The following is a 111,872-nucleotide window of genomic DNA, read 5'->3' as shown; positions in this document are numbered from 1 at the left end:
GTGCCTCCATCTCTTCCAGCAGGGCGTCGAGGAGTTCGTTGGCCCGGTCCGGGGTGTCGGCGAGGGCCGACAACCGCGGTGCGAATGGGGCGAGTTCAACGCCCCACTTGCAGTCGATCCCGACGAGGACGACCGGTTGCCGGGCCAGACCGCACAGCAGGTTGCGCAGGTAGACGGACTTGCCGGACTGCGTGGCGCCGAGGATGAGTTCGTGCGGCACGGCGCGGAAGTCCCGTACGTGCCAGCGTCCGTCATCGCGCAGCGCCAGCGGCAGGGAGAGAAGACCGCCACTCTGCTGCCGGGGCCGCCGCACGTCCGCGAGGACGTCCCAGCCGATCAGCCGCAGTTCGAGCCGGCCCGGCTTGGTGGGACGGATGTGGACGGCATGAGCGGACCAGGCATGGCGCAACCGGTCGGCCGAGGCCATGAAGTCCTCCGGTGCCTGCCCGGTCGCCATCCGCAGCCGCATCACGAGGCCGGACCCGGTCGGCACCGGGAACGACCGACGAGGCGGTACGGGTGCCGCTTCCCGCCCGATCATCCGGGCCGTGGCCCGACGGACGGCCGAAGCCGGCACCGTCAGACCACAGGCGTCCATCGTGGCGCGATAGGTGGCGAGCACACGCAGCGCGACGAGCGGATACCCGACGAGCCACCAGAAGACGACCGGCATACGACGCCGCAGCACCAGCAGCGCAGCGAGTGCCACCAGGCAGAGCGACAGCGCCCACAGGGTGTCGGTCACGGCGCTCAGCCCTGGACCGAGGCGGGAGCGTTGACCATAACGGCGTCCGCCCGGTAGGCGATGCCGTGCCGCATCCGCCCGCCGAACTCGCTCTCCCAGGGCCGGGCGACGAGGCCCGACAGGATGACCGGGGCGCCCATCACCAGGCCCTCACCGATGCCCGCCTCCGGAACGGTCACCTTGATCATGTCCGAACCGCCCTGCGCGATGAACACCAGCTCCAGCACCATGAGCCGCTGGTTGGTCACCGGGTCCACAGCTACCTCACCGGTCTGACGGTCCTTCACCTTCACCTCCGGCAGCTTCGTGACGAGCAGCGTCGCGGCCGAGACGTCCACGGGGATGACACGCATTTTCTGAACCTCACTGGTTGGCGGCGCCGGTTGGCCGGCACCGTTCCGACTGGATACCCCCCTAGACAGCAGAGGAGTGATCCACCCCAACTGTCTAGGGGGGTTGACGGCAACAGTAGGCCGACACCCCGCCAATTGTCTAGGGGGGTATACGAGCTGAGGTTGTCCAGCCGTCCGATGTAGCGTCCGCCTATGAACCTCCACCTCTACAACGGCGTTCCCGACGGGCTGACTCGAAGGGCTCGATCCTTCGTGAGTGCGCACGGCATCAGGGTCGGTGTGAAGCCGGTCGAGGAGCACCGGGGGTGGTGGCTGGAGCGGGACATCCCAGCGGAAGTAATCGACCGGATGGCTGCCTACCAACAGCGATGGGGAGGTCTGGTCTTGCCGCCCGGGCCGCAGTACGACGGCGGCCCCAAGTACCTCAACCCCGACGCGCCGGAAGGCTCACCCTCTGAAGGGTGGTCGTTCGAAGCAGGAGATCAGCGGACCGCAGTCCCCTACTCGTTCATGATCGGACCGGCCGGTGAGTTCGGCATCCATTCCCACCAGTGGACTCCGCTCCATGCATCTGTCGAGGGATGGGTGGAGTCGCTTGCGCTGGCCCACCATGCCTCCATGTGGGCGAAGCAGATCACCAAGATCACCGGTGACGCTGTCGACGGCGTCGAGCTGGACGCCTACGAGCCGGTGCGAGAGGTAAGAGGGCTGGCGGACAACTGGTGGCGAGGTACCGATTGCCTGGTGGCGATGTATTCAGGAGAAGCCGAGTCTCTGTCATTCCCCGCGGCTCGTACTGCGTTGATCTACTCCGGCCTTGACGAGTGGGGGTTGCGAGGAGGCGTCGAGGACAGTGACGTCTAAGGACGCTGGAGCGCAATGCGCCCGGCCCATTCCCGCATGAGGGGGACCGACCTACCCCTCTGAAGCAGGCTGGCCTGTGTCAGCGTGAGACACAACAGACCTAAGGCAGCACCCAGTGCAGAACGGTGGCATCGTCATGCGTTTTGCCTCGCGGCCAGCGCCGCCCGTCGGGGTCGTCGGCTTCAGCTTCCCGCACGCGGCGGATCAGCTCGGAGGGCCCCGACGAGTCGAGAACGGCCACGGTCTCTTGCCAGGTGGTGAGTTCGAAGCGGTCGACGAGTCGCGTCGCTCCGTCGCTCAGCAGCGTCACGGAGGACAGAGAGTCCAGCTCTGCTGTCCCCGTGAGGGTGTGTTCGGCCGCGCGAGGATCAGGCCCGGCGATCCAGAAGCCGCCCGGCCGGTTACGCAGGCCGGTCAGCGCGTCGCGGTACTCCGCCAGGGCGGCGGCATGCTCAGGCGAGCCCGTCGGCAACGCGTCGACCGGTCCGCGTAGCCGCCGGCCGACGTCGTCCAGGCGCCGGTCGGTAACGACGGTGACCCCGGGCCCCTTGTCCGCGAGGAGGAGCGAGGAGTCACCGAGAACGAGGTACTCCAGGGCATCCACACCAGCCCGGACGGCAACGACCGTGCTGGTCGGACTGGCCCGGTGGACGAGGTCGCAGACACCTTCGTGCAGCGATCTGACGGAGTCGATCGCGTCGGCCAGGCATGCGGCCAGCGGCCGGGCGGGGTGCGCGGTGATGGTGCTCAGCAGCAGCCCGCCCAGCGTCGCGGAGAACCAGGCGACACCGTGCGTGCACCCGGTTTCCGCCTTGGCGACGCCGGCGCCGTCCAGGAGAACGGCCGCTCCGGGAGCGGCGGCGGCGAAGTCCTCGTTCTCCCGGCCCGGTTCGGCGGGCAGCGAGCCGAGGGTGACCCTCACGCCGTCGACTCCTCGTCGTGCCGGTAGAGGGGGGTGAGCAGTTCGACGGAGCGCGGTTCGCTGGTCTCGGGGTCGTACTCGACGCCGACCAGGGTGGAGAAGAGATGCTCACCCACCTGCCCCCAGACCGTGTTCAGGTCGGAGGCGAGCAGCTGGACGACGCCGAGGGAGCCTTGCGTGTGGATACCGGCGATGGCGAGCAGCGAGCCCTTGCCGTCGGGGCGTGGCAGCCGGCCGACGTATCCGACGTCGTACGGGCGCGCCGGATCGCTGTCCTGTCCGGACCGGTACACCGTGCCGGTCCGGCGGTCGACGAGCGTCCACGGTCCGTCTTCCGCGCGCTCCCAGCGCAGTACCGGATCCTGCGCGTAGGTGTCCCACATCTGCTGGGACATCCGCGGGCCGCAGACGACGACCAGGCCGTCACGGTTGAGGTCGATCTCACCGGACACCGGCACGTGCTCGGAGGTGACATCGAGACCGTACGACCGGGCGAGGTCCTCGAGACGCTTGCCCGAGCTGACATCGTCCACGGCAACAACCGTGCGCCCGCGCTCGTCGTCCCGCCGCAGGGGGGTGGCGACGACGACGGAACCGCGCCCGAGGAAGGCACCTTCCGGCGCCGGACCGGTATGGCGAATCTGATGGATCCGGCCCCGGCTCAGGCCGGCTTTCGTGGCGATCTGCGCATACGACAGCCCTTGGGCGTGCAGATCCTGGACCACTCGACGGCGAAGCCGGGCGAGTTCGGTCACCTCCTGCTGCGCGTCGGCCAGACGCGTCGTGACCTCCCGCAGCAGCAGGTACGGGTCATCGATCGCCATAATGCGCCGCAACTCGTCCGACATGGCTTCACCTCCTATGACTACCCAGGAGTCTAGGGCCCTAGACAGAAAGGGCGCGAGCCGCCGTCCAGAAGGAACGCCGATCACGTAGAACCCGGCTCTGCGACGGGGCACCCCGCGAGGGCTCACGCCCCACCGCCCGACAGACCGGGGCAGACCACCGAGGCGCAGGCCATCATCAGCCGCTCACCCGCGCCAGGTCGACCCAGATGCAGCGTGCACCGCCGGGCCGGTCCTTCACTCCCCAGTCCTTGGCGTACGCGTCGACGAGGAGGAGTCCGCGGCCGCCTTCGTCCACCAGAGTCTTCACGCCCCGCACCATCGGTTCTTCGTCGCCGCCCTGATCGGTCACCTGGATGCGCAGCAGGTCGTCAGTGAAGCCGATGACCACGAGGAACCATCCGCGATACCAGCCGCTTCGCGTGTGCTGGACGGCGTTGGTCGCCAGTTCGCTGACGACCAGGACGGCATCCTCGACGAGGGTCGAGTCCTCGCCCTCAAGGAGAGCGGCAACGAAGTGGCGCGCTTCGGCCACGTGTCCGACTTGGCCAGGGAACATGCGGGCCCACTTTTTGGACATGGGAAAGCTCCAGTTCGTCTAGGGGACTAGACAGCACAGCGGCAGAGTATTCCCACGCGACACCACAGAGCCAGGCATGTTGAGGAATTATTCCTCTAACGGGTGGCGGAAGTCTCCAGATCCCGGAACTCCGCCATCACCTGAAGCAGCAGTTCCCGCACCTCAGGCCCGAAGACCGCTGCCCCCGCGAAGCGGCTGAACGTCTCCTCGTACGCGGCCACTTCGGCGGAGTCGTCCACGACCTGTTCGCCGCGGAAGGTCTCGACGACCACGGCACGCGAGTCGCACAGGGTGAAGCCGTGCCGAGGCATCACCGGCACAGGCCGACGCCACGGGATGACGCCGAGACGGACGGTTCTCAGGCTCTCTACGGCCATCAACCGGTCGAGCTGGGCGAGCATCAGCGCGGGACTCCCCGGCCACGTCCTCAACACGCCTTCCGTCAGTACGAACACCGACTCGCGCCCAGGCTCGTACAAGAGGCTCTGCCGCTCGACACGGGCGGCCACAGCTCGGCCGACTACCTCAGGAGTCGTGTGAGGTGCGCTGTCGAAGACGTGCCGGGCGTACTCCGCACTCTGGAGCATGGCCGGCAGGACGACACATTGGAACGACCGGACCAGCCGAGCGGATCGCACCGCTTCATCAAGGGTCGCTCCGTCAAGAGCCTCACTGGAAGCCTTGGCGGTCTCCGATGCGGCCATCACCGCGACCAGGAGGTCACGCACCTCACGAGCGGTCGACCCGTCCAGGCCGAGAGCATCCGACAGACGATCCAGGACGTCCGCACTCGGGACCATCCGCCCGTTCTCCACCTTGGACACGGTCGGTTGACCCACACCGGCCCGCTCCGCCAAGGCGGCACCCGTCAGGCCGGCTTCTGCACGCAGCCCACGAAGACGTGCCCCAAGCGCCTTCATCAGCTCTCGCCGCTCACTCCCCATGCCAGGGTTCTACACCACGAGGGACGCGGTACCGGCCGACGGAAGCCAGATCAGCACCGGCAGAGCAGCCATGATTCAAACTTTCTCTACTGGTTCAAGGCGGCTCGCTCCGCTCCCCGCGCGCGGCCCGGCCCCCGGCCGGGCCTGCGCTCCTGCCTCCGTCCCGCTCCAGCCCGGCCGGCGCCCGTGCCGCACCCAGGGCAGCTGCAAAAGAAGTCTCTAGTCCAAGTGAATACGAGCTTGCGGCAGCCCGCTTTGGGCCGCAAGCAATAGCAGTTTCGCCGAGGCGGACTGCATCCGCCGGACAACTTCCCGGGTGAATTCAGCCTCTGGAGGTGAGATAATTCCAAACCTATGCAGCCCAAGCCACATCTCACCACCGTGAAGTCTGCCATCGTGAACGGTGCGCGACCTGTCATTGTAGACGCGGTGAAGGTAGGTCGCTTCCGAATCGCTAGCAACCCGCTTCAGGGTTTCTCGGAACTTATCCGCAATTCTGACATGACCTCTACAAGCGGAACACCTGTCCTCGCGGTAAATCATGAGAGAGATCGCCTCAATGCAAGACACGAAAGAGACCAGCGCTAGGCTCGGATGGTTATCCAGAATGCGAACCCCCTCCATGTGCATAGCGAGCGCTGAATCGAGCTTTCTACTTCCGTTGAGCTTCTTCCAGGCATCGCCCAGCCAGGCCGGAACTGAAACAGTCAGGAACTGACTTTCCGCAGGCAGTTCTACGGGAATTTCCCTGGACCAATGCGGGTAGCGCGGAGTTTCACGAGGCACTCTTGAAGTCGTCAACGAAGGGCGGTCCCGGACATCGATCGGGGTGTCCCAAGCAAGAGAGAGCAGTGCAGCCAGCCTGTTCACGTCCCTGGCGGCCTTCTTCTCGGCATCCTGCCACGTACGCGCCGTTGCCGTTCCTCGAACTTCAATTGGAAACGACACCATCATATGCCAGGAATTCAACGACGAGACAGTGTTAACCACCGGTTCCACGAGTGCTGTTTCTGACTGAGTCAGACTCATTTGACATGCCCGGGAATCCGCTCCGAGCTTGACGGTCGGGTATGAGACTTGTGACGGCTTTTGGCCAATGAGTGCCGTCCACTTGTGCGCAGAATCCGGAATACTCAGTGCCGAGGTGGCCTGCTGGGCGATATCCAGCCAGTGTGACTTTACGGCTTCGCCAGCTTTGGGAAGGGAGCCAGCTAGGGCTACAGTGACTCTTCCGTCGTCCCTCGGAATGATCAGAACTCTTGGGTTTCCAGGCCCACTTCCATCCGGCTGGAGCTCAACTAGTACCGGACCTCCAATTTGCCCTTCAGTCGTGTACCCGGCAGAACCAGAGTAGCCAGAAAGTTCGTGCATTTTATCCAGCCACTCGGCACCGCACTCCTGCCACGGCACCTCGAAATCACCGATCTCCTCAATCCACTCCACGTCCAAGCCCATAGCAACTCCTTCCGGACTGGTGCCAAGGATCCCAGAAGTCCTCCTTACGGCGCATCGAGTTTGTGAGCACTGATGGTGAGTGATTCCAGAAGGTCAACCTTGGCTGTACCCCGCAAAGCGGTGCCGCTGGCAGGAAGGGTCTCTGCAGGCTTCTTCGAGGCTCCCGCCGCATGCCGCCGCCCAGTACGGCGCTGGCCCAAGGCAAACAAGCGGCGTGGCTGAGGCCGGTGGGGGTGCAGCGAGGCACACGCGTGCGTGGTCGGTCGACGCGCCCGCCGCTCTGGCTGACTGTCGTCGGCTGAGGTTCAGACGGGGCGCATCGAAGGTGCCGGCCACCAGCTGAGCGCGCCGAGACTGGGCCGTCCCTGGGCCGTCCGAGGCCCCTCGACAGTGGCCAACGACGACCAACGACGACCACCAGGCGCACGAGCCCACCGCCCCTGACCAGCAAAGACCCAGCTCACCAAGATCCCCGGCAAGACCCAGGGCAAAAGGACATCTGTGAGTGAAGGGCCTTGACCACCTGTGGCCGCGCAGGTCGCGAGCGGCTGTCCAACAGCACAGCGTGTGCATCATGAGGCATGGGGATTGATCTGGAGCTGCACTCATCACGGCCGGCGCGCAAGAACTGGCGCGCGACGCTCTTGCAGAGTTCCTACGGGCATGGCGACGCTCTGGCCGATGCTCTCGGATCGCTTCAACTCCTCGGCATACCCGGGAGGCTCACTGCCGTCGATCTGTACGGGGACACGTTGATGAACGAGCAGGAGGCCGCAGCCGCCGTCCGTGAGATTGACGATCTGAAGCAACGATGCAGTGACGAGCGTCAGCTCGCCGCATTGGACGACCTCGCGAGGATGCTGGGTGAGTGCGCAGCCACTCCAGGCAGTTACCTGTGGTTCGTGGGCGACTGAAGCTCACGTAGCGCCTGCCGGGTGAGTGTCTAACTGAGTGACAACACCGACGGACAGTAGCGGACGGGGGCGGACGCCTGCGGACCATCGGAGCAGGTGAGAGCCACACCAGCCCAAGGCAGCGCCCCCACCCAAGTTGCTTCGGGACGAAGAGGTCGTGGGTTCAAATCCCGCCACCCCGACAGAGAAACACCAGGTCAGGCCCGGTGCTGAGAGATCAGCACCGGGCCTGATTTGTTGTGTGGCCCCGTTTTGGGAGCCGTTTGGGAGCCAACTGGGTGTGATCTTCGGGATCCGGCTCCCGGCGGCTCCCGGCGAGGGGCGTTCCGCCTTCGAGTGCGCTGTGCGCCGGGTGCACCCCGGGAGGGCCCTTCCCCACAGCTTGTGCCGGGGAACCCCCGGACGGTACGACGATCGCCATGCACCCATGGTCTCCATTAAATGACCGGCAGCTCGCGCTCCTCACTCGCATCGGTGGGGACGGAACCGACCCCGTCACGTCGGACAACCCCGAGCTCGCGACCACGGCCCGCGCGCTCAAGGACCGGGGCCTGATCACAATGCCCAAGAAGAAGGGGAAGTGGCAGGCGGAGATCACCGACGCGGGACGCTTCTACCTGGAACACGGGCATCATCCCGACCGCCCCGAGCCAGCTCCACGCAGACCTCGTTCGGCGGCATATGGAGCCAAGGCGCCGGCTGCACCTCGCCCTCGGCAGGACGCCGCTCCCCCACCCGAGACCAAGCCAGCCCTGCAGCGTGCCGTGAAACCCACACGCCCGTCACCAGCGGAAGTCGAGGCGGCACTGATCGTACAAGTGCAGGAAGCCGGACGATTCCTTCGGGTCCCGGACCCCAGCGACGCGGAACGGGCTCGGTATCGCAGAGCCTTCGACGCGGCACGGCAGCGCGCCCCGGAGGGATACCACCTGAAGTACAGCGGGCGGGCGAAGGGGGACTTCTTCCTCGGCCTGCTCCGGGTGACCGGTGAGGACGACACCGAGTGGAACCGGATCCGCCTGGCACGCAGCCGTGTGATCACCGACGTCAAGGACGTGCTCGCCGCAGTCACCGCGGACCACAGCGCCTTCGAGATCTCCGAGGAGGTCCTGCCGAGAGTGCTCGAGCTGCTCGGGCTCCTCGCCGAGCAGGCTCTCGCACGGTACGGCGAGATCGCGGTGTCCAAGAAGCGCAAGCAGCCCAGGCCGCTGCTTACCGTCCACGGCAGAACGTACGAGATCAGCTTCCGCGAGCGGCAGAAGCAGGTCCGGTACGTACCCAAGCAGCCCGGCCGCCGTACGTACGACTGGCAGCGGGTCGCCCCGGCGCACAAGTTCGAGCCGTCCGGCGAGCTGGAACTGGTGGTTGGCCAGCACTCGGGCTACGGCTACGGCCACAGCTACGGCTGGAAGAAGGAGTGGGCCGACACCGCCAAGAAGCCCTTGGAGGAGCAGATCGGCTCAGTCTTCCGGGCGTTGAAGGCGCGCGCGGAGGAGCAGGAGCGGGCTCGGCTGGAACATGAGGCGGAGCAGCAGCGTCTGCGAGAGGAACGAGAGCGGCAGGAGGCAGAGCGCCGGCGGCTGGAAGCGGAGCGGGAGGAACGCGAACGGCGGGAGTGGGAGGCCGCCGTCGGTGTCGCTTCGATCAAGGCCGCTCACGCGGCACGGGACAAGCACTTCGGCACGGCCCTTGAGCGGTGGCGGGCCGCAGGGGAGATCAGGGCTTTCTGCGCCGCTCTGGATGAAGCCGCCGTCGCGTCGCAGGATGCCCTCGAAGCCGAGAGACTGCGAGAGTGGTCGGCTTGGGGAAAGACGGAGGCCGACCTGCTCGACCCCACCATGAACGGCAGGGGCCTGGCCTCGCTCAATTTCCATGCGGAGCCGACAGGAGATCAGCTGCGACCGTTTCTCGACGGCTGGCACCCGCACCGGCCGGAGAAGGAGAAGCCGCCGGCGCAGCCCGCGCCGCCCAAGCCGGAGCCAGACCCGTGGCGAGGTGTCATCGACGCACGTCAGGATCAAGGCTGGAGATATGGACGCCCAGGTCGCGCTCAATGGTGGAGGCGATGACGCCGTGGCCGCGGTCGCGTAGGGCCTTGACCGCCTTCTCGACCGACCCCCCGAGCCGGATGACCTCGGCGCGCAGCGCAACCAACTCGTCGTAGCGGTCAGCCTTGTCCCGGCCGCACCACGCTCGGACGGTTCGAAGGACTGCTGCCTCCGCGTCCAACTTGCGCTCGTCACGCCGACTGCAGGAGTACCAGGAGGGCTGGGCACGCTCCTGCTCGATGTCCTGCTGCTTGCGGTCCACCTCCGGAAGAATCTCGTCGGCGAGGCGTACGGCCACGTGGCGGGCGATGCGCTCGGTGACCGGCCACCCGGCCAGGCACATTCCGCGGTGGTTCTCGAACACCATGGTGTCGCCGCGTAGTTCGACGACGTCCATGCCGATGAGCGGCGCGGTCTCGTCGAGGCGGCTCAGCTCCAGAACGCCTGCGTCCGCCACCGTTCGGCGTAGTCGCAACCTGTTCTTGGGGCGAACGAATCCGAGGATCATGCGGGAGGCCTCGAATTCCGTGCTGCCTCGGACATGGCGTGAGGACTCCGCCAGTGCCAACTCCGCCGCGTCGTCAGCGCGGAAGGCATCGACATCCGACCACGGTGCCACGAGAGAGCCGGAGCTGATCCACTCCTGCAGGCCAGCGGCATCGCCTTAGAGGAACCGCACGTGGATCCAGCCAGATCTGCCAGGGCCACCGACGCGGACGACCTCCACCTGGCGAACCGCGCCGCCCAGTTCCTTCGGCCTCGCGCGGTAGGCCCAGTGCTCGCCAATCTCCATGTGCCTATTGAGCCAGGACTGTTGGGCCCGTCACTGGGCGTTTGCCATAACTACCGGCGCCGCTCCTCATCACCAGGTTGACGCCACCCTGCGATGCATCGCGCGAGATGTCTTCGCCCCGCCAGCAACTGCAGGGAGACACAGCAGCACGTCCGGCCATCCGCGCTGTCCCTCGTAGCGTTTCTCACCGGACGACGCTCCCTTCTGGCTCGTCGGCCGGTTCGCCCGGGCGGGGACTTCGTCACGTGCCACCTGGAAGTCGTGTCCCTCCCCCGGAAAGATCCTCACGCATAGTCACAGGATGGTCACGAGGTGGAATATGCGGGTGATCAAGGGGCCTATCACCCGGAAAATGTCACTCTACGTTTGCCGGGAATATCCGGTGCCCTGTGTGCTGGGGAGCCTCAGGGGCGAGGGGGTGGGGAATGACTACTTACCGTTTCAATCCGCCACCGGGTTGGCCTGTGCCACCCGCGGGATGGATGCCGCCGCCGGACTGGCGGCCCGATCCCACGTGGCCCCCGATGCCGGCAGGATGGCAGCTGTGGGTTCCTGAGTCCGACTCCACCACCGACGCCCTCACTGTGGGCCCTGCCACGGGAGCCTCTGCGGTGCCGGTCACGGCCGCTGCCGGGAGCACGACCGCGGTGCCGACGCCTCGAAAGGGAGGGCTGTTCGGGCGTCGGCGTTCGGATGCCGTGTCCGAGGCCGAAGAACTGCGGGCGTGGGTCGAAAGAACACAGGGGCTGGATGCCGCGCAGGTCGCCGGCCTCGTACGGCAGGTCGAGGCGGAGGCCGCAGCACTGCGTGAGCGGACGTCCGCCGAAGCCGCCGAGGAGGCCGAGGGGATCCTCAAAGACGCGCGCGAGACGGCGAAGGAGATTCTCGCCGACGCGCGCCGTACGGCAAAGGAGACCGAACGGGTCCGCAAGGAGGCCGACCGGCACCGCAAGGACGTCTTCGACGCCGAGCGACGGCTTGCCGAACTGCAGGGCCGGATCGTCAACGCCGACGAGACCGCCATGCTGCAGGAGGCCGGGATCTACGCCTACCGGCATGCGCTGCACGACGCGATCGCCTACCGCAGCCGGCTCGACACGCTGCAGAACGAGATCAAGGCGCTCGCCCGTGCGGGCCGCGCCGTCCAGGCGGCCACGGACTGGACGGTCAACGGCTCCAAACGCGAAGGCCAGAAGATGGTCCGCGACTTCTCCAAGCTCATGCTGCGCGCCTACAACGCCGAAGCCGACTACGCCGTACGGTCCATGCGGCCGCACCGGCTGAGCTCCCTCGTCGACCGGCTCTACAAGAGCCGCGAGACGATCGCCCGGCTCGGTGCCACCATGCACATCCGGATCACCGACGAGTACCACAACGCGCGCGTGAGGGAGTTGGAGCTGACTGCTGACTTCCTGCAGAAGAAGGAAGAAGAGAAGGAAGCCCAGCGCGAGTTACGCGCCCGGGAGCGCGAGGAGGCAGCGGCCCAGCGGGAACTCGACCGGCAGCGCGAGAAGCTGAACAAGGAACTCGGTCACTATCAGTCAGCACTTGACCGCCTGCGCGAGCGCGGTGACGAGGCGGGCGTGGCGGAGATGGAGGCCAAACTGGCCGAGATCGAGAACGCTCTGCAGGACGTCGAGTCCCGCGCGGCGAACATCCGCGCCGGCTACGTGTACGTCATCTCGAACATCGGCGCCTTCGGTGATCGCATGGTGAAGATCGGCATGACCCGTCGGCTCGAACCACTGGAGCGCGTCTACGAGTTGAGCGGCGCGGCCGTACCCTTCCGCTTCGACGTGCACGCGCTGATCTTCAGCAAGGACGCGGTCGGCCTGGAGACGGAACTCCACCGGCAGTTCGCCTCGAAGCGGGTCAACCAGGTCAACAGTCGCAAGGAGTTCTTCTACGCCACCCCGGCGGAGGTACGCGATGCGCTGCAACGGTTCGCCGGACAGCACCTGATCGAGTTCACCGAGGAACCCCAGGCGCTGGAATGGCGGGCCGGCAGGCGCACGGGCGGCGAAGCCGTTGCGCCTGCCGCAGGCGCAGGAGGAGTTGCCACCCGGACAGCGTGATGTGCGGCGAAGCATCACTACGATCACGGTCATGGATTGGCTGGAGCGTGCCGCGAACCTGAGGCAGTGGAGTCGCGACGGAGCGCGGGCGCCGCACAAGCCGTTGCTGCTGCTGTACGCGCTGGGCCGGTTCCAGGCTGATGCCGAGGACGAGCTGCAATACACCGCGGTGGAGGCCGATCTGAAGCAACTCCTGGCGGAGTACGGCCCGACGCGTGGAACCACGCCCGCCTATCCCTTCCACCATCTGGTCAGCGACGAGGTGTGGGAGGTACGGACCGATCGCGGCGTCGGCAGCCCCGGCACGGGAGTACGGGAGCTGCGGGCCAGTGGGGCCACGGGGCGGCTGGCCCCGGACCTGCGGCTGGCGCTGCGGCGGGAACCGTCACTGCTGGGCCGTATGGCAAGGGTGCTGCTGGACCTGCACTTCCCGCCGTCGTTGCACCAGGACCTGTGCGAGACGGTGGGCCTGGAACTGGAGCTGGCGGAGACAGTCGCGCTGGCAACGCCCGAGAGGCGGCAGCGGGACCGGCGGATGCGGGAGATGGTGCTGACTGCGTACGAGTACCAGTGCGCCTTCTGCGGCTACGACGGCATGATCGGCGCGACGCCCGTCGGGCTGGAGGCCGCGCATGTGCGCTGGTGGGCGTTGGCCGGCCCGGACGAGGTCGACAACGGGCTGTGCCTGTGCTCTCTGCACCACAAGCTGTTCGACAAGGGCGTGCTCGGCATCGGCGACGGCCACCGCATCCTGGTCTCGCAGAGCTTCGTCGGCCGCAGCCCCGCCGCCCGCGAGCACGTCACAGGGCTCGCCGGCCGCCCGCTCATCGGACCTCAACCGGGCGCCCGCCCCGTCGCGGCGACCTACCGCTCCTGGCACACCAGCCAGGTCTTTCACGGCATCCCACGCCCCGCCCCGGCCGCCTGATCGCCGGGCGTCGATCACGTGACCCACTGGTAAGGAGTGCGATACCAAGAGTATGGTCTCTTGTATGGCGACAAAGAAGGTAACCGTGACGATTCCCGAGGATCTCCTGGACGAGATCCGCGCGGACGCCGCAGAGCGGGGCCTGTCGGCGTACGTCGCCGAGGCTCTGCGCTTCAAGCGTGACCGGGACCGGCTCCGAGAACTGGTCGACTGGCTGCAGGAAGAACACGGCCCCGTCACCGAGGACGAACATGCGGCAGCGCTCGACGAGCTGGACGAACTCGACGCGGAACACGAGCGGCGTCGAACCACCGGAAAGCACAACGCCGGAGAGGCTGCGTGAAGAAGCGAGCTGGTGAGCGCGGACAGCGGCCGCTCCGTGTCTTCGTACTGGACTGTGAAGCCCTGTCCCTTGCGGTGCGCGGCGATCGGAAGATGATCGCCTGGCTCGACCTCGCGGCACGAGAGGAAGCCGAGGTGGTGACGTCCCCGATGACACTGGTTGAGGCGTACGACGGCAGAACGACCGAACAGCGCTGGGACTGGGTCCTGTCCCGGCTCCAGGTCGTCGACATCGGGAAGGACGAGGCCCGCCAGGCACGCCGGCTCCTGGCCGACGCCAAGTTGCACGGCCACAAGTACGCGATCGACGCCGTGCTCGCCGTCATCGCGCGACAGCAGAAGGGGCAGGTCACCGTCTTCACCTCGGATGTCGACGACCTGGAGAAGCTGGTGCCGGACACGATCGTCGTCAAGAAGGTGTGACCCGACCCGCCCCCCTCCAGCGCCCGCATCCACGCTGGTGAGCACCCGCGACCCTTGGGAGTCATCTGGGAGCCGACCCGCTCCCGAAGCCCCCTCCACGCCACCCGAGACCAACCGGGACCACCCACCTGACCTGTACAAACACAATCCAGGCAGGAAAGGTCATCAACCGATCCTCATTCGGGACGAAGAGGTCGTGGGTTCAAATCCCGCCACCCCGACAGTGAAGTAGCAGGTCAGAGGGCCCTCACCGGATCGGTGTGGGCCCTCTGGCGTTGCCTTGGAATCGCAGGGCGGCCGCTGTCGATCAGCACACCTCCGGTGCGCCTCCTCGGTTGGGGCCGTCCGACGTGGCGGACGAGCTGGTGGACGTCCTCCGGTCCGGCACCCGGCGGAGAGCAGAGCGGCCCCTCGGTAAGGCCGAATCGCGCCCTACTGCAAACGGCTCAGACTCACTCACACTCGAACATATGGGGACGACTGGTGATCGTGACGGCCGCTTGTGCCAGCGCTGCGGGAGGCCCGGTCCGAATGTCCGCAGTCGGGGGCGGATCGATCTCATTGCGGAACTCTGCGAAGACTGCTGGAACCGGCTCGCGAATCGGATGGCGTTGGACGAGGGCGCCACGGCGCTGCCCCGACCGGAGCTCGGCCCGGACACCATGACGTTCGTGGAGCCATTGACCTGCGAGCGGTGTGGATCCGACATCCGTATCCGTCCGACGGTCTATGACCGATGGGTCAGCCTGGCCACTGCGGAACTGCCGGCCAAGGACGTGCCCCCGCACTTCCGCTGGCGCCTGGTTCACCTGCGCAGCCCTCGTTCGCCCGTGGTGATCGATGTCGTAGCGGTACGGGTGCGGGGTATCGATCCGCTGCCTGGCGAGGCAGTCACGCCGGCTCATCGGATGTTCTGTGCGGCGGAAGAGGCGGAGAGCTCGCCCGTCTCAGCACGGGGCTCCGGTCTGCCGCCCGCTGCTCGAGCGCTCCGTCGTTCGTCCGCCCCGGTCACCGCTCTGTCCCTCCCTCTCCGTGTGGACCACGGTAGGAAACGGAACGGCTTGTGAGGTCTGGGATTTCGGCCATCACCCGGCCGTGGCCACGGCAGTCGAATGCGCCACACGCCCAGGAGCAGGCCACGGCCGGACTCGCACTCGGGGAGTGCTGAGGAGGGGTGGTGTCAGCTACCGCGATCAGGGGGTGGCGACCGAGGTGTGGAAGTGGCCGACGGGTCAGGTGCGAGTGGGGGCCGGGCCCTCGTCCCGTGCCCGGGCGGCGGCGGTCGCCGGTACGTGGTGGAGTCGGCCGCCGGGGTGGGCCGTGGGGGGGATCATGGGTGGTGGGTGGATGGCATCGTGGGTGGTGTCAGACGCTGCTTCCTCGCGCTGTGGGAGGGAGGCGACGGACCGGGAAAGGACCGGCGACATGATCATCTTTGGGACCAAGGGGTATCTGTACCAGCTCGCGATACTGACGCTGGTGTGCGGGCGTTGTGGTAATCCGTCCGCGCACACGCTGAGGAAGCGCGTCACGAAGTTCACGCTGTTCTTCGTGCCGCTGTTCCCGATCTCGACGAAGTACGCCACGCAGTGCACGTTCTGCGGGGCGGAGCAGAAGCTGGTGAAGGAGCAGGCCGAGCACCTGCAGGCGCAGGCCGTCGGCGGTCAGGGCGGTCAGCCGTACGGGCAGCCGCAGCAGCAGCCGTACCAGTCCTGACGCCGCTGCCGTTTCAGGTGTTCCACGTCTCGTCGTAGGGATCCTTCGGCGCGGGCGTCGGCCTGGCCGCGGTGACCTCGATGAAGGGGATCGGGCCGTCGTTGACGGGGTCCTTGACGCGGTGCGGGGTGTAGGTGCCGGTGATCTCCAGCCAGGTGTCCGGCTGGAGTACCGGGGGGATCCGGCCGGTCAGGCCCACTTTGACCGGCTGGGCGTCCGCCGCGCAGCAGTTGAGGGCCATGCGGACCAGGTACGGGGTGCCGTCGCGGTCCAGTGCCAGGAAGCCGGTGAGCCGGATGCGGCGGCCGGTGAGGGTGCGGCCGTCGTCGTAGGCCGCGCGGCCCGCGTAGTCGGCCACGCTGAGGCGGAGGGGGTCCGAGGCGGGCAGCGGCGGGTAGGCCGGCGGCTCCTGGAGCGCCGTGCCGGCGCGGGTGGCGCTGTACGAGCCGAGGGCCGGCGGGGCCACCAGGATCAGGGCGAGGAGGGGGAGGACGAGCAGCCAGGAGACGCGGGGTTCGGGGTGAGGGGCCTGTGGGGCCTGCGGGGCCTGCGGGGCCTGCGGGGCCTGCGGGGCCTGCGGGGCCTGCGGGGCCTGCGGGGCCTGTGGGGCCTGTGGGGCTTGGAGGGCCTGTGGGGCTTGGAGGGTGGTGGGGTCCTCCTTCGGCCGTGTCGCGCGCCACTCGTACCAGGCCGTCGCCAGTGCCGTCGCGATCAGGACCGCGCCCGCCGCCAGGAGCAGGGGTTGCAGGCCCGCTTTCACGTAACGCAGGTAGAGGTCGGTGGTGCCCGCGTGCAGCAGGCTCGCGCCGAGGAGGAACAGGACGGCCGACTGGGCCTGGCGGTTCACAGCAGCACCGCCCCGGTCAGGACCGCTCCGCTGATCGCCAGCACGAAGGTGACGGGCGCGAAGCGGAGGGCGAAGCCGCGGCCGAACGTACCGGCCTGCATCGCGAACAGCTTCAGGTCGATCATCGGGCCGACGACGAGGAAGGCCAGCCGGGCCGTCAGCGAGAACTGCGTCAGCGACGCCGCCACGAACGCGTCCGCCTCCGAGCAGATCGACAGGACCACCGCCAGCACCGCGAGCGACAGCACCGCCACCGCCGGGTCGCCGGCCGCCGTACGCAGCCAGTGCTCCGGGGCCACCGCCTTCAGCGTCGCCGCCGCCATCGCGCCCACCACCAGGAAACCGCCCGCGTGCATCACGTCGTGGCGCGTCGAGTCCCAGAACGCCTCGCCCCGGCTCCGGCCCTCGTGCCGTGCGTGCGCCGGCGGCCGCATCCAGTCCGTGCGGCCCAGGCGGTGCCACAGCCAGCCCATGGCGCAGGCCACCAGCAGGCTCGCCACGAAGCGGGCCAGGACCATCTCCGGGTTGCGGGGGAACGCCACCGCCGTCGCCGTCAGCACGATCGGGTTGATCGCCGGGGCGGAGAGGAGGAAGGCGAGGGCCGCGGCGGGGGTCACCCCGCGGCGCACCAGCGCACCCGCCACCGGTACGGACGCGCACTCGCAGCCCGGCAGGACCGCGCCCGCCAGGCCGGCCACCGGGACCGCCAGCGCGGGCCGGTGGGGCAGGGCCCTGGCGAAGAAGGACGGCGGGACGTAGACCGCGATCGCCGCCGACAGCAGGACGCCCAGGACGAGGAACGGCAGCGCCTGGATCATCACCGCCACGAACACCGTCGTCCAGGTCTGCATCACCGGGGCGGAGAGGGTGCGGCGCAGGGGGGCCTGCAGCAGCACCATGAGGAGCAGGAGGAGGGTGAGGGCCAGGGGGGAGGTCAGGCGGCGGGGGGCGGGAGGCGTGTTCTCGTCCTCGCTCGGCGGGTTCGGCGGGCCGGGCTGCTTCGGGGCGCTCGGCGGGCTCGGGGTGTTCGCCGTGTGGTGGGTGCTCGGCGGGTCCGGGATGCCCGGCGGCCGCTTCGGGGCCTGTTCGGTCGTGGCCACGGGTGGGGCACCTCCGGGTCGCGTCGTTCTCCCTCCCCTCCCTTACGGGCTCACGGCTCCGCCCGTTCAGGGCGGATCTGGAACCACCCGTCGCGGTGAGGCAGTCTTTCCCCTCGTGGCTGGTCTACCGAATCAGGGTCCGGCGCCGGGCGAGTCCGGCGCACACATGGTGGTGTGCGGCGATGACGGGCTCGCGCACCGGCTGGCCGCGGAGTTGCGCGGGGTGTACGAGGAACAGGTCACGCTCGTCGTACCGCCCTCCGAGCGGGGGGTACGGCCGCCTGTCGTGGGGCGCGCCCGCGCGGTGTCCGCCGCGCTGCTCGACCGGGTGGTGAGCGCTGCCGTCAATCGGGCTGCCGGGAACGGCGGGGGGACGGGAGCGGGAACGGGAACTGCGGCGGGGACGGGAGCCGGGTCGGGCGCGGTCGCCGGTACGGCGGGAAGTGGCGAAGCCGGTTCCGTGGGGCGGGTGTTGGAGGCCGTCGAGCCGACCGAGGCCGTGCTCGCCGAGGCGGGAGTGGAACGAGCGGCCGCGCTCGCGCTCGTCTACGACGACGACGAGACGAACATCCGTGCCGCCCTCACCGCCCGTCGGCTCAACCCCCGGCTGCGGCTCGTCCTGCGGCTGTACAACCGGCGGTTGGGGCAGCACATCGAGGAACTCCTCGACCAGGCGGCCGCCCTGGCGACGGTCGGTGGGGGTGGCGGGTCCGCGGTGGGGGACGCCTCCACCACCGTCCTGTCCGACGCCGACACCGCCGCGCCCGCGCTGGCCGCGACCGCCGTCGCCGGCACCAGCAAGGTCGTCCAGACGGACGGGCTGTTGCTGCGGGCCGTCGAACGGCCCGCCCCGGGGGCCGGACGGGCCGCCGGTCCCGGACTGGCCACGCTCGCCCTGCTGTCCGCGACGAGCAACGACCCGGCCTTCGCGGACGGTTCCGAGACCAGCGGGGAGCAGGGGCCGCTGCTGTTGCCGGACGCGGCCACGGTCGCCGCCGCGAGCGGGCGGGGCAGCGTCGTGCTGGAACAGGTGTCGTACTCGGCCGGGCCCGCGTTGCCCTCCGGGCGGGGGGTCGGGGTCGTGGCGCCGTTCGCCTCCCTGTTCTCGCGGCGGCTGCGGTGGTCGCTGGCGGGGCTCGTGGGGTGTGTCGTCGCGCTCGCGGTGGCGTTGTGGCTGGTGACCGGCGTCCATCCGCTGGGGGCGGTGTACCTGACGCTGCTGGACCTGTTCTCGATCAACGATCCGGCGGTGGGGAAGTCGACCGAGCGGCAGGTTCTTCAACTCCTCTCCGGGCTGGTCGGGTTGCTGCTGCTGCCGGTGTTGCTGGCGGCCGTGCTGGAGGGGCTGGGGACGTTCCGGGCGGCCGGGTCGTTGCGGCGGCCGCCGCGGGGGCTGGGTGGGCATGTGGTGCTGCTGGGACTGGGGAAGATCGGGACGCGGGTACTGACACGGCTGCGGGAGCTGGACATTCCCGTGGTGTGCGTCGAGGCCTCCCCGGAGGCGCGGGGGGTCGCGGTGGCACGGCGGTTGCGGGTGCCGGTGGTACTGGGGGACGTCACGCAGGAGGGGGTGCTGGAGGCGGCGAAGATCCATCGGGCGCATGCGCTGCTGGCGGTGACCAGCTCCGACACGACGAATCTCGAGGCCGCCCTGTACGCGCGGTCCTTACACCACGACCTGCGGGTGGTGCTGCGGCTGTACGACGACGACTTCGCGACCGCGGTGTATCGCACGTTGCGGGCGGCGCATCCGCAGGCGTTGACGCGGAGCCGGAGCGTGACGCATCTGGCCGCGCCGTCGTTCGCGGGGGCGATGATGGGGCGGCAGATCCTGGGGGCGATTCCGGTGGAGCGGCGGGTGTTGTTGTTCGCTTCGCTGGAGGTCGGGGGGCACGGGCAGTTGGCGGGGAAGACGGTGGGGGAGGCGTTTCGGGCCGGGTACTGGCGGGTGTTGGCGTTGGAGGGGGCCGGACGGGAGTCGTCCGGGGTGGGCGGTGAGGGACGGGGAGCCGGGGTGGGGGCCGGGGTGGGGCTGGTGTGGGATCTGCCCGACTCGTATGTGCTGCGGGGGGAGGACCGGGTGGTGCTGGCCGCTACGCGGCGGGGGTTGGCGGAGCTGTTGGGGCGGCGGCGGAGGGGAGCGGCGGGGGTGTAGCCGCCTTCTTTTCCCGCCCCCGCCGCCCCTGCCCGTCCCGTCCCCAGGGGCTCCGCCCCCTCGACCCCACCCAGGGGCTCCGCCCCGGACCCCGGCGGGGACTCCGTCCCCTGCGCCCCTGGCTGGGGGAACCCGCTCCGAAGTGGTGCGGGAGTCTGGGCGCCGGCGGGGACTCCGTCCCCTGCACCCCTGGCTGGGGGGAACCCGCTCCGAAGTGGTGCGGGAGTCTGGGCGCCGGCGGGGACTCCGTCCCCTGCACCCCTGGCTGGGGGGAACCCGCTCCGGAGGGGACTCGGTCCCCGCACCCCGGCCGCGGAAAACCGCCGCGTAGGGGCCGGGAACCCTGAACACCGACCAGAAGCGCCCCCCGGCCCCAGAACTTCGCGGCCCCAGAGACCCGCTCCGGAGGGGCGGGGCCCCGGGACGGCGGCGAGGGGGCGCGCCGCTTGTTCTCCCGGCATGGTGACCCGCCCCGGGAGGACCGGCGGCCCCTGGCACCGGCGAGGTGTCGCAACGCCCGGGCCCGGTCACCGCAGCCCTGTGGCAGGGGCCCTGTGTCAGGGGCCCTGTGGCAGGGGGCCGGTGTCAGGGTTTTCTCAGTGGTCCAGGTATTTCTCCGCGAACTGCAGTTCCAGGCGGACCTGCTTGATGCGTTCGTCCACCACCAGGGAGCCGTGGCCGGCGTCGTAGCGGTAGACCTCGTGGAGGGCTCCTCTGTTCTCCAGGCGGGTCACGTAGTTGTCGATCTGGCGGATGGGGCAGCGGGGGTCGTTGACGCCGGCCGAGATGTAGACGGGGGCCTTGACCTGGTCCACGTAGGTCAGGGGGGAGGAGGCCCTGAAGCGGTCGGGGACCTCCTCGGGGGTGCCGCCCAGGAGCGTGCGGTCCATCGCCTTGAGGGCTTCCATCTCGTCGTGGTAGGCCGTGACGTAGTCGGCCACCGGGACCGCCGCGATGCCCAGCGCCCACGCCTCGGGCTGGGTGCCCAGGCCCAGGAGGGTCAGGTAGCCGCCCCAGGAGCCGCCGGTGAGGATCAGGCGGTCGGGGTCGGCCAGGCCCGAGGTCACCGCCCAGTCGCGGACCGCTGCGATGTCCTCCAGCTCGATCAGGCCGACCCGGTGCTTCAGGGCGTCCGTCCAGGCGCGGCCGTAGCCGGTGGAGCCGCGGTAGTTGACGCGGACGACCGCGTAGCCGTGGTCGACCCAGGCGGCGGGGCCGGCCGCGAAGGAGTCGCTGTCGTGCCAGGTGGGGCCGCCGTGGATGTCGAACACGGTGGGCAGGGGGCCGCTCGTGCCGGCCGGCTTCTGGACCAGGGCGTGGATGCGGCCGCCGGGGCCCTCCACCCACACGTCCTCCACCGGCACCGACCCCGGGGACTTCATGCCGGGCGGGTCCAGGACCGGCTCGCCCGTCGTCGAACGGACGGTGGGCGGCTCGGCCGCCGACGACCACAGGTACTCCACGCTGCCGTCGGGGCGGGCCGTCGCGCTCGAGACCGTGCCCGGCGGGGTCGGCACCCGCACGAGTTCCCGGCTCGTCAGGTCGTAGCGGAACAGCTCGCTGCGGGCCTCGAAGCTGTGCGAGACCAGGAGCCCGGAACCGTCCGGATACCATTCCGCGCCCACGTCACCCGGCAGATCGAGGGCCAGGTCGGTCTGCTCGCCGGTCGCCACGTCCCAGACGAGCGGCTCCCAGCGGCCCCGGCGCTGGTGGCCGATCAGCAGGCGGGTGTCGGCGTCGACGGGCGCGAAGCCCAGCACCTCGAGACCCAGTTCCCGGGTGCCGCCCTCGGTGTCGTCCAGCTCGGCGACCGTGGAGCCGTCGGGGCGCAGGACCCGCAGCGCGGAGTGCATCGCGTCGCCGTGTTCGGTGTGCTCGATCGCGATCAGGGTGCCGTCGTGGGACAGGTCTCCGACACCCGCCGACTCGCGGTGGCGGTACAGCTCGACCGGCGCCTCGTCGAGCCGCGCCACATGGATCGTCGTGCCGTCCTCGTCGGTGGAGCGGCCCACCACCGCCGTACGGCCGTCTCTGCTCAGGGCCAGGCCCGCCGGGTACGAGGGGTCGAGGCCCGGTGTCGCCAGTTCGTCCTCGCCGCCCTCGAAGGGCTGGCGGCGCCAGACCCCGAACTCGTCGCCGTCCTTGTCGTCGAACCACCAGATCCAGGCGCCGTCCGGGGAGAGCACGCCGTCCGTCGTGCCGTTGGCCCGGTTCGTCACCTGGCGCTGTTCGCCGGTGGACCGGTTCCAGGCGTACAGCTCGTACGTCCCTGTCGCGTTCGACACGAACAGGGAGCGGTCCGGTGCGTCCTCCGCCCAGTCGGGCAGTGACACCCGGGGCGCCCGGAAGCGCTTCTCCCAGTCCGGCATCTCCTCGTACCGCTGCGGCGCGGCGGACCCGTTGCTCTCAGTCATGGCCCCATACTGCCCGCCTCCGACGGCAAAGGAGCACCACGGCCCCCAGCCTGTGGACAAACACGGGGCCGCCCACGACCGCGCCTGTGGACAAATCAGGGCGCCCCCACCACTTCTGTGGACGGACCCGGGCCGCCGCAGCCGCGTGCCCACCCGCCGGCCCCTTTCTCCCCCTCCCCCTCGCCGCCCATCCCGCCTGCGCCTGCCGATCCACCCCGCGCACCCTCCCCGTGCCCTCCCCGCACTCCCCCCGTACCCACCGCGCACCCACCCCGCGGACCGCTCCCCCGCTGCCGCCCCGTACCGTTGTCGGTGTGTACCGGTTTCTGCTGACGCCCCGTTGGTGGGGGATAAACGTCTTCGTGCTGCTGGCCATCCCCTTCTGCGTGTTCATGGGGTCCTGGCAGCTGAGCCGGTTCGAGGCGCGCGTGGACGACCATCGCAGCGCCGAGGCGCAGGCCGACTCGGCCCGCACGCAGGCACCGCGTCCGCTGGCCGAGATGCTGCCCGTGGACAAGGCCACGTCCGGCAAGCGGGTCACCGCGAGCGGGCGGTACGGCGATCAGCTGCTGGTCCCCGACCGTGAGCTGGACGGCCGGGCGGGCTTCTACGTGCTGACGTTGCTGCGCACCGACGGCGGCAGGACCCTGCCCGTCGTGCGCGGCTGGCTGCCCGGTACGGCCGACGCCGCCAGGGCGCCGGCCCCGCCGGCCGGCGAGGTCAGCGTCACCGGCGCCCTCCAGGCGTCCGAGACGCCCGGCGACAACGGGGTGAGCGCGCGGGGCGGGCTGCCGCCCGGCCAGACCGGCGCGATCAGCACGGCCTCGCTGGTCAACCTCGTCTCCGACGACCTCTACGACGCCTGGGTCACCCTCGACACCGCCGACTCGGGGATGACGGCGGTGCCCGCGCGCGCGCCGAGCGGCGCGGGGCTGGACCTGAAGGCGTTCCAGAACCTCGGTTACACCGGTGAGTGGTTCGTGTTCGCCGGGTTCGTGGTGTTCATGTGGTTCCGGTTGCTGCGGCGCGAGATCGAGTTCGCGCGGGACGCGGAGCTGGGGATCACCGGGCCCGACGCCTCCGCTTCACCGGGGTCCCCCGGGCCCACCGGCCCTTCGGCCGCGCCCGAGTCCCCCGCGCCCACCGGATCCCCGGCCGCACCCGGCTCCCCCGCACCCACCGGGTCGCCCTCGGCGGCTCAGGACGCCGACGTCGACGCCAGCACGCCCGTCCGGTAGACCGTTCCCGCGCACGCGTCCGGCACCGTCGCGCTCACCGTCGGCGAGCCGCCCCCCGCCGTGTACGTCACCAGGACGCTGCCGTCGGCCGTGCCGTCCTCGGTGAACAGCTGGGGAGCCGTGCCGGACGTGCCGTCGGTCGTGCCGCCCGTGGTGCCGCTCTGCTCGCTCGGGGAGGGGTCCGGGGAGGGCGAGGGGCCGCCGGTGGTGCTGCCGCCGTTGGTGCCGCCGGTGGTGGGGCAGGTCTCGGAGGGCACCCAGGCGAACCGCACGTCGTACGCCGAGCCCGGGGCGAGGACCAGCTGGGAGACGTAGAGGGAGGGGTCGGGCAGGTTGGCCGCCGCGTCACCGGAGGTGTGTTCGGCGAGGGCGATCTTCGCGGGGTCGGCGGCGCCCTGCGCGGTGGGCGTCACGGACACGCTCCCGCCGACGGTGCAGCCGCGGTCGGAGACGTTGACGACGCGGAAGGTGCCGTAGACGACGCCGGCCGAGTCGGGGACCTCGACGACGGCGCTGGAGTCACCCAGCTGGGACGTGGTGCAGGCGGGGGCGTCGGCCGGGGAGGTGGTGGCGGAGCCGGTGCCGTCGGGTGAGCCGGTCGCGCTGCCGGAGGCCTTGGTTCCGGCGGTGTTCTCGGTGCTGTCCTGGCCGGGCCGGCCGGTGGTGCCGGCAGGGGCGCCGACCTTGCCGGAGGTGCCGCCGTCGGGGCCCTTGCCCTCACCGGCGCCGCCCTGGGTCTGGGAGGCCTGGCCGGCGATGGAGGGGTTGGCTTCGGAGCCGCCGGAGCGGGAGACGTGCAGCAGGGCGGGGACGGCGGTGCCGACGAAGAGGGCCGCGGCGGCCATTCCGACGGCGGCCTGGCGCTTGCGGGCCCGGCGGGCGGGGACGGCTCGCCGGAGGTGCTCCAGCGTCCCGTCGCCCGGCGCCATCTCCTGGACCGCCTGGTGCAGCATGCGGCGCAGTGCCAGCTCGTCCGAGTCGAGCCCGTCGGGACCCTGGTCGTCGAGGTGGTGGTTCACGGTTCCGTTCCCAGCGTGCGATTGCTTCGGCTCTTGCTTGTGCGGCGGCGGCGTCGTCGGCTCGTGCCACGCGTACGGCTCGTGCCGCTCGCGTGCGTCCCCGCCGTCGGGTTCCTCGCCCCGCGCGCTCACGCCGCCGCCCCCATGGCGACGCGCAGGGCGGCCATGCCGCGCGAGCCGTAGGCCTTGACCGAGCCGAGCGAGATGCCGAGGGTCTCGGCGACCTGGGCCTCGGTCATGTCGGCGAAGTAGCGCAGGACGAGGACCTCGCGCTGGCGGCGCTGGAGGCCCTTCATCGCCTTGATGAGGGAGTCGCGCTCCAGCTGGTCGTAGGCGCCCTCCTCCGCGCTGGCCATGTCCGGCATCGGCTTGGAGAGCAGCTTCAGGCCGAGGATGCGGCGGCGCAGGGCGGAGCGGGAGAGGTTGACGACCGTCTGGCGGAGGTAGGCGAGGGTCTTCTCCGGGTCGCGGACGCGTTTGCGCGCGGAGTGGACGCGGATGAAGGCCTCCTGGACGACGTCCTCGCAGGAGGCGGTGTCGTCGAGGAGGAGGGCGGCGAGACCGAGCAGCGAGCGGTAGTGGGCCCGGTAGGTCTCGGTGAGATGGTCGACGGTGGTGCCGGCGGCGACCACCTCGTCGGTGTCACGCTGGCTGGGTACGCGGGCAGGCCGCGCTGCGGGCATGGGCGCGATCACCGGCATGCCGCCGGGCGCGCCGGGCATGCGGGGTCGGAGGGCGCCGCGGGGCGGCCGTAGGGCCGTACCGCGGGTCGCCGGGAAGTCGAGAACCTCTGCCACGTCTGTTGGACACGCTTCCCCCCGCCGGGGTTGTACGGGTCGGCCGCGAGTTTTGTGCCGGCCGCCGGCCCACCCGCTCGCGCCCCTGCCCCGGATGCCCCGCTCGCACCCGCCGGCAGCCGCACGGGCGGCGCCTCCCATACCCTCATCTGACCCGTTCTTCCCCTGTATGTCATGTGTACGGGCGCCCCCACGCCCCGATCCCGGCGTCCCCATAGACCGGGATCACACCTCCGCGCACCCCGAAGGGTGACCGCAAAGACGCTCCCCGCGCTCCGCGTGGTTGCGGAGGGCGGGGAGGAAAATCTTCGAACGCCATAGGTGTCCGATACAAGTGGTGCCGGTCGTCGACCGGCTCACATCGCCGTGCGACAGATCCTACAAACGCCGAAGCCGCCGGCCAGGGAATTTCCGGTCGCCGGCTCCTGTCCCACCAAGCGTTGCGCCCGCCGCAAACGTCACCCGTGCTCCGCCGCCACCAGTTCGGCGATCTGCGCGGTGTTCAGGGCGGCCCCCTTGCGCAAGTTGTCCCCGCACACGAAGAGTTCGAGCGCCGTGGGGTCGTCGAGCGCCCGGCGCACCCGGCCGACCCAGGTGGGATCGGTGCCGACGACGTCGGCGGGCGTGGGGAACTCTCCGGCGGCCGGGTTGTCGAAGAGGACGACGCCGGGGGCGGTGGCGAGGATCTCGCGGGCGCCGCCGACGGTGACCTCGTCCTGGAAGCGGGCGTGGACGGTGAGGGAGTGCACGGTGATCACCGGCACCCGCACACAGGTCACGGCCACGGGCAGCTTCGGCAGTCCGAGGATCTTGCGGGACTCGTCCCGCACCTTCATCTCCTCCGACGACCAGCCGTCCTCGCGCGGCGACCCGGCCCACGGCACGACGTTCAGCGCGACCGGCTCCGGGAAGGGTCCCGTGAAGTCGCCGACGGCCCGTCGTACGTCACCGGGGCTGGTCCCCAGTTCCGTACCGGCGACCATGGACAGTTGCCGGCGCAGTGTCTCCACGCCGGCCCGGCCCGCCCCGCTGACCGCCTGGTACGACGACACCACCAGTTCGCGCAGGCCGTACTCGGCGTGCAGCGCGCCCAGCGCGACGATCATCGACAGGGTGGTGCAGTTCGGGTTGGCGACGATGCCGCGCGGCCGGTTGCGCACGGCGTGGGCGTTGACCTCGGGGACGACCAGCGGCACGTCCGGGTCCATCCGGAAGGCGCCCGAGTTGTCCACGACCACCACGCCCTTGGCGGCGGCGAGCGGCGCCCACCGCTCGGCGACCTCGTCCGGCACGTCGAACATCGCGACGTCGACGCCGTCGAAGGCCTCCTCGGTGAGCGCCACCACCTCGACCTCCTCGCCGCGCACGGCCAGCTTGCGGCCGGCCGAGCGCGGCGAGGCGATCAGTCGGATCTCGCCCCAGACGTCGGCGCGCTGGGACAGGATCTTCAGCATGACCGTGCCGACCGCTCCGGTCGCTCCCACGACCGCGAGCGTCGGTCGTCGGATCATCGCCCGGTGCCCCCGTAGACGACGGCCTCGTCGCTGTCGGAGTCGAGCCCGAAGGCGGTGTGCACGGCGCGCACGGCCTCCGGCACGTCGTCGGCGCGGGTGACCACCGAGATGCGGATCTCGGAGGTCGAGATCAGCTCGATGTTGACGCCCGCGTCGGACAGCGCCTTGAAGAAGTCGGCGGTGACGCCCGGGTTGGTCTTCATGCCGGCGCCGACGAGGGAGATCTTGCCGATCTGGTCGTCGTAGCGCAGGGAGTCGAAGCCGATGCCGCTCTTGTTCTTCTCCAGGGCGTCGATCGCCTTGCGGCCCTCGGACTTCGGCAGCGTGAAGGAGATGTCCGTGAGGCCGGTGGAGGCCGCGGACACGTTCTGCACGATCATGTCGAGGTTGATCTGCGCGTCGGCGACCGTGCGGAAGATCGTGGCCGCCTCGCCCGGCTTGTCCGGCACGCCGACGACCGTGATCTTGGCCTCGGAGGTGTCGTGCGCGACACCGGAGATGATGGCCTGCTCCACCTGCTTGTCCCCTTGCTCGATCGGCTCGCTGCTGACCCAGGTGCCCGGAAGTCCGCTGAAGGACGAACGGACGTGGATCGGGATGTTGTACCGGCGGGCGTACTCCACGCAGCGGTGGAGCAGCACCTTCGACCCGGACGAGGCCAGTTCGAGCATGTCCTCGAAGGAGATCCAGTCGATCTTCCGGGCCTTCTTCACCACGCGCGGGTCGGCGGTGAACACGCCGTCGACGTCGGTGTAGATCTCGCACACCTCGGCGTCGAGGGCGGCCGCGAGGGCCACAGCGGTGGTGTCGGACCCGCCGCGTCCCAGCGTGGTGATGTCCTTGGTGTCCTGGCTGACGCCCTGGAACCCGGCGACGATGGCGATGTTGCCCTCGTCGAGCGAGTCACGGATCCGGCCCGGCGTGACATCGATGATCCGGGCTTTGTTGTGGACCGAGTCGGTGATGACACCTGCCTGGCTGCCGGTGAAGCTCTGGGCGGAGTGGCCCAGGTTCTTGATCGCCATGGCCAGCAGGGCCATGGAGATCCGCTCTCCGGCGGTCAGCAGCATGTCGAGCTCGCGCCCGGCAGGGATCGGGGAAACCTGCTCCGCGAGATCGATCAGCTCGTCCGTCGTGTCGCCCATCGCGGAAACCACTGCCACCACCTGGTGGCCGTCCTTCTTGGCTTCCACGATCCGCTTGGCGACGCGCTTGATGCCCTCGGCATCGGCTACGGAGGAGCCTCCGTACTTCTGCACGACAAGGCCCACGTGCGCTCCTCGCTCAGTTTGTCTTTTTCCGCACATACGCCCTTGTACTGCGGGTCGGCTCAGTCTAACGAGCGCCCGAGAACCGCCCCCGGGATACCGCATGGTGAGACTCCCGGGGGCCGTCCGGGCGGGTCGTCCAGGACAGTCCCTGCCCACTGACACCGAAGTGAAAGCTGTGAGTTAAGTTTCAAGCACTGTCGGGACGTGGAGCGGCCGCAGGCTACCTGAGCGATCCCGGTCCCAGCCGGCCGCCGATCTCCTCGGCCATCACCCGGCCCGCCTCGAACTCCAGGGTGTCGTCGCCGTCGCCCTGGTCGGTGTCCAGGCCGTCCAGTTCCTGCAGGGGCTGGTCGAGGCGGACGTGGGCCAGGACCGAGTGGAGGGCGCGCAGGGTCGCCGAGGCCGTGGCGCCCCAGTTGGAGAAGTACGAGAACTGCCACCACCACAGGGCCTCCGAGGTGCGGCCGGCCCGGTAGTGGACCATGCCGTGCCGGAGGTCGGCGATGACGTCGGCGAGGTCGTCGGAGATCCGGGCGGGGACGGGCGCCTTGCGGGGCTCGTAGGGGTCGAAGACCTCGGAGTAGACGTCGACCGGCTCCAGGAGGCGGGCGAGGTTCTCGCGCAGTTCGTCCGCGTCGGGCTCGAATCCGGGGTCGGGCTCGTAGCGCTCGTCGGGGACGATGTCCTCGTGGGCGCCGAGGCGGCCGCCGGCCAGCAGGAGCTGGGAGACCTCCAGCAGGAGGAAGGGCACGGCCGAGTCCGGCTCGTCGCCCTTGGCGACCTCGGAGACCGCGACCAGGAAACTCTCGATCTGGTCGGCGATCTGGACGGCGAAGTCGTCCGGGTTCTGCTCGGTCGCGTGCAGCGTGGCGTCAGACATCTAGGAGTCGTCTCCCCTCGAAGGCGCGGCCGAGCGTGACCTCGTCCGCGTACTCCAGGTCGCCACCCACCGGGAGGCCGCTGGCCAGGCGGGTGACCTTCAGGCCCATGGGCTTGATCATGCGGGCGAGGTACGTGGCCGTCGCCTCGCCTTCGAGATTCGGGTCCGTGGCGAGGATCAGCTCGGTGACGGCGCCGTCGGCGAGGCGGGCCAGCAGCTCCCTGATGCGCAGGTCGTCGGGGCCGACGCCCTCGATCGGGCTGATCGCTCCGCCCAGGACGTGGTACTTGCCCCGGAACTCGCGGGTGCGCTCGATCGCGACCACGTCCTTCGGCTCCTCGACCACGCAGATGACGGAGAGGTCGCGGCGGGGGTCGCGGCAGATGTTGCACAGCTCCTCCTGCGCCACGTTGCCGCAGGTCGCGCAGAACCGGACCTTCGCCTTGACCTCCATCAGGCACTGCGCGAGACGCCGTACGTCCGTCGGTTCCGCCTGGAGGATGTGGAAGGCGATCCGCTGCGCGCTCTTGGGACCGACGCCGGGGAGCCGCCCCAGTTCGTCGATGAGGTCCTGGACCACGCCTTCGTACAACGGACTGCCGTCCTTCCTGGGGTTCCTTGCAGTACGTACGGTAGTTGGCCGCCGCCCGTCCTAGGAAGGCGGTGTGGGCGTCGCGTGGGCGACGAACGTCGAAACGGCCGGGCCCGGGGGCGGGGTCAGAACGGCAGGCCGGGGATGCCGCCGCCGCCGAGGCCCTGGGCGAGCGGGCCGAGCTTCTGCTGCTGGAGGTTCTGCGCGTTCTCGTTGGCCGCCTGGACGGCCGCGACGACGAGGTCGGCGAGGGTCTCGGTGTCCTCGGGGTCCACCGCCTTCGGGTCGATCTTCAGGGCGCGCAGCTCGCCGGCGCCCGTCACGGTGGCCCGCACCAGGCCGCCGCCGGCCTGGCCGTCGACCTCCGTGTTCGCCAGCTCCTCCTGGGCACGCGCCAGATCCTGCTGCATCTTCTGGGCCTGCTGGAGCAGCTGCTGCATGTTGGGCTGGCCACCACCGGGAATCACGATCAGCTCCTCTTCCGGGCCTTGGTCGGTACGGGGTTTTCCCGCTCGGCACGAGCCTACGTGGTCTGTGCGGGTGTCGCTCCAGCACTCTTTCGAGTGAGTCTCGAGTGTGGCCTATACCTGATCAAGGCCCATTTCCGGGCGGAAAAGAGGTGAAAGCTTCCTCTTCGCCACCCATTGGGCGGTAGGAAAGGGTCCGGCGCATCAGCACCGCGATTCACGGTGGCATCGGGTGGCATCGGGTGGCATCAGGCGTTGCGCAACGGGATCGGTCGGACAGTAGGGAGTGCCGGGTGGGTCAGCAGCCGGAGAGGCAGCCCGAGGGTCCGCGCCAGGACGGGCGGAGCGGGGGCGCGGCATGGCTGCGGCCGGGCGATCTGACCGGGCGGGCCTTTCCGCTCGGGGACTGGGGCGAGCCGGCCGAGCGGCTCGACGAGCTGTACCGATGGGTCGAGCGGGGCGCGCTGGACACGGCCGCCTGGTACCTCGCCGACCGGGTGTGGAAGCGGCGGGTGGCACGGGTCCTGCGGGGCGGGGCCGCGGCGGGGGCGGTGACGGGGGCGGCGCTGCCGCTGCTCGATGTCGCCGGGGCGACGGGCGGGGTGGCGCCCTGGGGATACCTGGCGCTGCTGGCGGCGGCGGCGTGCCTGGCCGTCGACCGGTTCTTCGGGATGACGGCCGGGTGGATGAGGGACATGGCCACGGCGCAGGCGGTGCAGCGGAGGCTGCAGGTGCTGCAGTTCGAGTGGGCGGCGGAGAGTGTGCGGGAGGTGCTGGGGCCGGCGGAGGGAACGGCCGGCGAGGCCGCCGAGCGGTGTCTCGGGGTGCTGCGGCGGTTCTCGGAGGACGTGACCGAGCTGGTGCGGGTGGAGACGGTGGACTGGATGGTGTCGTTCCGTACGGGGGCGGCGCCGATGGGGTTGCAGGGGGTGGGCGTCTCCGAGGGCGGGGGGCGGGGTGCCGGTGCGGCTCCCGGGCGGATTCCGTTGCCGCCCGGGGGTGCGGGGCGGCCCAACATGCCCCGGCAGCGGCCGCCCGAGCCGCGGTGACCCTGCGGTGACCGGGCCGGTGGTGACCGGGCCGGTGGTGGCCGGGCCGGTGGTTTTCTCGCCCCCGCCGCCCCTTCCCGACCTGGTCCTGCGGGGGCTGTGCCCCTCAGACCCCCGTATTCGGCATCCGGCCTGAACGGCCTCGTCCTCGAACGCCGGACGGGCCGACGTGCCCTGAGCGGTGCCTTCCGGCCGCGTCAGCTCCGGTCGTACGTCAGCTTTTCGCCGGTCGTGGGGTTGAGGCGTTCCAGTCGGCCGTTCGACAGGAGCGTCACCTCCGTGGCCGCGCCCGGGGAGCAGGAGGAGAGGGGCTCGCCCTCGGTGACCTTCGAGGGGCCCAGGGCCAGGGGCGACTGTGCGGTCGGGGCTTGGCTCAGGGTGGCCGTGAACTCGCAGTGGTAGGCCTCGCCGTCGGCCACCAGGCGCAGGACCGTGTCACCCACCTCGCCCTGGGTGAGGGTCAGGCGGCGGGTGTCGGCGCCGTTGATCGTGGTGGTCCAGGTGCCCAGGTAGGTCTTGGGGATCCGGCCCTCCTCCGGCGTGGGGGACGGGGAGGAGGGTGACGGGGACGGGGACCGGGTCCCGGGATCCGTCGGCGTCGCGGGGGCCGACGTCGTCGGGGCCGGGAGCGCGCCGGAGGTGCCGTCGTCGCCGTTCATGACCGCGTACACGGTGCCGCCGGCGGCGAGCGCGACCACCGCGGCGATCACGCCGAGCAGCACCGTGGAACGGCCGCCGCGGCGGGGCGGGTCCTGGAGGTCGTCGGTGTGACCGGTATGGCCGGGGTGGCCGGGGTGGTCACCGTAGGGGGTGCCGTACGCCGCCGCGTCGGCCGCGTAGGGGTTGTGCGGGACCGGCACCTGCATCGGCATCGGCGCCTGCGTGGGTAGCGGCATCGGTTGCCGGGGCGGGGCCGGGTACTGCTGGGGGTGGCCGTACGCCGGGTGGGGCGCGGCCAGGGTGGGGACGTGGTCGGGCGGGGCCGCGAGGGTGCCGCGGGGTCCGGAGTGCTGCGGGGCGGCCTCCGTGAAGGCTCCTTGGGGGTCCTCCGTCTCCAGGAGCCGTACGGCGTGCCGGCCCAGCTGGGCGACGAGGGCGCCCGGCAGCCACGGGTCGCGGGAGCGGCCGTCTGCGACGGTGTCCTCGGCGCCGGTGTGCTCCAGGATCCACTCCAGCGTGGGCCGGGTCGCCGGGTCCTTGCGCAGGCAGGCGCGGACCAGGTCGGCGATGCCCTCGGGCACGCGCGTGAGGTCGGGTTCCTCCTCGGCTATGCGGAACAGCAGCGCGTGGACGCCCTGCTGGTCGGCGGAGCCGAAGGGGAGGTCGCCGGTGGCGGCGTAGGTGAGGACGGAGCCCAGGCAGAAGACGTCGCACGCGGGCGTGATCCGGTCGCCGCGCACCTGCTCGGGGGCCATGAAGCCGGGCGAGCCGATCAGCGCGCCGGTCTGGGTGAGGCCACCGCCGCCGAGCTGGGTCAGGGCGCCGTCGCCGGTCACGGTCTCCAGGGCCCGCGCGACACCGAAGTCGATGACGCGGGGGCCCTCGATGGTGACCATCACGTTGGACGGCTTGAGGTCGCGGTGGACGATCCCGGCCGCGTGGATGTTGGTGAGGGCGTGCGCGAGGCCGGCGGCGAGGATGCGCACCGACCGCTCGGGCAGCGGGCCGTGGTCGTGGTCCACCACCTGCTGGAGGCTGGGTCCGGCGACATAGCCGGTGGCGACCCAGGGCACGGCGGCCTCGGTGTCGGCGTCGAGGACGGGCGCGGTCCAGAACCCGCCGACGCGCTGGGCGTTGCGCACCTCCTGGCGGAACCGTGCCCGGAACTCCTCGCGCTCGGCCAGTTCGGGCCGGACCAGCTTCACGGCGACGGTCCGTCCGCGGTCCGAACGGGCCAGGAAGACCTGCCCCATACCGCCCGACCCCAGCCGCCCGAGCAGCCGGTAGCCGCCGATCCGCTGTGGATCCCCCGGTCCCAGCTTCTCCATGGCAGCTCCGCCTTTCCCCCACAGATGTGATCCCGCCGAGAGAATAAACCGGCCGTTCGGGGAGTCGAGCGGTGTGGTGTCTACGGTTCCGTAACAGGCGCTTCGGGCAGGCGCTTCGGGCAGGCGCTTCGGGCCGGGGCTTCTCGGCCGGGGCTTCTCGGCCGGGGCCGTGGCCGGGCTCATGGCGGGCCCGTGGCCGGGCTCATGGCCCGGCTTCATGACGGGGCTTCGCCGCGGGCCCCCGACGGGGCTCGTGGCGGGCCTCCGGACGGGCCTTCGGACCGGGCGGCTCCAGTTCCTCCAGCACCCGGGACAGCCGTTCCGGCACCCGGACGGCCTCGGCCGGCTCCGCCTCGCCGTACGCCTCGGCCAGCCGGTCGGCGAAGGCCGCGTGACCGGGGTCGATACGGGCGATCGCGGCGCGCCCGCGCGCGGTGGGCGCCAGCAGTTTCGCGCGCCGGTGCGCCGGGTCGGGCCGGTACTCCGCGAGCCCCCCGCCGACCAGCAGGTCGGACACGCGCTGCACGCTCTGCCGCGTGATGCCCATGGCACGGGCGATGCCGGACACCGGGAGGGGCTCGGTGAGAACCGCGCCGAGCACCTGCCACCACGCTGCGGTGAGGGTCGCGGCCCGGTCCGGCCGTTCACGCCCGACAACCTGTCGCGGAATCCCCCCGCCCACGGAACAGGACGCCGATACCGCTTCCGCATCGCGGACATTTACGCTCGCCCGCATGACCCCTCAGACCGACCCCCAGGCCGGCGCCGCCGTGAAGGCCGCGGACCGCGCGCACGTCTTCCACTCCTGGTCCGCGCAGGAACTCATCGACCCGCTCGCCGTGGCCGGCGCCGAGGGGTCGTACTTCTGGGACTACGACGGCAAGCGTTACCTCGACCTCACCAGCGGGCTCGTCTACACGAACATCGGCTACCAGCACCCCAAGGTCGTCGCCGCGATCCAGGAGCAGGCCGCGCGCCTGACCACGTTCGCGCCCGCCTTCGCCGTCGAGGCCCGCTCGGAGGCGGCCCGGCTGATCGCCGAGCGCACCCCCGGCGACCTCGACAAGATCTTCTTCACCAACGGCGGCGCCGACGCCGTGGAGCACGCGGTGCGCATGGCGCGCCTGCACACCGGACGGGCCAAGGTGCTGTCGGCGTACCGCTCCTACCACGGCGGCACCCAGCAGGCCGTGAACATCACCGGCGACCCGCGCCGCTGGGCCTCCGACTCGGCCGCGGCCGGGGTCGTGCACTTCTGGGCGCCGTTCCTGTACCGCTCCCGCTTCTACGCGGAGACGGAGGAGCAGGAGTGCGCGCGGGCGCTGGAGCACCTGGAGACGACGATCGCCTTCGAGGGGCCCGCGACGATCGCCGCGATCGTCCTGGAGACCATCCCCGGCACCGCCGGGATCATGGTGCCGCCGCCCGGCTACCTGGCCGGCGTCCGTGAACTGTGCGACAAGTACGGGATCGTCTTCGTCCTGGATGAGGTCATGGCCGGGTTCGGGCGCACCGGTGAGTGGTTCGCGGCCGACCTGTCGGGGGTCGTGCCCGACCTGATGACCTTCGCCAAGGGCGTGAACAGCGGTTACGTGCCGCTGGGCGGGGTCGCCATCTCGGGCGCGATCGCGGAGACCTTCGGGAAGCGGCCGTACCCCGGTGGTCTCACCTACTCCGGGCACCCGCTGGCCTGCGCCGCCGCCGTCGCCACGATCGACGTGATGGCGGAGGAGGGCGTCGTGGAGAACGCGAAGAACCTCGGCGCCTCCGTCGTCGGGCCGGGGCTGCGGGAGCTGGCCGAACGCCACCCGAGCGTCGGCGAGGTGCGCGGCGTCGGCATGTTCTGGGCGCTGGAGCTGGTGAAGGACCGCGAGACGCGCGAGCCGCTGGTGCCGTACAACGCCGCCGGTGAGGCGAACGCGCCGATGGCCGCGTTCGGGGCCGCCGCGAAGAAGGCCGGGGTGTGGCCCTTCGTCAACATGAACCGCACCCACTTCGTGCCGCCGTGCAACGCGAGCGAGGCGGAGCTGAAGGAGGGGCTCGCGGCGCTGGACACGGCGCTGTCGGTGGCCGACGAGTACACCGTGTAGCCCTCGGACGGAGCGGACGGCCGTCTGACGGGGCGGACGGCCGTCGGGCACACCGGACGCCGGTCGAGCGCACGCACGGCTGCCGAGGGCGCCGGACGGCCGTCCGGCGCACCGGACGACCGCGGGTGTGCGGACAAGTCGCGGACGAGCTTCCTGAATTCGTCGAACGCGTAAGGTGGCGTGCTCGTACATACCGACGAGCACGCCATCGGCCGATGGCGCTCACGCCGTCGACCGGCGTACGCGACGAGGACGAGGGAGACGCCCCGACCATGTCCGGCAGCAGCGGCAAGGGCGCCGTGACCCGCAGCACCCTGCGGCAGCAGATCGCCGACGCCCTTCGCGACGAGGTGCTGGCGGGACGGCTCCAGCCGGGCCAGGAGTTCACGGTGAAGGAGATCGCCGACCAGTACGGCGTCTCCGCGACGCCCGTCCGCGAGGCACTGGTCGATCTGTCGGCGCAGGGGCTGCTGGACGCCGACCAGCACCGGGGCTTCCGGGTGCACGAGTACACCGTGGCCGACTTCCGGGGCATGGTCGAGGCGCGCACCCTGGTCGTCGAGAGCATGTTCCTCGCCCTGGACGAGGGCAGGCAGCCCTTCCAGAGCCTGGAAGACCCGCGGATCGCGGCGGCCGTCGCGGGGGTGCGCCGGCGCGGCGAGGAGGCGCAGCGGGCCGCGGCGGCCGGCGACCTCACCGTGCTCATCGGCTACGACCTGCGGTTCTGGCGTGAGCTGAGCGCCCTGTTCGGCAACCCCTACCTCGCCGACTTCCTGAACCGGCTGCGCCTGCAGACCTGGGTGTGCCTGGTGCAGCACCTGCGCCGGCTGGCCGAACTGCGCGGCCACCTGTGGTCCGGCCACACCGAACTGGTCGACGCCCTCCACCGCCGTGACACCGCCACGGCCCGCACGCTCCTCGACGCGTACAACACGCACTCCCTGGCGCTGATCGAGCGGCTGACGGCCGGATGAGCGGGACGGACACCGCCGAGGGGTCCCACGGCGCCCCCGGGTCCCGAGAAGTCCCCGAGTCCCGTGGCGTCCCCGCGTCCGGCAGCGTCCCCGAGCCCCACGGGGTCCCCGCGTCCCGCCGGCCGCCCGCCCTCTCCGTCGTGGTCCCCGCCTACAACGAGGAACACCGGCTGGGCCCCACCCTCGACGCGCTCACCCGGCAGCTCGCCGCCGCCGAGGACCGGTGGGGCAGCTGGGAGATCGTGGTCGCCGACGACGGCTCCACCGACGCCACCCGCGAGCTCGTCACCCGGCGCCGCGATCCCCGACTGCGGCTGGTCACCAGCCCCCGCAACCGCGGCAAGGGCCACGCACTGCGGCTCGGCGTGGGCGCCAGCCGGGGGCGCCGGGTGCTGATCACCGACGCCGATCTCGCCGTGCCCGTAGGCGAGTTGGAGCGGCTCGAGGAGGCGCTCGACGAGGGCGGCGCGGCGGCGGTCGGCTCCCGTGCCGTGCCCGGGGCGACGCTCGGCGAGCGCCGGCACCCGGTGCGCGAACTGCTCGGCAGCGCGGGCAACCTGATCGTCCGCGCGACGGCCGTGCGCGGGATACGCGACACCCAGTGCGGGTTCAAGCTGTTCGACGGCGAGAAGGTCCGCGCCGCGTTCGCCGCGTCCCGGCTGGACGGCTGGGCCATCGACGTGGAGGTGCTGCGCCACTTCCAGCGGGCGGGCTGGCCGGTGGCCGAGGTGCCCGTGCACTGGTCGCACCGGCCCGGCTCCAAGCTCCGCCCGCTGGACTACCCGCGCTTCCTGCGCGACCTGGTCCGCCTGCGCCTCCCGGCCGTGAGGGCCGCCGACGCCGTCGTCTGCGCCCTGTTCCTCGCCATGGCCGTCGCGCTCTACGCCGGCCGCTTCTTCGACCCGGCCCACCGCCACCTCACCGACTCCCTCCAGGACCAGAACCAGTGGGAGTGGTTCTTCGCGGTGACCGCCGACAACGTCGCGCACCTGCGGAACCCGCTGTTCAGCGACCTCCAGGGCGTCCCCGACGGCGTGAACCTGATGGCGAACACCGCCATGTTCGGCCTGTCGGTCCCGCTCACCCCGGTCACGCTCCTGTGGGGTCCGGCCGTCGCCCTCAGCCTGGCGACGACGCTGGGGCTCGCGGCCACCGCCGCGGCCTGGTACCGGCTGATGCTGCACCGGCTCGTGGCGCGGCGCGGGGCGGCCTTCACCGGGGCCGCCCTGGCCGCCTTCGCGCCGCCGATGGTCAGCCACGCCAACGCCCACCCCAACTTCGTCGTCCTGTTCATGATCCCGGCGATCGTCGAGCGGACCCTGCGGCTGTGCGCGGGCACCCGGGTCACCCGCGACGCGGTGATCCTCGGTCTGATGACGGCCTACCAGGTGTTCCTCGGCGAGGAGGCCCTGCTGCTGGCCGCGCTGGGCATGCTCCTGTTCGCCGCCGCCCACGCGGCCGCGCGCCCCCACGCGGCCCGCGCGGCCGCACGTCCCCTGCTGCGCGGCCTGGCGATCGCCGCGGCGGTCTGCCTGACCCTGGTCGTCTACCCGCTGGCCTGGCAGTTCTCCGGCCCGCAGAGCTACACCCACCTCGACCACGGGCCCGGCGCCGCCAACCCGGTGCGCGCCCTGTTCACCTTCGCCGAGCGGTCCCTCCTCGCCGGCGACGCCGGCCGGGCGGACGCCCTCTCCCTGAACCGGACCGAACAGAACGCCTTCTACGGCTGGCCCCTGCTCCTCCTCGCCCTCGCGGTCACCGTCGGCCTGTGGCGCCGGCCCGTCGTCCGGGCGCTGGCGTTCACCGCGGCCGCCGCGGCCCTCCTCTCCCTGGGTCCGCGCGTCCGCATCCCGCCGACGGGCGCCGAGGTCCCCGGCCCCTGGGCGCCGCTGGCGCACCTGCCGCTGCTGGAATCGGTCATCGTCGGCCGCGTCGCGCTGATCTGCGCGCCCGTCCTCGGGATGCTGCTCGCCCTCGCCGTCGACCGGTCGGCGAACACCCGCTCCCCGGCCCCGCGGCACGCCGTCCCGCTGGTCGTCTGCCTGGCCCTGCTCCCCCTGGTCCCGGCCCCGCTGCGGTCCGAGCCGCGCGCCGGGACGCCCGCCTTCTTCACCGACGGCGCCTGGAGGGGGTACGTCCGCCCCGGCGAGTCCCTCGTGCCGGTGCCGCTGCCCGACCCCACCGCCGCCGAGGCCCTGCACTGGCAGACCGCCGCCGGCCTCGGCTTCCGGATGCCGGGCGGCTACTTCAACCGGCCCTACGGCGACGGCGACCGCAGCGGTGTCTACGGCGTGCCGCTGAACTGGACGGCGAGCCTGCTGAAGGACGTGCGGGAGACGGGCGTCGCCCAGGTGATCGACGACCGGGCGCGGGAGCAGGCCCGGCGGGACCTCGCGTACTGGCGGGCGGGGGCGCTGGTGCTCGCGCCTCAGCCGCACGACGGGCCGCTGCGGGCCACCGTGGACGAGCTCGTGGGCCGGCCAGGTAGGTGGGTGGCCGGAGTGTGGGTATGGGACCTGCACGAAGGGAGCTGACGCAGGACGCACCGACTACCCTTCCCAGTCCGGGCAGCAATGACCGCGCGACACCCTGAGTGAGGAGCTCTCTTTGGCCTGTGACCTGTGGCTGGTGCCGCTCGTCGACGTGTTGTGCCACACCCCCGACAACCCCTTCGCCGAGGAACTCGCGCAGTACAACAAGGTGCTCGCCGAGGCGGGACTCCCCCCCGTGCCGGTGTACCAGTACATGCCGGGCCTGTCCGGCGACGTCGCCCCCGTGGCCGGCTTCGACTACGACGCCCTGCACTTCCTGCGCCGCGCCTACCTGCTCCAGGTGTGCGGGCTGCCGGTGACCCCGGTCGACGCCCTGGGCGGCGACTACGAGCAGCTCCTGGAGATGTTCGAGTCGACGGCCCGGCAGTCCCACCTGGTGTGGCACTACGACCACGCCGGCGCCTACGTCCCGGTGGACTTCCCGCAGCCCCTGTCCAACGACGAGCTGCTCGCCGGCGGCGGCCCGCTCGGTTCCGCCCAGTCCCTGCTGCGGGAACTGGAGTACGTCGCCCCCTCGATCGGCATCGACCCCGCCAACCCGCCGGCCGCGCCGCAGCCTCCGGCCGCCCCGACGGAGCTGGAGGAACCGGCCGTCGCGCCGCCGTACGACCCGAGTCCGTTCGCCCGCGAACGGCACGTGTGGCTCGGGCTGCACGCGGCGGCCACCAGGAGCCTGGCGCAGGGGTCGATGATCGTGTTCAGCTGAGCCGGACCCGGATCGTGTTCAGCCGGGCCGGCCGCGGTGCGCCGTCGGCGCCCGGCCGGGCGCGCACCGCGTCCACCCCCACCTCGCCGACGGGCTCCTCGTCGACGCGCGAGGGACTCCTTCCGGCGCACGCCCGTCCGCCCCGTCCGCCCCGTCTCCCACCGGCGGGATCGGCACTGCCGCCGGACGCGCCGACGGCCGCCCCCGCGCGAGCGGAAGGCGGCCGTCGGTGCGGTCCCCGGCGGCTTCCCGGGTGCCTCAGGCGGTTTCCCGGGTGCCTCAGATGAACGAGTTGATCTCGATCGTCTCGTCCCGGCCCGGGCCCACGCCGATCGCGGAGATCGGGGCGCCGGACATCTCCTCCAGCGCCTTGACGTAGTTCTGGGCGTTCTTCGGCAGGTCCTCGAAGGTCTTGGCCTTCGTGATGTCCTCGGACCAGCCCGGGAGGGTCTCGTAGATCGGCTTCGCGTGGTGGAAGTCGCTCTGCGAGTACGGGAGTTCCTCGACGCGCTTGCCGTCGATCTCGTACGCCACGCAGACCGGGATCTGCTCCCAGCCGGTCAGGACGTCGAGCTTGGTGAGGAAGAAGTCGGTCAGGCCGTTCACGCGGGTCGCGTAGCGGGCGATGACCGCGTCGAACCAGCCGCAGCGGCGGTCACGGCCGGTGGTGACGCCCCGCTCGCCGCCGATGCGGCGAAGCGCCGCGCCGTCCTCGTCGAACAGCTCCGTCGGGAACGGGCCGGCGCCGACCCGGGTCGTGTACGCCTTGAGGATGCCGATGACCCGGCTGATCTTCGTCGGGCCCACGCCGGCGCCGGTGCAGGCGCCGCCCGCGGTCGGGTTCGACGAGGTGACGAAGGGGTACGTGCCGTGGTCGATGTCCAGGAGCGTGCCCTGGCCGCCCTCGAACAGGACCACCTTGTCGTCCTCGAGGGCCTGGTTGAGCACCAGGACCGTGTCGGCGACGTACGGGCGCAGCTTCTCCGCGTAGCCCAGCAGCTCCTCGACGACCTGCTCGACCGCGATGGCGCGGCGGTTGTACAGCTTGGTCAGCAGCTGGTTCTTGACGTCGAGCGCCGCCTCGACCTTCTGCTCCAGGATCGACTCGTCGTACAGGTCCTGTACGCGGATGCCGACCCGGTTGATCTTGTCGGCGTAGGTCGGGCCGATGCCCCGTCCCGTGGTGCCGATCTTCCGCTTTCCGAGGAAGCGTTCCGTCACCTTGTCGACAGTCACGTTGTAGGGCGTGATGATGTGCGCGTTGCCGCTGATGAGCAGCTTCGACGTGTCGACGCCTCGCTCGTTCAGACCGCTCAGCTCGGAGAGCAGGACCGACGGATCGACGACGACTCCGTTTCCGATGACGGGCGTACATCCGGGCGACAGGATTCCGGAAGGGAGGAGGTGCAATGCGTACTTCTGGTCGCCCACGACGACCGTGTGGCCGGCGTTGTTGCCGCCCTGGTAACGCACTACATAGTCCACCGAGCCGCCGAGCAGGTCGGTGGCCTTTCCCTTGCCCTCGTCACCCCACTGAGCACCGAGCAGCACAAGTGCGGGCACGCGCGTACACCCCTTCCGGGTGGGGCATGTCCAGGGTCAGGGGCGTACGCGGAGGCTCTCACCACCGCGTGCACCACGACCGTCGTCGGTCGCGGCACCGCGACCGTCATCGGCCGCCACACGACCGTCTTCGGTCGTACACCGTCGGACCCGGATGCCCCGGAATAGACGAAGCCCCTGGCGCAATAGCGCAAGGGGCTCTTGCACAAAGATGCTACCCGAGGAAGCGAGGCAGGACCGAGGTGGCGACTTTCGCGACGCCGGAGCAGCTGCTGGTGATCATCGATCCGGTCGCCCGGAGGACGGACGGAGAGTCCGTGCGGATCGCGAAAGACGTGCTCAGCGCGGGTGCGGCGACGAAAGTGTGCCTCCCGCAGGACGCGGAGGAATTCGCCCGCGTCCTCGCACGCCGCGGCTCGCGGCGGCCGGTGGTGATCGGGGACGACCGCGCGCTGATGCGGGCGGTGACCCTGCTGCACCGGCGGCGGGAGCTGGCCGGATGCGCGCTGTCGATGGTGCCCGTGGGCGGCTCCCTGAGCGTCGCGCACGCCCTGGGGGTGCCCCTGGGCACGGTCGCGGCGGCGCGGGCCGTCCTGGACGGCGCCGAGCGGCGTCTGGACCTGCTCGTCGACGACAGCGACGGGGTCGTCCTGGGCGCGCTGCGGATACCGCCGCTGTCCGGCGGGGACGCGCAGGCGGACGCGGCCGGTGTACGGCCGTGGCTGCGGACGACCTGCCGGTCCCTGGTGCGCACGCTGGTGCCGTCCCGGCCGGACCCGGCCCCGCCGGTGCCCGGACCCGCCCGGCTGCGGGTCGAGGTCGACGGGGTGACGCTGGTCGACCTGGACCAGCCGGTCGAGGCGGTGTCGGTGACCCCGGACACCTCCGGCACGGCGGCGGTGGAGGTCCGGCCGGTGTCGGTGGGCGCGGAGGCGTCCCCGCTGGAGGCCCGCGGCCGCACCGTCACGGTGTCGGGGTCCGACTTCCGCTACCGGGCCGACGCGACGGTGGCGGGGCCCGTACGGCGGCGGACGTGGGTGGTCCGCGAGGGGGCGCTGGGACTGGTGCTGCCGGGGCGGTGAGCGGGACCGGGCGGGTGCCGGACGGGGGCCGGGCGGGGGATGCCGGACGAGGGATGCCGGACGGGGGCTTCGGCTAGCCCTTGCCGAAGACCTGCTCGCGGTGCGTCCGCCAGCGCTCCATCATGGCCGCTATCTCGCCCTCGACGAACTCGAAGAAGGCGAGCGTCTCGGCCATCCGGCGGCCGGCGGGGGTGTCGGCACCGAGGCCGGCGACGCCGTCGCGCAGGGCGCCCTCCCACCGCTTGAGGACGGTCTCGCGGTTGGTGAGGGCCTCGTACCACTGGTCGCTGTGCACCCGGTAGCGCTCCCGGCGCGAACCGGGCTCGCGCTCGCGCGCCACCATGTGCTGCTGCGACAGGTACCGGACGGCCCCGGACACCGCCGCGGGGCTGATCCGCAGCTGCTCGCCCAGTTCGGCCGAGGTGAGCGCGCCGGAGTCGGAGGCCAGGAGGGCGGCGAAGACCCGCGCGGCCATGCGCTGCATGCCCGCCTCGACGAGCTGCGCGGCGAAGGATTCGACGAACCTCGACACGGATTCCGCGTCCCGCCCGCCCTCGGCGCCGGCCCCCGCACCTGCTGCTTCGCTCATGGCCACATCCTATCGGCCGTTTTCAAGCTTCCTTAACTTCACAAATTTCTGAAGCAAGCGTACGTTCTGAAGCATGACGAAGGCCATCACGGTGTCCGGACTGCACAAGTCCTTCGGCCGCACCCACGCGCTCGACGGTCTCGACCTGGAGGTCGAGACGGGCGAGGTGCACGGCTTCCTCGGCCCCAACGGTTCCGGCAAGTCCACCACCATCCGGGTCCTGCTCGGCCTGCTGCGCGCCGACTCCGGCGCCGTGCGGGTCCTCGGCCGCGACCCCTGGCGGGACGCGGTGGAGGTGCACCGCCGCATCGCGTACGTCCCCGGCGACGTGGCCCTGTGGCGGAACCTGTCCGGCGGCGAGGTCATCGACCTCCTCGGCCGGCTGCACGACGGGGGCCGCGCGAAGCGCGTCAGGCAGGGTGGCGGTGGGCGACGGGCGGGCGGCCCGGACGCACGGCGCCGCGCGGAACTGGTGGAACGCTTCGAGCTGGACCCCACCAAGAAGGGCCGCACCTACTCCAAGGGCAACCGGCAGAAGGTCGCCCTGGTCGCCGCGTTCGCCTCGGACGTCGACCTGATCGTCCTGGACGAGCCGACCTCGGGCCTCGACCCGCTGATGGAGGAGGTCTTCCGGCAGTGCGTGGCCGAGGAACGCGAGCGGGGCCGTACGGTCCTGCTGTCCTCGCACCTCCTCGGCGAGGTCGAGGAACTCTGCGACCGGGTCAGCATCATCCGCCAGGGCCGCACGGTCGAGACCGGCTCGCTGGCCGACCTGCGCCACCTCACCCGCACCAGCGTCACCGCCGAACTCGCCGGTGAGCCCGACGGGCTGGCACTGCTGCCCGGCGTCCACGACCTCGACGTCCAGGGCCGCCGGGTGCGGCTCCAGGTCGACGCCGACGGGCTGGACGCCGTACTGCGGTCGCTGACCGCGACGGGCGTGCGGTCGCTGACGTCGACGCCGCCGACGCTGGAGGAGCTGTTCCTGCGCCACTACCAGGCCGGCACCGTCGAGGCGGCGAGCCGATGAGCGCCCTCGCGCCCCAGTTCTCGGGCACCGGAACCCTGCTGCGGTTCGCGCTGCGCCGCGACCGGGTGATGATCCCCCTCTGGGTGGGCGTCAACGCCCTGATGGTCCTCTCCATGCCGAACACCCTGGAGAGCCTGTACGGCACCGCCGCCGAGCGCGCCTCCCTCAAGGACCAGATGGCGGCCAACGCCTCGCTGCGCGCCCTCGTCGGCCCGGTCCTCGACGACTCCCTGGGCGCCCTCACCGCCTGGCGGGTCGGCGTCTACGCCGGTGCCCTCGCGGCCGTGACCAGCATCCTGATCGTCGTACGGCACACCCGTGACGAGGAGGAGAGCGGCCGCCAGGAGCTGCTCGCCTCCGGCATGGTGGGGCGGCGTGCCTCGCTGACGTCGGCGCTGCTGGCGGCGGGGGTCGCCGACGCGGTCCTGGCCCTGCTGGTGACCGTCGGACTGGCGGGACACGGGGTGGCCGGGGCGTCGGCCCTCGGGCTGGGGCTCGCGGCCGTGGGGATGCTCTTCGCCACCATGGCGGCGATCGTCGCGCAGCTCACCGAGAGCGCACGGCTGGCCCGGGGGCTGGCCTCGGGGGTGCTGGGCGCCGCGTTCGTGCTGCGCGCGGCGGGCGACTCGGCGACGGACGACGGCTCCTCCGTGCTGACCTGGCTCTCCCCGCTCGGCTGGCTGGAGAACCTGCGGCCCTTCGCGGACGAACGCTGGTGGGTGATGGCGCTGTTCGCGGCGGCGATCGCCGTGCAGGGCGTGACGGCGTACGTGCTGGCGGGCCGCCGGGACCTCGGCATGAGCTTCCTGCCGACCCGGCCGGGACGGGCCGACGGCCGGCTGCACACGGCGGGGGCGCTGGCCCGGCGGCTGCAGCGCGGCAGCGTCCTCGGCTGGAGCATCGGCTTCCTCCTCGCCGGAGTCGTCTACGGCGGGCTGGCGGACGGCGCGGCCGACCTGGTCGGCGACAACGAGCGGGCCCGCGAGATCTTCGAGCGGATGGGCGGCGGGTCGGCGCTCACGGACGCCTTCCTCGCCGCGACGGCCGGCATGCTGGGCCTCGTCGCGGCCCTCTACGTCGTCGCCTCGGTCCTGCGGCTGCACGGCGAGGAGACCTCCGGCCGGGCGGAACCGGTGCTCGCGAACGCGGTCGGCCGGCTGCGCTGGGCCGCCGGCCACCTGGTGATCGCCTTCGGCGGAGCCGCCCTGATCATGCTGCTGGCGGGCCTCGGCCTCGCCGTGGGCCACGGCAGGGACGCGGGCCCGATCCTGGCCGGCTGCCTGGTCCAGATCCCGGCGGTGTGGACCGTCGGCGGCCTCGCCGTCCTCCTGTACGGCCTCGCCCCGCGGCTGGCCCCGGCCGCGTGGGGGGTGGCCGGCGCGGTCCTGATCATCGGCTGGATCGGCCCCGCGCTGGACTTCCCGCAGGCGGTGCTGGACCTCTCCCCCTTCGGTCACCTGCCCAAGCTGCCGGGAGGCGGCATGCAGTGGGGCCCGGTACTGACGCTCACCGCACTGGCGGCAGCCCTGGTCGCGGCCGGCGCCGCGGCACTGCGCCGACGGGACCTGACCATGTGACGGGGGCGGCGGGAGGGCGGTTCAGGCGATCTCCACGCCGAGTCCTTCCAGGCCCCTGATCACGAAGTTCGGTGTGCGGGCGGGCTCCGCCGCCAGGCGCAGCGTGGGGGCCCTCTCCAGGAGGGCCCGCATCGAGGCGGCCAGCTCCATGCGGGCGAGGGGAGCGCCGATGCAGTAGTGGATGCCCGCGCTGAAGGAGATGTGCGGGTTCTCCGCGCGGGTCAGGTCCAGGCGGCCCGGGTCGGTGAAGACCGCGGGGTCGTGGTTGGCGGAGCCGAACAGCATCGCGATCTCCGCGCCCCGCGGGATCACCGTGCCGTCGATCTCGATCTCGTCGAGGACCCAGCGCTCGAAGAGCTGGAGCGGGGTGTCGTAGCGCATCAGCTCCTCCACGGCGGAGGGGACCAGCGCGTGGTCGGCGCGCAGGGCCGCCAGCTGGCCGGGGTTGCGGAACAGCGCCCACCAGCCGTTGACCGTGGCGTTGACGGTCGCCTCGTGGCCGGCGTTCAGCAGGAGCACGGCCGTCGAGATCATCTCCTGCTCGGTGAGCCGTTCACCCTCGTCGTGGGCGGCGATCAGCCCGGAGATCAGGTCGTCGCCGGGCTCCTTGCGGCGGGCCGCGATCAGCTCCCGCAGATACGCGGAGAACTCCACCGACGCCCGCACCGCCCGGCGGGCCGTCTCCGGCGACGGGCTCAGCTCGTACATCCCGCAGATGTCCGCCGACCACGGCCTGAGCGGGGCCCGCTCCGACGCCGGGATCCCCAGCATCTCGGCGATCACCGCCACCGGCAGCGGTTCCGCGACGTCCGTCAGCAGGTCGCCGCCCCCGGCCGCCACCAGACCGTCGACCAGCTCACCGGCCAGCCGCTCGGCGTACGGCTTGAGCCGCTCGACCGTGCGCGGCGTGAACGCCTTGGACACCAGCCGCCGGATCCGGGTGTGGTCCGGCGGTTCCAGATCCAGCATCCCGTGGTCGTTGAGCGTGTGGAACGGCTCGTGCTCCGCCGGGGGCGCCGTCCGCCCGAAGTCCTCGTGCGTGAAACGGTGCCGGTAGGTCCGCCCGAGCCGCCGGTCCCGCAGCAGCGCCGAGACGTCCGCGTGGTGCGGCACCAGCCACTGGTCGGTGCGCTCGTAGCGGATCACCCGGCCCCGCTCCCGCAACTCGGCGTAGACCGGGTACGGGTCGGCCACGAACGCCGGGTCCCAGGGATCGAAGCGAAGGTCGTCGAGTGCTGCCATGACCGGACGCTAGCCCGTCGACCCCACTGCTGACCAGGGGCGTCTCACCCGGGCCTGACCAGCCGCGCCTCGTAGGCGAACACCGCCGCCTGGGTGCGGTCCCGCAGGCCCAGCTTCACCAGGATCCTGCTGACGTGCGTCTTGATCGTGGACTCCGCCACCACCAGCCGCCCGGCGATCTCCGCGTTGGACAGGCCCTGTGCGATGAGGACCAGGACCTCCGTCTCGCGCTCGGTCAGGTCGCCGTAGGACGCCTGGGCGGCGCGGGGCAGCCGGGGGCCGTCGGACAGTCGGGAGAACTCGGTGATCAGACGCCGGGTGACGGACGGGGCGAGGAGCGCCTCCCCGGCGGCCACGATCCGCACCCCGTCGGCGAGTTGACGGGCCGAGGCGTCCTTCAGCAGGAAGCCGGAGGCTCCGGCGCGCAACGCCTGGTAGACGTACTCGTCGAGGTCGAAGGTGGTGAGGACCAGCACCTTCGCCGTGCCGTCCGCGGCCACGATCTCCCGCGTCGCCTCGATGCCGTTCAGCTCGGGCATCCGGATGTCCATCAGGACGACGTCGGGCGCCAGTTCACGGACGCGGTCCACCGCCTCGCGGCCGTTCACCGCCTCGCCGACGACCTCGATGTCCGGCATCGCGTTCAGCAGGACGGAGAAGCCCTCGCGGACCATCATCTGGTCGTCCGCGACCAGTACCCGGATGGTCATGCCGCACCGTCGTCCGTCGTGGCCATCGGCACCGGGAGGAACACCGTCACCTCGTAACCGCCGTCCTGCGCCGGCTCCGCCGTCATCTCGCCGTTCAGCATGGTCACCCGCTCCCGCATGCCCGTGATGCCGTGCCCGGCTCCCGGTGAGGGCTTCACCAGGGCGGCGTCGGTGGGCGGGCCGTTGACGACGCGCAGCCCCAGCCCGCCGAGCACGTAGCCGATCTCCACGCGGGCGCTCGCACCGGGCGCGTGCCGCAGGGTGTTGCTCAGCGCCTCCTGCACGATCCGGTACGCCGACAGCTCCACGCCCTGCGGCAGTTCCCGCACCGCGCCGGTCACCGTCTTCTCGACCGGCAGGCCGGCCTCGCGCACGTTGGCCAGCAGCCCGTCCAGTTCGGCGAGCGTGGGCTGCGGGGCGTCCGGGGCCTCGTAGTCCTCGGCGCGGACCACGCCCAGGACCCGGCGCAGCTCGGTCAGGGCCGCGACGGCGTTCTCCCGGATCGTCGCGAACGCCTTCTCCAGCTCGGGCGGCGGGTTCTCCACCCGGTAGGGGGCGGCCTCCGCCTGGATGGCGACGACCGACATGTGGTGGGCGACCACGTCGTGCAGCTCGCGGGCGATGGTGGTGCGCTCCTCCAGCAGCGTGCGCCGCGAACGCTCGTGCGCGGTCACCGTCTGCTGGGCCGTGACCTCCTCCTCGGCCTGCCGGCGGATGTGCCAGACGGTGACGGCGAGCAGGACGAACGCCGAGACGACGAGCATCGGCCCGACGTTGGTGTAGTAGTGGTTCCCGCCGAACACCGTGTCGGCGACGAAGCCGTAGGCCATGGTCAGCAGCCACATCCAGACCGCCGTGCGCGGCCGGGTGCGTATCGCCACGACCGTCAGCACGACGAGGTGGGAGACGAAGGTGCCCGGCAGCCAGGGCCAGTCGCTCCACGCCGAGCCGAGGGCGGCGACGAGCGTGGTCGACACCAGCGACAGCCAGAACGCCCCCGCCGGGCGGACCAGGGTCAGCAGCACCGGCGCCAGCGCCAGCAGCCCGCACACCAGGCCCACCAGGCCGCCGTCCTCGGCCAGGGAGGCCAGGAAGGCGAACGCGCCGCCGGCCCCGACCAGCGCGTGCCGGGACCAGGTCGCGTACACCCGCTTGCGGCCGGTCAGCCGGCGGGTGAAGCGGCCGTCCGGCTCGCGGCGGGGCAGCGGACGGTAGGCGAAGGCATCCTCGAACAGGTCCTCCCGCAGCCCCCGCACTGCGCCCAGGGCCACCCGGATCTCCGGGCTGCGCGTCCGGTGGGCCGCGTACGGGTCGTCCGGCGGCATGGACTGTTTCTGGAACGTCTGGGTCGTCTCGGTCGTCCGGGTCGTCTCGGTCACAGTCAGAACCGTAGGCGGAGACGGGGCGGCGGTCGTCACCAGTGAGAGGGGTTCCGCCGGGTCCCCCTCAAGTACTACCAAGTACTACGGGCCGGGGTACGACGGCCCCCACCGCGGCCCCGCCGCCCCCTCACCACGCCGGAGCCCCGCCGCCCCCTCACCACGCCAGCTGCGCGATCTCCTCCGCCACCACCGCGCACGCGTCCGCCACCGGGTCGATCAGCGGGAAGTGGCCGACGTCCTCCAGCAGCGTCAGACCCACCACCTCGCCCGCCTTCGCCGCCGCGTCCGCGTACGACTCGGCGACGGCCTCCGGGACGATCAGGTCGGTGCGGCCCTGGACCAGGGTCGTCGCGATGCCGGTCGGCAGGAGCAGCGCGGGGTCGGCGTACGGGCGCCGTTCGCCGGCGTGCGCCTCGCCGCCGAGGAGTTGCCGCACCGCACCGCCGCACACGTCGAGCTTCTCCGCGACCTCGAAGTCGGCGATCGGCGCGAGGGCGACCACGCCGCGCAGCGGGGGCGGCCCGTCGACGCGCCAGGGCGCGCCGGGCGGCAGGACGTGCCGGGCCGCGGCCCACAGCGCGAGGTGGCCGCCGGCCGAGTGGCCGGTGAGCACCGTGCGGCGGGTGTCCGCCTGCGGCAGGGCCTCCCGGGCGAGGGCGGGCAGCGCGTCCAGCGCGGCGGCGACGTCGTCGAAGGTGTCGGGCCAGCGGCCCGCCGCCGTCACCGCCCCGCCCGGTCCTTCGGCGGCCGCGCCCCCGCAGGCCGCCGCGCCCCGCCGGTACTCCACGTTGGCCACGGCGAAGCCCCGCCGCGCCAGGAAGTCCGCGAACGGCGTGAGGTGCCGGCGGTCGTACGGCGCCCGCCAGGCCCCTCCGTGCAGGACCACCACCAGCGGTGCGGGGCCGGTCGCACCGCGCGGGGCGTAGAAGTCGATCAGCTGGTCGGGATGGTCGCCGTAGGCGGCGGTGGCGTCGGGCTCGACCGCCGGATGCGAGAAGGCCGACTCCTCCTCGGCGGCGGCCCGGGCTGCGACGGCGTCGTCCGGCATGCTCCAACCTCTCAGCGGCAAAACGGAATTGGACGGAACGGCTCTGGCGGCCCCGGTGGGGATCCGGCCGTTGGCGGGGACGGTATCAGGCCGGTGACGTGCGCGGACACGCGGATGTCACGCTCGGTGAGGGTCAAACGGTTCTGGCGTTTCGTTACGCCGGCGTCCTGCGCGGGGGACGTCGCCCGCACGTGCACCGAGCAGGCCGTCATGTCCGCCGATCCCGGCACCGTGCGTCCCGGAGGGCGCACCGCACGTGTGCGTGCCGCCGTGCTGCGGGCGGCCGGGGACCTCCTGGCCGAGGAGGGGTTCGACCGGCTCGGTCTCGCGGACGTCGCGCGGCGTGCGGAGGTCGGCAGGACGACCGTGTACCGGCGGTGGGGGTCCGTGACGGGGCCGGCCGCCGATCTCCTCGCCGGGACGGCGGAGACGCCGTCGCCCCGCGCGGAGACCGGACCGGTGCCGGCCGACCTGCCGGCCGACGCGCATCTCGTGCAGCGCACGTCGGCCGGCGTCCGGCAGGGGGCGCTGTTCCGGGCGGTGATCGCGGCGGCGGCCTTGACGCGCGTACGGCGCAGGCGTTGCGGCGGTTCCACGCGGTGCGGGTCGCCGAGTGGGCGTCGTGCGTGGAACAGTCTCTCGCACAGGGGGAGTTGCCCGCGGGGACCGACGCGGAGGCGGTGGTGCGGGCGGTCTCGGCACCGCTGTACCACGAGTGGCTGACCACGGGGGTGGTGCCGGACGCCCCTGCCGCGGCGCGGGCCGCGCACGCGGCCGCCGCGGCAGGGGTGTACGTCCGTACCGGGTGACCGGGCCGGCGTGAGAGGAGGAGCTAGCCCCTCGCCACCTCCTCCAGCACCTCCCCCAGCACCGCCGCCGCCCGCTCCACGTCCCCGAACCCGACGTACAGCGGGGTGAAGCCGAAGCGCAGCACGTCCGGCCGGCGGAAGTCGCCGACCACCCCGCGTGCGATCAGGCGGCGCATCACCTCGTCCGCGGCGTCGCAGCGCAGCGCGATCTGGCTGCCTCGCCGGTCGTGCGGGCTGGGGGTGAGGCACTCCACCGTGCCGTCGGGGACGTACGCCGCGACGCACTCCAGGAAGAAGTCCGTCAGGGCGAGGGACTTGGCGCGGACCGTGTCGACGGACACGCCCTCCCAGACCTCCAGCGCCGCCTCCAGGGCGAGCATCGACAGGATGTCCGGGGTGCCGACGCGCCCGCGCGGGGCACCCGGGGCGGGCTCGTAGCCGGGCCGCATGCCGAACGGTTCGGCGTGCGAGTTCCACCCCGGCAGCGGGGAGTCGAAGCGGTCCTGGTGCGCACGCCGCACGTACAGGTACGCCGGTGCGCCGGGGCCGCCGTTCAGGTACTTGTAGGTGCAGCCGACCGCGAGGTCCACGCCGTGCTCGTCGAGACCGACCGGCAGCGCGCCCGCGCTGTGGCACAGGTCCCAGACGGCGATCGCGCCCGCCGCGTGCGCGGCGGCGGTGAGGGCGGGCAGGTCGTGCAGCCGGCCGGTGCGGTAGTCGACGTGGTTGAGCAGCACCGCGGCCGTACGGTCCGACAGGGCCGCCGGCACCTGCGCCGGGGTCACCGGCCGCAGCGTACGGCCGGTCAGCCGGGCCGCCGATTCGGCGATGTAGCCGTCCGTGGGGAAGGTGGTCGCGTCGACGAGGATCTCGTCCCGCTCCTCCCCCGCCAGCCGCACCGCGCCGACCAGCGCCTTGAACACGTTGACGCTGGTGGAGTCGCCCACGACGATCTGCCCGGCGTCCGCGCCCACCAGCGGGGCGATCCGGTCGCCGATCCGCTCGGGCGCGGTCCACCAGCCGCTCTCGTCCCAGGAGCGGATGCGCAGCTCGCCCCACTGGCGGCGGACGACGTCGTCCAGCCGCCCGGGGACGGACACGGGCAGCGCGCCCAGCGAGTTGCCGTCGAGGTAGACGACCTCGTCGAGGACGAACTCCTTGCGCTTGTGGGCCAGTTCGTCGGCGGAGTCGAGCTCACGGGCTCTGCGGGAGAGGTCAGACATGGGAGCGCGCCGTCCACAGCTCGGGGAAGACGTTCTTCTGCGCGCGCTTCTCGAGCCAGGCCACGCCGGCCGAACCGCCCGTGCCCGTCTTGGCGCCCATCGCGCGCCGGGTGGCGACGAGGTGGTCGTTGCGCCAGCGCCACACCAGCTCGGCGACATCGGTCAACGCCTCGCCGAGACGCGCGAGTTCGTCGGACTCGTCGCCCGCGTAGAGGGCGGTCCACACCGCCTCCACCTCCGGCGACGGCTCGTAGCGCCGGGAGACGTCACGCGTCAGAGCGGCCTCCGGGACGGCGTGCCCGCGCCGGGCGAGGAGCCGCAGGACCTCGTCGTAGAGGCTCGGCTCGTGCAGCGCCTTCTCCAGCTCGGCGTGGACGCGCGGGGCACCGCGGTGCGGGACCAGCATCGACGCGGACTTGTCGCCGAGCAGGAACTCCATGCGCCGGTACATCGCGGACTGGAAGCCGGAGCCCTCGCCCAGCGCGCCGCGGTACGAGTTGAACTGGGCCGGCGTGAGCTGTCCGAGCGGCTTCCAGGAGGCGTTCAGCGCCTCCAGTTCGCGCACGGAGCGCTTCAGCGCGGCGACGGCCGTCGGCACGTCGTCCCGGCGCAGGGCGCCGGCCGCGGTCTCCCACTCGTGGACGATCACCGTGAACCACAGCTCCATCACCTGGGTCGTGACCAGGAAGACCATCTCTCCGGGGTCGTCGGAGAGGGTGTGCTGGAGGTGGGTGAGCACGTCCGCCTTGACGTAGTCCTCGTACGGCGTCGTGCCTGCGAAGTCGAGATGCGGGGTCTCGGGCTCGTGAGCCTCATGGGACATCGCTGTCTCCTGATATGTACTCCGGGTAGCGGTCCGCCCCTGCCGTTACCGACACGGGGGCCCCGGTCCCCAGGGGGCATCTTCCGCAATCGTCACCCGAAAGTGCAAGGCCCGCCCGATCACACCGGGCGGGCCCGTACCCCGAAAGGAGCGGCCGGGACCCCGAAAGGAGCGGCCGGGACCCCGAAAGGAGCGGCCGGGGCTAGCCCAGCGTCTGGGCCGCCGTCGGCGAGGAGTCCTTCAGGAACTGTGTGCAGCGCTCGTACTCCTCCTGCTCGCCGATCGATCCGGCGGCGCGGGCGAGGGCGTGCAGGGCGCGCAGGAAGCCACGGTTCGGCTCGTGCTCCCAGGGCACCGGTCCGTGGCCCTTCCAGCCGCTGCGGCGCAGGCTGTCCAGGCCGCGGTGGTAGCCGGTACGGGCGTAGGCGTACGACTCCACGACGCTGCCGCGCTCGAACGCGTCGTCGGCGAGGCGGGCCCAGGCCAGCGAGGACGTGGGGTACTTCGCGGCGACATCGGCGGGAGCCGTGCCGGCCGCGAGCAGCTCGCGGGGCTCGGGGTCGTCGGGCAGGTGGGTCGGGGGCGGTCCCCCGAGCAGGTTCTCGTGAATGGACATGGGTCCAGTCTGGAGGACCCGCCGGGGTTCACGCCGACGGGGTCGCGTTCCTCGCCCTCCGCCCCCTTCAGCTCTCCGGTTCCGCGGGCCCCGCCGGCAGCCGCGGCGCCGCCCGCTCCCCCTCCAGCGGGGGCGCCAGCACGGCCCCGTAGGTCCTGCACTCCGGGCGGCGGCAGTCCGGGGGCGGGCGGCGCACGGTCGTGAAGGCGATCAGCGAGGCGACGACCAGCGACCCCGCGCACCACAGCATGGCCCGCCCGAACGCGTCGTCGAAGGCGTCGGCCGAGCGGTACGCCTCCGCGCCCATCCCGGTCAGCAGGGGCAGCGCGGCCACCGCGACGAGGCCCGCCGCGCGGGCCGCCGCGTTGTTGATGCCGCTGGCCAGGCCCGCGCGGGAGACGTCGACCGAGGCCAGGACGGTCGCGGTCAGGGGCGCGACCAGGGTGACCAGGCCGAGGCCGAGCACCAGGACGGCGGGCAGCACGTCGGCAACATAGGAGGCGCCGGGGCCGACGCGGAGCATCAGCAGCATCCCGGCCGCGGCCGGCAGCGGGCCGACGGTGAGCGGGATGCGCGGGCCGATCCGTTCGGCCAGCTGACCGGAGCGGGCGGAGAGCAGCAGCATCAGGACGGTCGTCGGCAGCAGGGCCGTACCCGCGCCGAGGGCGGAGTAGCCGGCCACGACCTGGAGCTGGAGCGCGGCCAGGAAGAAGAAGCCGCCGAGGGCCGCGTACACGCACAGGGTGACCAGGTTGACGGCCGTGAACTGGCGGGAGGCGAAGATGCCGGGCGGCATCATCGGGTCGGGGCGGTGCCGCTCGACGTGCACGAAGGCCACCGCGGCGGCGAGACCGGCCACCGCCGCCACCGCCACGGCCACGGACCCCTCGCCCGCCTCGATCAGCGCGTACGTCACGAGCGCGAGGGCGACGGCGCCCAGGACCGCACCGAGGACGTCGAAGCGGCCGTGCGCCTTGCCGTCGCCCGACTCGGGGACGTGCCGCAGGGCGACCGGCACGCACAGCAGGGCGAGCGGCACGTTGAGCAGGAACACCCAGCGCCAGCCGGGGCCGTCCACCAGCCAGCCGCCGAGGAAGGGCCCCACGGCCGCGCCGATGCCCCCGAAGCCCGACCACAGGCCCACGGCCCGGCTGCGGTCGTCGCGGTGGAAGGAGGCCTGGATGAGGGCGAGGGAGCCGGGGGTGAGGAGGGCGCCGCCGACGCCCTGGAGGGCGCGGGCGGCGATCAGCACGCCGGCGTCGGGGGCGAGCCCGCACAGCAGGGAGGCCGTGGCGAACCAGACCGCGCCCACCACGAAGACCTTGCGGCGGCCGTAGCGGTCGCCGAGGGAGCCGCCCAGCAGGATCAGTCCGGCCAGCGTGACCAGGTAGGCGTTGGAGGTCCACTGGAGGGCGGCGAGGTCGGCGTCCAGGTCGCGGCCGATGCGGGGCAGGGCGATGTTGACGACGGTCGCGTCCAGCATGGCCATGCTGGAGCCGAGAACCGTGGCGAACAGGATCCACCTGCCCTGGGGCGAGGCCAGCCGGACGTCGGGCATGGTCCCAGGTATACCGCGAGCCCGGCGCCGAGGCACCGGGCTCGCTGCGAGCGGGGAACCGCCGGCCGGGGAGGTCCCGGCCGGCGTCCGCCGCTACTTGATCTTCGTACCCGCGGAGCGCAGGTTCTGCGTGGCCTCGACGACGCGCGCGGCCATGCCGGCCTCGGCCAGCTTGCCCCAGGTCCGCGGGTCGTAGGTCTTCTTGGAGCCGACCTCGCCGTCGACCTTGAGGACGCCGTCGTAGTTGCGGAACATGTGGTCGGCGACGGGACGCGTGAAGGCGTACTGCGTGTCCGTGTCGAGGTTCATCTTGACGACGCCGTTCTCCAGCGCGGTCGCGATCTCCTCCGCGGAGGAGCCGGAGCCGCCGTGGAAGACGAAGTCGAACGGCTTGCTGCCGGCCGGCCGGCCGTACTTGGCGGCGACGCCGTCGTTCAGCTCCTTCAGCAGGTCGGGGCGGAGCACGACGTTGCCCGGCTTGTACACGCCGTGCACGTTGCCGAAGGACGCGGCGAGCAGGTAGCGGCCCTTCTCGCCCAGGCCGAGGGCCTCGGCGGTGCGGAGCGCGTCGTCGACCGTCGTGTAGAGGGAGTCGTTGATCTCGTGCGAGACGCCGTCCTCCTCGCCGCCGGTCGGGGTGATCTCGACCTCGAGGATGATCCTCGCGGCGCGGGCCTTCGCCAGCAGCTCCTGCGCGATGGAGAGGTTGTCGGCGAGGGTCTCGGCGGAGCCGTCCCACATGTGGGACTGGAACAGCGGGCCGAGGCCGGCCTCGACGCGCTTGCGGGAGATCTCCAGCAGCGGACGCACGTACCCGTCGAGCTTGTCCTTCGGGCAGTGGTCGGTGTGCAGGGCGACCGTGACCGGGTACTTCTCGGCGACGATGTGCGCGAACTCCGCGAGGGCGACGGCGCCGGTCACCATGTCCTTGCTGTACTGGCCGCCCAGGAACTCGGCACCGCCGGTCGAGATCTGGATGATGCCGTCGCTCTCCGCCTCCGCGAAGCCGCGCAGAGCCGCGTGCAGGGTCTGGGTCGAGGTGACGTTGATGGCCGGGTAGGCGAACTTGCCTGCCTTCGCCCGGTCGAGCATCTCGTTGTAGACCTCGGGGGTTGCGATGGGCATTCGTCCGCTCCTTGGGTGTGCGGGTTGGTGTTTCTGAGTCCTACGGCCCTGACCTAGACCTTGGGGTTCGACGTCGTCGTCGTGCCCATCTTTCCAGACCTGCGCGGCCGGTCCGTGCGCCGGTCAAGTCCAGGTCATACCGGGCCTTCAGTCCAGACCCAGTTCATCCTTCGAGAAGGCGAACAGGTACGGCACGCCCGCGCCCGCCTCGATCTTCTCCGCGGCGCCGGTCGCCCGGTCCACGATGGTCGCCACGGCCACCACCTCGGCGCCCGCCTCCCGCACGGCCTCCACGGCGGTCAGCGGCGACCCGCCGGTGGTCGAGGTGTCCTCGACGACCAGGACCCGGCGGCCCTTGATCTCGGGGCCCTCGACGCGCCGCTGCATCCCGTGCGCCTTCGCCGCCTTGCGCACGACGAAGGCGTCCAGCCTGCGGCCCCGCGCGGCGGCGGCGTGCAGCATCGCGCCGGCGACGGGGTCGGCGCCCATGGTCAGCCCGCCCACCGCGTCGAAGTCCAGCTCGGCGGTCAGGTCGAGCAGCACCTGCCCGACCAGCGGGGCGGCCTCGCCGTCGAGGGTGACGCGGCGCAGGTCGACGTAGTAGTCGGCCTCCAGACCCGAGGAGAGGGTCACCTTGCCGTGCACCACGGCCTTGTCCTTGATCTGCTGCAGCAGCGCGCCGCGTACGTCGTCCGTCATGCCCCTCAGCTTACGAGCTGGTGCGTGCCGGCGGGCGACCTGTTCTCCCTGGTTCTCCCTGGTGGGTGGCATGATCAGGATGCGGCGGTCACGGTCGACCGGACGGTTCCTGCGCATCAGCCGTCCACAGGGGTCTCTCGACGGCATCCGGCTTGTCCGGAGGAGGAGTCGGCCGGCCGTGGCAGGCCGTTGCCGAGGTGCGTCGACCGCTCCGCCGTCACCCGCGCGATCGGCGGGACGCGCAGGCTTCTCTCCGAGCGCGGATCCGCGGTCCCCGGCCGGCCCGGCCTGCGGCGACCGCGGAAGTACGTGCCGTGCAGGATCCCGCACCCGGGCATCGGCGCCGTCGGCGGTTCAGGAGGTGAACGGGACCGCGTCGGCGGGGTCGGTGTGCCAGTTGGTCGTGAGGGGCTTGTCGACGACGACAGAACCGACGTTCAGGGAGACGGGGTTGGGGTCGTCCTCGCTGACGGAGACGATGACCGTGCTGTACTCCGTGCCGGTGTCGCCGTCGGTGGTCTTCGGGGTGACACCCGCGTAGGCCGTCTTGCCGCCGGTGAGGGTGATCTCCTCGCCCGCGACCTGCTCGGCGGGGCCGGCCTGGGTGCCGCCGGAGCCGAAGGCGAAGACGGGCAGACCGGCGGGCAGCACGCAGGTGATGCCGGACTTGGCCTTGACGCCGACCTGGTAGTAGCCGCCGGCCTGGGTCATGGGCTTGGCGGACCACTGGAGGTCGTTGGTGCCGCAGCCCTGGCCGTAGCCGCTCTTGTCGGCGGCGGCGGAGTCGCCCCCGGACGACGAGGACCGGTCCTCGGCCTTGCCGCCGCCGTCGGCCGTCGACGGGCCGGTCTTCGCGGCACCGCCGTCCTGTGCGGCGCCCGGCGTGGCCGTGGCGGCGGCCGCCGGGTCCGCGGGGGTGCCGGAGGAAGCCGTCCCGGTCTTGCCGGCGGCGTCTGCCGGGCCGCCTTCGCAGGCGGTCATGAGCAGTCCGGTGCTCAGGGCGGCGGAGACGACGAGGGCGGTGCGCAGGCGGCGGTTCATGACGGGTGTTCCTCTCGGTCGGTGAGCGGGCCGCAGCGTGTTCTGCGGTTCCGCGTTCTCAGTCGGCACGACGGCCCGCTTCGCCGACCGGTTCGGTCGGGGGACCCGATCAGGACACCCTCGTCGCAGCGCTGTGACAAACGGGGCCCGGACCCGTCGACGGAGCCCGGTCCCGTCGGACGAACGGCCGCCCACCGTGGAGAGCCTTTCCGGCGACACGGTGGGCGGCCGTTTCAGGCGGTCGCGGGCTCAGGTGCGGGAGAGCACGTTGAGCTGCCACTTCTGGTAGTTGCCGCCGTTGCAGACATGGGGGTACACCTCACCGGCCCAGTTGCTGTCCAGGCACAGCGTGGGGTCCACGGCGTTGCGCCGGGAGTCGCCGTCCTTGATCCACTCGGCGTAGTCGGAGGTGCCGCACAGGGTGTCCGCCGAGAACACGTAGTCACGGGTGCTGTACGGGAGGTACAGGCAGTGGCCCGTGGCCACCTGGCGGATGGTGTTCGCCTGCGGGCCGGAGTAGGTGAAGACCCACTGCTGGTACGGGTTCTTCCTGTTCGGGTCGCAGACCGACGTGTAGATCTCGCCCCAGGCGTTGCCGTCGAGACACCGGCCCGTCTGCTTGTTCTGGTAGGTGCCCGTGACGGTGATGTCCGCCGCGTGCGCCGGCGCCGGCACCAGGCCGAGGGCGAGCCCCGCCATGACCGCCGGCAGAGCCGACCGGCGGACGGCCTTCATCGGCCTGCCGAGGAGTCCGAGCATCTTCATTTCTGTGCCTTCCGTCGTCCGTCGTCGTCTCTCAGGTGCGGGAGAGGACGTTGAGCTGCCACTTCTGGTAGTTGCCGCCGTTGCAGGCATGGGGGTAGGCCTCGTAGGACCAGTTGCTGTCCAGGCACACCGTGGGGAACGCGGCGCTGCGGCGGGAGTCGCCGTCCTTGATCCACCGGGTGTTGTCCACGGCCCCGCAGGAGAAGCGTGTCGTGGCGATGGCCTCCCCGAACGCGGCCACGGTCAGGCAGTTCTTCGTGGCGACGTTCACGACGGTGTTCGCCCACGGGCCGGTGTAGGTGAAGACCCACTGCTGGTACGGGTTCTTCCTGTTCGGGTCGCAGATCGACGTGTAGACATTGCCGTGGGCGTCGCTGTCGAGGCAGAGTCCGGTCTGCTTGTTCTGATAAGTGCCGGTGACGGTGGTCTCCGCCGCCTGCGCCGGTCCGGGCGTCAGGCCGAGGGCGAGCCCCGCCATGGCAGCCGTGACCACTGATCGGCGGACGGCCTTCGCCGGCCTGGTGCCGGGTCCGAGGAGTTTCATTTCCTGCGCTCTCCAGTGTCGGCACCGGGCGGGTCCCGCCCGGTGCGGTGATAAAGGTGGGTCTGCTGCCGCGAGCAGCGGGATGTACGGGTTCACCCGCGGGAAGAGAGGCCGAGGAACCCGTGCCCCCGGCGGCCGGGTGAGCAGGCCCGTGCCAGGAGCAGGGCCACCGCCGGTGCCGCGTCCCCCGTGCCGCCCGGACCGCCGGGCTGGACCGCCGGGCCGGACAGCCGGGCCGGACCTAAGCGCCGACCGCGGCGAGGAGATCGGCCCGGGTGGGGCCGGGTTCGCCGTACGGTGGACGGAGACCGAACCGGGCGATCCGCTCGGCCGTCTCGGCGTCGGACGGCCGCGCCCCGGGGCCGTTGAGCAGCGCCGCTCCGGCCGCGTACGCCCGGAGCAGGTCGGGGTCCCGGAACTTGAGGGTGTCCAGCGCCCTCCTGACGTGCCAGTCCCGGTCATCGGTGCGGTACGGCACGGGAGCGGCCGCCCTCACCGCGTCGATCTCGGCCAACCTGTGCCGGTCCCAGCCGGCGACACCGCGGTGAACCGGGCCCAGCGTCGCCTCCGTCGCCTCCGCGAACGACAGCGCCAGCTTCTCCGGGTTGCCGGCGGCGGTGGAACGCAGCAGATCCCGCAGGGCCGTGGCGTGCAGCGCCCCCAGGGACAGGCCGAGGCCGAACAGCGGGTTGGTCGTGGCCCAGGCGTCCCCGATGCTCACCGTCCCGGTCGCGACCGGGGCGCCGTCGACGACGAAACGCCGGTACCTGCTCTCCATGCCGGACATGGCCATGATGCCCGTGACGGGTTCGCCGCACTCGGCCAGGTGCGCGACCTGCGGCAGCAGCGCCACCACCCGGTGCCACGGGTCCGGGCGAGCCAGCGCGCGCAGCTCCCGGTCACGACTGGAGACACCGACCGACAGCGACCAGACGCCCGCGTCCCCCAGGGTCGCGATGGTCGACACGCACGCGTAGTGGGTACTGTGCGCGGGCGGCAGCTCGGGCACGGAGCCGTCCGCCGAGCGGAAATACCGCGTGTACGCCAGGAAGCCGTCCTCCGCCCGTTCCTCGAGGGGGCCGGGCGCGCCGAGGTCCCGCAGCATCCTGCCCACGGGTGAGTTCCGGCCCCCGGCATCGACCACGAGGTCGGCGTGGACGGCTTCGCCGTCCCGGGTGAGCACTCCAGTGACATGAGGGCGGTGCGGCACGTGCTCGTTACCGGGCAGCAGCTTCGTGACCTTGGTCCCGCGGCGTATCCGGAGACGGTCACAGCTCTCGGCGACGGTGTCGAGCGCCGCTTCCAGAAGCGGGCGGCGGGCCGTCATCATGGCGAACCGTTCGTCGCCCGGGCGCCACGCACCGGCCTGGCCGAGCCGCCGCGGACCGTCGAGGAGATTGGTGAGGACCGCCCCCCGGGCCGTCAGTTCGGCCACGACCTCGGGCAGTTCGCCCGTCAGGGTCCTGAGCACCGCGGGCAGCAGCAGGTGCGGGTGGCGGAACTGACCGACGCCCGGCCGGTGCCACCCCCGCCACACCTCTTCACCGCTGCCCGCGGGCGGTGCGCCGTCGCGTTCCAGCACGGTGACCTGATGCCCGTCACGGGCCAGCATCATCGAAGCCATCAGGCCGACGGGCCCGGCGCCCAGTACGACTACGTCCATCAAACCTTCTCCTGGTCACGAGCCACGACAGCCAGACTCGGCGCGGTCGTTGCCCGTTTTCCAGACCGGTTCACTGCCCAAATACGGCCGGACAGTGCTCACTCAGGGGTGATCATGCGACCGGACGGTGCTCACTCCAGGGTGATCAGCGCCCTCGGCGCCGTACATCTCCTGACGCCACAGCGCGTCGCGGAGCCGGGTGATCCCCTCGCTCGGATGCCGGTGGCAGGTGCTGAACGGCGGCCCCGGTCGTGCGGCAACGGTCGTGCGGCGACGGATCTTCGCCGGTCGACCGCACCCGCCCGGGCGGCGAGTACCGCCTCGTCGCCGACCGCCACGGCGTCCCGCCCGCCACTGCCCCGGCCGGCGGGAACCGGCACGACATCAGCCGGCTCGCCCCGCTGCTGGACGCGGTCCTGCCCGTCCCTGGGCCGGTCGGCAGACCCCGCAACCGCCCCCGACGCGTGTTCGCCGACCGCGGCCGCGGCCTCGACAGGTACCGCCGCGTCCTCCGGACCCGCGGCATCGCGCCGGAGATCGCCCGACGCGGCGCCCCGCACGGCTCCGGCCCGGCAGGACCCACCGGATCGTCGAGCGCACCTCCGCCCGGCTCCGTCGGCCCAAGCGCCTCCGCCTCCGCACCCGCACCCGCACCCGCACCCGCACCCGCACCCGCCACGAGACACGTGCCGACCCGCACCTCGGCCTGCTCCGACCCGCGTGCAGCATCATCTGCCGGGGACGGCTCCGACCTCGTTCCGGAACGAGCGGTCAGAGGCGGGTCCAGGACCAGGTGGTCGTGGCCTCCAGCGGCTCCAGGGGCGTGACCAGGCGCGGGAGGGTGTTCAGGCCGTCGGGCGGGCCGGTCTGCGGTTCCACGCACACGGCGGCCTCCTGCTCGTCGTAGACGACGACCCACTTCTCCCGGCTCGTCACCTCCAGCCGGAGCCGGCCCGGCCAGGTGAGGGACACGGAGACGCCGTCGGGCATGCCGAAGCAGTCGTCCCAGGGGCCGGGCTTCGGCTCGATCCGGTTGCCGGTCGGCAGGTGGTCCTCGCCGCGCTCCTCCTGCCAGGCGGGGTCGAAGGCGACCTGGACACCCTCGCCGGTCTCGCCGCTCTCGCCGCCGAGGTTCCGGTTGAACCAGGGGTGCCAGCCGATCTGCGCCGGGAACGACGAGCCGTACGTCTCCACCGCCATGGACAGCGTCAGCGCGTCCTCGGTCAGCGCGACGATCTGCGTGACCCGGCCGGGGTAGGGCCAGGGGTCGACCAGGTCGTACGTCAGGACCGCCTCGTCCGCCGACCTGCGGGCCACCTTCCAGGCGCCGTCGCGGACGGTGCCGTGGATGGCGTGCGGCGGGGCGTTGAGCGGCATCCGGTGCACGGCCGCGCCGTCGCGGAAGCGGCCGTCCCTGATCCGCCCGCACCAGGGCACCATCGGGAAGCACCCGAAGCGTTCGCCCTGCCGCAGCAGCTCCGCCCCGCCGACGCGCAGCCCTCCGACCCGCCCGCCGTTGCCGGGCCGGACGGTCACCTCCGCGTCTCCCGCGGTCAGCGTGAAGTCTTCGTCACTCACGGGACGACCCTATCGAGGTGATCAAGGGGGCGTCGGGTGTCACCGCAGCGTTCAGGTCACCGGCGTTCAGGTCACCGGCGCTCAGGTCATCGGCGTCGCCGCAGCGCCCGGCCGACCACGATCGCCGAGGCCACCGCCAGCGCGGCCGCGGGGGCGGCCCAGCGCAGGGCGTTGTCCCGGGCGACGGTCTGCGGGGCCGGGACCGGGGCGTACCGGCCGCGCGGCGGGGCGTGGTCCACCTCCTCCGCGCTGCGCCCGATCATCGTGCGGCGCGCGTGCGCGGCCTCGGCCGGGGGCACGCCGAGGTCCGGGAACTCGGCGACGGTGTCCACCGCATCCGTGGGGCCCACGTCGAGCACGTCCTCCACGTCGTCGGCGTCCTCCACGTCGTCGGCGTCGTCATCGATGTCGTCGGCGTCCTCGACGTCGTCGGCGTCGACCGATCCGTTCACGGAGTCCAGAGGGGCGGGGCCCGGCGGGGGGACCTCGGCCTCGGTGACGGTGGCCTCGGCGGGAGGCTCCCCGGCCGCCGCCTCGGCCCCGGCCTCCGCCCCGGCCTCCGCTCCCGCTCCGAGGTTCTCCGCCCACCGGTCCAGCAGGCGTACGGCCGCCGAGTCCACGGCGTCGGCCGGGAGTTCCGCGATCCGGCCGTCCGCCGTCGCCGTACCCGCGAAGCGGAGCGTGGTGGCCCCGTCGGTCTCCCGCAGGTCCAGGGTGAGCGCGAATGCGACCGTTCCGGAGCCGCGGGCCTCGGTGGCGTCGCCGTCGACGGCGTATCCGCGGTCCTCGCGGGCGGTGACGCGCAGGGCGCCGCGGTAGGTGATGGTGTGGCCGCCGACGCGCAGCTTCAGCCGTCCGGCGACGGGCTCGGTGCCCGCGTCCTGCTGGAAGCCGGGCAGGGCCCGGGCCACCTGCGCGGGGTCGGCGAGGGCCGCCCGCAGTCGCTCTGCCGGAACCGGAACGAACACCTCATGCTCCATAAGGGCGGAGCCTACCCAGCGCGTCCGGGATTGCACCCGCCGAAACCTGGATCGGCACCACCCGCGCACCGGCCGGGCGTACCCTGGGCGCGCTCAGTGGCGCGGGTGGACCAGGGTGGAGGCCGGCAGACCGGCCGGGCCCGTCCGCAGCGCCCGTTCGCCGGGGCCGAGCCGCAGGCCGGGGCGGGTTCCGGCCGCGGCCAGGACGAAGCCCCAGTCGCCCTCGGCCCGGTAGGGGGCGGTGCCCAGGCCCGCCGCGCGCATCGTCGTCTCGACTGTCCAGAAGGTGTACGGCCGGACGTCCACCGGGCCGGCGTGGACCGCGAGCCGGCCGCCCGGGCGCAGGGCGCGGCGGGCGAGGCCGTAGAACTCCTGGGAGTACAGCTTCGTGCTGGCGGTCATGCCGGGGTCGGGCAGGTCGGCGATCACCACGTCGTAGGTGCCCGGCGGGGTATCGCGCAGCCGGCGGAAGGCGTCGCCGACGGTGACGCGGACGCGCGGGTCGTCGATGGCGTGGCCGTTGAGGCGGGAGAGGCCGGGGTCGGCGCGGGCCAGCCGGATCAGGGCGGGGTCGAGGTCGACGACGTCGACGCGGCGGGTGCCGGGGCGGGCGAGGACCTCGCGGACGGCCAGTCCGTCGCCGCCGCCGAGGACGAGCACGCGCGCGTGGGGACCGGCCGTCGCGGGACGGACCAGGGCCCGGTGGTAGCGGACCTGGTCGTGGCCGCCGCCGCGGAGCCGGCCGTCGAGGTAGAGGGCGAGGGGGCGGCCGCGGGTGCCGCCGGTGAGGACGACCTCCTGGACGCCGGTGTGCAGGGCGACCCGGACGTCGTCACCGTAGACCGCGTGGCGGGCCGCCTGTTCGAAGTCGTCGACCAGCACGGCGGCGCAGGCCAGGACGGCGAGGACGGTGAGGTTGGCGACGAGGAGGAGCCGGCAGGTGCGGCGGGTGAGGTCGCGGCGGAACAGGCCGAGGACGAGGGCGCCCCCGGCGATCACGTTGACCGCGCCGGTCAGCAGGGAGCTGGTCAGCTGCCCCAGGAAGGGCAGCAGCAGGAACGGGAAGGCCAGGCCGCCGACCAGCGCGCCCACGTAGTCCGCGGCGAACAGGTCGGCGACCGCGCCGCCCGCGTCCTGGCGTCGGACGCGCTGGATCAGCTCCATCAGCAGCGGCACCTCGGCGCCGATGAGCAGTCCGATGGTGAGGCAGAAGCCGACGAGCAGCACGCGCGGGCCGCTCCCCCACAGGCCGCCCCAGCCGCCCGTCCAGGCGAACACGGCGTACAGGGCCATGGCGCTGCAGCCGCCGACCAGGGCGAGGACCACCTCGACGGCGGCGAAACCGGCGGCGGCGAGGCGACGCAGCCGTTTGGCCGCGAGGGAGCCGATGCCCATCGCGAACACCACGACGGACAGCACGACGGAGGCCTGGGTGACCGAGTCGCCCATCAAGTACGAAGCGAGGGCTACCAGTTCGAGCTCGTACACCAGACCGCAGGCCGCGCAGACGAACACGCACGCGAGCACCAGGAACCGTCCGGTGTCCGGCCGGACGGGCAGCCGCGCGGGCCCGCGCCGGGACGGGGCGCGGGGTGGGGCACCGGGCGGAGCCGGAGCGTCATGAGGGGCGCCGTGCGGAACCGGAGCGCCGGGCGGAGCCGGAGCGCCATGAGGGGCACCGGGCGGAGCCGGAGCGCCATGAGGGGCACCGGGCGGAGCCGAGGCGCCGGGCGTCGCGCCGGGCGGAGCCGGAGCGCCGGGCGGGGCACCGGGCGCCGCTCCGCCGGGCGTCGCGCCGGGCGGGGGCGGTGCGTGCGGTTCGATCACGACTGCGACGTTACGTGACGATTACGACACCCTTCGTCACCCACACGTGTGGAGTTCGCGGTCGATCAGGTGCCACGTGTTTGAGGCTTCGAGGCGTGGTTCAGTGCGCCGGCACTCTCGCGCTCACTCGCGTCCTGGTCGCCACCAGTTGCCCGTCCTGCGGGTAGGCGTGCCAGGTCCGCCAGTGCACATGGCCCTCGTGGCGCTGCGCGAGCAGGGCCGTGAAGGCGTGCGGGCTGCCCGGGAAGACGCCCGCGATGCCGTGCGGGTGGTCGGAGACCAGGGCCAGCAGTTCCTGGGCCCGGCTCGCGAACTGGTCCGGCGTCAGCGTCTCGACGCGGGCGGCGAACTCGTACTCCCAGTCGCCCAACCGTTTGGCCACGCCGAGCGGGAGGGGGGTGCTGCTGCCGGGGATGCACGCGACCGTCTCGGAACACAAGCCCCGCTCCTCCTCCAGCAGCACCTGGTGCGAGGCACCGAGCAGTCTCAACTGGATTATGGCTCCCGACAGTTCGAGGTCGAGTGTGGCCAGGGCGGGCAGTGGCTCACGCCCCAGGGCCCAGGCCAGGTCGGCCGCGCACGTGTCGGTGTAGGAGGTGTTGAGGGTCGTGAGCATGACTCGGCTCCGCTAGAACGCACAGAAGAGGAAAGGTCCGGCGCACCCCGGTGAATCCGGGGGAAGTCGGCCCCGGCCGGCCCGGCGTGGGGAAGGACGTCCGCGCGGGACGTCCGAGGGGTCCGAGGGGCTGCGTTGGTGTTTTAGAGGGAATCATGAACTGTGGCGGCACCACAGCGTTTTTACCCAACTTCGTGGGGTTTCCATCCCTCAGAGGGCCCCTCAGCTCAACTGTTCAACCCCGGCGTGCGCGGTGCGGCCCGGAATCGCCCCCGTGCGCCCCGCCGGGCATGGTGCGACCGCGGGGCGCCCTTCGGTCAGGGGGCGGCCCCGCGGCCCGGATGCGGCTCCCCCGGGGGAGCTCAGCTGCCCCGTGTCAGCTGCCTCCGCCGCATCCGCCGCCTCCTCCCCCGCAGGACGAGCCGCCACCGCAGGACGACGAGGATCCGCCGCCGCAGGAGTGACCGCCGCCCGAGTGGGAGCCGCCGGAGTCGCTGCCCGAGGAGGAGCTGCACGCCACGGCGGCCCCGCCGTCGGCGGCCCACCAGCTGCTGCCGCTGTCCCCGCCGCCGCTGTCGCCGCCTCCCCCTCGTGAACGGGAGCCGGGCCGGGACGGTCCCCGGTGTCCGGCGATGCTCCTGTTGATGGCCTTGACGATGACGACCGCCAGCAGGACGACGACTGCGAGTACCGCCAGGATGATGCCGACTGCCATGGCTCCACCCTCCTTCCGAATCCCCCGAAGCGGCCCCCCGTGGGCGCCTCGCGCAACCGGTGCGACCGGTGCGTGCACGGGGGATGCCCGGCCGCCCCGGCCGCCAAAGCACACTTGAGGAAATCCAGAGCTTCGGCGCAGGATGACCGGCATGACCGCCACCGCACGCCCCTTCCTCAACCGCCGTCTCGCCGAGTTCGGGACGACGGTCTTCGCCGAGATGTCCGCGCTGGCCCTGCGGACCGGCTCCCTCAATCTCGGCCAGGGCTTCCCGGACACGGACGGGCCCGAGGAGATCCGCGAGGCGGCCGTACGGGCGCTGCGGGACGGACGCGGCAACCAGTACCCGCCGGGCCCCGGCGTCCCCGAGCTGCGCACGGCGATCGCCGAGCACCAGCGCCGCCGCTACGGCCTGACGTTCGACCCCGACACCGAGGTCCTGGTCACCGCGGGCGCCACCGAGGCGATCGCGGCCACCCTCCTGGCCCTGCTGGAGCCGGGGGACGAGGTCGTCGCCCTGGAGCCGTACTACGACTCCTACGCGGCCTGCATCGCCATGGCGGGCGCCACGCGGGTGCCGGTCACGCTGCGGCCCGACCCCGGGCAGGCCCGGTTCCGCCTCGACCTCGACGAACTGCGCGACGCGGTGACGGACCGCACGCGTCTCCTCCTCATCAACACCCCGCACAACCCGACCGGCACGGTCCTCACCCGCGAGGAGCTGACCGCGATCGCCGGACTGGCTGTGGAGCGGGACCTGCTGGTGGTCACGGACGAGGTGTACGAGCACCTGGTCTTCGACGAGGCCGAGCACGTGCCCGTGGCGACGCTGCCGGGAATGCGGGACCGGACGGTGACGATCGGCAGCGCCGGCAAGACATTCTCGTTCACGGGCTGGAAGGTCGGCTGGGTGACGGGTTCCCCGGAGCTGGTCACGGCGGTGCGCTCGGCGAAGCAGTACCTGACGTACGTCGCGTCCGGCCCCTTCCAGTACGCCGTCGCCGAGGCCCTGGCCCTCCCCGACGCCTACTTCGACGCCTTCCGCGCGGACATGCTGGCCAAGCGGGACCTGCTGGCGGCGGGCCTCACCGAAGCGGGCTTCGCGGTCTACCGCCCGGCGGGCACGTACTTCGTCACCGCCGACATCCGCCCCCTCGGCGAGAGCGACGGCATCACCTTCTGCCGAGCCCTCCCGGAACGGGCGGGCGTCGTCGCCATCCCCAACGCGGTCTTCTACGACCGCCGGGAGGCGGGCGCGCCGTTCGTGCGGTTCGCTTTCTGCAAACGCACCGAGGTACTGGCGGACGCGGCGGAACGGCTCCGCGGGGCATTCGCGCGCTGACCGTCTTCCTGCGCTCTCTTCGCCTGCCGTCCCGCCGGCGAACTCTCGTGCGCGAAGCCGCCCGGTGACGGCCGTCCTCCCGCCGCTTGCCCCACCACAGGTATCGACGTACAGTTTCTTGTACGTCAAGGAGGGTTGACCGTGAAGACCATGACCTATTCCGAGTCGCGCGCGCGGTATGCCGAGGTGCTCAACTCCGTCACCGACGACCGCGAAGAGGTCGTCATCACCCGGGCCGGACACGAGCCGGTCGTCATAGTCTCCCTTGAGGACTACGAGTCCCTGAAGGAGACGGCGTACCTGCTGCGGAGCCCGGCCAACGCGCGGCGCCTGCTCGCATCCATCGACGAGCTGGAAAGCGGCGGCGGCACCGTACGCGAGCTGGCGACCGACGAATAAGGGCCGCAAGTTGAAGATCATCTTCTCCTCCCGTGCCTGGGAGGACTATCTCTGGTGGCAGCTTCAGGACCGGAAGACCCTGAAGCGCATCAACACGCTCATCGCGGACATCGCCCGGAACGGCAACGAGGGGATCGGCAAACCGGAACCGCTCAAGCACGGATTCCAGGGCTACTGGTTGCGCCGTGTCAACGACGAGCATCGGCTGATCTACAAGGCCACCGAGGACGGCGTCCTGATCGCACAGTGCCGCTACCACTACGAAAGCTGACAGGATTCAAGGATCGAGCACAGACCCTGCCGGTCCCGGCATCGCACAGTGCTCCTCACGAATGAGTGTGTGAACACGGCGTGGCCCGGGTGACGTCCTCACCCCTACTGGTCTCGGCCGTGCGCTCGGCGAAGCAGTACCTGACGTACGTCGCCTCCGGGCCCTTCCCGTACGCCGTGGCCGAGGCCCTGCGCCTGCCCGATTCGTACTTCGCGGACTTCCGCGCGGACATGCCGGCCAAACGGGACCTGCTCGCGGCCCGCAGCCCGTCCTCGCCCCATCCCTCAACCACGACCCCGACGGTAACGCGCCACCGAGGACGTACGACGCGGGGACCCACGTTTCCCTCCGCCCGGCTCTGTGCCAGTGCCGACGCACCCGGCACCTGGGGGGGGCAGGCGGTGTTGCCCGGTCAGCGGCGCCGCTTGCGACCGCTCTTGCCTGAGGAGCGCCGAGCCTTCCGGGCGCGTCCGACGCGGGCGCCGTGAGTACCCAGTGCCCGGGCCGCCAGCTGCCTGAGCTCGTCCAGTCCGGCCCGGTCCGGGTGCGCGGAGTTCAACGCGGCGGCAACCGCTTCCCTGGCCTGGGGACCCTGGGCGCGCAGCGTCTCCTCGGCGCCGTCCCCGCCGCCCGCCAACTCCACGAGCTGAAGCAGGCTCTCGGCGAGCACCAGCAGCTGCTCGGCATCGGTCATGTCCTCGGGGGACAGCAGCTCACGGTGCGCCAGCGCGTTCAGCGCCAGCGGTGCCAGCTGTGTGTCTCGCCGCAGCGTGCGCAGCAGCCGCTCGCCCTCACCGTCCGGCAACGCCGCCGGCAACACGTCGAGCATCGCCTGCGCCCGCGTGCGGAAGGTCATGGTCCTTACGGCGTCGGTCAGCTGCCGCAGTGCGGCCTCTCGCTCGCCACGGGCCGTGATCCAGCCGGCCAGCTCGGCGCGGGCGGCGTCCGGGGGGTAGTCCTCGGCCAGCACACCCAGCAGGCCGGCCGCCGGCGCCTGGGCCAGTTCACCGACCAACGGTGCGTCCCTGCCGGCCGCCAGCAACCGCTGTCGTACGGCCCGGGTACCGAGCTCGGTGAGACGGATGAGCTCGACCGGCCCGGCGGTCAGCTCCTCACGCCTGGCGTCAGCACGCTCCCGCGCCACCGGGTCCGTTGCCGCCCCCGCGACGCCCAGCAGCTCCGCGAGCTCCGGCGGCATGTCCGCAAGCAGCTCGGGACCGGCATCGGAGAGGTCTACGTCGAGGAACACCGGATCGGCCATCCCACGGTCACGCTCGATCGCGCCCAGGTCGTCCAGCAGGTCGAGCACCGCGCGCAGGTCCCGGTCGGCGTGCTCGAACCACATCCGGTGCTGAAGGTCCGACCCGGCGTCGAGCTGCAAGGAGGTCCGATAGGCCAGGTGTACCGTGTCGCGCAGCCGCGGCCAGGGCATCGGGTACGGCAGGCTGTAGAGCGTGTTCAGCACGTCGTCCAGGACGTCCTCGTAGACGTCGAAGAGCATCGACTCGACATGCCAGCCGCTGCGCGCCCCGATCAGAGCCTGCCGCAGTTCGAAGCCGGCGTCGAAGGCGCGCAGCCACAGCTGGAGCGGGTCGGCCAGCACCGGCCGGGCTTTGGCCACCGCGTACAACCGCCCCTTGACCACCCGGACCAGCCGTGCCTTCTTCGCCCACTCCATCAGCAGTCCCAGCCGCGGCAGGTCGGCCGAAGAGCGCACCCCCGCGATCTTGTCGCCGGTGCCGAGTACGTCCACCAGCTCGCGGGCCTCCGCCATCCGCAGCCGTCCCGTAGCCGTCACCGGGCGGCCGCCCTGCCCCGCCCACTCGGCGAGTCCGCGCAACTGCGCCACGGTCGTCGACGCCTCGGCCCGTCGGCGCAGTTCGTCGTCCGGGGGAAGCATCACGGGCAGTTGCGGCTCGGCCCGGGCCACGCCGGACAGCACGCGGCCGGTCAGCCGCCGTTCCATGATCGTGGCGAGAGCCTGCCGGTCGTAGGCGACCTCCCCGCGCTGCGCCCGGTCCGCGAAGCGCTGCAACGCCGCCCCGTCCTGGACGTTCACGCCCTGCTCCGCGGCCGTCGTCGCCCAGAACTTCGCCGGTCCCCAGCGAGTGCGGTCCGTCATCGCCGCCAGATGCTGTTCCGCGACCCTGTCGACCGCGGCAAGGGAATCCTGGAGTGAGGGGCCGCGCGGGTCCGCCAACTGCGCGGCGTGCAGATAGCGCAGTAGCGTGCGCAGGGTGCCCGGGGCGTCGGCGCGTTCCTCCCCGGGAAGCTCGGTGACCTGCTGGGGAAGCCAGGAGAGCAGCAGCTCCTCCACATGGCGCGACTCCCACAGCCCCAGCCGGCCGTCGGCAGTCGCCAGGTGCCGGTAGTCCAGGGCCACCTCGGCAGTGAATCCGTCCACTGGCAGCCCCTGCTCTCCGGCCCACCGGACCAGGCGGTCGACCAGCAGCCCGCACGCCGCCTCGAACTCCTCCTCGGCCTCGGGTTCGAACCGCATCCGCATGAAATCTCGTCCACCTGTCTGCAGCAGTCGTTGCCGTGCCACGCTATCGCCGAACGGGGGCCGGCAACTCGGCCGAGGAGGAGCGGGCCCGCTGGCTCAGGGCAGTACGTGGTGGTTGTCGCCCGCAGCAGACGCGGCTTCGAACCTCCTTGCGGCACACCGGATTTCGTCGCACGGACTCACGGCACAGAACGGCACGCCCCCTGCCGGTCCCGATCGACGAAAGGCCAGGCAAGCCCAGCCGACTGCCGCGACCAGGAACGACCACGTCCGACGACAGCGGTGCCGACGGTACGGGCCTGGCCGCACCGCAAGTCCTTCGTCAGCGGGCGTCCGCCTCGGGCTCCGGGCGCGGGAGTTCGTCGAGGTCGAGGGTGAAGGTGCGGCCGTCGGCCAGGGGAATGGGGAGCTTGCCCGTGCCGTACTTGTGGGTGTGTGCGGCGATGTAGCCGGTCGAGGTCGGCTGGGTGTGAAGGACGACTTCCTGGGCGTAGGGGTCCACGACCAGGTAGACCGGGATTCCGTAGCGGCCGTACTTCGCGGTGCAGTCGTCGTAGTCCTTGCGCGCCGAGGAGGTCGAGACGACCTCGGAGATCAGCAGGACGTCCTCGAAGCTGTAGCGCTTGCCTTCCTTGCGTGCGTCCTCGCGCAGGATCGCGAGGTCGGGGGCGGAGTTCTCGTCGGCGGGGAAGTCGATATAGACATCAGAAGTGACCTTCGCGTGACGGCCGAGGGCAAGAGCGGAGTCGATCTGCATCGACCTGATGGTGCTGGAGTGCTCTTCGCTCTGCGGGGTCATGATCACCTTTCCGTCGGCCCCGAACAGGACCGTGTACCCCTTGGGAAACTCGGTGTGCACGATCGCGTCGACGCTCATGGACGGCTCCTTCCCGTGTGTGGTCAGGATACGACGGACCGTGCCGCGTCACCGAGCCCGTCGGTGCGGCCGGCAGAGCGCGTCCACCTGCTCAGGCGCCATGTCGTAGTCGTACTCGATGTCCTCGACGGTTTCGCCGGCCTCCCACAGGTCGGTGATGGCCTGCACGGTGACGCGGTTGGCGGCCACCACGGGGAGGCCGTGGCCGAACCTCGGATCGATCACGACGGGAACGGAGTCCGGGTACTGCCTCAGACGCAGGCTGGAGGGAAAGTCGTCGCCCGGCTCCCAGGTGAGGTGGCGGAGACAATCCGAGACCACTTCCTGGATGGGGACCTGGCCGTCGCGGGCTCTGCGGAGATCCCCCCAGCGGTGCTCGATGAAGATGTCCACGCCGTCCGTGGCGATCCGCTTCGACACGAGGCCGTAGGGGTGTCGAAGGCGTCCCGTACGGCGGCAGCCGCCTCCCTGATCTCGCTCATGCGGAGCCCCAGGGAACGCAGAGAACGAAGAACGTGCGCCTCGGCGACCGCGATGAACGGCACCGAAGGCTGCCCTTTCCGCACCTGCTCGACCTGATGGACCAGTGGCGCTCCGGCGGCCCTGCCCTTCAGCCACGTGGCGAGCGTCGACTGTGGAATCTCAAGGTAGGAGGCGGTCTCTGCGGGGGTCAGAAATCCGTCCCTGAACCTGTCGACCATGCCCCGCCTCCTCCTGGCGCCGGATTTGGCATCGTGCCACAACAGATCTGCCACCTGCGGGTGGACCGCACACCCGGTCATCGGCTCAGCCCGCCGCGCGGAGTTCGTCCCCGGTGCGGCAGTCCCGGCAGCGGTCGTGTTCCGCCGTGCGCATTCCCCGGTCGCAGCCGTCGCAGTTCACCATGGGCGCGACCACCGGACGTACGGAGGGCTCCGTGCTCCTGGCCGGTAGCGGCAGGGGCGTCTCCTTGAGCCGGTAGGCGAGGATGCCGGCCGGGCGGGCCGGCAAGGGGACCGGGAGCCGGGCGGTGAGGTGGTCCGTGATGTGCGTGGGGAGCAGGCCTGCCGCGAGCCACCGCGCGACGGCCGGGGCGAGGCGGGCGACCTCCCGCTCGGACAGGATGAGGCGGGGGTCGACCCGGCGCAGGGAGGCGAGGAGGGCGACGGCTCGGGGGTCGGCGTCGGTGACGGTGAGCGGGGCCGGCGCCTCGGCCTCGGCCGGTACGGGCGGCTGCCCGGTCTCCCGTACGGCTTCGTGCACGACCGCCGCGGCGGGCCGCTTCCGGGGCCGGGACGGCTTCGGCGGCTCGGGAGGCCCGTCCGGATTCGGGATGCCGCCGGGGACGTCGTAGGAGTACGTCCGGGTGCGGACCTGTCCGGAGGGTGTTCGTTCGCGGCGGCGTTCCAGGTATCCGGCGGCTTCCAGTTCCCGGAGCGCCCGCGAGATGAGGATCTCGCCCTCGCTGAAGTGCTCGCACAGGGCGGCGATGCTCACGGGGGAGCCGTCGGGCAGGGAGGCGATGTACGCCGCGACGCCGACCGTGACCGCGCTGCCGCGCCGCTGGGCGAGGGCGTTGGAGATCACCGTGAAGTCGGCCGTGAGGCGGGTGCGGACGTGGATCACGCCGGAGGTCGGTGTTCCGGCGTCGGCGCGCAGGCGCGCGTTAGACTGCGAGTCAGCCATTGGGAAGGTTGAGGCTTCCTGATCGGTCAGGCCCTCGTTCGGGATTGCCGTCCCGGCCGGGGGCCGTATCTGTTTGCGGTTGTCGCGGCGAACGTAACCGCCCGCGTCCCGCCCCTGCAAGCCGGTCACCCGGACGGGTGACGCGGGCTTCGCGGCCGGGGAGGGTGGGTGGGTGGGTGGTTCTTTCCCCCGGTTCTTTCAGGAGGTCAGCGGCCGACCGGACCCTCGCGGACAAGGGCCCGGTGAGCCCGGAACACGGACGGCGGCCGGGGCCTGGTCGGCTCAGAGGCGGTGCGGCCCGGCCTTCAACTCGCCTATGAAGGCGCCCCATGCGGCGGCCTCGAAACACAGCGCGGGACCGTGCGGGACCTTGCTGTCACGGACCGGGACGACGGCCCCCGGGAACCCGTCGGCCACCTCCACGCAGTTGCCGCCCTCCTGATTGCTGTAGCTGCTCCTGCGCCAGACGACGCCGTTCAGATCGGGACGGGAGATTCGAGCCACGGTGGTTGCCCTCTCATCAGGGACGGCGCTGCCCGGCCTTCAACTCGCCTATGAAGGCGCCCCAGGCGGCGGCCTCGAAACACAGCGTGGGACCGTGCGGGACCTTGCTGTCACGGACCGGGACGACGGCTTCCCGGAACCCGTCGGCCACCTCCACGCAGTCGCCCCCCGCCTGATTGCTGTAGCTGCTCCTGCGCCAGACGACGCCGTTCAGATCGGGACGGGAGATTCGAGCCACGGTAGTTGCCCTCCATCGTGGACCGGATCATGTCGAGTGACATGAGCGGGGGCAGGGCTGCCGCCCGCAGCCGATCGTAAATCACCTTGTAGCGACTGACGTTGATCGGTTCTTCGATGAGCTGGCCATAGTCGGACCCTTCCGTGTAAGCCACTTCGGAACCGTCAGGAAGGACGAGGACCGTCAGCGAGCCACCCATCGCCTCATGTTCGCCTTGCTCGAATGGCAGCACCTGCACGGCGATGTGACGTTCCGCGGCAACGTCGAGCAACCGCGCCAACTGCTTTCGCATCACGGCGTGGCCACCGATCGGACGCCTCAGTACCGCCTCATCGAGGATCATGCACAGCTCTGGCCGGTTGGGCGAACTCAGCCGCCCCTGCCGTCCCATTCGGGCTGTCACGCGCTCCTCCAGCTGCTCCTCGCCGTCCAACAGCGCGTCCAGACTGAGAACCGCCCGCGCATAGTCTTCCGTCTGCAACAGACCCGGCACCACGTGTGCCGCGTACTGCCGGACGGCCACCGCCCGTGCCGAGTACTCCATGAACTTCCTCGACCAGTCCGGGAACGCCTCCCGGTAGACGTACGGCCACAGCTCCACCAACAGGTCGTCCGCGCCGAGGGCCGTGTCCAGCGCGCGTGCCAGTTCCAGGGTCGGCTTCGCTCCGGACGCCCGCTCGATCTGGGTGATGCGCGTGCTCACCACGTGCGTCCTGTCGCCCAGTTCGGCCTGGGTCAGTCCGGCCGCCGTGCGGAGCCTGCGGACCCGCGCGCCGAAGAGGGCCGCCATGGACGTGCTGGGGTCAATTCCGTTGGCCAAGGCGTCACTTCCGTTCCTTACGGGAGGAAAAGTAAGGCTGTGTCACCTGTTGAGCGTAGGGCGACCTGCCGATCCTTGGGTACGGAACGTGACGAAGCGTGTACGTCACGGGAGTTCTCCCCCTTCACAGCGGACAAGGACGGACAAGCCGTGCTGACAGCAACGACCACCCCGGGGCAGGAACTGCCCTCCTTCGCGGCGCGGTTCGCCTCCACACCTCGCGGTGCGCGGCTCGCCCGGCGTCTGACCGTCCGGCGGCTGGAGGAGTGGGGCCACGCACCGATGTCGGACACCTCGTGCGCGGTCGCGCTCGTCGTCGGCGAGCTGGCCGCGAACGCCGTGCGGCACGGCCGCGTCGCCGGGCACGACTTCGGGCTGCGGCTCGTCCTGGACGCGGCCGCGGGTCTGGTGCGGGTCGAGGTCGCGGACGCCGCCGCCGCGAAGCGGCCGCCCACGGCCGCGCCGTCGTCGTACCCCGAGGGCGAGTCAGGTCGAGGACTGCTCCTGGTGGACGTCCTGGCCGTGCGCTGGGGGACGGAGCCCCGTCACCCCGTGGGCAAGACGGTGTGGGCGGAGGTGTCCACCGGGGCCGCGGCTCAGTCGTGAACGGCGGCTCGGTCGTGACCGCGAGGGGGATCTCCCGGAGCCCCCGGTCCGGGTGTCCACAAGCTGTGGACGCCCGGACCGCGGCCCCGCACGGCGAGAGCCCGGCCCTGGCCCGCCACCCCTGAGGGGTCGCGGCCCTGGCCGGGCTCTCGTTCGCCTGGGGCGTGCAGCTGACGCCTACGCGTCGCCGGACTTGTCGTCGTCCTCGGGCTTGTCCGCCTCGTCGACCGAGGACTCCAGGCCGAGCTGCTCCACGAGCCACTTGTCGAACTCGATGGAGGCGCGCACCCAGCTCACCGTCGAGGAGACGAAGAACTCGATGTTGACGCCGGCGCCGATCAGCATCTGCGTCTCGCCGATGAGGCGGACGGTGCCGTCGTCGTGGGTGTGCGTGTAGACCTTGGGCCACAGGGTGCGGCGGTTCCAGTCGTCGATGGCCTCCAGGATCTGGGGCTTCTCGTCGATCTGGTGCGGACGGTCGAAGAACGTGCGCACCGAGTAGACCGCCTGGTCGCCCTCGCCGCGGAACATGAAGTACGTGCGGAATTCCTCCCACGGCGCCGCGAGGTCGCCCTCGTCGTCGACGACGTACTTCAGCTCCATCTGGTCGAGGAGCTGCTTCACGAGATCCTGATCCGGGACGACGGGGCCCGCCGGTTGCTGGGGCTGCGGCTCGGGCTGGCCCCCGAAGTTCGGAATCGAGGACGGGTCGATGGTCACCGTGATTTTCCCTTCGTACGGATCTGGCCATCCTCCCCCATGCGGGGCGGGGGGTGGCAACCCCCGCCCCGCAGGGTTCACCTCCGGTTGGCGTAATTCCGCTCAGGGCGTGCGGCCGGGCGGCCGCGGGCGCCGGTCAGAGGGTCTTCCCGGTCGGCGCGGGGCCCACGATCAGGCCGTCCCCGAAGGCGTCGACCCGGACCGTGTCGCCGTCCTTGACCTCGCCCGCGAGGATCTCCTTGGCGAGGCGGTCGCCGATGGCGGTCTGGACGAGGCGGCGCAGCGGCCGGGCGCCGTACGCCGGGTCGTTGCCCTCGTCGGCGAGCCAGGTGAGGGCCGCCTCGGTGACGTCCAGGGTGAGCCGGCGCTCGGCCAGCCGCTTGGCGAGCCGGTCGATCTGGAGCCGCGCGATCCGGGCCAGCTCCTCCTTGCTCAGCGCCGAGAAGACGACCAGGTCGTCGAGCCGGTTGAGGAACTCCGGCTTGAAGGACGCCCGGACCACCTCCAGGACCTGCTCCTTCTTCTCGGCCTCGGTGGAGAGCGGGTCGACCAGGTACTGGCTGCCCAGGTTGGACGTCAGCACCAGGATAGTGTTGCGGAAGTCGACCGTGCGGCCCTGTCCGTCGGTGAGGCGCCCGTCGTCGAGGACCTGGAGCAGGATGTCGAAGACCTCCGGGTGCGCCTTCTCCACCTCGTCCAGCAGCACCACGCTGTACGGCCTGCGCCGCACGGCCTCGGTGAGCTGGCCGCCCTCCTCGTAGCCGATGTAGCCGGGCGGGGCGCCGACGAGCCGGGCCACGCTGTGCTTCTCGCCGTACTCCGACATGTCGATGCGGATCATGGCCCGCTCGTCGTCGAAGAGGAAGTCGGCGAGGGCCTTGGCCAGCTCGGTCTTGCCGACGCCGGTCGGCCCGAGGAAGAGGAAGGAGCCGGTCGGGCGGTCGGGGTCGGCGATGCCGGCCCGCGAGCGGCGTACGGCGTCGGACACGGCCCGGACGGCCTCGCCCTGGCCGATGAGCCGCTTGCCCAGCTCGTCCTCCATGCGCAGCAGCTTCTGCGTCTCGCCCTCCAGGAGGCGGCCGGCCGGGATGCCGGTCCAGGAGGCGACGACGTCGGCGATGTCGTCGGAGCCGACCTCCTCCTTGACCATGGTGTCCCTGGCGGCCTCCTCCTCGGCCTCGGACGCGGCCTCCAGGTCGCGCTCCAGGGACGGGATCTCGCCGTACAGCAGCTTGCTGGCGGTGTCGAAGTCGCCGTCGCGCTGCGCCCGTTCGGCCTGGCCGCGCAGGTCGTCGAGCCGCTCCTTCAGCTCACCGACCCGGTTGAGGGACTGCTTCTCCTTCTCCCAGCGGGCGGTGAGGCCGCGCAGCTCCTCCTCCTTGTCGGCGAGATCGCGGCGCAGCTTCTCCAGGCGCTCGCGGGAGGCGGGGTCGGTCTCCTTGTCGAGGGCCAGTTCCTCCATCTTCAGCCGGTCGACGGCACGCTGGAGCTCGTCGATCTCGACGGGCGACGAGTCGATCTCCATGCGCAGCCGGGAGGCCGCCTCGTCGACGAGGTCGATGGCCTTGTCGGGCAGGAAGCGGGAGGTGATGTACCGGTCGGACAGGGTGGCCGCGGCGACCAGCGCGCTGTCGGCGATCTGGACCTTGTGGTGGGCCTCGTAGCGCCCCTTGAGGCCGCGCAGGATGGCGATGGTGTCCTCGACGGACGGTTCGGCGACGAGCACCTGCTGGAAGCGCCGTTCCAGCGCCGCGTCCTTCTCGATCCGCTCGCGGTACTCGTCCAGGGTCGTCGCGCCGACCATGCGCAGCTCACCGCGGGCGAGCATCGGCTTCAGCATGTTGCCCGCGTCCATCGCGGAGTCGCCGCCCGCGCCGGCGCCCACGACGGTGTGCAGCTCGTCGATGAAGGTGATGATCTGCCCGTCGGAGTCCTTGATCTCGGCGAGGACGGTCTTCAGCCGCTCCTCGAACTCGCCGCGGTACTTGGCCCCGGCGACCATGGCCCCGAGGTCGAGCGAGACGAGCCGCTTGTTCCTGAGGGACTCGGGCACGTCCCCCTTCACGATCCGCTGGGCGAGCCCTTCGACGACGGCGGTCTTGCCGACGCCGGGCTCGCCGATGAGGACCGGGTTGTTCTTCGTGCGGCGGGACAGGACCTGGACGACCCGCCGGATCTCGGTGTCCCGGCCGATGACCGGGTCGAGCCGGCCCTCGCGGGCGGCGGCGGTGAAGTCGGTGCCGAACTTCTCCAGCGCCTTGTACTGGCCCTCGGGGTCGGCGTTGGTCACCCGGCGTCCGCCGCGGGCCTTGCGGAAGGCCTCCAGCAGCTTCTTCGCGGTGGCCCCCTGCCGGTCGAGCACCTCGCCGGCCCGGCCGCCCTTCGCGGCGATCCCGATGAGCAGGTGCTCGGTGGAGAGGTACTCGTCGCCGAGTTCCCGCGCGCGCTCCTGGGCGTCCGCGATCACGGCGAGCAGTTCGCGGTTGGGCTGCGGGGGCGCGACGGTGGACCCGGCCACGCTGGGCAGCGAGCCGAGCACCTGCTCGGCGCCCGTGCGCACGGCGGCCTGGTCGGCGCCGGCGGCGGCGAGCAGATCGACGATGTTCTCGTTCTCCTGCCCCTGGAGCAGCGCGAGGAGCAGGTGTGCCGGGGTGAGGTCGGGGTGCCCTGCGGACAGGGCCCGATTGCCGGCGGTCTGGATGGCTTCTCGGCTCCGGTTGGTCAGCTCTGCGTCCACGGTCGCTGTCTCCTCCTTGCGTCAGCCCTCATCACTGACTCTGTCAGCGTACACAAACTTGAGTCTATTCCACTCAAGGTTGCGTCCGGGAGTCCCCCGGGAGCTAGGTTCAAGCCATGGCCGCATACCCCCAGGACCCGGGCGCTCCCGACGCGCCGTACCTCGACTTCTGGCGCGAAAGACACCTGTGCACTCTGACCACACCACGCCCGGACGGCTCTCCGCACGTCGTTCCGGTGGGAGTGACGTACGACCCCGAGGGCCGGCTCGCCCGGGTCATCGCGGACCGGGCGAGCACGAAGGTGCGCAACGTCCTGGCGGCCGGCGCGGAGGGCGCCCGGGTCGCGGTGTGCCAGGTGGACGGCAGGCGCTGGGCCACGCTGGAGGGCCGGGCCTTCGTCAGCGACGCGCCGGACCGGGTCGCGGAGGCGGAACGCCGTTACGCCGAGCGCTACGGCCGGGCCCCGCGCCCCAATCCCACGCGCGCGGTGATCGAGATCGAGCTGACGCGGGCGATGGGCCGGGGCTGAGGGGGCGACGGGCGCGACGCGCCGGGGACGCCCCGGGACACCCGGGGAGACCCGGGGGGATGACGGGCCGACCGGCGGGTGACCTGATCCGCATCAGCGGTTTCCGGCCACCTCGCCGGGGTCCGACAGCCGGAAATGTCCCCACGAACGACAGCGGCGTCACCGTGTTCAGGTCACGGTGACGCCGCTGCGGGGGGAAGTACCTGCGCGATCTGTTACGACGGGGGAATCGCGTCAGGCACTGCGGGGGGTGGCTGAGATGGTCCTGGGGGCGGCCGGACTCGCCGACTCCGCCAGTTGGTGGTCCCGCTGGTCCAGGTTGACGAAGATCATTCCGTATCGGATGGCACACCGTACGGGCTGGGGGGCTCCTCGGGGCCGCCGCAGACACCGGTACGCACGTACGTCGTCGTCCTCGTCCCGGGTCACGACGACCGGCTCCCCGAACACCGTCACCATCAACGAGTCACCACTGTGGGGGATGGCGGTGACCAGGTCGATGAAGTGCCAGCCGGAGCGGTAGGCCGTGGCCATCTCGCGTCGGAAGGAGCGGTCGTCAGGAGGAGTCGTCATCTGCCCGTCAGCCCCAACTGCTGTCGTCCGCGCCCGTCGGCGCCACGATGCCCCAGCTGCTGTCGCCGGCGACAGCGGTGCCCGGCTGCTTCGAACCCCAGCTACTGTCCACCGGGGCGCCGTTCTCCGTACCCGCGAGGCCACTCAGCACTCCGAAGGCCACAGCGGCAGAGAAGGCGGCGACAAGAACCGAGCGAAGCTTTCTCTTGCCCATAGTCGGCTTCGTCCTCACTTGATGGTCACCTCTTCCCCCGTCGAGTAAGACGATGGCTCATTCGGGCACGTCGTGGCCACACGATCGGTGCATCATGTTCCTGCATGTTCAGGACCCTGGGGGGTGGAAATTTGGTAACCATCGGGACTAAAGGGACACATCCCCATGCGGTGACCGAATTGTGTGAGGCCGGCGCCCGGCTGTACGCGCAGGCCCTGCGCGCCGGACGCATCGCACGCGTGGACGCGGAACCCGCTCCGTGCCTGATGGAGTCCGCCCTCCTGCACCCGGACCCCGACGACGCCGACTGGCTGCGTCCCGTGCCGCCGGCGGTCGCCCTGGCCCAGCGCCTGAACCCCATCGAACGCGAGATCAGCGAACACCGGCGGATGTCGATCCAGATCGCCGACGCCTTCGAACCCTTCATGGCACTGAGCGCGCAGTCCACCGCGTCCACGCACTCCATCACGGTCCTGGAGGGCTTCGACCGGATCAACTCCGCCCTCGACCTCGCCACCGCACAGTGCCGGTCCGAGATGCTCACCGTCCAGCCCGGCCAACGACGGCTGGAACACACCCTCGAACAGGCTCTCGACCGCGACAAGCCGCTGACCGACCGCGGGGTGCGCATCCGGACCCTGTACCAGCACACGGCCCGGCACAGCCCCGAGACGCTGGCCTACGTGGCCCAGTTCACCGACGGCAAGGTGGAGTACCGCACCATCGACGAACTCGTCGAACGCCTCATCATCTGCGACGAGACCGTGGCCTTCATCCCCACCCGCGACGACCGGCAGGTCGCGCTCGAACTGCGCCACCCCGGCCTCGTCCGCTACCTGATCAAGGTCTTCGAGTTCATGTGGAGCCGCGCCGTACCCCTGAGCGCGGGCGCCCCCTACGAACCCGCGCCGGACGGCATCACCGACATCCAGCACTCCATCGCCAAACTCCTGGTCGAGGGCCACGTCGACGAGGCGATCGCCCGCCGGCTCGGCATGAACGTCCGCACCTGCCGCGCGCACATCGCCAAACTCGCCTCGACGCTGGGCAGCGGCAGCCGCGCCCAACTCGGCTATCTCCTCGCGCAGTCCGGGATCCTCAAGCAGGGGGACACCGCGCCGTGAACCCGGTGAACACGCCGCCGCACCCGGAGCACGGTGTGGAGGAACTGTGCGCCGCGGGCCTGGAGCTGTACGCACGGGCCCTGCGGGACGGACACGTCACCGGGAAGGACACCGAGGAGGAGGCCCCCTGCCTGCTCGGCTTCGGTCTGCTGCACCCGGATCCCGGCGAACCCCGGGTGCTGAAACCGGTCGCCCCGGCCACCGCGCTGCACCGGTTCCTGCGCACCTCGGCGGCACGCGTCGCCGACGAACGACGGCGCGAGACCCTGCTGTTGGAGGAGTTCGAGCCGCTGATGCGGATCGACGGGCGGTGCGCCGCGGACGCGGAGGCGTCGGCCCTGCGCATCCTGAGCGGCACGGAGCAGATCAACCAGGCCATCACCGACGCCATGGACGAGGCGTCCCTCGAGGTCCTCTGCATCCAGCCCAGCAGCCACTACACGGGCGCCCGCGGCGAGGCCGCCCAGGCCGTCGCCATGCGCCGCGACCAGGCGCTCCTCGACCGCGGCGGCCGTATCCGCACCCTGTACCAGCACACGCAGCGGCACCGGCCCCTCGTGCTGTCCCGCTACGAACAGCTGCGGGGCGACGCGCAGGCCCGCACCCTGGACGAGATAACCGACCGCCTCCTCCTCGTCGACCGGACGGTGGCGTTCATCCCCGCCAACGCCGACCGCAGCCTCGCGCTCGAGATCCGCCACCCCGCGCTGATCTCCTTCCTGGTCACGGTCTTCGACCGGCTCTGGCGCCTGGCCACCCCCATGTATCCCGAGACGGTCACCCAGCCCACCCGCAACGGCGTCACCCCGCGCCAGCGCGCCATCGCCGCCCTCCTCGTCGAGGGCCACACCGACGCCGTCATCGCCGACCGCCTCGGCATGAACGTCCGTACGGCCCGCGTGCACATCGCCAAACTCGCCGCCACCCTCGGCAGCGAGAGCCGCGCCCAGCTCGGCTACCTCATCGGGCGCTCGGGGATCCTCGACCCGGAGGGCTGAGCGGGGTCCGCGGTGCGCGGCACGTCGAGGCCGACCTGGGCGATGCGCACGCCCAGCTGGGTACGGCTGGCCGCCCCGAGCGTCTCCGAGAGGCGGGCGATGTGCGCGCGGCAGGTGCGCACGCTGATGCCGAGGCGTTCGGCGATGACCGCGTCCTGGTGCCCCTCCGCCAGCAGCGCGGCGATGGACTGCTCGCGGTGCGAGACGCCCTCGACGCGGGTGTCGGGCAGCGCGGCGGACAGCGGGACCGCCAGCCGCCACAACCGGTCGAAGACCGTGCCCAGATAGGCGACCAGGGCCGGGTGGCGCAGCTCCAGCGCCATCGTGCGGTCGGCGTTGGCGGGGATGAAGGCGACCGTGCGGTCGAACAGGATCAGCCGGTCGACGACCTCGTCGAGGGTGCGGGCCTCGACCGCGTCGCCCATCAGCTCCAGGTAGTTGAGCAGGCCCTGGCCGTGCCGGGCGACATGGTTGTAGAGGTCGCGCATCCGCACGCCCCGCCCGCGCAGGGCGAGCGCCCGGTGCAGCCCCTCCGACAGTTCGTGCTCGCGCCGGATGCCGCCGGGCTGCACCGTCAGCACCTCGGTGGTGCACGCCTCCGTCGCCTCGTCGAGAGCCGCCTGGATGCGGGAGGAACCGTCCAGGACGCGGATCGCCGCGCCCTCCCCGGCCGGGCCGCCCGGCGCGGGCCCGCCGAGCCCGGCGTACCACTCGAAGGCGGCGACCGCCGAGCCCATCCGCAGCCGGCTGGCGCTCACCTCGTCGTAGAGTCCGCGCAGCAGCCGGGTCATGACCTCCTGCGGAGAGGTCGGAACCAGCCATTCCATGTCGTCGGGGTCGGGGTGCAGCAGGGCGAGGTCCAGCAGACAGGGCACCGGCTCGGCGTCCCGGCGCGGCACCCGGCCCCGCCGTACGGCCCGGGAGTACACGCGGTCCCCGGCCTCGCACAGTCGGTCAGCACCGTGAGGATGCTCCTCCGCCCCGTGCCCGGCCATCGCCCATCCCACCCCCGCTGTCCGCGTGTCGCGCGTCGTCCGCGTTTTCCGCAGCGCAACTATGCGCGGCCCCGGACCGGCTCCGCAATACGGCTCCTCCCCACGACCCCTTTGAATCCCGCCCATTTGCGTGGGTTCCTCCCGGCCTCCGCACCTCACACTGCAACAAGCTGATGCTCCCCGCGGACGCCCCGCGGGAACCTGTCCGTGTCCTCGCACGCCCGTGTGCCCCGCAACCCGCCGGACGATCACCACGTCTCGTCCCGCCCCCGGCACCCCCTCACCCCTTGCGGCGGCAGGCGGGACACGATGTCCTTACCTCCGGGGCCGACGCCGGCGCGGCCGGGCGGCCGCCGTACCGCTCCGGCCGGGTGAACGGGGCGACGGCGTCACCGGGACACCCCGATGGCCCTCGCGGCCACCGGCCGGGGCGTGACGGACGCCGTCACGGACACGCGGAACGCCGTCGCGGACGCGCGGAACGGCGCCCCGTGCGGGCATCCAGGTGCTCACGCCGAGGACCGAGGGGCCTCGACACCCTTGAGCGGGGGCGTACGCCGAGGGGCAGCCCCCGGCGGGTGCGGGCGCTGGAAGCGCGCCTGGCCGGCGTCCAGGGGCCCGGAGGGCGCTCCTGCCGCGCGGTGCGCCGACAGCACCTCGGGGAGCGGGCCGGACGGCACGGGCCGAGCCGTGCGCGGGCTGCGTGTGGGCTGGGTGCGGGCAGCGCCGGGCCGGGCCGGTCGATGCCGAGCCGGACAACGCCGGAATCCTGGGCGACCGCCCGACCGCCCGACCGCCAGAAGGCCCGGTACGGGGCGTGCGCGGGCAGGCGCCCGCTCCGGCGGCCCCGGGAGGCTGTACCGGCTCCGGCTACCGGCTACCGGCTACCGGCTGCGGAGGGGGCGGCGGCCCGTCCGGGCCGGCACCGGCGGCCGAGCGGGCCCGGCCCGGCTCCGCGCCGCCGGGCAACGTCCGCTCCGGCTGTGCGCGACGACGTCCGCCCTCTGCCCCGCCCCGCCCCGGGGGCGGCTTCGCCCGCGCGACCGGGACCGGGCGGCTCGACGTGACGGCTGCCGCCGGTCACCGTCACCCGCCGAGCGCACCGCGAGAGCGGCGCCGTGCGGCGTACGCCGGGCCGGCGGTGCTCGGGGAGTCCGCTCGCCGCCGTCCCGGGCGGCTCGCGCCGCTCAGTTCAGCCTGAGAGCCTGGCAGGCGGCCGCGTACTTGGCCGTGCAGATGTCGGACGGCTTGTAGATGCCGTCCGCGATGACGGTCTCCTTGATGTTCTTCTTCGTCAGCGCCACCACGGTGACCAGCTGGGCCGGGATGTCCTTGTCGGTGGGGCTGTCGACCTTGTCGCGGGTCAGGGCGTCGAACTCGATGTCGCGGCCCTGGACCTTGGCGACGGCCATCTCCGCGGCCGCCTCCGCCATCTGCGGGTAGGGCTTGTACACGCTCATGTACTGCTCACCGCTGAGGATCCGCTGCACCGCGGGCAGCTCCGCGTCCTGGCCGGTGATCGGGGGCAGTTCCTCGACGCCCGCGGCGCGCAGGGCCTTGATGATGCCGCCGGCCATGGCGTCGTTGGCGGAATAGACGGCCGCGATGTTGCCCTTGCCGATCTTCTCGATCGCCTCGGCCATGTTGGACTCGGCGAGCTCCGGGCTCCAGTCCTTGGTGTCGAAGGACTCGGAGATCGTCACCCGGCCGCTCAGCTCCGACATCGCGCCGTCCTTGAACTGCTTGGCGTTCGGGTCGGTCGGCGAGCCGTTCATCATGACGATCTTGTCGGCGGTGCTGGGCGTGTCGATCGCCTCGACCAGGGTGCGGCCCTGCACCTCGCCGACCAGCTCGTTGTCGAAGGAGACGTACGCGTCGATCGGGCCCTCGGCCAGCCGGTCGTAGGCGATGACCGGGATGCCGGCGTCCTTGGCCTTCTGCACGGTGTCGGCGATGGCGTGCGAGTCGACGGCGTCGAGCAGGATGATGTCGACCTTCTCGTCGATCATCCGCTCCATCTGGGTCACCTGCGTCTCGTTCTTCGCGGCCGCGTTGGCGTACTCCGTCTTGCCCTTGTTGCGGGTGAGGTCGGCGATCTTCGCCTTGATGATGGGGTAGTCGAACTCCTCGTAACGGGTGTTCGTCTCCTCCGGCATCAGCACGCCGACGGTGATGTCGTTGCTCTTCGTCGGCGTCGCTTCGCCGCTGTCCTCCGCCGCGCTCAGCATCCCGCATCCAGCGAGCGAGAGGGACATCGTGGAGGCAGCCACGGCTATGGCGATACGACGCATTCGAGGGCTCACTTCAGGTGCGTTCCGGACATGGGTGCGACATGTTGACCCAGGTGGCTCAAAAGCCAACGCGGCGGCGACCGCCGGCGTCAAGCCGTACTACTTAACGAAGTGACAACATCACACTCCGCTCAGCACGTGAAGACGCATGGAGACGGGACGGAAACCCTCCAAAACCCCTTTACGGACCCTTCACTCGACACGAGTTCACAAATCCGCGAACGACCGCACAGCCCCCCTCCGGCCCTCACGGACCGTCATCACGGCGGACCGCCCGGCCGTCCCGTCCGAACAGAGGGCCGCACGAAGTCGGCCGGCCCCGGCCGGCACCGGCTCCGGGTCCTCGCGCGTACGACACCCGGACCCGCGCGCAACGGCCGCCGGCGCCCGCCGGGACAGCGCGCGAAGGGCCCGTCCGGAGGACACGAAGGGGACCGGAGGACACGAAAAGGGCCCGGGGGACACGAAGGGGCCCGGAGGCATCGGCCTCCGGGCCCCTCGGGCGTGCTGTCGCGTCGTCAGTCCGCGGACTGCTGCCGCTTGGGCCGCCACACGACCAGGGCGCTGGTCTGCTGGACCTCCTGGTAGGGGACCAGGTCGCGCCGGTAGGAGGCGTGCACCGCGGCCTCGCGCTGGCGCATGGTGGCCGCCGCGCCGTCGAGAGCGTCCTCCAGCTCCGCGATGCGGGACTGGAGGGCCACGACCTGGTTCTCCAGCTCGATGATCCGCTTGATGCCCGCCAGGTTGATGCCCTCGTCCTGGGACAACTGCTGGACCGTGCGCAGCAGTTCGATGTCACGGGCCGAGTAGCGGCGGCCCCGGCCGGCGGTGCGGTCGGGAGACACCAGTCCCAGGCGGTCGTACTGGCGCAGGGTCTGCGGGTGCAGGCCGGAGAGCTGAGCCGCCACCGAGATGACGTAGACCGGGGTCTCCTGGGTCAGTTCATACGGATTGCGCCGACGGCCGTCCATCACTCTCAAGCTCCCTTCGCTGCCTCGAACAGCTCCGCCCGCGGATCCTCACCCGCGGTCGCCTCGCGATACGCCTCCAGTGCGTCCCGAGCCTTCCCCGAGAGGTCCTTCGGAACACTTACCTCCACGGTGACCAGCAGATCGCCGCGGGTGCCGTCCTTGCGGACCGCGCCCTTGCCGCGCGCCCGCATGGTGCGCCCGTTGGGCGTGCCGGGGGGCAGCTTCAGCGTGAGCGAAGGGCCGCCCAGCGTGGGCACCCTGATCTCGCCGCCGAGGGCGGCCTCCGTGAACGTCACCGGCACGGTCACCGTGAGGTTGTCGTCCTTGCGGCCGAAGACCGGGTGCGCGTCGACGTGGACGAGCACGTACAGGTCGCCGGCCGGGCCGCCGCGCTCACCGGGCGCTCCCTTGCCGCGCAGCCGGATGCGCTGCCCGTCGGTGACGCCCGCCGGGATGCGGACCTGCATGGTGCGGGAGGACTTGGCGCGGCCGCTGCCCTTGCACTCCATGCAGGGGTGCTCGGCGATCAGGCCGCGGCCCTTGCAGTCCGGGCAGGGGTCGGTCAGCGAGAACCCGCCGCCCGAGCCCCGCGCCACCTGACCGGTGCCGACGCAGGTCGGGCACACGCGCGGCGTGCCGTTCTTGTCGCCGGTGCCGGAGCAGGCCTTGCAGGGGGACTGCGAGGACATGCGCAGCGGGACCGTCGCGCCCTCGATGGCTTCCGTGAAGGTCAGGGTGACCTCGGTGTCGATGTCCTGGCCGCGCCGGGGCTGGGTACGGGTGCCCGTACCCGCGCCGCCGCGGTTGAACAGGCCCCCGAAGACGTCACCGAGTCCGCCGCCGAAGCCGCCGGCCGGGCCGCCACCGCCGCCCTGGGCGCCCCCGAAGAGGTCGCCCAGGTCGAAGTTGAAGGAGCCGCCCGCGCCCGGCCCCGGGCGGAAGCCGCCGTTGCCGAAGAGGGCGCGTGCCTCGTCGTACTCCTTGCGCTTCTTGGGGTCGCCGAGGATGTCGTTCGCCTCGGAGATCTCCTTGAAGCGCTCCTCGGCCTTGGCGTTGCCCTTGTTGGCGTCCGGGTGGAACTCGCGGGCGAGCTTCCGGTACGCCTTCTTGATCTCGGCCTCGGTGGCGTCCTTGGGGACGCCGAGAACCTTGTAGTAGTCCTTCTCGATGAAGTCCTTGGTGCTCATCCTCGACGTCCCTCCTTCCTCGTCCGCTCGTCAAGCTCAGCCCTCGTCCGGGCCACCGCTCTCCTTGTCGTCGCCGGCCTCCGCCTCGTCGCCCTTGACGGCCTGCGCGCCCGGCTGGGGCTCGGCGACCGCCACCCGCGCGGGGCGGATGGTGCGTTCGCCGATCCGGTACCCGGGCTGGAGAATCGCCACGCACGTCGTCTCGGTGACGTCCGGGGCGTAACTGTGCATCAGGGCCTCGTGGATCGTCGGGTCGAAGGGCTCGCCCTCCTTGCCGAACTGCTGGAGGCCCATCTTCGCCGCCACGGTCTCCAGCGACTCGGCGACGGACTTGAACCCGCCGACGAGTTCGCCGTGTTCCCGCGCGCGGCCGATGTCGTCGAGCACGGGCAGGAGTTCGGTCAGGAGGTTCGCGACGGCGATCTCCTTGACCGCGATCCGGTCCCGCTCGACCCGGCGGCGGTAGTTCTGGAACTCGGCCTGGAGGCGCTGGAGGTCCGCCGTGCGCTCGTCGAGCGCCTTGCGGGCCTGGTCCAGCTGGGCCACCAGTGCCACTGTCTGGTTCGCGTCCCCGGCCGGGGCCGACTCCTCCGCCGCGGCGGAGGAGTCGGCCTGCGGCTCGGCGTCTTCAGGGGTGGCGCCGGAGGGGACGTCGGGCTTCTCCTCGAAGCCCGGGGTCTCCTCCGTCACGCGGCACCGTCCTTGCGCTCGTCGTCCACGATCTCGGCGTCCACCACGTCGTCGTCGGCGGCCTTGGCGCCGGCGCCCGGCGCCTCGCCACCGGCGGCCTGAGCGGCCTGGGCGTCGGCGTACATGGCCTGGCCCAGCTTCTGGGAGACGGCCGCGACCTTCTCGGTGGCGGTGCGGATCTCGGCGGTGTCCTCGCCCTTGAGGGCTTCCTTCAGCTCGCCGAGCGCGCCCTCGACCTCGGTCTTGACCTCGCCCGGGACCTTGTCCTCGTTGTCCTTGAGGAACTTCTCGGTCTGGTAGACGAGCTGCTCGCCCTGGTTGCGGGCCTCGGCGGCCTCGCGGCGGCGGTGGTCCTCGTCCGCGTACTGCTCGGCCTCCTGGCGCATGCGGTCGACCTCGTCCTTCGGCAGCGAGGAGCCGCCGGTGACGGTCATCTTCTGCTCCTTGCCGGTGCCGAGGTCCTTCGCCGTCACGTGCATGATGCCGTTGGCGTCGATGTCGAAGGAGACCTCGATCTGCGGGACGCCACGCGGGGCCGGCGGCAGACCGGTCAGCTCGAACATCCCGAGCTTCTTGTTGTACGCCGCGATCTCGCGCTCGCCCTGGTAGACCTGGATCTGCACGGAGGGCTGGTTGTCCTCGGCGGTGGTGAAGATCTCGGACCGCTTGGTCGGGATCGTCGTGTTCCGCTCGATGAGCTTGGTCATGATGCCGCCCTTGGTCTCGATGCCGAGGGACAGCGGGGTGACGTCGAGGAGCAGGACGTCCTTGACCTCGCCCTTGAGGACACCGGCCTGGAGCGAGGCGCCGATGGCGACGACCTCGTCCGGGTTCACACCCTTGTTGGCGTCCTTGCCGCCGGTCAGTTCCTTGACCAGCTCGGCGACGGCGGGCATACGCGTGGAGCCACCGACGAGAACGACGTGGTCGATCTCGGAGAGGGCGATGCCGGCGTCCTTGATGACGTTGTGGAACGGCGTCTTGCAGCGCTCCAGCAGGTCGGCGGTCAGCTGCTGGAACTGGGCGCGCGTGAGCTTCTCGTCCAGGTGCAGCGGGCCCTCGGCGGACGCCGTGATGTACGGCAGGTTGATCGAGGTCTCGGTGGACGAGGACAGCTCGATCTTGGCCTTCTCGGCGGCCTCGCGGAGGCGCTGGAGGGCCATCTTGTCCTTGGCGAGGTCCACGCCGTGACCGGACTTGAACTGCTGCACCAGGTAGTCGACGACACGCTGGTCCCAGTCGTCACCACCGAGGTGGTTGTCGCCGTTGGTGGCCTTCACCTCGACGACGCCGTCACCGATCTCCAGGAGGGACACGTCGAAGGTGCCGCCGCCGAGGTCGAAGACGAGGATCGTCTGGTCGTCCTTGTCGAGGCCGTACGCGAGCGCGGCCGCGGTGGGCTCGTTGACGATGCGGAGGACGTTGAGACCGGCGATCTCGCCGGCTTCCTTCGTCGCCTGGCGCTCGGAGTCGTTGAAGTACGCCGGGACGGTGATGACCGCGTCGGTCACCTTCTCGCCCAGGTACGCCTCGGCGTCCCGCTTCAGCTTCTGCAGGATGAACGCGCTCATCTGCTGCGGGTTGAACTGCTTCCCGTCGAGCTCGATCTTCCAGTCGGTGCCCATGTGGCGCTTCACCGAGCGGATGGTCCGGTCCACGTTCGTGACCGCCTGGCGCTTGGCCACCTCGCCGACCAGCACCTCGCCGTTCTTGGCGAAGGCGACGACGGACGGCGTGGTCCTGGCACCCTCGGCGTTGGTGATGACGGTGGGCTCGCCGCCCTCCAGAACGCTGACGACGGAGTTGGTTGTGCCCAGGTCGATGCCGACCGCACGTGCCATGGTGATCTTCCTCCAGCTGACTTGAGTGGAACAGGCTCAAGTGTGCACGACACTCACCCCTGGGTCAACAGACATGAGTCGGCCGGACTCAACTCTTATCCGTTCCTTACACGCAAGGAGCCGCTGACCTGCGGCGATACGCTACGACGAGATGCCCGCAGAGGTGATTCCGCCGACTCCCGAGGGGGCTGGACCAGGGACACGGGTTGACGCCGGGGGCGGTGCCGGTGATGCGGAGACAGATCCTGACGCGCGCGGGCGCCCCGACCCGCACGCGTCTCCGGGCCGCCGCGCCCCTGCCCCGGCACGCGCGCGCGTACGCGCCACAGCGCGAGGACGACGACCAGCACGCCGCCTGCGATCCAGAGCACGGCCGGGGCGCCCAGCACCCCGGTGTGCACCAGCGTCCCCACGAGCACCCCCGGGAAGGCGGCCGCACCCACGGCCACCGTCGCCCCCGCCGGGGTCAGGCCGAGCCGGCGCAGCCGGTGGGCGAGGTGGTCGGGGCCGCGGCGCAGCAGCGGGCGCCCGGCCGTGCGCCGGGCCAGCACGACGAGGACGACGTCGGCCGCGGCGACCGCGGTGAGCGCGAACAGCACCCCCGTCCCGGTGGCCGCGTCCTGCCCCGCGCGCGCGGTGACGGCCGCCGCGGCGAGCAGGAAACCGGTGAACATGGCGCCGCAGCCGCCGAGGGCCACGCGCGCGGGGGGCCAGTTGTGCACGAGGAAGCCGGTCAGCGCGGCGGCGAGCACGCTCAGCAGCACCGCCAGACCTTCCATCACCTCGGCCGCGGCACAGGCCGCCACCCCGAAGGCGGTGACGACCCCGACGGTGCCGGCCACCCCTTCGGCGTGGTCGAGCGCACGGAAGGCGAGGGCGACGCAGGCGATCCAGCCGACGGCGGCGACTCCGGCGGGCACACCGGTGTCGGCGTACGGGACGACGAACGCCGCCGCCACGGCCGTACCGACGAGGAGGAACCGGGTCTTCAGCCGCCAGGCGTCCGCCACCAGCCCGAGGGCGGCGACGCCCGTCCCGGCGGCGAGCAGCGCGCCCGTCCCCTCGCCGAACGGGGCGAGTCCGGTGCGGTCGCCGGTGACGGCGACCGCGCAGGTGGCGAGCACGACGGCCGTGCCCCCGGACAGCGGCACGCGTCGCTGCCGCTGCCGCCGGTCGAGCAGTCCGAGTCGCAGGGCGGGGGCGCGCAGCAGCGCGGCGAGGACGGCGGCGAGGAACAGGGCGGTGATGGCGGCGACGATCCCGTAGAGCACGGCTATAAATTAGTCATAAATGTATCGATTTGGTACGAATAACACGATCGGATTTCCCCACCCCGAGCCGTCTCCGAGTCGCCCCAGAGCCGTCCCCGATTCGCCCCCGAGCCACCCCTGAGGCACCCCTGAGCCACCCCCGAGTCACCCTCGGACCGGCCCCCCGCACCGCTCCCGCCCCGGACCTGAGGTGACCCTCAGCGATCCAGATCACCCCGTGCCCGACTACAGTGCGGCGGAGGATAGGGGTACTCTCAGACGGACTGCATAAGTTACCGCTTAGTAATGTCGGCGCCGCCGACGAAACCCCGCAAACCTCGCAGGCCCGAGGAGCCCCCATGCAACTCGCCGCGATCATCGTGTCGCTGGCCCTGACCGTGGTCGGCGTCGCCCTGCTCGCCCGCGCCATCGGCCAGTTCGTCCGGTACTTCAAGCTGGGCCAGCCGGTCCCGGCCGGCACCCGGACCGACAACCCCTACCAGCGCAGCGTGACACTCGTGCGCGAGTTCCTCGGCCACACGCGCATGAACCGCTGGGGCATCGTCGGCATCGCCCACTGGTTCGTGGCCGTCGGCTTCCTGACGCTGCCGCCCACCCTGGCGCAGGCGTTCGGCCAGCTCTTCCAGGCCGACTGGACACTGCCGCTGATCGGCACGTTCCTGCCGTTCGAGATGTACATCGAGTTCATCGGCGTGATGACGATCCTCGGCATCGCCGTGCTCATCGTGATCCGCCTGCTGAGCCTGCCCTCGCGCCCCGGCCGCAAGTCCCGCTTCGCGGGCTCCAAGTCCGGTCAGGCGTACTTCGTCGAGTACGTCATCCTCACCATCGGCCTCGCGATCTACGTGCTGCGCGGCCTGGAGGGCGCGCTCCACCACGTGGACCACTACGAAGCGTCGTACTTCGCCTCGTACCCCCTGGTCCTCGCCTTCAAGGGCCTGTCGGTCGCCACGCTGCAGAACCTCGTCTACCTCACCGCGATGATCAAGATCGGGACGTCCTTCGTCTGGATGATCGTGGTCTCGCTGAACACCAACATGGGTGTGGCCTGGCACCGCTTCCTCGCCTTCCCGAACATCTGGTTCAAGCGCGAGGCCACCGGCGGCACGGCCCTGGGCGCCCTCCAGCCGATGACCTCCGGCGGCAGGCCGATCGACTTCGCCGACCCCGGCGACGACGACGTCTTCGGCGTCTCCCAGGTGGAGCAGTTCTCCTGGAAGGGCCTGCTGGACTTCTCCACCTGCACCGAGTGCGGGCGTTGCCAGTCGCAGTGCCCCGCCTGGAACACCGGCAAGCCGCTCTCCCCGAAGCTCCTGATCATGTCGCTCAGGGACCACGCGCACGCCAAGGCGCCGTACCTGCTCGCAGGTGGCGGCAAGACCATGGAGGGCGAGGAGAAGGCGTCCGAGGAGCAGCTCAAGGACGTCCCCGCGGCGGCCCTCGCCGAGGCCGAACGCCCCCTCATCGGCACCGCCGAGGAGAACGGCGTCATCGACCCGGACGTCCTGTGGTCCTGCACCACCTGCGGCGCCTGCGTCGAGCAGTGCCCGGTCGACATCGAGCACGTCGACCACATCGTCGACATGCGCCGCTACCAGGTCATGATCGAGTCGTCGTTCCCGTCCGAGGCGGGCACGATGCTCAAGAACCTGGAGAAGAAGGGCAACCCCTGGGGCCTGGCCAAGAAGCAGCGCCTGGAGTGGACGAAGGAAGTCGACTTCGAGGTGCTGGTCGTCGGCCGTGACATCGAGGACCTCTCCGAGGTCGAGTACCTGTACTGGGTCGGCTGCGCCGGCGCCCTCGAGGACCGCGCCAAGAAGACCACCAAGGCCTTCGCCGAACTCCTCCACATCGCGGGCGTCAAGTTCGCGATCATGGGCGGCGACGAGAAGTGCACCGGTGACTCCGCCCGCCGCCTCGGCAACGAGCCCCTGTTCCAGGAGCTCGGCATGGAGAACGTCATGGCGCTGAACGCGGCGTTCGGCGAGGAGACGGACGACGAGGGCAAGGTCACCGAGGCCTCCCGCAAGCCGGCGTCGGCGAAGAAGATCGTCGCCACCTGCCCGCACTGCCTCAACACCCTCGGCAACGAGTACCCGCAGCTCGGCGGCGACTACGAGGTCATCCACCACACCCAGCTGCTCCAGCACCTCGTCGACGAGGGCAAGCTGATCCCAGTGACCCCGGTCGACGGCCTCATCACCTACCACGACCCGTGCTACCTGGGCCGCCACAACAAGATCTACTCGCCGCCGCGGGAGATCATGACCGCGGTACCCGGACTGCGCCAGCAGGAGATGCACCGCCACAAGGAACGCGGCTTCTGCTGCGGCGCCGGCGGCGCGCGGATGTGGATGGAGGAGCGGATCGGCAAGCGCATCAACAACGAGCGCGTCGACGAGGCCCTGTCCCTCAACCCCGACATCGTCTCCACCGCCTGCCCGTTCTGCCTCGTCATGCTCACGGACTCCGTGAACGGCAAGAAGAACGAGGGCAAGGCCAAGGAGTCCGTCCAGGTCGTGGACGTCGCCCAGCTCCTCCTCGACTCCGTGAAGACCCCGGTCGACGACGAACCCCCCGCGGGCTCGGCCGAGTCGGAGACCGAGCCGGAGCCCCAGCCGGTGAAGTGACCGCCGGCGACGGTACGTTGCGACGCCCCCCGTCCCGGTGGACGGGGGGCGTCGTCGTCCCGGCGGCCGTACCGCGGATCCCGGGCCGCCGGTGCCGACGCCCGTCCCGCGGGTCCCCCGGACGGTCGTACGGGACTCCCCTTAAGGGATGTCACAGGTCGGCCGCAATGCCGCTTCCGGAGGGCCGGGCCCCGCACGCCACTCTCCGGGACCAGGTACGTTCGATGACGTGGCTGGATTCAGGATCGGACGTGGCGGCCGGGACGGCCGCGCCCCGCAAGCGCGACCCCATGACCCTCCCCGCGGGCGGCAGACGCCCCCGGGGCCGTCGCCGCACGGCTACTCGCCGGCGCAGCAGCCGTACCCGCCGCAGCAGCGGCCGCAGTACGGCGGCGGAGGCGGAGGCCAGCAGTGGCCCCCGTCGAACGGCGGTGGCCAGGGCGGCGGCGAGCCGGAGTACTTCGGCGGCAACGACCCCTACGGCGCGCCCCCGCACGACCCGTACGCCGCGAACAACCCGGGTCACACCCAGGCGTTCTCGATCGACGACCACCAGCAGTACAACCAGGGCGAGACGTACCACGCGGGCGCCGCGGCCCCGGCCGGCCCGACCGGCCCGCGCCTGCACTGGAAGCAGCTCCTGCGGGGCGTCGTCCTGTCCCCCGCTCAGACCTTCCTGCGGATGCGGGACTACACGCTGTGGGGCCCCGCCCTCGTCGTCACCTTCCTCTACGGCCTGCTCGCGGTGTTCGGCTTCGACGACACCCGTTCGGACACGATCAACGCGACGCTGTCCAACGCGATCCCGATCGTCCTGACGACGGCCGTGGCGATGGTGATCAGCTCCTTCATCCTGGGCGTCGTCACCCACACCCTGGCCCGCCAGCTCGGCGGCGACGGCGCCTGGCAGCCCACGGTCGGCCTCTCCATGCTGATCATGTCCCTCACGGACGCCCCGCGCCTGGTCTTCGCCATGTTCCTGGGCGGCGACGCGTCGTTCGTGCAGCTGCTGGGCTGGGCCACCTGGGTCGCCGCCGGCGCCCTCCTCACCCTCATGGTGAGCCGCTCCCACGACCTGCCCTGGCCGAAGGCCCTGGGCGCGTCGGCGATCCAGCTGATCGCCATCCTGTCGATCGTGAAGCTGGGCACGTTCTGACGCCCGGCGACGGAACGAGGAAGGCCCCCGGACACCGGGGGCCTTCCTCGTTCCGCGGGGGTGGGCGTCGCCCTGGGGGCGGCACGCGTCAGACGATCAGCTCGGGTTGCGGTTCGGGTTTCCGCGCCGGCGCGGCCTCCGGTTCCCACCGTGCGGTCGTCCGTACATAGCCGTGGACCACCGAACCCGTCGCCAGCAGGAGAAGCGGTCCGAACGCCCACGGGTACTCCGCCATCTGCGACGGCAGGTAGCGGTACGACACCAGGAGCGCGGTGAAGACCGTCGCGCCGTAAGCGGCCAGCCAAAGCCCCGACCGGTCCCAGCCGTGGTCGAACGCGCGCAGAGCCGCCTCGATGGTGAGCGTGAACACCACTCCGGCGATGAGGTCGGCGCCGTAGTGGTAGCCGAATCCCAGCGTCGCGCAGAGGGTGGCGATCAGCCAGAAAGTGCCCGCGTAGCGCAGGAGGCGCGGGCCCTTCCGGGAATGGATGAAGATCGCGGTGGCCCACGCCGTGTGCAGGCTGGGCATGCAGTTGCGCGGGGTGATCTCGTCGAAGGACATGTGGCGCGGGGGCTGGAGCGGCGGCGGTGTCTGCGGCCACAGGTCGGCCACGGCCCAGGGCTCGCTGGGCGGCATGTCCGGCGCCCACAGGCTGACATCCGCCCAGTGCTCGGCGCCCGTGCCGTAGGCGAAGATCGGTCCGACCACCGGGTAGATCATGTAGAAGGCCGGACCGATCAGGCCGATCACCAGAAAGGTGCGCACCAGGTGGTGGCGCGGGAAGCGGCGCTCGACCGCCACGTTGCGCAGTTGGTACAGCGCGGCGACGACCGCGGCGACCGCGAGCTGGCCGTAGACGAAGTCGAGGAAGTTGAAGCCGATCGGGCCGCTGGCCGTCACGATCCGGCCGACCAGCCACGAAGGGTTGCCCAGCGCGTGGTCGGCGGTCGCCACGTACTGGTCGAGCACGAGGGGGCGGGTCTCCGAGGTGATGAGCAGCCAGGTGTCACCGGTCTTGCGGCCTGCCATCAGCAGCAGGGCCAGCCCGGCCCCCTTCAGCAGCAGGACGCGTTCGCGGCCGGTGCGGCGGGTGACGGCGAAGACCGCGCAGCCGAGGGTCACCCACAGGGCGCCGTTGCCGAAGGGGTGGCCTTCGGTCACCTCGACGCCGGCCGCCCACCGGACCGACAGGAAGGCGAGATCGACACCGATCGCGGCACCGAGGGCGATCAACCGCTGCCGCCAGGTGAGCACCACCATCATCAACGCCATGGAGGCGTACAGCAGGCCACCCGACTTGGGCGGGAAGATCACTTCCCGCGCCTGCGTGGTCATCGGCCCCGGCAGGCCGAGACGACGCGCCACGAGTTCCAGCGCGATGAGGAATCCGAGGGCCACGGCCATTCCCGCGGCCCACAGTATCGCCCGGGGCCGACGCCACACGGAGAACTCGGTTATGCCTTTTATTCGCGAAAACACCCGCGATGCTACAGGTATCAATTGTTTGACCGATTTATTCGTTTTTGACTGGCCAGGGCGATCAACACGTCGGATGGCACGGCTTTCCGGTGAAGGCAGGGCGATAGCGGGCGTTCATCGCAAGTTCGAACATGTTAGCGGCGCGGTACGAACGGGTTATGCCGAAGGCCCAACTCGTGAGCGGGCACACTCCCGGGGATCAGCGGACCGCGGGCCCCTCGGCCCCCGGCCCCGCTCACGGGCGGACCGGACCGGACCACCGAGGTCACCGGCGCCGGGTCGGCCTCGAACAGGTCCGAGCGGGCCCGAACGGGTCCGAGCGGGGAACGACCGAAAAGGCGAGAACGGCCGGAAAGGCGAGAACGGCCGGAAAGGCGAACGGCCGGAAAGGCGAACGGCCGGGACCACCACGCGGTGATCCCGGCCGTCAGCGCTCCCGGCTCAGGTCAGAGAGCTTCCTTGGACGGAGTGAGCGGCTCCCCCGACCTGCGGACGACGGGCAGGACACTCCACGGGAAGTTGATCCAGTCGTCGGTGCGCTTCCAGACGTACTCGCACTTCACGAGGGAGTGGGACTTCTCGTAGATCACGGCACTGCGGACCTCGGCGACGGCGTCGAGGCAGAAGTCCCGCACCAGCTTGAGGGTCTTGCCGGTGTCGGCGACGTCGTCGGTGATCAGGACCTTCTTGTCGGAGAAGTCGATCACGTCGGGCACGGGCGCGAGCATGACGGGCATCTCGAGGGTGGTGCCCACGCCGGTGTAGAACTCGACGTTCACCAGGTGGAGGTTCTTGCAGTCGAGGGCGTACGCGAGGCCGCCGGCGACGAACACCCCGCCGCGGGCGATGCTGAGCACGATGTCCGGCTCGTAGCCGTCGTCGACGATGGTCTGGGCGAGTTCACGGACGGCGACGCCGAACCGCTCGTAGCTGAGGTCCTCCCGTACGTCGCTCATGCGCCGCTCACACCCGGGTCCGGTGGAAGTTGAGGAAGGAGCGGGAGGCGGTCGGTCCGCGCTGCCCCTGGTACCGGGACCCGTACCGCTCGCTGCCGTAGGGGTGCTCGGCGGGCGAGCTGAGCCGGAACATGCACAGCTGCCCGATCTTCATGCCCGGCCACAGCTTGATGGGCAGGGTGGCGAGGTTGGACAGCTCGAGGGTGACATGCCCGGAGAAGCCGGGGTCGATGAAACCGGCGGTCGAGTGCGTGACGAGCCCGAGCCGGCCGAGCGAACTCTTGCCCTCGAGCCGGGAGGCGAGATCGTCGGGGAGCGTGATGACCTCGTAGGTGGAGGCCAGGACGAACTCACCGGGATGCAGGATGAACGGCTCGTCACCCTCCGGCTCCACCAGCCGCGTGAGGTCCGCCTGCTCGACCGAGGGGTCGATGTGCGGGTACCGGTGGTTCTCGAACACCCGGAAGTAGCGGTCGAGGCGCACGTCGACACTTGACGGCTGCACCATGGATTCGTCGTAGGGATCGATCCGTACCCGTCCGGCGTCGATCTCGGCCCGGATGTCCTTGTCAGAGAGAAGCACGCCCCGAGGATACGCAAGGCGCGCGGACCGGCCGTCATCAGGACGATTCCGCGCGCCAGGCTGCTGCTGCCACTGGTGCCGCTCGCTGCTCCTACAGCTCGCCGCTACCGCTTCTCGAAGGTCACCGGCACCACACTGCGGAGCCGGGCACACCGAGGACACCGGACGAGCCGTCCGGGACCGAGCCGCTCGGCCTGCTGCATCGGGAACGAAGCGGTGCTGAACACGTGCCCATCGGCACAACGGACGACGGTGCGATCCATCAAGTCGTCGAGTCCCTTCCCCAAGAGCCGCGTCCGGCTGCTGCTCGCCGGACGACGAAAGCCACATTACGTGAGGAACGAGACGGCCCTCCAGGCGGCACTCCGTCCGCACCGGGAGCCTCTCCCACCCCTCCACCGTACGCCCCAACTACCGCCCCGGACACCCGGATCCCGCCCCTCGAAACACACCTGGCCCCCAGGGCTTCAGCGCCGGGGGCCAGGGATGAGGTAGAGTGACCGCGCGATCAGACACCGGCCCGACCGGCGTCTTACGCGGGTGTAGTTTAATGGTAGAACATCAGCTTCCCAAGCTGAGAGCGCGAGTTCGATTCTCGTCACCCGCTCCATGAGCAAGGCCCAGGTCAGACACCTGGGCCTTGTTGGTTGATGAGAGCTTTGGCACGCGCCTCAGGCGACGGTGTATTCCGCGTCCCCGAAGTCCGCGACCACTCGCAGCCGACCGCCGAGCGCTTCCACGTAGGCCCGGAGGGTCGCGACCTCCGCGCGATCCAGCTCACCGTGCTCGATCGCGGAGACCCGAGGTGCTGAGACCCCCATCGACGCGGCCACCTGGCGCTGCGTCAACGCCTGTTCACGCCTGACCTCCGCGAGCTTGTGAGCGCGCACTTCGGCGGTCAGCCGGTCCATCGCCGCTTGCTTCTCCTCAGCTGACCGCACCCGCAACCCAGCGGCCGCACGCCGCTCGCGCGCCTTGCGCTTGGTTTCCTCCCAGCTCACGGTGCTCATTCGTACTCCCTGGTTTCAAGATCGGCCAGATGTGTCCGGTACCGCTCCTCAGCAACCGGAATGTTGATGTCGTACCAGCGCTGCCAGTTCCCGGCCTTGTCACCAGCCACCAGCAATACCGCCCGACGCACCGGATCGAAGGCGAAGAGGATGCGGATCTCGCTGCTCCCGGACGAGCCCGGCCTCAGCTCCTTCAAGTGGTGGTTCTCAGCGCCCTTGATCCGATCGACGAGTGGACGGCCGAGCGTCGGGCCTGTGGCCGCCAGCATGTCGATGGCGTCCTCCACCTGTTCAGCACTGTTCCAGTCCTCTTCGGCCAGTGCCTCGAACCACGCCGCGACCTCCCCGACCAGGACCACTTCCCATTGAGCCACGGCCGCCATGTTAATGCAAGCGTTAACATCGCCGTGACGATCTGCGAAATCGGGGCCGATACCCGGGCCAGATGCTGGACGGGCTCGGACAGGCCGCGCTCGTCGCAGGATCTGTACGGGTGGCAGCGAGGCGGGTGTAGGCGCTCGTCGGAAGGGTGGCGGCCTGTATTGGCGAGAGCGGAGTGCACCATGAGCGCACCAGATCGAGCGGGGAACAACAGGGAGGCACGGGGAACACAGGCGCTGCCTGCGACGCCGGAGCCCAGCCGTTTGCCCAGGTCAGCACTCAAGCGGACCCCGGGTACCCGCAGCTTCCCAAGCTGCGAGCGCGAGTTCGATTCTCGTCACCCGCTCCATGAGCAAGGCCCAGGTCAATGACCTGGGCCTTGTTGTTTTATGCCGTACTGGAGTGGCGCATGCCAGAACCGCGCCAGATCCGCACCACAACACTTCGCGCCCCAAGGCGATCAGACTTTCTCCGCCACCACTCGCGGATGCTCGGTGGTGAGCAAGTCGATGTCCTCGGCGTCGGACGTAAGAACCGTCACCCGGCCCGCATGCTGCAGGGCGGTCGCGCACAACATGGCATCGATGGCGTACTTGTGACCGTGCAATCCAGCACCGCGCAGCAGGGCGGCGGCGGTCTGGGCGAGAGCCTGGGTGACCGGCTCGACGCGCACACGTGAAAGCATCCATCGCAGCGCGGCGTCATTGAGCTTCGGATGGATCACCTCGACCAGCACCGCAGCCGACGTCACGACCGGGAGATCAGCCTCCCGGGCGGCCACCAGCCATTCGTGCACTTCCCGATCCCGCTGCACGGCCTTCGCCAGTCCTTCACTGTCCAGGATCAGAGCACCGCTCACGCGGCGGCCTCCGCCCCGGAGGCATCCCCGATGAGCCGGGCCCGCTTCGCCGCCACCGCCTCCGGGTCGGCAGGACCGTGGACCTTCTCGAAGTCGGCGATCAGTTCGTCGAGGTTGTCCCGCTCGATCTGTCGCTGAGCCGCCCTCTCCAGGTACGCGGACACACCACGCTTGCCGACCCGCTCACGGATCGCGTGCAGAGTGCCGGCGCTGAGCGTGACGGAGATACCACTGCTGGGACCGTCGCCAGGGGGGAAGTCGGTGTCATCAACCATGACGCCCATTATGGCATTGGAAATGCCATAATGCGAGACGGCCGGGCACAAGGCACCTCCCCTCCCCCAGGATCAAGCCCTTGCGCGCCAAGGCTCCTCACCTTCGTTCGCACCTTTCCCGACGCCGCGGGAAGCAATGCCGACGTCCCCTACCCACCGACAAGTCACGGACAGCCGAGCCGGGGTGAGGCATCGGCCACCTGCCCTCGCCTTCGTCGACGAGTAGCGACACTGGTACTACGGGAGTGACTTGGCAGTTGGTGTGACGTGTTGCCACCGCACCACTGACGCACCAGATGGAGCGGGGAGCAGCAGGGAGTCACGGTGAATGCGGCCAAGACGGATGAGTCCTCGTCCCGGACGGTCGCCCAGCTCAGCGCTTGAACGCGCCACACCTGATCGCAGCTTCCCAAGCCGAGAGCGCGAGTTCGATTCTCGTCACCCGCTCCAACACGAACCCCCAGGTCATCAACCTGGGGGTTCGTGTTGTCCAGACCGGTGAGCGGGCGCCGCGCCATCGGCTCGTCGATGGTGTGGGCGGGCAGTGCCCGCCCGCAGGAGATGCGTGTGGGTCGGCACCGGACGGGGGAAGACGGCGCCCTGTCACGGGTTCGGCGGTTCTGCTCGGAGACGGCGCTGTTCCACGTCGTCCGCCGCCGTGGCCGTCCGGTGCATGTCGGCGAACCTGCGGACGAGGTCGAGCAGTTCGTCGCGCGCGGCAAGCCCTTCCGCACCGGGACGGGACAGCGCCTCGTGCAAGGCGTCCTGGAGCATGTCGCGGACGCGTGGCCAAGGCCCGGTGAGGGGGCGCGCCTGGTCGATGCGATGCCGGAGACGGTTGAGAGCACGTCCCAGTAAAGCAATGCCTGGTGAACGATCTCCGTGGGTGGATTCACGGTCGGGTAGTACAGCAGCAGCCCATCAGTTCCCCGGTCATCGCTCCTGCAGTGAGGCCAACGCAGCGCGGACAGCATGGCGGAGACACCGACTGCATGTGTTCTCAGCGACCTTCCCCACCCTGCCGCACGACGTCCGTGCGTGTCAGAGCCGCACGAGCTGCCCGAGCACCGTCACTTCCCAGGCGAGGAAAGCGAGTTCGGCTCCGTCGTATCAGAGCGGGAGATCGTCGGGGAGTACCCGAAACGCCTTGTGGTGGCCCAAGGGGCGTACGGCCCGGAAGGCGCGTCGGTCGAGGGTGAGGATCGCGTCCGTGTCGTAGTCGGCGGCGAGCGCCACGTTGACCGCGTCAGCGAGGTCGAGGTCGAGGTCCAGCGCACGGTAGCGGACACGGGCGGACTGGGCGGCGCCCAGGTGGTCCTCCGTGATCTCCGGCATGACGACACGCCCCCGGCCCGTCCAGCGCCGGAGGTCGTCGACCGCGCCGAGGGCGGCCGCCCTGCCGAGCTCGCGCGTGGCGGCGTGATCCAGCTCGGCCAGTAGCAGCGGGGACATGACCAGGAGGCCGGCCGCCGTGATCGCCTCGTTCGCCGCCCGGTGTTCCGGGTGAGCCGAGTCCAGGGCCGCCAGGAGGCCGGACGTGTCGGCGATGACAATGATCACGTGGCGGTTCCGGAATCCGAGCCGGTCTCGCGGCGGACGGCGTCGGCGACCGCGTCACGGACCTCCGGCCTGGAGGGCGTGCGTCCCGTCCCCTCGAAGGTGCGCGAGAACAGCGGCTCGTCCCAGACCCTGTTCGCCATGGCCGCGAGGTGGATGCCCTGGCGGATGATCTCGGCCTCGCTTATCCCCGACGCTTCGCGGCCTCCTTGATGATCGCCAGGTCTTCGGGGTCGGCGTAGACGTTCGTGCGCTTCATGGACATGTACCAACATGTAGTCCATGTACCGGATTGACACACGCAGGTGCCTCGTTCTTCGGCTCATCGGATGCCGCGATCGCAGACGACGAAACCGGCCGCGCCCACCATGGGTGTGAGGCATTGGGCTGTGACACCGCAACGTGCTCGCCGCCTCTTGCACCGAACCACTTCTTGTGGAGGTCGAAGCCCGCCGTATGGTGATCGCACGTTCTGTGATCTTCCGAGCCGAGGCGAGGGCCCGGCAGCCATGTGCGACCGCAACTGCCGCGCTCAGTCGCTCTGCGCATCCCCAAGCCCGCACACCGAGCAGTCCACATCAGCGCAGTGGTCGTCCACCTCGCAGTGTCGTGCCCACAGCGTGCCCTTCAGAGCGGACACCTACGGTCAACAGCGGTGCCACAGGACGCCCACGCCTACCGCAGCACATTGAATCCACGCATGCTCGGCGGACAGTGTGCGATACAGCTCCATGGCCGCATCCCGGTCGGCGCCGAACGCGGCTCGTCGTGCGTCCTCCCCGCGCAGGCAGGAGCCGAGGTGCACAGGCCAGAACAACGGGTCGTCCAGGTAGGCGTCGCCCCGGACCAAGGGGCCGCCTTCGTGTCCGGGGATCTTGAGCACGTGCAGATGACGGCACGCGGGACAGTCACCGCGTCAGGATCGAGGTTCGGCCCTCTTCCGTCTCAGGCAATGTCGTTCGCGGACGTTCAGACGAGACCGGAGCGAGTAACCGCCAGTTCCGCTCAGGGGACCCGCAGCCACCACCACAGTGGGAAAGCGGGCGTCCGCTCCCGCGGCAGTGCCGTACTCAGTGCGCGGCCAGCACCGGCAGGTCTCTCCTTGGCCATCGACGAAGCCCGATCGTCGGTCGGGTCCCAGGTCGTACCCGGTGACCCTGGATGATCGATTCCAAGGGGTCGGTGGCCGTTGTCAGTGTGGGCCGGTCACCTCTCTTGACCTCAACTATGCTTGAGGTAGCACCCTCGTCCGAATGAACACGGATTCCACGGCGTACGCCGCAGAGATCGAAGCCATCAAGCAGGTCGTTGCCACCGTCGAGCACTCCCAGCAGCACAAGGACCCCGACAAATTCCTCGCCCTCTTCCACCCCGACGCGGTCTGGACGACGGCCCATGGCAAGGTTCTCGTCGGCCTCGAAGCGATCTCGGAGTTCACCCGGAAAGTGCTCCCCGCGGCCGGCTGGGACGGCAAGGTCAGCTACGAGATGATCCACGTGCTCTTCATCCGCCCCGATGTCGCGGCGGTCAAAGTGCGTCAGCGCTACCTGTCCCCGGACGACGACAGCGAGGGTGCTCCGCTGTACGTGATGAGCAAGCAGGACGACGGCCGCTGGCTGCTGATCGCATGCCAGAACACCCAGGTCGTCGCCGGCTGATCTCTTTGGACGGACTGGCTGCACGCACGAGGCGGGGGCGTCCGACATCGGTTTGTGAAGACAGAGTCGGACACCCTCGCGACTGCACTCTGAGCACTGACAACGCGCTCCAGGAGAACGACCTCTGAGACTGTGCGGCTCGCGCCACAAGCGCACCGGATCGGACGGGGAACAGCGGGGAACCACGGTGAACACAGGCGCTGCCCGCGATGCCGGAGCCCAGCCGTTTGCCCAGTTCAGCACTGAAGCGGAGCCCGAGTCGTACGACAGCACCGACGCAGTGTCCCCAACGGACCGCAGCAGCACCGCGATCCTGCCGGCGCAGCCACAGGCGGCCATCCCGACCGTCAGCTCCGGACCGGCATTCGTGACCCTGGCCGCCGCCCCGACCTGCAACGCGACGAAGGCCGGCATCCACTCCTTTACCGAATCGCTCCGCGTTCAGCCGACGAAGAGCAAAGTCGACGTGATCGAGCTCGTTCCGCAGGCGACACGGACCACGCTGACGGGACGGCGGAACAGCCCGGTGGCGATGCCGCTCAAGGACTTCCTCGACGAGGTCATGAGCCTGCTGGCGACCCGGCCGGCCTGGAGGATGCATGAGGCGAGCAGCCTGGAAGCCTCGATCGTCGACGACTCCGGTTTCCTCAGGGACGGGGGTGCCCCGGCGGGGGCGGCCCGGCAGTGCAGCGGTGATCTCGGCACCCCGCCCCACGACGGTGCCCTGCTGTTCACGTCGCTGGTCGAGAGGTCGAGAAGAGGGCGAGAGGGCGAGAGGTCGAAGTCGGCACCTGCCCGGTCCGCCTCGCCGACTCCCTCGTCCGCCGGGGGAAAGCCCCCCCGGGGCCCCGGCCGACGCGCTCCTGACCGGCCCGCTCCCGCCCACCGGCAACGCGGCGGTGTGCGGGAAGCAGGAATTCGGAGTTCCTCCCGATTTGACTCCGCGGGCGGCTCTGCCAATGTGGTGAGTGTCATGCCCTCCGCATCCAGCGGGTCTGCCCGCGAAGGCACCGCCGGGGCCCTGACGCCGAACGGCGATCCCGTTCTCGCTGCTCGGTTCGCCGTCCCCCGTGAGCCGAAGACGTTCGTCCGCCGGCCCCGCGTGGCCGAGCGCCTCACCCGGGCTCTGGCCGGTCCGGGCCGTTTGGTGCTGGTCAACGGGCCGGCGGGCGCGGGCAAGACGTTGCTGCTCGCCGGCTTGGCCGCCACATCGACCCTGCGGGGCCGGATGGTGTGGCTGACCGTCGAGTCCGGGGACAACGCCCCGGGAAACTTCTGGGCCTACGTACTCGAGGCCCTGCGCCACCATGGGGTCGCACTCCCCGACGCGATCGGCGTTCCCGCCCGCCCCGACGAGGTCGACGACTCGCTCCTGTCCCGGCTGGCGGCATACCTGAACGGCCGGACCGAGCCGGTGATCCTCGTTCTCGACGAGTTCGAGCGGGTGTCCGCACCGGAGGTCGCCGACGAGCTGCAGTTCGTGCTCCACCACGCGGGCGCGGGGCTGCGCCTGATCCTGGTCAGCCGGACCGAGCCGCTGCTGCCGCTGCACCGTTACCGCGCCGCAGGCGAAGTGACCGACATCCGCGGTGCCGACCTGGCGTTCCGGCCCGGGGAGACGGCCGAACTGGCGCGCCGGCACGGCCTGCCCCTCTCGGACGAGGCCGCCCGCACGCTGACGGAACGGACCGGTGGCTGGGCCGCGGGGCTGCGCCTGTGCATTCTCGCGGCGCAGCGTGCGGACGACCCGGAGACCTTCCTGAAGGAATTCGAGACGGGGCAGAGCACGGTCGCGGACTTCCTGCTGGCCGAGGTGCTGCAGACCCAGTCCGCCGCGAGCCAGGACCTGCTGTTGCGGACCAGCATCTGCGAGCGGACCCATCCCGGTCTGGCGAACGCCCTCACCGGACGGGACGACGCGGCCCTCGTCCTTGCGGAGCTGGAGCGCGCGAACGCGTTCGTCGAGCCGATCGGTCACTCGTGGTACCGGCTTCATCCACTGTTCGCCGAGATCCTGCGCGTCCACCTGAACACCAGGCACCCCGGGCTGGAACGCGAGCTGCACGGCACGGCCGCCCGCTGGCTGAGCGATGCCGGACTGCTCACGGAGGCCCTGCCGCACGCCGCCGACGCGAGCGACTGGACGTTCGCGGCCGACCGGCTCGTCGACGACCTGGCGATCGGGCAGATCTTCACGGGACTGGACGCGGACCGTCTCGGCGAGCTGTTCACCAGGATGCCGCCGGACACGCCGGGCCCCGCCGCCGACCTCGTTCGCGCCGCCTGTGGACTCGCCCGGTACGACATCGACCGAGGTCTCGCGGACCTGGGCCGGGCCGAGAGGAACCTGCCCCCGGTCGAGGCACAGGGGGCGTCGGCCGCCCATCTGAGCTGCGCGTTGCTGCGCGTGCTGGCGGGCCGGCTCCTCGGCTCGCCGGGCATGACCGAGATCGCCGCCCGGCGTGCCGCGGAACTCGACGCGCGAGGGGTTCTCTCGAAGCGGCTGGAGGCGCATCCGGAGATCAGGGCGCTGCGGCTCGCCGCTCAGGGATCGGCTCAGCTGTGGGCAGGCCGCTTCGGCGCGGCCCGCGCGGCGCTGACCGCTGTGGTGGAGGCGGCCGACGGCCCCTCGACGGTCCTGCCCCGGCACGAGTCCCTGGGGCGGCTCGCCCTGATCGACTTCCTGGAGGGATGGCCGGGGCGGGCCGAGGCCCACGCGCGGCGGGCGATCACCGAGGCGGAGCGGTCCGGCATGCCGCATTCGGCGCGCACCTCGCTGGGGCACCTGGTGCTGGCGGCCGTCGAGACCGAGCGCGACGATCTCGCCTCCGCCCGAACGCATCTCCACCGCGCGATCCTGCCTTCTCCCTGCTCCCGCGACCCGATCGTCGCGTCATGGCTGGTCGTCACGCGCTCGCGGCTGCTGCTCGCCGGTGGCAACCCCGCCAAGGCCCTCCGCGTCCTCGACGGCATCCGGGAGGTGCCGTCCACCGAGATCCCCTCACCGTGGGTGGACGTCCAGGTGGCGCTGGCCGCGGCCGCCGCGCACACGGCCCTGGGGCGCCCGCAGGCGGCGGCTGAGGCCCTGGCCGGGCGGCCGGACGCCGGACCGGAGTGCGTGATCGCCTCGGTCCGTGCCCGGCTGGCGGCCGACGACGGGGAAGCGGCGCGCTCCCTCCTCGACACCCTGCCCGGCCCCGACGGCCAGGGACCGGCCGTCACGGTTCGGATCCTGCTGGTGCGGGCCGAGGCCGCCCGCACGCCGGGCAACGAGGCCACGGTCCAGCACCTTGTCGCCCGCGCCCTGGCCGTCGCCCGGCCCGAGCGCCTGGGGCGCCCGTTCCTGGAGGCCGGGCCCTGGCTCCAGGAACTGCTCGACCGCCGGCCCGCTCTGGGGAAGGCACACGGCTGGCTTCCGACCGGTCTCGTCGCGAAGCCACGTGCGGTGCACACCGGCGGGGACGTCCTCGTTCCCGTGACCGAGCCGCTCAGCGACCGCGAGCGCGAAGTCCTGGGCAGGCTGGCGCAGATGATGTCGACGGAGGAGATCGCCGTCGATCTCTTCCTGTCCGTCAACACGGTCAAGACCCACCTGAGGAACATCTACCGCAAACTCGCGGTGACCGGGCGTCGGGAGGCCGTGCGCCGGGCCCGGGAACTCCACTTGCTGTGACCCCCCTCCGGCGATCGGCCGAGGTCACCCGGTCAGGGTGATGTGCCGCCCCCTGCGACGGCACACCATGAATAGCGGGGGCCCGGAGGGACCACGCCTGCGAGGGGTGCGCTCATGCAATACGAGATCCGCGTCGAGGGGCAGATGTCGAGGACGATGACCGACGCGTTCCCTGAGCTGGAGAGCTGCATCGTGTCCGGACAGACCCTGTTGTTCGGCCAGGTCACGGACGAGGCGCATCTCTACGGGCTGCTCGCACGGTTCCAGTCGCTGGGCCTCCACGTGGTGGAGATGCGCAGGACCGCTCTCTGAGATGCCGTGCCTCGCCGGGTGTGACCGCCGGCCCGCCACGACGGGCCTGCTGCCGTGGCGGCGGGCCGCCCGCCCGCGCACGGGCAGGGAGACGCTGGGGGCCGCGGCGCACAGGAGTCGGGAGTCGGGGCCCGGCTCGCCGTCCGAGGAGGCCGAAGTGCTCCCCCGGGGCCGGCCGCCGTGGCAGGCGAAGCGGGCGTCGCAGCCGTGACGGTGACGAGGCGGGGGTCCTGCTCGCCCTGCTCGCCCTGACCGGACTCCCCCTGCTGCACTCCCCCTGCTGCGGCGAGTCGACGGGCTCCGGCGGATGCCGGTCGCCGATGGTGCCAGGCAGGTGTCCCGGCTGGGCGAAGTGGCCGCGGGAGTACGGAGATCTGCAGGTGCCCGGCGCCGCGGTCGTCGCGCGGGAAGGCGCGGTCGTCGCGCGGGAAGGCGTGCACCTCGCGGCCGTGCCGGACTCGCGGCCGTGCCGGACTCGCGGCCGTGCCGGACGCCGCGGGGCCGGGGGCACCCCCTCTGGGGAGGGACTTTCGGAACACGCCCTGGTATCGCAGGCCGCAGACGCCCTGGTACCGCAGGCCGCGGCGGGACGTCCGCGCGTGTCGGACCGGCAGGTGGTCGACGGGACGGTCCACGAGATCCCCAGCGGCCGGGCCCGGAGGCCTCGCACGCTTCAGGCCGTTTTCGTGGCGGACCGCTTCCCGCCCCGGCTTCCTTCGGTTCCGGTTCCGGTACCGCTCTGCCGCGGCTCCGCGGACACGCTCTTCCGGGAGGTGGCCGCCTCCGCGGCCGCCCGCGGCGGCTTCGTACGGGGCGTCGCGGTCGGCCACTTGAGCTCGATCTCCAGCTCGATCTCCCCGTCACCGATCTCGACCTCGAGCTCGCTGCGGAGGTCGTCGGGGATCCGCAGGGTCAGCGTTCCCGGGCCGAGTTCCAGTTCGGCCTCCCCGCCCTCCCTCAGCGCGGCTGCGAGTGCCGTGAGCTGGTCGGCCGCCTCACGGCGGGACAGCGAGCGCTTCCGCTCGAACTTGAGGTCCTTCACGGGTGTCTCCGATCCGGGTGCGGCCCGGGTGCCGGGCCGCACCTCGAGGCCGTCCTCGGCGTCATCGCTCCGACGGACTGGGCGCGGTGCACAGTGCCCAGATCACGAAGCCGTTGATCGCGATCAGGACGATGGCCCAGAACGGCGCGTAGGGAATCCACAGGAAGTTCGCGAGCATGGCCAGGCCGGCCACCGCCACGCCGACGACCCTGGCCCAGGTGGCGCCCTGGAACAGGGCCGCACCGGCGAGTGTGATGACCACGCCCACGATCAGGTGGATCCAGCCCCAGGAGGTGAGATCGAACGAGTACGCGTAGTTGCGGGTGGTGACGAACACGTCGTCCTCGGCGATGGCGGCGATGCCCTCGAAGATCATCATCAGGCCGCCGAAGACCATCAGGACGGCGGCGAAGAGCAGCCAGCCGCTCCCGATACCGGTCCGCTCCGAACTCCGTGCCGCCGCACCCGAGTGGGCCCCGCTCACATGACTGGCCATGGCCAGCTCCTTCGTGTCGTACGGCCCCGCACGACCGCGCGTTCACGTTCGGCCGGTCGGGCTACTTCCAATCTCTGCCTCCCGGGGCGGCTTCGCATCTCAGGGCGCCCGAGCGGCAGTGCTCGACGAGCGGCTCACGGCCCGTCCGCAGGTGACTCCGCCAACCGGTCGACCTGCGGGGCGGGTCGGGGTCCGGTCTCCGGGGCTGCTGGGACGATGCGCGCATGGCACCCAGGACAAACACTGCCGAAAGCTCCGCAAAGGCGCGGACCGTTCTGCTGACACTCGCGGCCGGCCAGTTCCTGATGGCGCTCGACAGCTCGGTCATGAACGTCTCGATCGCGACGGTGGCCGAGGACGTGGGCACGACGGTGACGGGTGTCCAGGGCGCCATCACGGCCTACACCCTCGTGATGGCGATGTTCATGATCCCCGGCGGCAAGGTGGGGGCGCTGATCGGCCGCAAACGCGCGTTCATGATCGGTTGCGTCATCTACGGCTGCGGCTCCTTCACCACGGCGCTCGCACCGAACCTGACGGTGCTGCTGATCGGCTGGTCGTTCCTCGAGGGGATCGGCGCGGCACTGATCCTGCCTGCGATCGTGGCGCTCGTGGCCGGCAACTTCGCCACCGAACGCCGTCCCGCCGCCTACGGTCTCGTCGCCGCCGCGGGGGCCGTGGCGATCGCGGTCGGGCCGCTCATCGGGGGTGTCGCGACGACGTACTTCTCCTGGCGGTGGGTCTTCGCCGGTGAGGTCCTGATGGTGCTCGGCATCCTGGTGCTCGCCCGCCGTATCGCCGACGCGCCGGTCGGCGAAGGCGCTCGCATCGATGTCGTCGGTGCCGTGCTGTCCGCGCTCGGGCTCGGGACCTTCGTCTACGGCGTGCTCCGCTCCGACGAATGGGGCTGGTTCCAGCCGAAGCCCGACGCGCCCTCGTGGCTCGGGGTCTCGCTGGTCGTGTGGCTGATGCTGGCCGGTCTGCTGCTGATCTGGCTCTTCCTGCGCTGGGAGGCCCGCACGGTGAAGCGGCGCAGGGAGCCGCTCGTCGACCCGGAGATGCTGCAGAACAGGCAGCTCACCGGCGGACTGACGATGTTCTTCTTCCAGTACCTCGTCCAGATGGGCGTCTTCTTCGTCGTACCGCTCTACCTGTCCGTGGCGCTCGGCCTGTCCGCGCTCGAGACCGGCGCCCGCATCCTGCCGCTCTCCGTGACCCTGCTGGCGGCCGCCGTCCTGATCCCCCGCTTCCTCCCGGACGTCTCGCCCCGGCGGGTGGTGCGGCTCGGGACCCTCGCGCTGCTCGCGGGCGCGGTGTCGCTGATGGCCGCGCTCGACGCGGACGCCGGCGCGGAGATCGTCACCATTCCCATGCTGCTGATCGGGCTCGGTATGGGCGCGCTGGCGTCCCAGCTCGGGTCGGTCACCGTGTCCGCGGTGCCCGAGGCACAGAGCGCGGAGGTCGGCGGCGTCCAGAACGCCGTCACCAACCTCGGCGCCTCGATCGGTACGGCACTCGCCGGATCGCTCCTGATCGCCGCGATGACGACGTCCTTCCTCACCAGCGTGGAGCAGAATCCGGCGATCCCGGCCGAGGTCAAGAGCCAGGCGACCGTCGAACTCGAAAGCGGCGTGCCGTTCCTGTCGGACGCCCAGCTCGAGTCCGCGCTCGACGAGGCGGGCACGAGCGAGAAGGTGACGCAAGCGGTACTCGACACGAACGAGGAGGCCAGGATCGACGGTCTGCGCGCCGCACTGGCCATCCTCGCCCTCACCGCTCTCCTCGCGCTGTTCTTCACCTCACGGATCCCGAAGACCCAGCCCCGTTAGGCGAGGCCACGGCCGCGGGACGGCTGGAACCGGGCCGTGTCCGCCTCACCGCCGCCACGGCCCGGGAGCGGCGCACAGTGCCCGGAAGGGCCGACGCCGGGGCTGCCGGGGGTCGGACGCTCACCCCTGCGGGGTGAGGTGGTCCGGGGCGGATCCGGCTCTGATGGGAGGTGCACCGCACCAGGCCCGGGAAGGGAATG

Annotated in this window: 100 protein-coding genes, 1 tRNA gene and 5 pseudogenes (1 of these 106 running past the window's edge); 35 read left to right on the top strand and 71 right to left on the bottom strand. The window is 71.3% G+C overall.

The window, feature by feature from the left end; genetic code table 11:
* Positions 1-745, bottom strand: the 5' portion of a protein-coding gene (locus tag ACIP5W_RS29490; protein ID WP_401479959.1) for an FtsK/SpoIIIE domain-containing protein. The gene continues 617 nt to the left of window position 1, outside the view; only the first 745 of its 1,362 coding nucleotides appear in the window; it begins with the start codon at positions 743-745; its stop codon lies beyond the left edge, outside the window.
* A 5-nt stretch (positions 746-750) separates the two neighbouring features.
* Positions 751-1,098 carry a hypothetical protein gene (locus ACIP5W_RS29485; RefSeq protein WP_388712664.1) on the bottom strand — a complete coding sequence of 116 codons (348 nt, stop codon included), beginning with the start codon at positions 1,096-1,098 and terminating at the stop codon, positions 751-753.
* A gap of 192 nt (positions 1,099-1,290) precedes the next feature.
* On the opposite strand from ACIP5W_RS29485, the gene ACIP5W_RS29480 reads away from it, so the two are divergent.
* A complete protein-coding gene (locus ACIP5W_RS29480; RefSeq protein ID WP_388712667.1) occupies positions 1,291-1,962 on the top strand; it encodes a hypothetical protein in 672 nt (223 codons plus the stop codon).
* Between the two features lie 100 nt (positions 1,963-2,062).
* On the opposite strand, the gene ACIP5W_RS29475 is transcribed toward ACIP5W_RS29480, so the two are convergent.
* The 5 genes from ACIP5W_RS29475 to ACIP5W_RS29455 all read right to left on the bottom strand — a co-directional run bounded on the left by ACIP5W_RS29475 (position 2,063) and on the right by ACIP5W_RS29455 (position 6,708).
* Positions 2,063-2,884 (bottom strand): integrase, encoded by an 822-nt coding sequence (locus tag ACIP5W_RS29475; RefSeq protein WP_388712670.1) that lies wholly within the window; start codon positions 2,882-2,884, stop codon positions 2,063-2,065.
* Positions 2,881-3,732, bottom strand: coding sequence for a sigma-70 family RNA polymerase sigma factor (locus ACIP5W_RS29470; RefSeq protein ID WP_401479954.1), 852 nt, complete (start codon positions 3,730-3,732; stop codon positions 2,881-2,883). Before ACIP5W_RS29470 ends, ACIP5W_RS29475 begins: the two co-directional genes overlap by 4 nt.
* A gap of 175 nt (positions 3,733-3,907) precedes the next feature.
* Positions 3,908-4,309, bottom strand: a complete 402-nt coding sequence (locus tag ACIP5W_RS29465; protein WP_388712676.1) for an ATP-binding protein — start codon at positions 4,307-4,309, stop codon at positions 3,908-3,910.
* Positions 4,310-4,404: 95 nt separating this feature from the next.
* A complete protein-coding gene (locus ACIP5W_RS29460; RefSeq protein ID WP_401479951.1) occupies positions 4,405-5,253 on the bottom strand; it encodes a helix-turn-helix domain-containing protein in 849 nt (282 codons plus the stop codon).
* A gap of 219 nt (positions 5,254-5,472) precedes the next feature.
* Positions 5,473-6,708, bottom strand: coding sequence for a hypothetical protein (locus ACIP5W_RS29455; RefSeq protein ID WP_401479948.1), 1,236 nt, complete (start codon positions 6,706-6,708; stop codon positions 5,473-5,475).
* A 581-nt stretch (positions 6,709-7,289) separates the two neighbouring features.
* Between ACIP5W_RS29455 and ACIP5W_RS29450 the strand changes: the two genes are divergently transcribed.
* Together ACIP5W_RS29450 and ACIP5W_RS29445 are read left to right on the top strand one after the other, a co-directional pair.
* On the top strand, positions 7,290-7,622 hold the full coding sequence (locus ACIP5W_RS29450; RefSeq protein WP_401479945.1) for a hypothetical protein: 333 nt from the start codon (positions 7,290-7,292) through the stop codon (positions 7,620-7,622).
* A gap of 419 nt (positions 7,623-8,041) precedes the next feature.
* On the top strand, positions 8,042-9,691 hold the full coding sequence (locus ACIP5W_RS29445; protein ID WP_401479942.1) for a PE-PGRS family protein: 1,650 nt from the start codon (positions 8,042-8,044) through the stop codon (positions 9,689-9,691).
* Here ACIP5W_RS29445 and ACIP5W_RS29440 read toward each other — a convergent pair.
* On the bottom strand, positions 9,621-10,319 hold the full coding sequence (locus tag ACIP5W_RS29440; RefSeq protein ID WP_401480020.1) for a PE-PGRS family protein: 699 nt from the start codon (positions 10,317-10,319) through the stop codon (positions 9,621-9,623). The two genes, ACIP5W_RS29445 and ACIP5W_RS29440, sit on opposite strands and share 71 nt — an antisense overlap.
* 842 nt (positions 10,320-11,161) lie before the next feature.
* Between ACIP5W_RS29440 and ACIP5W_RS29435 the strand changes: the two genes are divergently transcribed.
* From ACIP5W_RS29435 to ACIP5W_RS29410, 6 genes are all read left to right on the top strand, one after another.
* Positions 11,162-12,538 (top strand): DUF4041 domain-containing protein, encoded by a 1,377-nt coding sequence (locus tag ACIP5W_RS29435; RefSeq protein WP_401479939.1) that lies wholly within the window; start codon positions 11,162-11,164, stop codon positions 12,536-12,538.
* 31 nt (positions 12,539-12,569) lie between these two features.
* On the top strand, positions 12,570-13,466 hold the full coding sequence (locus ACIP5W_RS29430; RefSeq protein WP_401479936.1) for a phosphorothioated DNA-binding restriction endonuclease: 897 nt from the start codon (positions 12,570-12,572) through the stop codon (positions 13,464-13,466).
* A 64-nt stretch (positions 13,467-13,530) separates the two neighbouring features.
* On the top strand, positions 13,531-13,809 hold the full coding sequence (locus ACIP5W_RS29425; protein WP_358564974.1) for a CopG family transcriptional regulator: 279 nt from the start codon (positions 13,531-13,533) through the stop codon (positions 13,807-13,809).
* Positions 13,806-14,231: a PIN domain-containing protein gene (locus ACIP5W_RS29420; protein ID WP_401479933.1), complete on the top strand. Its 426-nt coding sequence runs from the start codon at positions 13,806-13,808 to the stop codon at positions 14,229-14,231. Before ACIP5W_RS29425 ends, ACIP5W_RS29420 begins: the two co-directional genes overlap by 4 nt.
* 470 nt (positions 14,232-14,701) lie before the next feature.
* Entirely contained in the window at positions 14,702-15,298 is a 597-nt protein-coding gene (locus ACIP5W_RS29415; RefSeq protein WP_401479930.1) for a DUF6083 domain-containing protein, read from the top strand.
* A gap of 358 nt (positions 15,299-15,656) precedes the next feature.
* The gene (locus ACIP5W_RS29410; RefSeq protein ID WP_401479927.1) at positions 15,657-15,947 is read left to right on the top strand and encodes a zinc-ribbon domain-containing protein; all 291 of its coding nucleotides are present in this window, start codon (positions 15,657-15,659) and stop codon (positions 15,945-15,947) included.
* 13 nt (positions 15,948-15,960) lie between these two features.
* Here the strand turns inward: ACIP5W_RS29410 and ACIP5W_RS29405 are convergent, their stop codons facing one another.
* Both ACIP5W_RS29405 and ACIP5W_RS29400 read right to left on the bottom strand, forming a co-directional pair.
* Entirely contained in the window at positions 15,961-16,794 is an 834-nt protein-coding gene (locus ACIP5W_RS29405; RefSeq protein WP_401479924.1) for a TIGR03943 family putative permease subunit, read from the bottom strand.
* A complete protein-coding gene (locus ACIP5W_RS29400; protein WP_401480017.1) occupies positions 16,791-17,732 on the bottom strand; it encodes a permease in 942 nt (313 codons plus the stop codon). Before ACIP5W_RS29400 ends, ACIP5W_RS29405 begins: the two co-directional genes overlap by 4 nt.
* 328 nt (positions 17,733-18,060) lie before the next feature.
* On the opposite strand from ACIP5W_RS29400, the gene ACIP5W_RS29395 reads away from it, so the two are divergent.
* Positions 18,061-20,049 carry an NAD-binding protein gene (locus ACIP5W_RS29395; protein WP_401480014.1) on the top strand — a complete coding sequence of 663 codons (1,989 nt, stop codon included), beginning with the start codon at positions 18,061-18,063 and terminating at the stop codon, positions 20,047-20,049.
* A gap of 596 nt (positions 20,050-20,645) precedes the next feature.
* On the opposite strand, the gene ACIP5W_RS29390 is transcribed toward ACIP5W_RS29395, so the two are convergent.
* The gene (locus ACIP5W_RS29390; RefSeq protein WP_401479921.1) at positions 20,646-22,463 is read right to left on the bottom strand and encodes a prolyl oligopeptidase family serine peptidase; all 1,818 of its coding nucleotides are present in this window, start codon (positions 22,461-22,463) and stop codon (positions 20,646-20,648) included.
* Between the two features lie 314 nt (positions 22,464-22,777).
* Between ACIP5W_RS29390 and ACIP5W_RS29385 the strand changes: the two genes are divergently transcribed.
* Positions 22,778-23,701, top strand: a complete 924-nt coding sequence (locus ACIP5W_RS29385) for an SURF1 family cytochrome oxidase biogenesis protein (protein ID WP_401479919.1) — start codon at positions 22,778-22,780, stop codon at positions 23,699-23,701.
* Here the strand turns inward: ACIP5W_RS29385 and ACIP5W_RS29380 are convergent.
* The 7 genes from ACIP5W_RS29380 to ACIP5W_RS29350 form a co-directional block, all read right to left on the bottom strand.
* The gene (locus tag ACIP5W_RS29380; RefSeq protein WP_401479916.1) at positions 23,662-24,720 is read right to left on the bottom strand and encodes a hypothetical protein; all 1,059 of its coding nucleotides are present in this window, start codon (positions 24,718-24,720) and stop codon (positions 23,662-23,664) included. The two genes, ACIP5W_RS29385 and ACIP5W_RS29380, sit on opposite strands and share 40 nt — an antisense overlap.
* 128 nt (positions 24,721-24,848) lie before the next feature.
* Complete coding sequence (locus ACIP5W_RS29375; protein ID WP_401479913.1) at positions 24,849-25,442, bottom strand: SigE family RNA polymerase sigma factor; 594 nt, start codon at positions 25,440-25,442, stop codon at positions 24,849-24,851.
* A 533-nt stretch (positions 25,443-25,975) separates the two neighbouring features.
* On the bottom strand, positions 25,976-27,028 hold the full coding sequence (locus ACIP5W_RS29370) for an aspartate-semialdehyde dehydrogenase (protein ID WP_401479910.1): 1,053 nt from the start codon (positions 27,026-27,028) through the stop codon (positions 25,976-25,978).
* Positions 27,025-28,302 (bottom strand): aspartate kinase, encoded by a 1,278-nt coding sequence (locus tag ACIP5W_RS29365; RefSeq protein ID WP_366058468.1) that lies wholly within the window; start codon positions 28,300-28,302, stop codon positions 27,025-27,027. Before ACIP5W_RS29365 ends, ACIP5W_RS29370 begins: the two co-directional genes overlap by 4 nt.
* A 220-nt stretch (positions 28,303-28,522) precedes the next feature.
* Positions 28,523-29,182: a DUF5063 domain-containing protein gene (locus ACIP5W_RS29360; RefSeq protein ID WP_401479906.1), complete on the bottom strand. Its 660-nt coding sequence runs from the start codon at positions 29,180-29,182 to the stop codon at positions 28,523-28,525.
* Positions 29,175-29,774: a recombination mediator RecR gene (recR, locus tag ACIP5W_RS29355; RefSeq protein WP_363087455.1), complete on the bottom strand. Its 600-nt coding sequence runs from the start codon at positions 29,772-29,774 to the stop codon at positions 29,175-29,177. Before recR ends, ACIP5W_RS29360 begins: the two co-directional genes overlap by 8 nt.
* Before the next feature lie 125 nt (positions 29,775-29,899).
* The gene (locus tag ACIP5W_RS29350) at positions 29,900-30,241 is read right to left on the bottom strand and encodes a YbaB/EbfC family nucleoid-associated protein (RefSeq protein WP_392241818.1); all 342 of its coding nucleotides are present in this window, start codon (positions 30,239-30,241) and stop codon (positions 29,900-29,902) included.
* 293 nt (positions 30,242-30,534) lie between these two features.
* On the opposite strand from ACIP5W_RS29350, the gene ACIP5W_RS29345 reads away from it, so the two are divergent.
* On the top strand, positions 30,535-31,290 hold the full coding sequence (locus ACIP5W_RS29345; protein ID WP_401479901.1) for an SLATT domain-containing protein: 756 nt from the start codon (positions 30,535-30,537) through the stop codon (positions 31,288-31,290).
* A 197-nt stretch (positions 31,291-31,487) separates the two neighbouring features.
* Here ACIP5W_RS29345 and ACIP5W_RS29340 read toward each other — a convergent pair whose 3' ends face one another.
* Positions 31,488-33,278, bottom strand: a complete 1,791-nt coding sequence (locus ACIP5W_RS29340) for a protein kinase (RefSeq protein WP_401479898.1) — start codon at positions 33,276-33,278, stop codon at positions 31,488-31,490.
* A gap of 202 nt (positions 33,279-33,480) precedes the next feature.
* Positions 33,481-33,912 (bottom strand): annotated as a pseudogene (locus ACIP5W_RS29335) (MarR family winged helix-turn-helix transcriptional regulator); the annotation flags it as partial.
* A gap of 100 nt (positions 33,913-34,012) precedes the next feature.
* Here ACIP5W_RS29335 and ACIP5W_RS29330 point away from each other — a divergent pair.
* The 4 genes from ACIP5W_RS29330 to ACIP5W_RS29315 all read left to right on the top strand — a co-directional run bounded on the left by ACIP5W_RS29330 (position 34,013) and on the right by ACIP5W_RS29315 (position 39,600).
* The gene (locus tag ACIP5W_RS29330) at positions 34,013-35,368 is read left to right on the top strand and encodes an aspartate aminotransferase family protein (RefSeq protein ID WP_401479895.1); all 1,356 of its coding nucleotides are present in this window, start codon (positions 34,013-34,015) and stop codon (positions 35,366-35,368) included.
* Between the two features lie 272 nt (positions 35,369-35,640).
* Entirely contained in the window at positions 35,641-36,342 is a 702-nt protein-coding gene (locus tag ACIP5W_RS29325; protein WP_401480011.1) for a GntR family transcriptional regulator, read from the top strand.
* Positions 36,339-38,876 carry a glycosyltransferase gene (locus tag ACIP5W_RS29320; protein ID WP_401479892.1) on the top strand — a complete coding sequence of 846 codons (2,538 nt, stop codon included), beginning with the start codon at positions 36,339-36,341 and terminating at the stop codon, positions 38,874-38,876. The genes ACIP5W_RS29325 and ACIP5W_RS29320 overlap by 4 nt, the downstream gene beginning before the upstream one ends.
* 73 nt (positions 38,877-38,949) lie before the next feature.
* Positions 38,950-39,600, top strand: coding sequence for a hypothetical protein (locus tag ACIP5W_RS29315; protein ID WP_401479889.1), 651 nt, complete (start codon positions 38,950-38,952; stop codon positions 39,598-39,600).
* Positions 39,601-39,879: 279 nt separating this feature from the next.
* Here ACIP5W_RS29315 and ACIP5W_RS29310 read toward each other — a convergent pair whose 3' ends face one another.
* On the bottom strand, positions 39,880-41,163 hold the full coding sequence (locus tag ACIP5W_RS29310) for an adenylosuccinate synthase (protein ID WP_366059034.1): 1,284 nt from the start codon (positions 41,161-41,163) through the stop codon (positions 39,880-39,882).
* 242 nt (positions 41,164-41,405) lie between these two features.
* Here ACIP5W_RS29310 and ACIP5W_RS29305 point away from each other — a divergent pair, with 242 nt between their 5' ends.
* Entirely contained in the window at positions 41,406-42,245 is an 840-nt protein-coding gene (locus ACIP5W_RS29305; RefSeq protein WP_401479886.1) for a diacylglycerol kinase, read from the top strand.
* Between the two features lie 73 nt (positions 42,246-42,318).
* Here the strand turns inward: ACIP5W_RS29305 and ACIP5W_RS29300 are convergent, their stop codons facing one another.
* The gene (locus tag ACIP5W_RS29300) at positions 42,319-42,834 is read right to left on the bottom strand and encodes a GbsR/MarR family transcriptional regulator (RefSeq protein WP_401479883.1); all 516 of its coding nucleotides are present in this window, start codon (positions 42,832-42,834) and stop codon (positions 42,319-42,321) included.
* Positions 42,835-42,907: 73 nt separating this feature from the next.
* Between ACIP5W_RS29300 and ACIP5W_RS29295 the strand changes: the two genes are divergently transcribed.
* Both ACIP5W_RS29295 and ACIP5W_RS29290 read left to right on the top strand, forming a co-directional pair.
* Positions 42,908-43,864 (top strand): ATP-binding cassette domain-containing protein, encoded by a 957-nt coding sequence (locus ACIP5W_RS29295; protein ID WP_401479880.1) that lies wholly within the window; start codon positions 42,908-42,910, stop codon positions 43,862-43,864.
* Positions 43,861-45,441, top strand: a complete 1,581-nt coding sequence (locus ACIP5W_RS29290) for an ABC transporter permease (protein WP_401479877.1) — start codon at positions 43,861-43,863, stop codon at positions 45,439-45,441. Before ACIP5W_RS29295 ends, ACIP5W_RS29290 begins: the two co-directional genes overlap by 4 nt.
* Before the next feature lie 21 nt (positions 45,442-45,462).
* On the opposite strand, the gene ACIP5W_RS29285 is transcribed toward ACIP5W_RS29290, so the two are convergent.
* From ACIP5W_RS29285 to ACIP5W_RS29270, 4 genes are all read right to left on the bottom strand, one after another.
* The gene (locus tag ACIP5W_RS29285; RefSeq protein WP_401479874.1) at positions 45,463-46,683 is read right to left on the bottom strand and encodes a cytochrome P450; all 1,221 of its coding nucleotides are present in this window, start codon (positions 46,681-46,683) and stop codon (positions 45,463-45,465) included.
* Between the two features lie 44 nt (positions 46,684-46,727).
* Entirely contained in the window at positions 46,728-47,393 is a 666-nt protein-coding gene (locus tag ACIP5W_RS29280; protein WP_363087468.1) for a response regulator transcription factor, read from the bottom strand.
* Entirely contained in the window at positions 47,390-48,718 is a 1,329-nt protein-coding gene (locus ACIP5W_RS29275; protein WP_401480008.1) for a sensor histidine kinase, read from the bottom strand. The genes ACIP5W_RS29280 and ACIP5W_RS29275 overlap by 4 nt, the downstream gene beginning before the upstream one ends.
* A 211-nt stretch (positions 48,719-48,929) precedes the next feature.
* Positions 48,930-49,823, bottom strand: coding sequence for an alpha/beta hydrolase (locus ACIP5W_RS29270; RefSeq protein ID WP_401479870.1), 894 nt, complete (start codon positions 49,821-49,823; stop codon positions 48,930-48,932).
* Positions 49,824-50,033: 210 nt separating this feature from the next.
* Here ACIP5W_RS29270 and ACIP5W_RS29265 point away from each other — a divergent pair.
* Positions 50,034-50,632 (top strand): annotated as a pseudogene (locus tag ACIP5W_RS29265) (TetR/AcrR family transcriptional regulator).
* 23 nt (positions 50,633-50,655) lie between these two features.
* Here ACIP5W_RS29265 and kynU read toward each other — a convergent pair.
* The 15 genes from kynU to ACIP5W_RS29190 all read right to left on the bottom strand — a co-directional run bounded on the left by kynU (position 50,656) and on the right by ACIP5W_RS29190 (position 66,405).
* Positions 50,656-51,855 carry a kynureninase gene (kynU, locus tag ACIP5W_RS29260; protein ID WP_401479867.1) on the bottom strand — a complete coding sequence of 400 codons (1,200 nt, stop codon included), beginning with the start codon at positions 51,853-51,855 and terminating at the stop codon, positions 50,656-50,658.
* Entirely contained in the window at positions 51,848-52,678 is an 831-nt protein-coding gene (locus ACIP5W_RS29255; RefSeq protein ID WP_382782077.1) for a tryptophan 2,3-dioxygenase family protein, read from the bottom strand. Before ACIP5W_RS29255 ends, kynU begins: the two co-directional genes overlap by 8 nt.
* A 202-nt stretch (positions 52,679-52,880) precedes the next feature.
* On the bottom strand, positions 52,881-53,294 hold the full coding sequence (locus tag ACIP5W_RS29250) for a DUF3151 domain-containing protein (protein ID WP_401479864.1): 414 nt from the start codon (positions 53,292-53,294) through the stop codon (positions 52,881-52,883).
* Positions 53,295-53,361: 67 nt separating this feature from the next.
* Positions 53,362-54,852, bottom strand: coding sequence for an MFS transporter (locus tag ACIP5W_RS29245; protein ID WP_401479861.1), 1,491 nt, complete (start codon positions 54,850-54,852; stop codon positions 53,362-53,364).
* Between the two features lie 93 nt (positions 54,853-54,945).
* A complete protein-coding gene (gene fbaA / locus ACIP5W_RS29240; RefSeq protein ID WP_401479858.1) occupies positions 54,946-55,977 on the bottom strand; it encodes a class II fructose-bisphosphate aldolase in 1,032 nt (343 codons plus the stop codon).
* 147 nt (positions 55,978-56,124) lie between these two features.
* Positions 56,125-56,676, bottom strand: a complete 552-nt coding sequence (gene pyrE, locus ACIP5W_RS29235; RefSeq protein WP_366059052.1) for an orotate phosphoribosyltransferase — start codon at positions 56,674-56,676, stop codon at positions 56,125-56,127.
* 354 nt (positions 56,677-57,030) lie between these two features.
* Positions 57,031-57,717, bottom strand: a complete 687-nt coding sequence (locus ACIP5W_RS29230; protein WP_401479855.1) for a DUF4232 domain-containing protein — start codon at positions 57,715-57,717, stop codon at positions 57,031-57,033.
* Positions 57,718-57,966: 249 nt separating this feature from the next.
* Positions 57,967-58,482: an RICIN domain-containing protein gene (locus tag ACIP5W_RS29225; RefSeq protein WP_401479853.1), complete on the bottom strand. Its 516-nt coding sequence runs from the start codon at positions 58,480-58,482 to the stop codon at positions 57,967-57,969.
* Positions 58,483-58,513: 31 nt separating this feature from the next.
* Positions 58,514-59,026, bottom strand: coding sequence for an RICIN domain-containing protein (locus tag ACIP5W_RS29220; RefSeq protein ID WP_401479850.1), 513 nt, complete (start codon positions 59,024-59,026; stop codon positions 58,514-58,516).
* Between the two features lie 241 nt (positions 59,027-59,267).
* Positions 59,268-60,689 (bottom strand): FAD-dependent oxidoreductase, encoded by a 1,422-nt coding sequence (locus ACIP5W_RS29215; protein ID WP_401479847.1) that lies wholly within the window; start codon positions 60,687-60,689, stop codon positions 59,268-59,270.
* A 771-nt stretch (positions 60,690-61,460) separates the two neighbouring features.
* Positions 61,461-62,267: an aldose 1-epimerase gene (locus ACIP5W_RS29210; RefSeq protein WP_401479844.1), complete on the bottom strand. Its 807-nt coding sequence runs from the start codon at positions 62,265-62,267 to the stop codon at positions 61,461-61,463.
* A gap of 86 nt (positions 62,268-62,353) precedes the next feature.
* Positions 62,354-63,247: an SRPBCC domain-containing protein gene (locus tag ACIP5W_RS29205; RefSeq protein ID WP_401479842.1), complete on the bottom strand. Its 894-nt coding sequence runs from the start codon at positions 63,245-63,247 to the stop codon at positions 62,354-62,356.
* A 93-nt stretch (positions 63,248-63,340) separates the two neighbouring features.
* Complete coding sequence (locus ACIP5W_RS29200) at positions 63,341-65,074, bottom strand: polyamine aminopropyltransferase (protein ID WP_401479839.1); 1,734 nt, start codon at positions 65,072-65,074, stop codon at positions 63,341-63,343.
* 100 nt (positions 65,075-65,174) lie between these two features.
* Complete coding sequence (locus ACIP5W_RS29195; protein ID WP_401479836.1) at positions 65,175-65,690, bottom strand: DUF2617 family protein; 516 nt, start codon at positions 65,688-65,690, stop codon at positions 65,175-65,177.
* Between the two features lie 376 nt (positions 65,691-66,066).
* Positions 66,067-66,405, bottom strand: a complete 339-nt coding sequence (locus ACIP5W_RS29190) for a hypothetical protein (RefSeq protein ID WP_401479833.1) — start codon at positions 66,403-66,405, stop codon at positions 66,067-66,069.
* A 142-nt stretch (positions 66,406-66,547) separates the two neighbouring features.
* On the opposite strand from ACIP5W_RS29190, the gene ACIP5W_RS29185 reads away from it, so the two are divergent.
* The 4 genes and pseudogenes from ACIP5W_RS29185 to ACIP5W_RS29170 all read left to right on the top strand — a co-directional run.
* A complete protein-coding gene (locus ACIP5W_RS29185; protein WP_401479830.1) occupies positions 66,548-67,747 on the top strand; it encodes a pyridoxal phosphate-dependent aminotransferase in 1,200 nt (399 codons plus the stop codon).
* Positions 67,748-67,888: 141 nt separating this feature from the next.
* The gene (locus ACIP5W_RS29180; protein WP_103544659.1) at positions 67,889-68,146 is read left to right on the top strand and encodes a type II toxin-antitoxin system Phd/YefM family antitoxin; all 258 of its coding nucleotides are present in this window, start codon (positions 67,889-67,891) and stop codon (positions 68,144-68,146) included.
* Between the two features lie 10 nt (positions 68,147-68,156).
* The gene (locus tag ACIP5W_RS29175; RefSeq protein WP_401479827.1) at positions 68,157-68,417 is read left to right on the top strand and encodes a Txe/YoeB family addiction module toxin; all 261 of its coding nucleotides are present in this window, start codon (positions 68,157-68,159) and stop codon (positions 68,415-68,417) included.
* Between the two features lie 80 nt (positions 68,418-68,497).
* Positions 68,498-68,677: pseudogene (locus ACIP5W_RS29170) on the top strand (aminotransferase); the annotation flags it as partial.
* Positions 68,678-68,829: 152 nt separating this feature from the next.
* On the opposite strand, the gene ACIP5W_RS29165 reads toward ACIP5W_RS29170, so the two are convergent.
* From ACIP5W_RS29165 to ACIP5W_RS29130, 8 genes and pseudogenes are all read right to left on the bottom strand, one after another.
* The gene (locus ACIP5W_RS29165; RefSeq protein WP_401479824.1) at positions 68,830-70,923 is read right to left on the bottom strand and encodes a hypothetical protein; all 2,094 of its coding nucleotides are present in this window, start codon (positions 70,921-70,923) and stop codon (positions 68,830-68,832) included.
* Between the two features lie 322 nt (positions 70,924-71,245).
* On the bottom strand, positions 71,246-71,800 hold the full coding sequence (locus ACIP5W_RS29160; protein ID WP_401479821.1) for a Uma2 family endonuclease: 555 nt from the start codon (positions 71,798-71,800) through the stop codon (positions 71,246-71,248).
* Positions 71,801-71,848: 48 nt separating this feature from the next.
* Positions 71,849-72,220 (bottom strand): DUF433 domain-containing protein, encoded by a 372-nt coding sequence (locus ACIP5W_RS29155; protein WP_401479818.1) that lies wholly within the window; start codon positions 72,218-72,220, stop codon positions 71,849-71,851.
* 101 nt (positions 72,221-72,321) lie between these two features.
* Positions 72,322-72,501 (bottom strand): annotated as a pseudogene (locus ACIP5W_RS29150) (DUF433 domain-containing protein); the annotation flags it as partial.
* 85 nt (positions 72,502-72,586) lie between these two features.
* On the bottom strand, positions 72,587-73,465 hold the full coding sequence (locus ACIP5W_RS29145) for a hypothetical protein (RefSeq protein ID WP_401479815.1): 879 nt from the start codon (positions 73,463-73,465) through the stop codon (positions 72,587-72,589).
* 282 nt (positions 73,466-73,747) lie between these two features.
* Positions 73,748-73,969 carry a DUF397 domain-containing protein gene (locus tag ACIP5W_RS29140; protein WP_401479812.1) on the bottom strand — a complete coding sequence of 74 codons (222 nt, stop codon included), beginning with the start codon at positions 73,967-73,969 and terminating at the stop codon, positions 73,748-73,750.
* Positions 73,970-73,985: 16 nt separating this feature from the next.
* Positions 73,986-74,120, bottom strand: coding sequence for a DUF397 domain-containing protein (locus ACIP5W_RS29135; RefSeq protein WP_401479810.1), 135 nt, complete (start codon positions 74,118-74,120; stop codon positions 73,986-73,988).
* The gene (locus ACIP5W_RS29130) at positions 74,080-74,997 is read right to left on the bottom strand and encodes a helix-turn-helix domain-containing protein (protein WP_401480005.1); all 918 of its coding nucleotides are present in this window, start codon (positions 74,995-74,997) and stop codon (positions 74,080-74,082) included. The genes ACIP5W_RS29135 and ACIP5W_RS29130 overlap by 41 nt, the downstream gene beginning before the upstream one ends.
* A 180-nt stretch (positions 74,998-75,177) precedes the next feature.
* Here ACIP5W_RS29130 and ACIP5W_RS29125 point away from each other — a divergent pair, with 180 nt between their 5' ends.
* Positions 75,178-75,633: an ATP-binding protein gene (locus ACIP5W_RS29125; protein WP_401479807.1), complete on the top strand. Its 456-nt coding sequence runs from the start codon at positions 75,178-75,180 to the stop codon at positions 75,631-75,633.
* A gap of 177 nt (positions 75,634-75,810) precedes the next feature.
* On the opposite strand, the gene ACIP5W_RS29120 is transcribed toward ACIP5W_RS29125, so the two are convergent.
* Together ACIP5W_RS29120 and clpB are read right to left on the bottom strand one after the other, a co-directional pair.
* On the bottom strand, positions 75,811-76,353 hold the full coding sequence (locus tag ACIP5W_RS29120) for a YbjN domain-containing protein (protein WP_401479804.1): 543 nt from the start codon (positions 76,351-76,353) through the stop codon (positions 75,811-75,813).
* Between the two features lie 136 nt (positions 76,354-76,489).
* On the bottom strand, positions 76,490-79,090 hold the full coding sequence (gene clpB, locus ACIP5W_RS29115; RefSeq protein WP_401479801.1) for an ATP-dependent chaperone ClpB: 2,601 nt from the start codon (positions 79,088-79,090) through the stop codon (positions 76,490-76,492).
* A 116-nt stretch (positions 79,091-79,206) separates the two neighbouring features.
* On the opposite strand from clpB, the gene ACIP5W_RS29110 reads away from it, so the two are divergent.
* Positions 79,207-79,620 (top strand): pyridoxamine 5'-phosphate oxidase family protein, encoded by a 414-nt coding sequence (locus ACIP5W_RS29110; RefSeq protein WP_401479799.1) that lies wholly within the window; start codon positions 79,207-79,209, stop codon positions 79,618-79,620.
* A 234-nt stretch (positions 79,621-79,854) separates the two neighbouring features.
* On the opposite strand, the gene ACIP5W_RS29105 is transcribed toward ACIP5W_RS29110, so the two are convergent.
* The gene (locus ACIP5W_RS29105; protein WP_401479796.1) at positions 79,855-80,193 is read right to left on the bottom strand and encodes a hypothetical protein; all 339 of its coding nucleotides are present in this window, start codon (positions 80,191-80,193) and stop codon (positions 79,855-79,857) included.
* A 318-nt stretch (positions 80,194-80,511) separates the two neighbouring features.
* On the opposite strand from ACIP5W_RS29105, the gene ACIP5W_RS29100 reads away from it, so the two are divergent.
* Positions 80,512-81,531: a helix-turn-helix transcriptional regulator gene (locus ACIP5W_RS29100; protein ID WP_401479793.1), complete on the top strand. Its 1,020-nt coding sequence runs from the start codon at positions 80,512-80,514 to the stop codon at positions 81,529-81,531.
* Between the two features lie 5 nt (positions 81,532-81,536).
* Entirely contained in the window at positions 81,537-82,529 is a 993-nt protein-coding gene (locus tag ACIP5W_RS29095) for a helix-turn-helix transcriptional regulator (RefSeq protein WP_401480002.1), read from the top strand.
* On the opposite strand, the gene ACIP5W_RS29090 is transcribed toward ACIP5W_RS29095, so the two are convergent.
* From ACIP5W_RS29090 to ACIP5W_RS29060, 7 genes are all read right to left on the bottom strand, one after another.
* Positions 82,487-83,458, bottom strand: a complete 972-nt coding sequence (locus tag ACIP5W_RS29090) for a LuxR C-terminal-related transcriptional regulator (protein WP_401479790.1) — start codon at positions 83,456-83,458, stop codon at positions 82,487-82,489. The two genes, ACIP5W_RS29095 and ACIP5W_RS29090, sit on opposite strands and share 43 nt — an antisense overlap.
* Before the next feature lie 1,253 nt (positions 83,459-84,711).
* Positions 84,712-85,827, bottom strand: a complete 1,116-nt coding sequence (locus ACIP5W_RS29085; protein WP_401479787.1) for a substrate-binding domain-containing protein — start codon at positions 85,825-85,827, stop codon at positions 84,712-84,714.
* Between the two features lie 506 nt (positions 85,828-86,333).
* Entirely contained in the window at positions 86,334-86,786 is a 453-nt protein-coding gene (locus tag ACIP5W_RS29080) for a heat shock protein transcriptional repressor HspR (RefSeq protein WP_382791957.1), read from the bottom strand.
* A gap of 5 nt (positions 86,787-86,791) precedes the next feature.
* Positions 86,792-87,973 carry a molecular chaperone DnaJ gene (gene dnaJ, locus ACIP5W_RS29075; RefSeq protein WP_401479784.1) on the bottom strand — a complete coding sequence of 394 codons (1,182 nt, stop codon included), beginning with the start codon at positions 87,971-87,973 and terminating at the stop codon, positions 86,792-86,794.
* 36 nt (positions 87,974-88,009) lie between these two features.
* On the bottom strand, positions 88,010-88,663 hold the full coding sequence (gene grpE, locus ACIP5W_RS29070; RefSeq protein ID WP_366059078.1) for a nucleotide exchange factor GrpE: 654 nt from the start codon (positions 88,661-88,663) through the stop codon (positions 88,010-88,012).
* Positions 88,660-90,504 (bottom strand): molecular chaperone DnaK, encoded by a 1,845-nt coding sequence (gene dnaK / locus ACIP5W_RS29065; RefSeq protein ID WP_401479779.1) that lies wholly within the window; start codon positions 90,502-90,504, stop codon positions 88,660-88,662. Before dnaK ends, grpE begins: the two co-directional genes overlap by 4 nt.
* Before the next feature lie 95 nt (positions 90,505-90,599).
* Positions 90,600-91,775, bottom strand: coding sequence for an MraY family glycosyltransferase (locus tag ACIP5W_RS29060; protein ID WP_401479776.1), 1,176 nt, complete (start codon positions 91,773-91,775; stop codon positions 90,600-90,602).
* A gap of 338 nt (positions 91,776-92,113) precedes the next feature.
* Between ACIP5W_RS29060 and ACIP5W_RS29055 the strand changes: the two genes are divergently transcribed.
* Entirely contained in the window at positions 92,114-94,405 is a 2,292-nt protein-coding gene (locus ACIP5W_RS29055; RefSeq protein WP_401479774.1) for a (Fe-S)-binding protein, read from the top strand.
* A gap of 148 nt (positions 94,406-94,553) precedes the next feature.
* Positions 94,554-95,561 carry a Yip1 family protein gene (locus tag ACIP5W_RS29050; protein WP_401479771.1) on the top strand — a complete coding sequence of 336 codons (1,008 nt, stop codon included), beginning with the start codon at positions 94,554-94,556 and terminating at the stop codon, positions 95,559-95,561.
* An 88-nt stretch (positions 95,562-95,649) separates the two neighbouring features.
* On the opposite strand, the gene ACIP5W_RS29045 is transcribed toward ACIP5W_RS29050, so the two are convergent.
* The 3 genes from ACIP5W_RS29045 to dcd form a co-directional block, all read right to left on the bottom strand.
* Positions 95,650-96,966 carry a phosphatase PAP2 family protein gene (locus ACIP5W_RS29045; RefSeq protein WP_401479768.1) on the bottom strand — a complete coding sequence of 439 codons (1,317 nt, stop codon included), beginning with the start codon at positions 96,964-96,966 and terminating at the stop codon, positions 95,650-95,652.
* A gap of 521 nt (positions 96,967-97,487) precedes the next feature.
* Complete coding sequence (locus ACIP5W_RS29040) at positions 97,488-97,997, bottom strand: phosphoribosyltransferase (protein ID WP_401479765.1); 510 nt, start codon at positions 97,995-97,997, stop codon at positions 97,488-97,490.
* Between the two features lie 7 nt (positions 97,998-98,004).
* Complete coding sequence (gene dcd, locus ACIP5W_RS29035) at positions 98,005-98,580, bottom strand: dCTP deaminase (RefSeq protein WP_366059084.1); 576 nt, start codon at positions 98,578-98,580, stop codon at positions 98,005-98,007.
* A 536-nt stretch (positions 98,581-99,116) separates the two neighbouring features.
* Between dcd and ACIP5W_RS29030 the strand changes: the two genes are divergently transcribed.
* Positions 99,117-99,190: transfer RNA gene (locus ACIP5W_RS29030), tRNA-Gly, on the top strand.
* Between the two features lie 61 nt (positions 99,191-99,251).
* Here the strand turns inward: ACIP5W_RS29030 and ACIP5W_RS29025 are convergent.
* From ACIP5W_RS29025 to ACIP5W_RS28995, 7 genes and pseudogenes are all read right to left on the bottom strand, one after another.
* Complete coding sequence (locus ACIP5W_RS29025) at positions 99,252-99,590, bottom strand: XRE family transcriptional regulator (protein ID WP_401479762.1); 339 nt, start codon at positions 99,588-99,590, stop codon at positions 99,252-99,254.
* Complete coding sequence (locus tag ACIP5W_RS29020) at positions 99,587-99,973, bottom strand: type II toxin-antitoxin system RelE/ParE family toxin (RefSeq protein ID WP_401479759.1); 387 nt, start codon at positions 99,971-99,973, stop codon at positions 99,587-99,589. Before ACIP5W_RS29020 ends, ACIP5W_RS29025 begins: the two co-directional genes overlap by 4 nt.
* A 458-nt stretch (positions 99,974-100,431) precedes the next feature.
* A complete protein-coding gene (locus tag ACIP5W_RS29015; RefSeq protein ID WP_401479757.1) occupies positions 100,432-100,830 on the bottom strand; it encodes a PIN domain-containing protein in 399 nt (132 codons plus the stop codon).
* Positions 100,827-101,105, bottom strand: a complete 279-nt coding sequence (locus tag ACIP5W_RS29010; RefSeq protein ID WP_401479754.1) for a hypothetical protein — start codon at positions 101,103-101,105, stop codon at positions 100,827-100,829. Before ACIP5W_RS29010 ends, ACIP5W_RS29015 begins: the two co-directional genes overlap by 4 nt.
* Before the next feature lie 603 nt (positions 101,106-101,708).
* Positions 101,709-101,879 (bottom strand): hypothetical protein, encoded by a 171-nt coding sequence (locus tag ACIP5W_RS29005; protein ID WP_401479751.1) that lies wholly within the window; start codon positions 101,877-101,879, stop codon positions 101,709-101,711.
* Between the two features lie 336 nt (positions 101,880-102,215).
* The gene (locus ACIP5W_RS29000; protein WP_401479748.1) at positions 102,216-102,665 is read right to left on the bottom strand and encodes a PIN domain-containing protein; all 450 of its coding nucleotides are present in this window, start codon (positions 102,663-102,665) and stop codon (positions 102,216-102,218) included.
* A pseudogene (locus ACIP5W_RS28995) lies at positions 102,662-102,927 on the bottom strand (CopG family transcriptional regulator). The gene ACIP5W_RS29000 and the pseudogene ACIP5W_RS28995 overlap by 4 nt, the downstream one beginning before the upstream one ends.
* Positions 102,928-103,915: 988 nt before the next feature.
* Here ACIP5W_RS28995 and ACIP5W_RS28990 point away from each other — a divergent pair.
* The 3 genes from ACIP5W_RS28990 to ACIP5W_RS28980 all read left to right on the top strand — a co-directional run bounded on the left by ACIP5W_RS28990 (position 103,916) and on the right by ACIP5W_RS28980 (position 108,305).
* Complete coding sequence (locus ACIP5W_RS28990) at positions 103,916-104,320, top strand: SgcJ/EcaC family oxidoreductase (RefSeq protein WP_401479746.1); 405 nt, start codon at positions 103,916-103,918, stop codon at positions 104,318-104,320.
* 973 nt (positions 104,321-105,293) lie between these two features.
* Positions 105,294-107,993 (top strand): LuxR C-terminal-related transcriptional regulator, encoded by a 2,700-nt coding sequence (locus tag ACIP5W_RS28985; protein WP_401479744.1) that lies wholly within the window; start codon positions 105,294-105,296, stop codon positions 107,991-107,993.
* Between the two features lie 114 nt (positions 107,994-108,107).
* Positions 108,108-108,305, top strand: coding sequence for a hypothetical protein (locus ACIP5W_RS28980; RefSeq protein WP_401479742.1), 198 nt, complete (start codon positions 108,108-108,110; stop codon positions 108,303-108,305).
* Positions 108,306-108,978: 673 nt separating this feature from the next.
* Here the strand turns inward: ACIP5W_RS28980 and ACIP5W_RS28975 are convergent.
* Entirely contained in the window at positions 108,979-109,347 is a 369-nt protein-coding gene (locus ACIP5W_RS28975; RefSeq protein WP_401479739.1) for an amphi-Trp domain-containing protein, read from the bottom strand.
* Positions 109,348-109,408: 61 nt separating this feature from the next.
* Positions 109,409-109,843, bottom strand: a complete 435-nt coding sequence (locus ACIP5W_RS28970; protein ID WP_401479737.1) for a hypothetical protein — start codon at positions 109,841-109,843, stop codon at positions 109,409-109,411.
* A 224-nt stretch (positions 109,844-110,067) separates the two neighbouring features.
* On the opposite strand from ACIP5W_RS28970, the gene ACIP5W_RS28965 reads away from it, so the two are divergent.
* Positions 110,068-111,672 carry an MFS transporter gene (locus ACIP5W_RS28965; protein WP_401479734.1) on the top strand — a complete coding sequence of 535 codons (1,605 nt, stop codon included), beginning with the start codon at positions 110,068-110,070 and terminating at the stop codon, positions 111,670-111,672.
* The last annotated feature ends 200 nt before the right edge of the window (positions 111,673-111,872 follow it).

The sequence above is a fragment of the Streptomyces sp. NPDC088766 genome (genome assembly GCF_044750845.1).
GTDB lineage: Bacteria > Actinomycetota > Actinomycetes > Streptomycetales > Streptomycetaceae > Streptomyces.
This window is presented reverse-complemented; position numbering and strand designations above follow the sequence as displayed.

What these genes read in the sequence shown, in the direction of transcription:
- ACIP5W_RS29455 (WP_401479948.1), bottom strand. Translation starts at nt 6,708, where the DNA reads ATGGGCTTGGACGTGGAGTGGATTGAGGAGATCGGTGATTTCGAGGTG.
- ACIP5W_RS29230 (WP_401479855.1), bottom strand. Translation starts at nt 57,717, where the DNA reads ATGAACCGCCGCCTGCGCACCGCCCTCGTCGTCTCCGCCGCCCTGAGC.
- ACIP5W_RS29410 (WP_401479927.1), top strand. Translation starts at nt 15,657, where the DNA reads ATGATCATCTTTGGGACCAAGGGGTATCTGTACCAGCTCGCGATACTG.
- ACIP5W_RS29255 (WP_382782077.1), bottom strand. Translation starts at nt 52,678, where the DNA reads ATGTCCCATGAGGCTCACGAGCCCGAGACCCCGCATCTCGACTTCGCA.
- ACIP5W_RS29320 (WP_401479892.1), top strand. Translation starts at nt 36,339, where the DNA reads ATGAGCGGGACGGACACCGCCGAGGGGTCCCACGGCGCCCCCGGGTCC.
- ACIP5W_RS29300 (WP_401479883.1), bottom strand. Translation starts at nt 42,834, where the DNA reads ATGAGCGAAGCAGCAGGTGCGGGGGCCGGCGCCGAGGGCGGGCGGGAC.
- ACIP5W_RS29465 (WP_388712676.1), bottom strand. Translation starts at nt 4,309, where the DNA reads ATGTCCAAAAAGTGGGCCCGCATGTTCCCTGGCCAAGTCGGACACGTG.
- ACIP5W_RS29040 (WP_401479765.1), bottom strand. Translation starts at nt 97,997, where the DNA reads ATGAGCGACGTACGGGAGGACCTCAGCTACGAGCGGTTCGGCGTCGCC.
- ACIP5W_RS29450 (WP_401479945.1), top strand. Translation starts at nt 7,290, where the DNA reads ATGGGGATTGATCTGGAGCTGCACTCATCACGGCCGGCGCGCAAGAAC.
- ACIP5W_RS29145 (WP_401479815.1), bottom strand. Translation starts at nt 73,465, where the DNA reads ATGGCTGACTCGCAGTCTAACGCGCGCCTGCGCGCCGACGCCGGAACA.
- ACIP5W_RS29250 (WP_401479864.1), bottom strand. Translation starts at nt 53,294, where the DNA reads ATGTCCATTCACGAGAACCTGCTCGGGGGACCGCCCCCGACCCACCTG.
- ACIP5W_RS29330 (WP_401479895.1), top strand. Translation starts at nt 34,013, where the DNA reads ATGACCCCTCAGACCGACCCCCAGGCCGGCGCCGCCGTGAAGGCCGCG.
- ACIP5W_RS29195 (WP_401479836.1), bottom strand. Translation starts at nt 65,690, where the DNA reads ATGCTCACGACCCTCAACACCTCCTACACCGACACGTGCGCGGCCGAC.
- ACIP5W_RS29425 (WP_358564974.1), top strand. Translation starts at nt 13,531, where the DNA reads ATGGCGACAAAGAAGGTAACCGTGACGATTCCCGAGGATCTCCTGGAC.
- ACIP5W_RS29160 (WP_401479821.1), bottom strand. Translation starts at nt 71,800, where the DNA reads ATGAGCGTCGACGCGATCGTGCACACCGAGTTTCCCAAGGGGTACACG.
- ACIP5W_RS29375 (WP_401479913.1), bottom strand. Translation starts at nt 25,442, where the DNA reads ATGCCCGGCGCGCCCGGCGGCATGCCGGTGATCGCGCCCATGCCCGCA.
- ACIP5W_RS28990 (WP_401479746.1), top strand. Translation starts at nt 103,916, where the DNA reads ATGAACACGGATTCCACGGCGTACGCCGCAGAGATCGAAGCCATCAAG.
- ACIP5W_RS29025 (WP_401479762.1), bottom strand. Translation starts at nt 99,590, where the DNA reads ATGAGCACCGTGAGCTGGGAGGAAACCAAGCGCAAGGCGCGCGAGCGG.
- kynU (WP_401479867.1), bottom strand. Translation starts at nt 51,855, where the DNA reads ATGTCTGACCTCTCCCGCAGAGCCCGTGAGCTCGACTCCGCCGACGAA.
- ACIP5W_RS29470 (WP_401479954.1), bottom strand. Translation starts at nt 3,732, where the DNA reads ATGTCGGACGAGTTGCGGCGCATTATGGCGATCGATGACCCGTACCTG.
- ACIP5W_RS28985 (WP_401479744.1), top strand. Translation starts at nt 105,294, where the DNA reads ATGCCCTCCGCATCCAGCGGGTCTGCCCGCGAAGGCACCGCCGGGGCC.
- ACIP5W_RS29270 (WP_401479870.1), bottom strand. Translation starts at nt 49,823, where the DNA reads ATGCCGGACGACGCCGTCGCAGCCCGGGCCGCCGCCGAGGAGGAGTCG.
- ACIP5W_RS29220 (WP_401479850.1), bottom strand. Translation starts at nt 59,026, where the DNA reads ATGAAACTCCTCGGACCCGGCACCAGGCCGGCGAAGGCCGTCCGCCGA.
- ACIP5W_RS29390 (WP_401479921.1), bottom strand. Translation starts at nt 22,463, where the DNA reads ATGACTGAGAGCAACGGGTCCGCCGCGCCGCAGCGGTACGAGGAGATG.
- ACIP5W_RS29485 (WP_388712664.1), bottom strand. Translation starts at nt 1,098, where the DNA reads ATGCGTGTCATCCCCGTGGACGTCTCGGCCGCGACGCTGCTCGTCACG.
- ACIP5W_RS29460 (WP_401479951.1), bottom strand. Translation starts at nt 5,253, where the DNA reads ATGGGGAGTGAGCGGCGAGAGCTGATGAAGGCGCTTGGGGCACGTCTT.
- ACIP5W_RS29285 (WP_401479874.1), bottom strand. Translation starts at nt 46,683, where the DNA reads ATGGCAGCACTCGACGACCTTCGCTTCGATCCCTGGGACCCGGCGTTC.
- ACIP5W_RS28970 (WP_401479737.1), bottom strand. Translation starts at nt 109,843, where the DNA reads ATGGCCAGTCATGTGAGCGGGGCCCACTCGGGTGCGGCGGCACGGAGT.
- ACIP5W_RS29225 (WP_401479853.1), bottom strand. Translation starts at nt 58,482, where the DNA reads ATGAAGATGCTCGGACTCCTCGGCAGGCCGATGAAGGCCGTCCGCCGG.
- ACIP5W_RS29325 (WP_401480011.1), top strand. Translation starts at nt 35,641, where the DNA reads ATGTCCGGCAGCAGCGGCAAGGGCGCCGTGACCCGCAGCACCCTGCGG.
- ACIP5W_RS29080 (WP_382791957.1), bottom strand. Translation starts at nt 86,786, where the DNA reads ATGGACGGCCGTCGGCGCAATCCGTATGAACTGACCCAGGAGACCCCG.
- ACIP5W_RS28965 (WP_401479734.1), top strand. Translation starts at nt 110,068, where the DNA reads ATGGCACCCAGGACAAACACTGCCGAAAGCTCCGCAAAGGCGCGGACC.
- ACIP5W_RS29205 (WP_401479842.1), bottom strand. Translation starts at nt 63,247, where the DNA reads ATGGAGCATGAGGTGTTCGTTCCGGTTCCGGCAGAGCGACTGCGGGCG.
- ACIP5W_RS28980 (WP_401479742.1), top strand. Translation starts at nt 108,108, where the DNA reads ATGCAATACGAGATCCGCGTCGAGGGGCAGATGTCGAGGACGATGACC.
- ACIP5W_RS29445 (WP_401479942.1), top strand. Translation starts at nt 8,042, where the DNA reads ATGCACCCATGGTCTCCATTAAATGACCGGCAGCTCGCGCTCCTCACT.
- ACIP5W_RS29275 (WP_401480008.1), bottom strand. Translation starts at nt 48,718, where the DNA reads ATGCCGCCGGACGACCCGTACGCGGCCCACCGGACGCGCAGCCCGGAG.
- ACIP5W_RS29370 (WP_401479910.1), bottom strand. Translation starts at nt 27,028, where the DNA reads ATGATCCGACGACCGACGCTCGCGGTCGTGGGAGCGACCGGAGCGGTC.
- dnaK (WP_401479779.1), bottom strand. Translation starts at nt 90,504, where the DNA reads ATGGCACGTGCGGTCGGCATCGACCTGGGCACAACCAACTCCGTCGTC.
- ACIP5W_RS29005 (WP_401479751.1), bottom strand. Translation starts at nt 101,879, where the DNA reads ATGCTCCAGGACGCCTTGCACGAGGCGCTGTCCCGTCCCGGTGCGGAA.
- ACIP5W_RS29165 (WP_401479824.1), bottom strand. Translation starts at nt 70,923, where the DNA reads ATGCGGATGCGGTTCGAACCCGAGGCCGAGGAGGAGTTCGAGGCGGCG.
- ACIP5W_RS29480 (WP_388712667.1), top strand. Translation starts at nt 1,291, where the DNA reads ATGAACCTCCACCTCTACAACGGCGTTCCCGACGGGCTGACTCGAAGG.
- ACIP5W_RS29105 (WP_401479796.1), bottom strand. Translation starts at nt 80,193, where the DNA reads ATGACGACTCCTCCTGACGACCGCTCCTTCCGACGCGAGATGGCCACG.
- ACIP5W_RS29190 (WP_401479833.1), bottom strand. Translation starts at nt 66,405, where the DNA reads ATGGCAGTCGGCATCATCCTGGCGGTACTCGCAGTCGTCGTCCTGCTG.
- ACIP5W_RS29395 (WP_401480014.1), top strand. Translation starts at nt 18,061, where the DNA reads ATGGTGGTGTGCGGCGATGACGGGCTCGCGCACCGGCTGGCCGCGGAG.
- ACIP5W_RS29100 (WP_401479793.1), top strand. Translation starts at nt 80,512, where the DNA reads ATGTTCAGGACCCTGGGGGGTGGAAATTTGGTAACCATCGGGACTAAA.
- ACIP5W_RS29215 (WP_401479847.1), bottom strand. Translation starts at nt 60,689, where the DNA reads ATGGACGTAGTCGTACTGGGCGCCGGGCCCGTCGGCCTGATGGCTTCG.
- ACIP5W_RS29245 (WP_401479861.1), bottom strand. Translation starts at nt 54,852, where the DNA reads ATGCCCGACGTCCGGCTGGCCTCGCCCCAGGGCAGGTGGATCCTGTTC.
- ACIP5W_RS29360 (WP_401479906.1), bottom strand. Translation starts at nt 29,182, where the DNA reads ATGTCTGACGCCACGCTGCACGCGACCGAGCAGAACCCGGACGACTTC.
- ACIP5W_RS29430 (WP_401479936.1), top strand. Translation starts at nt 12,570, where the DNA reads ATGGATTGGCTGGAGCGTGCCGCGAACCTGAGGCAGTGGAGTCGCGAC.
- ACIP5W_RS29110 (WP_401479799.1), top strand. Translation starts at nt 79,207, where the DNA reads ATGGCCGCATACCCCCAGGACCCGGGCGCTCCCGACGCGCCGTACCTC.
- ACIP5W_RS29280 (WP_363087468.1), bottom strand. Translation starts at nt 47,393, where the DNA reads ATGACCATCCGGGTACTGGTCGCGGACGACCAGATGATGGTCCGCGAG.
- ACIP5W_RS29020 (WP_401479759.1), bottom strand. Translation starts at nt 99,973, where the DNA reads ATGGCGGCCGTGGCTCAATGGGAAGTGGTCCTGGTCGGGGAGGTCGCG.
- ACIP5W_RS29415 (WP_401479930.1), top strand. Translation starts at nt 14,702, where the DNA reads ATGGGGACGACTGGTGATCGTGACGGCCGCTTGTGCCAGCGCTGCGGG.
- ACIP5W_RS29340 (WP_401479898.1), bottom strand. Translation starts at nt 33,278, where the DNA reads ATGGAGAAGCTGGGACCGGGGGATCCACAGCGGATCGGCGGCTACCGG.
- ACIP5W_RS29290 (WP_401479877.1), top strand. Translation starts at nt 43,861, where the DNA reads ATGAGCGCCCTCGCGCCCCAGTTCTCGGGCACCGGAACCCTGCTGCGG.
- ACIP5W_RS29185 (WP_401479830.1), top strand. Translation starts at nt 66,548, where the DNA reads ATGACCGGCATGACCGCCACCGCACGCCCCTTCCTCAACCGCCGTCTC.
- dnaJ (WP_401479784.1), bottom strand. Translation starts at nt 87,973, where the DNA reads ATGAGCACCAAGGACTTCATCGAGAAGGACTACTACAAGGTTCTCGGC.
- ACIP5W_RS29055 (WP_401479774.1), top strand. Translation starts at nt 92,114, where the DNA reads ATGCAACTCGCCGCGATCATCGTGTCGCTGGCCCTGACCGTGGTCGGC.
- ACIP5W_RS29130 (WP_401480005.1), bottom strand. Translation starts at nt 74,997, where the DNA reads ATGGCGGCCCTCTTCGGCGCGCGGGTCCGCAGGCTCCGCACGGCGGCC.
- fbaA (WP_401479858.1), bottom strand. Translation starts at nt 55,977, where the DNA reads ATGCCCATCGCAACCCCCGAGGTCTACAACGAGATGCTCGACCGGGCG.
- pyrE (WP_366059052.1), bottom strand. Translation starts at nt 56,676, where the DNA reads ATGACGGACGACGTACGCGGCGCGCTGCTGCAGCAGATCAAGGACAAG.
- ACIP5W_RS29295 (WP_401479880.1), top strand. Translation starts at nt 42,908, where the DNA reads ATGACGAAGGCCATCACGGTGTCCGGACTGCACAAGTCCTTCGGCCGC.
- ACIP5W_RS29010 (WP_401479754.1), bottom strand. Translation starts at nt 101,105, where the DNA reads ATGGTTGATGACACCGACTTCCCCCCTGGCGACGGTCCCAGCAGTGGT.
- ACIP5W_RS29045 (WP_401479768.1), bottom strand. Translation starts at nt 96,966, where the DNA reads ATGGCCGTGGCCCTCGGATTCCTCATCGCGCTGGAACTCGTGGCGCGT.
- ACIP5W_RS29050 (WP_401479771.1), top strand. Translation starts at nt 94,554, where the DNA reads ATGTCACAGGTCGGCCGCAATGCCGCTTCCGGAGGGCCGGGCCCCGCA.